Source organism: Bradyrhizobium sp. AZCC 1693 (assembly GCF_036924745.1).
GTDB lineage: Bacteria > Pseudomonadota > Alphaproteobacteria > Rhizobiales > Xanthobacteraceae > Bradyrhizobium.
Window position 1 is genome coordinate 6,982,533 of sequence record NZ_JAZHSD010000001.1, and the last position, 115,343, is coordinate 7,097,875.

Genomic DNA, 115,343 nt, shown 5'->3' on the forward strand with positions numbered 1-115,343 from the left:
AGCTTCGGGCCTACCAGAACAATTATCAGGGCGAACGTTGCGACGCCCAGCAGTTTCCTCAGTCCAAACAGCACGTGAACCAGGATCGATTTAGGAGCTTCGCGATGAACCACTTTGATTGTCCCCAGGCAGAGCGGGCGAGACGATCGGACAGCCGCTCGATCAGCTTATAGCTTGCCATCCGCTTGAGTGGCAAATCACCCCGTCCGATCAGGCGCATATAGGGGCCGGTAACGTCGGCGGTATTTGCGGTCAGGCCGATGGTGGCCTTTCGTCCGCATCGTCAACGACTGGCCCCAGGGCCGACATCGCCGCGGCCTTCAGGCGGATCGGATCGCGCTCGCCGTCGCCCGCCACCTTCAAGATCGTAGCTGCGATCAATCGAAGCTGCTGGTCCGATACCGGTTCGGGTAAGGAAGCCTCGGCAGCTTCCAGGGCCTTTGACATCAACTCGATCGTTTGTGGACCGAACGAGGGACCGCCAAATTGGCTGTAGTCCAGTTCCTCGATAATCCGGCGGGCCTTTCGGTGCCGTACGTCTTCCTCGGCATCGAGACTTGTCGCGGCATTCTGCGAACCCTCAGCCTTCGGATCGGACGCAGAACTTCCGCCCGGGTGCATGAGCTTTTCAGGCACAAACAGCTCAAGAGCAAATTTCAAGGTGTCTCGAAATCTCATCTTGCTTCTGTCCGGTCGTCACCTCGGGCTATGCTTGGCGAGCCTGTACGCTTGCACCGTCGTTGATATTCCAGATAATCCGAATCATCCAGGAATCCAGCCTTTCGTTTTTTCAAAAAAATGCAACGTTGTTGATCGGGCAGCGGTTCGATAGGCTGTACAAAACTTCCTTCCCAACGGTAGTCCGATCTGCCGGATCAGCCAGGCAGTGCAGCGAAAACCGGTATGCCAAGGAGACTCGATATGGCACGAGCTTTCAAGGTTCGTTCCGCGGAGCGCGATGCTCAGACCGACAGCGAACGGCTCGGCTCGATTTCGGCCGCCGTTGAGGCCGCCGTCGCCTCGATCCAGAAGGAGAGGGACGCCCTGCGTGCGCGTGTCGATGCGGCGCGCGATCAGGCCGCCTTTGCCACAGGCACCGACTACGATGAATATCTGACGCGCGACGCCAAGGATGCAGCCCGGATCAAGGAATACGAGCAGCAAATGGCAAGCGGCGAAAAGCGCACACAGGAGCTCGAGCGTCAACTCGGCGGTCTGGGTGCCATTCAGGAAGTCTTCAGCCGGTATTTCGCCGACAAGGTGCGGTAGGGGGCGCCCGCCGCGAAAACTGCGGATAATCCGCGTTTAAATCGTCTTCCCGGATTATACCCGCTCTGACTGCCGAATACTGAGCCGGGACCGCAAATGCAAATAAGCCGGCCGGGTCGTTAGCCCCAGGAAATAGCCCACCTGAACGGTAATGATCGGAAGGGCCACGACGGCCAAACCGTCGAGCAGGCCCTGACCGTTGGCCCAGGCCGAGACCATGTACGCGCCGGCGCCCAATGCAGAGAGCGGCAGCAGCGCCAAAATATTAAAATGAAGGCCCACATAGATGCCGGCACCGCAGGCGAGGATGGGCAGCATTCGTCAGCTCGCTCCATTATACGGTTAAAAGGTGCATTCAAACTGATTAAATGTTGCGTCGCACCCCGGCCAAGTGTATGGTCACGGGTATTAACGAAGAGTTACTTAGGCCTTTGAACGTCTGTCGGATTTATGGTCTCTCGCCAATAATTCAGGCAGTGGTGTCAGTGATACTGCGCGGGCATTTTTCTCATGTCGATTGGAGCGGATATTGGCAACAAGGTAGGCCAGCTCGACCAATCCGCTAGCGGTTCTCCCGCTCGTTTTTCCAGCAATGCAGTCCCCTATCTGTTATCGACCGCAGATGCCTTCGTGATCCTGCTGTCCAGCGTGGCGGGGGGCATCGGCTATCAGCTGTCCGTCGGCAACGACGTGCCGAACATTCTCCCGCATTGCGCCGTCGGCTTGTTGGCGAGCTTCATTCATATCCTGCGCATGAGCGGCAGCGGTTATTACGATTTTCCTGACAGCGCCAAACCGCGCGTCGAGATCGGCGAAATACTGATCTGCTGGTTTACGACAGGGTTGCTGCTCGCATTCTTTGCGTTTCTGCTCAAGATCGGCGTCGATTATTCGCGTGGCGCCTTTGTGGTGTTTTATTTTGCTGCGCCGGCGGGACTTCTCGCCGTCAGGAAGGGTACCAAGGTGGCCCTGGCGGCTGCCGTTTCGCGCGGCCTGATCGGCCGACGGGACATCGTGCTGATCGGCGATTTCCACGAGATCGCCGCGCTGGAGCCCCGGGATCTCCTGGTTTTCTTCGGTACTTCCGAAGTCAGCCGCTTCACGCTCAGTTCGGAAGACGATCCCGCGAAGCGCGACTCGACCGACGTCAGCGTCATCAACTCAGCCGCAAACTTCGTCAGGCGGAACAATTGCCGGGAAGTCCTGCTTGCGATGCCGTGGGAGGATGCAGCCCGGCTGGAGTTCATCCGCGAGCACGTCAAGACGCTTCCGGTGGCAGTGCGGCTCTTGCCCGACATGCGGGTTCGGACGTTGACAAATTATGCGTCGTCGGCGCGTCAGCGCGTTTTGGCCATCGAAATTCAGCGCGCGCCGCTCAGTGCCGCGGAACGCTTCGTCAAGCGCGTGATGGACATTGTCATCGCATCCCTGGCGCTGGTGTTCTTTCTGCCGATCATGGCGCTTACCGCTGTCGCCATCAAGCTTGACAGTCCCGGGCCGGTTATTTTCCGGCAGTTCCGCAAGGGATTTAATGGCAAGCAGTTCATGATGTTCAAATTCCGCACCATGACCGTCCAGGAAAACGGGCCCGCTGTCGTGCAGGCTACGCGCGACGATCCGCGGGTAACGTCCATTGGCCGTCTGCTGCGATCGGCAAGTATCGATGAATTGCCTCAGCTGTTGAATGTCGTCAGGGGAGAGATGTCCCTGATCGGTCCGCGTCCGCATGCGCTGGCTCACGACAACTATTTCGAGACGGTGCTGAGCGAGTATGCGTTCCGGCATCACGTCAAGCCCGGCATGACCGGTTGGGCGCAATGCAACGGAGCGCGCGGCGGTACACCCACGATCGAGCATATCTCCGAACGCGTCAAACTCGACCTCTGGTACATCAACAACTGGAGCCTGTGGCTGGACATCCAGATACTGATCAAGACCTTTTTCGAGGTGCTGCGTAAGCGCAACGCTTACTGATCCAGCCGAACGCGACGCTCGTGATCTGCCAAATGCCGGCTTCTCTCAACCCGTGGGTGTGGGGAACCTTGCCATTTGCTGTGCATTGACACCTGTGCACCCGCGCAATCTCGAGCGAGCCTCCGGAACGATTCCGCGCCGATCATGATTTGATAGATATTTGAACCACTTAGGATTAATGCTCGGCAAACCCGCGTTTTGCGGAGATTTGTTGCCAAATCTACAATTTTGCTGGAAAGGCTCGCCGCTGGACTTATAGTTTGTTGCGAATCGTGATGGTCACAGGCGGGATGAACAAGAAGCCAAATTTCGATGTAATGTCTGTAGACGAGTTATGGCAGCTCCATGAGGAGCTCAGTCAGGTCTTGTCGGTTCGATTGACGTCGGAAAAGCGTGAGCTCGAGAAGCGGTTGGCGCAACTTCGGCGCGAGAAGGAAATGCGCCAATCGGAATCCGCGGATGTCCGGGGTGCGCCTCGCGAGCGCCGGAAATATCCGCGCGTATTTCCAAAATATCGAAATCCCGATGAGCCTTCCGAAACCTGGTCGGGTCGCGGCAAGCAGCCTCGCTGGCTTACGGCCGCACTCAAGACCGGTCACAAGATCGAGGAATTCGTGATTGGCAAGCCGGATACCGGCGGTGAAGGTTCTCGCCGCCGCCGCGCATAGGCGAGCCGCAAAGGCCGTGTAATCGGAGGTCTCCATGAAGCTCGCGCTCTGTGCAGCGTTGTCCCTGCTGCTGATTGAAGCCGCTGCCGCAGGTCAAGGCAACGTCTCGATCGGCAAATGGCGCCTGGCCGATGCCGCCAGCGACGCCTGCTTTGCCAACTGCGCCAGCCAGAACGATGCCTGCAAACGCGTATGCCCAACCACGCTTGGCGCACCCTGCCAGAGCGCATGTGACAGTCAGGCCCAAACGTGCAGGGAAAGCTGCCGGAGCAGCAGCAGATAGAGTTCGGTCACGGCCCCATGTGGTCGTGGAGGCGCAGCTTCGATAGTTATTTTGCAGTCTGCTTATAGAATTCAGCTTCGGCGTCCCAGGCCGATGTTTCGCTCCAGCCCAATCCCACCCCGTCAATCCGGTCGGTGTTGATCCGGACCATCGGTTCGGTGAAGTCCTCCTGCTGCAGCAACGTGACGGGGCAGGCAACCCCAAGGCGGGATGACATTTCAGCGGCGAAGCGTTGTGCAAACGCGCCCTGGCTCTCGACATAGAAACTCGGACGGAGCTTCGTTATGCCCTGATGCAATGGTACGCTCTCAGCAAAGGTCGCATAGGCTTTCGCCAGCAAATCAACATGAATGTTGTCCCGCACGTACAGAGGTGTCCGTACTGCCGGAACTTCGCCCTTGAACCAGGTACGTATCAAATAGCTGCAAAACCGCGGCTCCTCGAACGGCCCAATGGGGTTCGCGATCACCAACTTCCCGAGATTGAAATGCAGGGTCTCGCTCAGGAAGCGATAGTATTGCCAGGTGAGGCCTTTCGACAGGCCGTAGGGTGAAAAAGCCCTGAGCGGCGCGTCGCCTGCACCTTCATCCTGTTCGAATACCGAGCCGGTGAGCACGACGCCTGCCGGGCCGCGGGCTGTCATCTTCTTCAGGACTGCGACGACATTCTTCGTATTGTCGGCGACGGCGCCAATGACGTCGAAGTCCGGATTGCGGTAATCGCCGGTTTGGGCCGCATGCTGGCACAACAGATCCCATGAGCCCGTCCCGGCGAGATCGAGAAAGCGGGTCGAGCCAAACGGGCAATCCTCGATGACTTCGGCGACACGGCGAAGCTCGGCCACGCGGCTGCCGCGCAAGCCCGAATAATCGCTGCCCCTGAGGGGGGCAACGACAGTATGGCCTCTCGCGGCAAGGCTGCGCGCAAACCAAAGACCGGTAAACGAACTGCCGCCGGTCAGAAGGATTCTCACGTCAGGCCTCGCAAGGATTCGATGCCGTGGAACACAGGGTCGAAGTCCGGCCAGCTTTGGTCCTTGGGCGAAACTTCGACGGGAGCCCGCGGCCACTCGATGCCAAATCGCGGATCGTCGAAGCGCAAGCCGCGCTCCTGCTCGGGAGCGTAGAATGCATTCACCAGATAGAACGCTTCGGTATCGTCGGTGAGCGTCATGATGCCATGCGCAAAACCCTGCGGAACGAAAATCATCGTTCGGTTTTCTGCGGTGAGTTCGACGCCAAACCATTTTCCGAAGGTCGGGGAGTCCGGTCGCAGGTCGACGATGGCGTCATAGAGGGCGCCGCGGATGCAGCGCACCACCTTGATTTCGGCGGCCGGGGCCAGTTGATAATGCATCCCGCGCAGGGTGCCGGCTTTCGCACTCAGGGAGTTGTTGATCTGAACGATCGACATCGGCACGCCAGCCGCTTCGAACTCTTTCTGACAAAAAAAGCGTGCGAAAAAACCCCGGTCGTCACCGCGCCTTTCGAGTTCGATCGTGTAGGCGCCATGAAGCGGCGTTGGATGAAACTTCACGATGTAAGCCTTTCAGGATTACTGCCAGCGGAGATCGGCCGACAGCCGACCTACCGCAATGTGGTCCTTGAGCGTCTTCAATCGCATCAGGGAGGATGTGCGAAATTCCTTGTCCGAGAATCCCATTCCGTTCAGTCCGGCTGAGAGGTTTCGCACCGACTGAGCGAGCGGGACCGCCGGGAGATGCGCAGGCGCCAGTTCGGCAAAAAGCGAGAAATCAACCTGATAGGAGCGCAGGTCCGGCGGCGCCGCCGTGTTGATGCTCACTTGGGTGCCGGGCAGTTCAGCGGCTACAACCTGGGCCAGATCGCGGACCTGATAATTTCCCGTGTTGCTGCCGGCATTGACCACAAGGACCCGCCCGCCTCGGTCGGCATCGCGTCCGATGGCCCATTCAATTGCCCGCGCCATATCGGCCACGTCGATCAACGGTCGCCACGGCGTCCCGTCGCTGAGCACGGTAATCTCGCCCGTGGCCAGCGCGCTCGCGACAAAGTCGTTCAAGACCAGATCGAGCCGCAGGCGATCCGACATGCCGCAAGCGGTCGCAAACCTCAGGCACGTGACCGTCATTTCGCCCGCGTTGCTCGCGCGAAGCGCGTTTTCCATCGCGACCTTGGACCGTGCATAGGCGGTGAGGGGATTGAGCTGGTCGCTCTCGCGTTTGGGGCGGCCTTCAGCGGCGCCGTAAATGCTGCAACTCGACGCGAATACGAAGCGGCCGACGCCGCGCTGCTCCGCCATCTGCGCAAGCGCAACGCTGGCCTTTTCGTTGATCGCTTCGGTGACGCCTTCGAATTCCTTCCCCATCGGGTCGTTGGAAATCGCCGCCAGATGGACGACGACATCGACGCCATCGAGCAGTTCCGGCGGAAAGTTTCTGATATCGCCGAAATGCGCGCGATCCAGCAGCGATTCAGGGAGCCTGGTCGCTCCGGTAAGATTGTGGGCAAAGAATGCAGTATCGAAGCCGATCAATTCGGCGTCCGGAAATTTCTGCCGGAGGTGACGCGTGAGGATCGGGCCGACATAGCCCATCGAACCGGTAATAAGAATACGCATGGAATCTTTCTTCTTTACCATTTTTTCCAGGGAGCCTTATTGCTTGACCAAAGATCTTCCAGATATCGCTTGTCGCGCAACGTATCCATCGGGTGCCAGAAGCCGTCGTGGAGGAACACGCTGAGCTGGCCGGCCTCCGCGAGATTCGTCATCGGTTCCTTTTCCCAGACGGTCGCGTCGCCTTCGATGTAATCGCCGACCTTGGGTGAAAGCACGAAGAAGCCGCCATTGATCCAGTTGCCGTCGCCGCGCGGCTTTTCCTGGAAGCCGGTAACGCGGCTGCCCTGATGGTTGATGGCGCCGAAGCGGCCGGGCGGCTGCGTGCCGGTCACGGTCGCCAGACGCCCCTCGCGGCGATGGAACGCGATGCTTTCGGTGATGTCGATATCGGCCACGCCGTCGCCGTAGGTCAGGCAGAAGGCGTCGTCATCGCCGATATAGGGCAGGATTCGCTTGATGCGCCCGCCGATCATGGTTTCTTCGCCGGTGTCGATCAGCGTCACCCGCCACGGCTCGGCATGCTTCTGCAGCACCTCCATCCTGTTTTCACGAAGGTCGAAAGTGACGTTCGACTGGTGCAAGAAGTAGTTGGAGAAGTATTCCTTGATCACGTAGCCCTTGTAGCCAAGGCAAATGATGAAGTCGTTGATGCCGTGGCTGCTGTAGATCTTCATGATGTGCCACAAAATCGGCTTGCCGCCGATTTCGATCATCGGCTTGGGACGAATATCGGTTTCCTCGGCAAACCGAGTTCCCAGGCCACCCGCCAGCAATACTGCGCGCATTAATTTGCCACTCAATACGTTGAGATTAATAGGTTTAGCGGTATTCACTACATGAAATGGCGCAGTCACGCGAGGCCGTGCCGTCATTTCGTGACAGAATGGTTTATTTGATTTCGCCCGTCAATTTGCGGGTTCCTCGCGGGGAACGATGCGCGAAGTCCAGCAATGGTTCATTGCGTGCGCACGTTGAGATTGAATGCGGCCGAGATTGAATGCGGCTAGGTAAGGTTGATGGGTTAGCTTAATCCACGGCTTTGATTGAGCCGTTCACACGCGAAGCTATGATGAAGCATGAAGCGAAATCACCCGCATCGGAAGGTTGTCACCAAGCGTAAATCGCACCCCCGGCCCGAAGATCTCGCGCAAAAATATCGCGAAGTGTGCGAGCTCCGCCGCAAACTCGAATGCGTTACGGCCAAGGTGGCTTCCCTTCGTCCCAGACAACATCGAGGTCTGAACGCGCCACCATTTATTTCAGCGCGATTTGTCTTCAAGGCCGGAGTTCTGTCCGATGAGCCGATACAACCTGTTTCAAATCCCGTCGTTCAGTCCCGAGCGGACGTGGGCGGACACTTGGCACCTCTGGACGGTCATGGTGCCGCGGCGCTCGATCACTGGGCGGCTGTTGTGGGGCAAGGTATGGCGCCGGCACGATGGCAGGTGCTGGATCTACAAAAAGTTCGTCGAATACGAGCCCGACGACCTCGCCTGACCGATTTAATGCGTCGCTTATGTCTCGCCGCACACGCCGTTGCGGCGTTCGGAGCGCAATGCCAGTGCAACGCTGATGACGATGACCGTCAGCGTCGCCAGCAGACTCGCCGGAGCGGTGCAGTTGATGCACGTTCCAACGATCGGGAAGGTTTCGCTCACGGGAGCTGCGACAAGATTCATACCGTCATCCTGACATTCGGGGCGGAAGCAAAGAGCCTGAATTAAATATAGCAGGTCTGTCCCGGCCCAGCCAGCCGAAGCGCGTTCCGGCCAGATCAGCGACGAGGCTCATCCGCTCGAGTCTGGTTTGGATTTATCGGTCCGAAACGGGCCTATAATCTCTTGGTTATCCTCACCGCGAGTTTTTCCCGGCGGATTTCCGGCTCCGCGCCTCCCGCGGCGCCCGGCCGATTTACTGTCGATTAACTATGATGTTTTACCAAATATTTACGCGCCAAAAATCGTCCACGGCGCGAAGCCGTTGGGGGTTTTGCCTTTGTTGCCTTCTCGTAGCCTTGCGACGAGGTTAGCCGCCTGTTGGGCGGCCATACTCGTTGTATCGGGCTGCAGCACCCCCGTCGCGACGCCCTTGACCACGGTGTCACAGCCCAGATTGGCTTCGGGACAGCCGGTTTCGCTCGATCAAACCTATGCGTATGACGGCGGCCCTGCGGGCGCCGTGCCGCTTCCGTCGCCCTCATCGCAGGCCGTTGCCGTCATGGACGGCGGCAGTGGCAGCATGATCGGGGGGACGAATTCGGGGCGGAAGACCGCCGGCGCAGACGGGAACGTGGTTCTCAATCTGGCGAGCGTTCCGCTTCAGCAGGCCGCCAAGACCGTTCTCGGCGACATGATCGGCGTGAACTACGTCGTCGACCCTCGCGTCGACGGCGTCATTTCCGTGCAAACGACGCGTCCGGTCAGCAAGGCCGAGGCAATGGAGATGTTTCAGACGGCGCTGGTGCCGATCGGCGCGGTGCTCGTGCAAAGCCGCGGCACCTACCGGATTGCGCCGGCCGACCAGGCAGCCACGGGTGTGATCGCGACCGGCAATGGTCCGGCCGAGAGCGCCATCGCGGGCAACGGCGTTCGCGTCGTTTCCCTGAAATACGTATCCGCCACCGAAGTCGCCCGCGTGCTCGAGCCGATGGTGCCGAAAGGCGCCATCGTGCAGGCCGACGATGCGCGCAACATTCTCGCGCTCAAGGGCTCTCCGGCGGAAATCGAAAGCATGCTCGACTCGATTTCGGTGTTCGATGTCGATGTCATGAAAGGCATGTCGTTTGCCGTCGTTCCGGTGAAAACGCCCCAGCCGGAAAAAATGGTCGACGAACTGAAGGCGATATTCGCGGCCGAGAAAGAGGGGCCGCTGAAGGGGCGCGTGCGGTTCATCGCAAATACGCGGCTTGGCGCCATTCTGGTTGTGACCTCGCAGCCGAGCTATTTGCCCAAAGCGCAGACCTGGATCAGACGGCTGGATGCCAAGGCGGCCGGCTCCGAGCGGCAGCTTCATGTCTATCAGGTGCAGAACCGGCCGGTGGCGGAGCTCGCCAGCGTGCTGCAGTCGATGTTCGCGAATGAAATGAAAGTGGTGAAGCAGCCGACGCGCAGCGTTTCGCCACGATCGAGGCAAGCGAGCTTTTCCGGAAGCTCGACAAAATCGCCCGGACTGGGCGGCGCGACGTCGGATATCGATCAGGGAGGCGCAACCGGGCTTCGCGGCGGTGTCAGCCCCGGTAACGATCTGCAAAGTCTGCAACGCGCACTGAACAATGAGCCGGAAGCCTTGGCGCCAGATGCCATGGAGCCATCTTCGTCTCCGTCCTCCAGCAGGGTGGGCGATGAACCGCCGCTCAAGATCGTCGCCGACGAGACAAAAAATTCGCTCCTCGTCATGGCCAATGAGCGGGACTACCAGCGCGTGCTTCGCGTCGTTCAGGGACTTGATGTGGTCGCCAGCCAGGTCCTGATTGAAGCTGTCATCGCGGAGGTGACGCTTAACGACAAGCTGCAATATGGCGTGCAATGGCAGCTTTCGAAGAAGGGCACGCCGACCGCGTCATTCTCCAACGCCCTGACCGGCGGCGTCGCATCCGTCTTTCCCGGGTTCAATTATGCCGTCAACGCAGCCAGCATCGCGGCGACGCTCAGCGCATTGAACGCGATCACACGCGTGAATGTCATTTCGACACCTTCGCTGATGGTTCTAGACAACAAGACGGCCAGGTTGCAGATCGGCGATCAGGTGCCGATCACCACGCAGACCGCGACCAGCACCGTGACGGCGCAAACGGCGATCGTCAATTCGATCACCATGCAGGACACCGGCGTGATCCTTTCGGTGACGCCGCGCATCAATGAAAGCGGCAGGGTGCAGCTCGAGATCGAGCAGGAAGTCAGCGCCGTGGTGAAAACCACCTCGTCAGGAATCGACTCGCCCACCATCCAGCAGCGCCGCGTGAAGACTACCGTCGTCGTCAACGACGGCGAGGTTTTGGCGCTCGGCGGCATGATCCAGGAGCAGGCCAACAAGACCAGCAACCAGATCCCGCTGCTCGGCGACATACCGGGGCTTGGCGCTGCGTTCTCGAACCGGGGCGACCAGGTCCAGAAGACCGAGCTCGTCATCCTGATCACGCCCAAGGTCGTCCGCGACGGCACGGAAAGCCGCCTCGTGACGGAAGAATACCGGCGCAAGATGCATGTTTACATGCCGCACACGACGTCGCGCGAGCGCACGCCGGCCAACACCATGCAGCGGATAATTTCACAGTGAAGAGCCGAGCGGCCATAAGAAGTTTCTGGCTGTTGTCGAGCATGGCCTGCTCGCTGGCGGGCTGCGTGACCTATGCCGCTCCGATCGAACCGCCGCCACCCTATGCCGTCTTGCCGGTCGATGAATCGATGAGCTGCAACGGCATCGCCGCCTCCTTCCGTTACGCGGCGCGGCGCGCCGCCCGGCTGGAATATTGGCTGGCAGTGGGACCGCTGGCGGGCTACGGCTACGAACGATACCCGCTGGATGCGCCCAAGCAGCTCATCGATGAACGCAGGCGGCTCGATGCACTGGCGGATCTGCAGCGCTACAAGGGCTGCACCGTGTTTGAGCCGGGTCCGGCCGTTGTCGAGGAGCGTTTGAAGCTCGAAGGCTCGGTCCGTCCGCCGCCTCCGCCGCCACCACCTCTGCCGCCGCCGGTCGTGCTCAATTCAAAAGGCTAGTACCTCCGCACAAAGGTTTTACCGGCTTGGTTTGGTGCGTAGGCTTGCCTATAACCTGCTGCCCGCCAACGCTGGTTCCGACCCCTTGCGGGTGTTCCTTCAGTCGTCGCCAATCGAACGAATGACCCGCGCCGGATTTCCTCCGACAAGAGTATTCGGGGGAACGTCCTTGGTGACTACCGAACCCGCCGCGACGACCGAGTTCTCGCCTACTGTTACGCCACCGATGATGGTCGCGCCGGCTGCGATCCACACGCTTTTCTCAATCACGATGGGCCTTCCGATTGTGGCGGCGCGTCGCTGCGAAGGTTCAAGGGGATGGCCCGTCGTGATGATGCTCACGTTCGGCCCGATCATCACATTGTCCGCGATGTCGAGGCCGCCAAGGTCATAGAAAGTGCAGTTCTGATTTACGAAGACATTGCGCCCGACGCGGATTTCATCCCCACCGGCAGTATAAAATGGAGGGATCAGTAAAAAGCTCTCGTCTATCTTTTTACCGATAAGTTCGCTGAACAAAGCCCGAATTTCGTCCGCGTCGTTGAACGTCAAACGATTAAGTGTGGCGGTGATCGCCATCGCTCGTTTGACGTTTGCCAACATGGCCGCGGATTCCGGCGTCCTGCTGTAAATTATCTTGGTACGATCTTTATTTGGCATTCGCTATTTTCCTCGGGCTACAGTTGAGCGTGCGTTTCGGCGCACGAGGGCGGCACCGAGATTCGCTGAGTGTAGCCACAAAGCAGAAGGGCCGGAATCCACCCCCATGCGGTCACTCCGAGAGCACCGGACACGGCGATGGTGGAATGAGGAGCCTCGATAATTAGCTCGGGCAACCAGTCAAAACCTTTGTGCGGAGGTACTAGTTGCAGCTTTATCGTCAATGCGGAAGGTCAGCTTGCCGCCGCGTCGCGAACGCGCAGGCACGCGCGCGCAGCGCCTTGGGGGCGTTCCTGCCGCGAGCTTGATGAATCGATATCCCCGCGCCGCCATTCCCGGATCACGAAAGGACGCCCGTTGCCGCCCTCCAGCGAGACCAGCGCCTCGCGGATGAAGCGCGTGCCGTCCGAGGCGCTGATATCCGCGCGGATGGTCATGCTGCCGCCCAAGGGCAGGCCTCGCTTGGCGTTCGTCTGCTTCGGCGCGACATTGAGCAGCCTGAGCATGGCGGGAGAGGCGGCTTCCATGTCCGGCTCCGGCCGCCCGGAGCGAACCGTGACATAGCGAAGCGCTGTCCGAAACAACCGGGGCGATATGCCGTCGAGCTGGTCCAGTTGCGTCACGGTCGTGAAGCGTGCCTCAGCCGGCCCTGCGGCTGGTGGGCTCTGCGTCCTGGGTTTGCGGAATTCGATGATCTGCGCGGCGATGCGGGTGCCTTGCGACTGATCGCCCGTGAGCGCGGCGAAGAGGCGCGTCAAGGCGGCCGGGCTCGCCGTGTTCAGGTCGATCTTTCCAGTCTCTTCCTCGACCGTGATCGTGGCGCGTTCGCCGCCGGGCAATCGGCACCGTAACGGAAAATTAACGGCTTGTTCGGGCCCAGCAGTCAGTGCCGTGGCAATCGCCAGGTTGACGGCGCTCTCTGCCGCCATCTCGGCTGCGGCCACCGAGGCGTAGTTCGACGATGTCTTGGTGCGGTAACGCGCGCCGATGATGACCGCCATTCCAAGCAGCGTAATCAGGCCCAAAGTCCAGATCACGGCCACCAGCGCGAAGCCCGATTGCCTGGTCCTGGAATGGAGCAGGGAAAGGCATTCCGGCCAGTCGGGGACGGCAAATCGGTTCGTTCGAGCCTTTGGCCGGTTTGCCACGTCGGGAAGCCTTGCTGGGACGGCGAAGGGGCCTGACCTCGCGTCATCAGCCGATATTTACGCAGGAATGGCAAACAAAGCGTCAAACAGCTTGTGTTAATCAAAACCTCCTAGAATCGCGCCGACGGAAAACCCGCGAGACCGCCGAGCGCGCGAATGTCATTCGATATCCAGCAATTGTTGCGCCCGGCTGCACCGCCAAGCCGGGGAACGGAGTTGCCGAGGCCGAGAGACGCCGGCTTCGCGCAGGCGTTTTCCGATCTTCTGGTCGGCAGGGACCTGGTCGATGCCGCCGCCGTCGGCCGGGCCCGGCGGGCCGCCGAAGCGGCTTCCGAGCGTTTCGATCTCGTGCTGGTCAAACTCGGTCTGATTTCCGAGGCCGACCTCTGTCTGGCCTACGCCACCTATTGCAGTCTGCCGCTGATCGAACCTGTGGATCTCCCGGCCCGGCCCGTTCTGGCGGATCGGTTGCAGTTCTCTTTCCTCAAGACCAATCGGATCCTGCCGATCTCGTTCGACGGCCGGCGGCTGTTGATCGCGACCGCGGATCCCTTTGTCGATGAGTCCGTAAAAGCCATCAGCTACATGCTCGACGTGCACGTCGATCTCGCCGTGATCGCGCCGGCGGAAATCGAGCGTGCCTTGCGGACGCTGTATCAGGACGCAGCGTCCGAGGCGCAGCCTGAGGAAACCGACGGCCTCGCGACATCAGGCAACGACGGCAGCGAGTTCGACGTCGAGCGGCTGCGCGATATCGCCAATGAAGCGCCGGTCATCCGGCTGGTGAATCAGATCATTGCAAGGGCCGTCGAGCGTGGCGCGTCCGACGTGCATATCGAACCCGGACGCGATGCCGTCGCCGTTCGATACCGCATCGACGGCTTCCTGCAGCAGGAGCGCCTCGTGCCGGCGACGCTGCGGGCCGCGCTGACGACGCGCATGAAGATCATGGCCAAGCTTGACATTGCCGAGCGGCGATTACCGCAGGACGGCCGCATCAAGACCGTGGTGCGCGGCGTCGAGATCGATATCCGCGTTTCGACCTTGCCGACGGTGTTCGGCGAAAGCGTCGTGATGAGAATTCTCGACCGGACCCGGGTGGAGCTGGACTTCACCAAGCTCGGGCTCGACGGCAGGACGCAGGAATGCCTTCAGCGCCTGATGGCGCTTCCGAACGGCATCATTCTGGTCACCGGCCCGACCGGCAGCGGCAAGACGACGACACTCTACACCGCCTTGAAGGATCTCAATCGGCCCGAACTGAAGCTGTTCACCGTGGAAGATCCGATCGAGTATCAGCTCTCCGGGATCAACCAGATCCAGGTCCAGCCTCAGATCGGTCTCGACTTCCCGACGGCGCTTCGCTCGATCCTGCGCCAGGACCCGGACATCGTCATGATCGGCGAAATCCGCGACCTCGAAACCGCGCGCATCGCCATCCAGGCGGCGCTGACCGGCCATCTGGTATTCTCGACCTTGCACACCAACAGCGCGATTGCCGCGATCACGCGCCTGATCGACATCGGACTGGAACGCTACCTTCTCGCCTCGACGATCGCGGGCGTGATGGCGCAGCGTCTGGTCAGAAAGCTTTGTCCCGCCTGCGCGCGACCGCACAGCGACGGCGAGCGCGCACACGGCAAGCTCAAGATGGCGATAGCAGGCAATCCACGAATAGATTGGTCGCACAGCCGGGAGCCGGTTGGCTGCGAGGCGTGCGGCAATACCGGCTATAGCGGCCGCACGACGATATCGGAGCTACTGGTGATCGACGACGCGATCCGCGAAACGATCGGAAGAAGAAGCCAGGATCAGCGTGCGATCGAGCAGATCGCGCGCGAAGCAGGCTTTCACACGCTCTACGAGGATGGCCTGATGAAAGTCGGGGCCGGCGAGACTTCACTCGAAGAAGTCCTTCGCGTTACCCGCGCGTCCTAAAGGGAACCCGGCCCTTGGCAACTTTTCACTACAAGGCGTACACGGAACGAGGCGCGGTCACGGCAGGGACGATCGTTGCCGAAGGCCTCGATGCCGCCATTGACGCGCTCTACGGCTCCGGGCTGACGCCGTTCGAAACCTACGGCGCGGCTGACCAGACGTCGGAACGGCCGAGCTCGCCATCGACCTCGTCGCGGGAAGCGTCGATCTGGAAACGGGAGCTCGTTCAATCGAATCGCTTCAGCCTGAAGGAACTGACGGCCTTCACGGTTGAGCTGGCTTCGCTGACCAATTCTGGCCTGACGCTCGATGCCGCGTTCCGGATCATCGCAGGGCCGGGCGCTGCGCCGAAAACCGCGCGCCTCGCCAACGGGCTTCTCAAGGACGTGCTGGCCGGACTGCAGCTTTCGGAAGCGATGGCGCAACGACCGGACGTGTTTCCATCCGACTACCGGGCGATTCTGGCCGCCGGCGAAGCCGGAGGGGTCACCGGGCAGGTCCTCAAGCAGATCGCCGAATTGCTGGCGCGCCGGCTCGAGATTCGCAACAAGATCGCTTCCGCGCTCGTCTATCCCATGATTCTGATCCTGATGTCGCTGGTATCAGTCGTGGTCATCGTGTTCGTGCTGATACCCAGCATCTCGCCGATCTTCGTCGATGCCGGCCTGCCGCTTCCGGGCATCCTGCACTTCTTCGAGGAGGTTCAGGACAACTGGCTGATGGTTCTGCTGGCAGTCGCTCTTTGCGGCGCAGCAGGTTTCGTGTTGTGGGGCAAGGCGAAGCAAAACCCCGAGATCATGCTCGGTGCCGATCGTTTGAAATGCTCGCTGCCGCTGATTGGCGGGCTCATTCGAAACCGCGAGGCCGGCGGCTTTGCGCGGGCGCTCGGCACGCTGCTCGTCGCAAGGGTGCCGTTGATGTCTGCGATGCAGACCGCGCGTGCGCTCATCACCAACCGGCACCTGAATGCGCTCTATGAGGGCGCCATCACGCGTGTTCCGGAAGGCACGCCGCTGCACCGCGCCTTTGAAGGGGACAGCCTGTTGCCGCCGGCATCGCTTCGCCTCGTAGCCGTCGGCGAGGAGTCCGGTCAGCTCGGTCCCATGCTCATTCAGGTCGCCAGCGTGATCGAGGCCGACCTGCAGCGGCGCATCGAACGCATGGTCGGCCTGCTGACGCCGGCTTTGACGCTTGTTATCGGCGGAAGCATCGGTGGGCTCATCATGCACGTAATGAGCGCCGTGCTGTCGATCAACAATCTCGCGTTCCAATGAAACGCCCCGCACGATCATCAGCCGGGTTCACGCTGGCCGAATTGCTGGTCGTCATCGGGATCATCGCGCTTGTCCTTGCCGGCACGCTGTCCGCCAAACCGAAGGCCGTGGCCACGCGTGTCGCCGTCACGGCCCGCTCCGTTACGGCGACGCTTCAGCTGGCTCGTGCGCAGGCGATGTCGAGCAATGCCGAAACGCTGTTCCGGATCGACGTGGAGAAAGGCCGGTTCGGCTTGCCGAATTCCATGCACGCATTGCCGCGTGGAATGATTGCCGCGGTGGTGGTTGCCGAGACCGAGCGCTCCGGCGATTTGGGCGGTATCAGGTTTTATCCGGACGGCCAGTCCTCCGGCGGCGAGATCGCGCTGACGCTGGAGGGGCGGTCGGCGCGCATCGCCGTCAACTGGTTGACCGGCGAACCACGGTTGATCCAATGATGGGCGCGCGATCGAGACGGATGTTGGTGAGGCGCGGTGGCGAGCGTGGATTTGCGCTCATCGAAATCCTCGTTGCCTTCGTCATCCTGGCGCTGGGGCTCGGTGCGATATCGACCGGCGTGGTGGTGGCGATGCGCTCCGACGCGCGCACGCAGGTCAATCGCGCAGCGCTCAGGGTCGCGCAGTCCCGTCTCGAAGCCGCAGGCATTTCAGAAGCGCTTGCGCCCGGCTACCGCGAGGGGTTGGTTGCGAACAAATTCCGATGGCGGCAGACCGTCACGGAACTTCGTCCCGCCAGCGACACGCGATCGGCGCAAGGCGCCCGGCCTGCGCCTGCAAACGGCGCCTTGCAGTCGTTCTGGGTTGAAATCGCCGTCGAGGCGCCGGACGGCACCGCCATCAAGCTCGCGGCGTTGAAGCTTGCGACCGAGGCGAAGCCATGACGCGCGCGGTCCGCAGCCGGCTGATCGCCCGCGTCGCTGCGCGCCGGAGCGGCGAGCAGGGGCTGACGCTGATCGAGTTGCTGTTGTCGCTCGCCATCCTGGCGATCCTGACCGGCTTTCTGGCCGGCGGATTGTCGATGGCGCGGCAGGCTTTCGGCGCCGATCGCGCGAGCGAGATCGGAAGCGAGACCAGTGCCGCGATCCAGACCGTCGCTGCGCTGGTGGGGTCGGCGCTCCCGGTCAGGGCTGACGGTGCAGGCCCAAAAGACGCCATCGGGTTCGACGGTCGCGGCGAGGCAATCTCTTTCGTGGGGTTGAGCGAGGGGCGGTCGTTGCGAGGGGGGCCGCACAGGATCGTCTTGCGGCGGAGCGGCGGCGATATCGTCGCTGATTTCGTGGCGTTTAACGGGGCGCGCTCGAAGGAGAACCCCGAACCAGCCGCAACCCGGGTCGTGGTGCTTAGCGGCGTGCGCGAAATTCGCATTGGGTATTTCGGTACCGTCGATGCCAAGGTCAAGCCAGCCTGGCGCGCCGATTGGGTTCGCGCCGAGCGGCTGCCGGATCTGGTTTCGATCCGGATCGAATTTGAGGACGAGCGGCGTAACGAGCCCGCCACCGTGGTGGCGCTGCGTCAGGGCTAGCGCGTGACGAGATCAGGTTGGGCTGTGACGACGGACCATCTCGTGCGTGGGACGCAAGCGGGGTGAGTGCTGCGAGCCGGGGCCCATCCTACTTTGCATGGGGTTGTTTTCGCGATTTTGTGTCTGGGCCCTGCGGTGTACCGCCGAAGGGTGTCTGCACTGCGTCCGGGACACGAGACCGTTAGCGCTTCGCGCCAATGGCGAGTCGATACGGCTCCAACCCGTCCCGCTCCAACGCATGATCCGGACTGGATGTCTGTTTCGAATAATCGCGCCTAAACAAGACGGTAAACGAATGATTAGACGCAGTTGAAGCATGCTCTGAGGCCCGCCCGCGGCTTCACGCAGCTCGTGAACGGCTGCTCGTTACCCTTCGTAAAGAATTAGTAAATAGGCTTTCCCTCATTCGAATCGAATGTCCCGATCACGCCAGTGACGATCATGCCTGTCGCCGATCTGCCAGCCCGTTCCGGTGGCCTCCACGTCCTCACGGCGTGGTGCAAGGGCTTTGCACAATGGTGGCTGTCGGGCTTGCGCGAGGCGGTTCCCGCGCGCTGGCGCGAATGGGCCGAGGGTGAGGCGAGGCCGCAGGTCACGCTTTGGCGGGATGGCGACAGCGTCGCATGCCGCCTGGCGTCTGCCGTAGGCGCGGCGGAAATCCGCATTCCATTTTCTCACTTCAATGCGGCCGCACTCGAACAGTGGCTCGCCGGGCAGGGCGTGTCGCGGGAAGCGACGACGGTTGCGCCGGTGATTTCGCGCGAGCTTTTCTTTCTGCGCGAGTTGAGCGTGCCCAAGGCGGCCTTTGGCGCCCTGCCCAAGATCCTGGAGCAGGACATATTGCGGCGAACGCCATTCCAGCTTCCGGACATCTGGCATGCCGCAACCGCAATGGGCCAGGAATCGGACGGCGTCGTGCCGATGTGTCACTGGATCATCAGGCGCGATCGCGCCGAGGCGGCTTTATCGGAGCTCGGTCTGGCGTCGCTGGATGTCGACTGTCTGGCGGTGGCAGACGCCGGCGGCGAGGCCGTACCCGTCATCACGTTCCGCGCCGTCAGTGACGAAGATCCGGCGTGGGCGCTACGGGCGGTCCGGCTGCTGGCAGCCGCTGCGCTCGGCGCCGTCCTGCTCGGCCTGGTCGTGTTCGAATGGCGCCAGTCCAGCGTTGCCGCCGCTCTGGAGACGGCGCTTGTCGAGGCCCGGCAGTCCGCTCAAAGCGGTCGGGACGGCCTGGATCCCGCGGCGCGTTTGTTCGCGATGAAGGCCGACACCGGCATCCTTGCCGTGTGGGATGAGCTGTCGCGTATTCTGCCCGAACATACTTTTCTGACCGAAACCCGCATCGCCGACGGCACGGTGACGGTGTCAGGGTTTTCGGCGGATGCCGCGCGCCTGGTTCGCATCATCGACCAGTCGCCGCTGTTTTCGGGCGCGACGCTTACTTCCGCGATTACGCCGGATGCGAACGAGCGCAAGGATCGCTTCAGCATCGTGTTCAAGCTGCGTGGCGCCCGTGCGGCGACCGCAAAATCCCGGACCGCGCCATGATTCAGAATCTGAAATTGGCGCGCGGGACGCCGTTCCTGGCCTTCAATGCTGCCGCGATACTCTTTGTCGTCATTTTCTTCCTTGCACCGATCATGGCGCACTTCGCCGATAGAGGCGAAGAGATTTCGGACAATGCGGCGCAGCTTGCGCATTTCCAGAACGTGACGCGCACGGCAAAGAAATCGGCCGGCAGTGTCGGGCGGTCCGGCGATCCCTTCCTTCCCGGCAACGAAGAGCGCGTCGCCAGCGCTGACCTGCAGGCCAGCCTGAAGTCGATGGCGGCGAATGCCGGCGTCAATCTGCTTGCTATCCGCGGGTTGCAGGGCGGGCGGTCCCAGCCATTGCACATGATTGCCGTCAGCGTAGAGCTCGAAGGGCCGCTGAAGGCCATCAGGGACATGATCTTCACGATCGAGAACCAGACGCCGCTGTTGTTTGTCCCTTCGGCTTCGTTCCGCAGCCTGGCGGACGGGGAGGACGATCCGATCAGGGCGGAGCTCAGGGTTCAGGGCGCTATTCGCGACGGTTCGCAGCCCGCCGGGCGTGAGCAGGCCATGGATGGCCGGCAAGCCGGCCGCGGATCGGTCGCGGCGGAGCGGATGCCATGACGTCGCTCGCGCAAATGCTCCAGCTTCGGCTGTCGGGCATGGCCGGCTCTCCGCGGCAATTCGTAGCCGCCCGGCTTGCCGCCATGCTCGGGCGGACCGACCTGCCCAGCCGGAGCGAATTGACGGCGCTGCGGCCTGCGACGCGCGTTCTCATCCTGGGTTTTGCGGCCTGGATCGGACTGGTTGGCGTGATGACGCTAAGCGCGGTGATTTCGCTCGAGCTGTCGACGATCACGGCCCCGACCTGGTTTGGCAGAAGCGGGCCGGCCGCCAGGGCCTCCGATGCGCGCGCCGCCGCGGGCTTTGAGAATATCGTGCAGCGCCCGCTGTTCTCGCGGAATCGGCAGGTTTTTGTCGCGGCCGAGCCGGCCGCCGCGCCACCCCCGCCGATGGCGACCTTGGACTCCGGAATGACCTTAAAAGGGGTATTCATGAGCGACGGGGTGGCGAAGGCCTTCCTGATCACGACGCAAAATCCGCTGGGCGTGTGGGTTGAGCTCAATGGGCAAATCGACGGCTGGCGCGTCGCCGCGGTGACCCCCGAGCACGTCGTGTTGGAGGGGCAAAGCGAGAAGCTGACGGTGCCCCTTCATGCGAGCGGGAGATGATACGCTCGCTCCGCAAGACCTTGGATCGCACCAGCCGCTTTTTTCGTGATGCGCTGGCGTGGCGGCCGCCGGAGCGGCAATACCTTGTGGTGGCATGGGGCCTGATCGCCGGCGCCGTCTGGTTGGCCTTTAGCCTTGCAGGCGATCCCGGCTGGGCACCGCCCGCCATCGCGGGCTGCTACCTCGTTGTTCTCTTGGCCTCCGTTTGCGCCATTGACGGCCGCTACGGGATCATTCCGGACAGCATGGTCCTGGCGCTGGCCGCCGGCGGAGCGCTGCAGGCCTATCTGTCGGGCCCTGTGGACTTTTGGTGGCGTGCATTTGAGGCTGTGCTGGTCTTTGCCGCCGCGTCGCTGTTTCGTGCCGGTTATCGCTGGCTGCGAGGCTATGACGGCCTGGGTTTCGGCGACGTCAAGTTCGTCGCAGCGGGCACCCTTTGGATCGGCGCGGAAGGAATTCCCGGCCTGCTGTTGATCGCGGTGGTCTCCGCCCTGGTCAGTTTGCTGATCCTGAGAACGCAAGGACATGACCTGCACGGCAAGCAGGCGATCTCGTTCGGGCCTCACCTTGCGATCGGCCTTTGGTGGGTCTGGGTTTTGGGACCGCAGCCGATTTAATGCCGGGCAACAGAAAAGCCGCCCGAAGGCGGCCTTTCGATTCATTGGTGACGATGGAGTCAGGCGGCCAGCACGGCCGGCCGTGATTTCCGGCGATAGGTCATAAAGCCGATGCCGGCGAAGCCAAGGATCAACATCGCCCAGGTCGACGGCTCGGGCACGGCGTTGACCTGGATCGACACGTCGCCGAGTTGCCGGTCGTCAGCGCTGAAGAGCTTGAGATCGAAAGTGTAGATGCCGGAGGCATTGGGATTGAAACTGATCGGGCCTCCCAGAAAAGCGAAACCAAGGTTTTCGCTGTTCTGATAGAGCGGGCCTCCGAGCGGCGTATTATCTGGGATTATTGCCGGATTGAACGCAAATGACCCTCCGGGACCGGTGATCGTCAGCAACGAATGGGTGCCCAGCAGCGAACCCGGATTGACCGAAAACTCGAAATTCCACAATGCCCTGCCGGGCGGGGTGCTCCCCACCGGAGCAATGTAAAGATTTCCTGTCGGCGTGATCGGCCCGACAAATCGGATAGAGGCGCGTAGCCCGAGTTCGACGCCGTCAGCCTCCGTGTCGACCGCGAAATGGCCGTTGCTGGTGCCGCTCCCCTGGGTCCAGCCTGATGCTAGATCCTGATTAAACGTGACGACGGCCGAGGCGGTGCTGACAAACGACGTCAACGCAAGCGCGGTCCCCAGACCGATCAAACCCAGCGACGAAAACCGCATAATCATCCCCCATTTATTTTTGGTTGTATTTTCCTTAAACACGTTCTTTAAATTCGAGTCAATCTGGGGTGGGGATAACACTTAGTTGCACGTAAATGAGCCTCGCGGTTCCGCATGGCGAAACTCGGCATTTTGACCTCGGAATCGGGCGAGTTAAATCGGGAAATGTTAATCTCGGGATGGCTTGTCCTTGGCTGACCGTAACCGCTGGGCGGTTCTCGCGACTAGGATGCCTGCCGCTCCGCCTGCCATTTTCTCCAGCGCATCGACCATTGTCCCGTGACGATCCGGCGTCATGGTCTGCGCAAGTTCGAGAAGGACGGCGCCGCCGAGCACCACACAACAAACCAGCAGCAGCCTGTGGGGATAGGCGTAGGCAAACAACGCGCCGAGCAGGGCGAACGCTAGGACATGCTCGAAATGGGCATAGGTCCTCATTTCCGGACCCATCAAGAGCGGTGCAAGCTTGAAATAGATCGCGTACACGAATCCGACGCGCGTCAACGTCGCGTAAGCGATCACGATGATGCCAACCCACGCAGCTATCGTAATGAGCTTGGTCCTGATCTTCCGGTTCATGTTGAACTTGTGCAATGGCGTTCGCTTCCGCGCGAATGAATAGGCTGTTTAACCTTACCGCGGAGAAACATTCGGGTGAACGGTCTCGCTTGTCGATCCTCGCGCTCGACTGCGGTGGTGGGCAGTTCCTGGCGCGAACGGCGGCGGCGTGACCGCAAGTGCAGTACTTGTCTTTTCCGCTCGCGGAGTGCGTTTCCCTCCATCGAGACCAGAAGACTGAACCTCTATCGAACTCTGAATTCCGAGACAGAGGCCTTGCCCCGGCGATACTCTTGGACCCTACGGAATCGTCTGCAAGATCAGCCCGTTCTGCGCATGGTCAGGACGTCAATCTGATTTAAATGGCATTGATTTTTAATATGTTTAAAATTATTTAATGAAATAAAAGCCGCGGCGCTGCCCTGAGATCTGGAATTAGCCTCGCAGAATCATGCTGCGGGACAAAAAAGAAGCCGCCCGATCGGGCGGCTTCCAACTCAAATACGGCTGAAATCATCAAGCGAGACGAAAGCCGATCTTCTTCGAAGTTTCCCGGCGGCGATAGGCCAGAAAGCCAACCCCGACGAAGCCCAGGATCATCATCGCCCAAGTCGATGCCTCAGGGACAGCCGCCACCGTTGCGTTATCGACCACAAAGTCTGCCGCCGGAACGCCCTGTCCATGGAAATTCAGCGAGAAAGTATACGGACCGGCACTGGCCGCGAAAATAGCCGAGTAAAGGGTCCATCCGCTCGCCAAAGTCTTGGCCGTGAAAAGCGGGGAGAGCACTCCGTCTACGTTCGACTGGAGAGTAGCATCGAACGGGTTATTCCGGCCGTTGTTGGGGGAATAGACCTCGAAGCTTACTTGATAATTCTGACCCTGCGTCAGGCTGATCGACTGGGAGATCGATTGGGTTGCAGTGTCCGAAACGAAGTAAGCACCGTAGTTTCCACCGTTGGGTGCTGTGGGGATGGGTTCCCCGAACGCGCCGGTGGGATAATCGCCGGGTTGATTATAGGCAATAACGACCTGAGGATAGCTAGTGCCAAGATTCACCGTCCAATTGGTGAAATTCCCTGATTCAAACCCGCCGTTTAGAAGCACATTCGCCTGCGAGGCGCCGCTCTGAAGCAGAACGCCAATTAATGCAGCGCCAGTAAATTTGAGCAGCCTATTCATTTTTTCACTCCTGGAATTTAATAAGATATTAATATCTGCGAATTCTAGCCAAGTCAACCGCGGCGCACAACATTTTAATCATTCGTTTATCAGTTTTCTAGGCTGTTTTGTTCATTTTTGAACCAGGAAAGTCAATTTCGTGGCAGGTCGTTCTATTCGACCACCCAGGCCTCGGCCGGGCAATTTGCCATCCTAATACTGGAGATGATTCCATCGGAATGACGAAACTTGTCGTGGCTAGATATGATCCAAAATCTAGATCATTTTTTCAAGGGCAATTAAACGTTTTCCCACCTTGTGGCACCGTCCATCCGTGCGGCGCTTGTGAGCACGGTCCATGGTCTACCTGTGGGAAGATCGAAATCGTCAAAAAAACGAGACCAAAACTCGGAGGCTGACGCGGCGAGGTGATTATTGTCCGAAGTAGGGCTGGTCGCCCTTCGGTCGTTGTCGAACACGCGCCTGTTGGCATGAAACGTAGCCAGTCAGCGTAGATGCGCCGGCCCGCCTTCAATGACACGGCATATTTGTCTGATCCGTGCTTGCATCCAGATAAGCTCTGACATCAATTTGGAAACGACGCACTACCCCAAATGGCCGAATCTATGTCTTGAGCGGATATTCTCGCAGCAAGGGTACAGCCCTCAGTTGTTCGGCCATTCCGGGATTTGAAGTCAAGACTACCCAACCCCTCCTTGCGCCAGTTTCTTCCTTTGATCGAGTTGTGGGGTAGAAGCACGACAGTTTCGGGAGGTCGGAATTCCGAACATAGGCGAGGGTAAGTTCCTCGTCAGGCGCGTAGTGGTCGAAGCCATAACCCGGATCATCCTCGACCTTGAAATCGTCGATCAGGACGACGGCGTTGGCATAGTGATTGAAAATCAATTCGAGTTCCTCCCGCAATGGGAGATGACTTTCCCAATGAGAATCCAGATAGAAAAATTGTCGTGCGTCCTTCTCCACCGATCCGAGAGCAATCCGTTCCTTCAAAAACGGGACTGAGGATTGCAAGTAAATTTTCGCGTTCGTGAATCTGGCCAGCCGAGCCCGTGAAAAAGTCCAATAGCGTTCCGCAAGTTCGACTGTTTCGAATGGAAGGCCAAATTGGGCAAACCATTCAGCCGTAGTGCCGCGAAACGTTCCAGTTTCGACAATTCTTTCAATGGCGAGCACGTGAATGATCTGGCGCGTTGCCTCCAATCTGGAGGTCATGCCGTTCATGGCAAAACCCCAAGGATAGAACTTGCCTTTGCTGCGAGAATAGTAATCCGCAAGACCAATGACGCGTTGAAAATTCATAACCCCTCCGCAAAGTGATTATGCAAAGTGACCATATACGATGCTTTCCCGTACAGGTAATTTCGGTAGATCCGCATTTTTAAATGCTTCTGAAAACAAATCCATCGATAAATATGTGTGGATTTGAGTCGGTTTGAATAACCTGTCGTGATGCCGCTGCTGAAGGATCGCGATACATATCGCCGCAATGCCGCGCTTGATAGCTGTGCCTTCTCATTTTGGCACTTTGTACCTGTTTCGGGCGACTTTCGAGCTAATAGAATCCTTAACCTTACCTCAGTCGGACAGGTCAGAGGGATTTGCCAAGCCTTGCCGGGCGGCGGCGGTAAACTTTCCGATAAGGGAAACCAACGATTGCGGACCGGTCGCTTAGGCGAAGTCCAACGGATTTTCGATAAGATTGCTGAAAGACAAAATCAACAAGGGATGGGTGGGTCGGGTGTTTGCGGATCGGCGAAAAAGCGAACGTCGCTCCTCTCACGGGGCGGCTAAGATTCAATTCGGGGTCGGCTCCCTGCCGCGCGATTGCACGATCACGGATTGGCATGGCGCATCGGATGCGAGTTCGGCGCCCAGTTCATCGACCATCTTGCTACGGCTCCGTCGCAGCATTCCAGTCCGCGGGGTAGCGCGAGGACGCCGGAATATGCGTAAGGCTCATTCAGCCCTGTTTGCGCTTTGCCTGGCGGTCATGATCGTCCCGGACATCGCGGCCGCAGGCGGCGCGTTTGTCGTTGCCCCGGGATTTCGCGGGTTTGCCTATGCGGGCGGGTATGGCTACGCGCGCCTCTACGGTCATCCATTCGACGACGGCTACGACTATCCGTTCGGCTATGGCGAGTATGCCGAGTACGGCCCATGGGCCTACCGTAGCGATAGTGCCTGCTATGTGCTGCGTCGGGTATGGACCGGCAGGGGCTGGCGGCAAAGGGCGGTCAGGATTTGCGATTAAGCGCAGGATGCGGTCCGGCGCGATGACGCCCGTAGGCGCGCGCTTAAACTAGAAGTCAAACGCCCAGGCGAGGCTATGCAGAAGCAACCACGACCAGCCGATCATGGCTGCGCCGATGGCAAACAGGTAGGCGAATCTGGTAACGCTTGAACGCATGATGTTACTTCGAGACACGGCTGACAGCGGCCGGCGCCCGTAGCGCGGCCTGGGTCCGGACGACGGCCTGGCGCAACCTCACTACTTCTGCGTAACGGTGGCTCAGTGACTTCTCGGCTGGCAATTCCCGGATATTTTTTGGTTTGTTCAAACGCTGTCGCTTCACGAAATACTCCGCCGTTCATACAATCAATTTGGCCGAATACGGCAACTTAAAAACAACCATAGTTTCCCGCGCGCCGTTCGCAACGCAACTCGCGCGTTAAGCTTGATACCCGCGCAAAACGTTAAATCGGGAACTTCGCTCTGACGCTTGGGTGATGCACCGCCGATCCCGGATGCTCGAACCATCGCCACCCTCCCGCAGAAGGCCGTACGATCGCTGAACGGATGCTGAACGATCAACCCCAATACGCAGCACGTTCCGAAGCCGGGCCTACCTGGACGATGCCGCCGGTGCCCCGCCGGCACTCTTGTGCCATGGCCAGGTCGAAAGGATGCGCTCTGCGTCGGCTTCGAGAAGCTTTCGCTTCGCGATGACTTCTTCCTTCACAAGCCGGAGATCTTCGTCCTGATAGAAGAAATCGGAGCAGCGTGAATTGTAGTCATTTGCAAGTGCGTTATAGGCGCGGATATCTTCGGGCCCCCGGACCTGTTGCTTGACCACGCGTAGTCGTTCTTCCTGAAAATGACAGTAACGAACATATTCTCGCGGAAAGCGTTGGCCTTTGCCGACCGGGGGAAACAGCTCCGGCCCCGTTTTCGGCTGAGGCGAATCAGGTGTCGAGGCGACGGAGGACGCCGCTCCAAGGTCGAAAGTCCAATACGCCCCCAGAAGTCCAAGCATGGCCAGCAGCGCCGCAGCCGCGAGCATGGCTTTCTTGATGTGACGAAAACCGCTGCTTCCTTCGGGCACCGTGAGATCCCGGTCTGGTTCGATGCCTTTCGAAGTGGCGCGCTGTATGTCGCGCAGTACTTCTCCGACCTCGGCGAGCCGCGCCGCGGTATCCGGAATTGATCGGAAAGCGTCGAGCGCGTGATCCAGGATCTGCTGCGCCCTGAGGTAATGGTGCGGGTTGCTCAGATGGCCGAGCAGGCCAAATATGCGATCAGGGGCGACGTTCATCTGCGGGTCGCGGAGCCCCTCCTGCGCATCCAGCACTAGCAGGGGCTCGCAGAGGAAGGTCCAGCGACGCAGCGCGTCGGCTAATCCGTCAATCGAGGATGGATCGTCCGGTCGTTGTTCCAGCGATTGGCAGGCATGGTCGACCTGCCGATCAGCTCTGGAGCGCATCTCTCCAACGGCGCGCCGATAGGCCGCCAGCAGGAGAGAATGCGTTTGGATGAGCGGCCGGTCACACGTTGCGAGGATCTGACGGCTGGATTCCAGCAGTGGCCCTGCGGCGCTTTCAACCGGATCGTAGGCCCCAATCACGGCCACGCAGTGGGCATTAAGCAGATCGTTCAAGCCGTCCCTTACGCTCGCTAGCGATGGGGGAGGCCAACCGGCTCGTTGCCGAAGCGCCTGCAGGGCCTGATAGATTTCCATGACATCGATGGAATTGTGCGCGCCCGTCAAGGCAAGGAGCAGTTCGCTCGATGCGCCGCAGCGAGCTGCGTAACGTGCAATGAAATTGGCCCTTGAAATCGGTGCAAACTGAGCCGACGTTCGCAGTATGTCTTCGTCGGAAGCGTCGGCAGGCAGCTCGGCGTAAAAGAGATCGACGCGATCGGGCGTGCTGCCGAGCGGATAGGAGAGTTCGCCCGGCAGGCGCCGGACCGGGTCCAGGAGATTTGCATAGGTCTCCGCCAGGCTCGTCTCCGGCGAGATACGCGTCTCTCGTGGGTCGGGTTTGGAAATCAGGAGGTCAAGGCCGGATTCTTGACGTCGGCTACCTTGAAGCCTTTGAAAAATACGCTGTGCCGGATTGAATCGGTAAGGTGCTGCGGAGGCGTGGTGTCTTCCCGTCCGGTAAGAAGGACCCGCAATCGCCAGAGCGACAGGCCCGCGATTCTGGAAATGTCGACCATGGCGGCGTAGAACGGGCCGTAATTTTTCAGGAAGTGGCGTCTGCGCGCGTCCAGGAGATAGGGCGGCAAGCGCTTGGGCTTGCTGTTCACGCCGGTCGATTGACCGACGAGGTGGACCACTCGGCTTGCCGGAACATACCAGCTCGGCCATCCCCGCTTTTTGGCATTGAAGCAATAATCGATGTCGTCGAAATAGGTGAAATAGCCTTCGTCGAGCAATCCCGTCGCTTCCATGGTCTCACGCCGGATGATCATGCTGGCGCCCGAAACCCAATCTGTCTCGAAGGCATGATCGACCACGGGCGGGGCCACCACCCATCGGCTCAGCAGCTTGCTGACCAATCCAAGTTTCAGGCTGCCCTCGAACTCTCCCAGCGGCGATTGAAAGCGGAACGCGGACCGTTGCGGCGTGCCATCGGGCTCTTCGAGCCGGCTGCCGCCAATACCGACTTCCGGATTGTTGTCCATGAAGTCGACGAGCGCCTTGAATGCGTTCGGCCGGACGATCGTATCGGAATTGAGCAGCAGAAAATATTCGGGCTTGTCAGCCGATTCCAGCGCGGGCCGCAGGATCGCATTGTTGCCGCCGGTAAATCCGAGATTTACGTCGAGCGCCTTGAGCGTGCACCATGATGACCAGCCATTGTCGTCGATCGCGCGCCGGAGGACTTCGGTGGAACCATCTTCGGACCCGTTCTCGCAGATCACGACATGGATGCCGGGAACGCTGGCGATCTCCTCTGCGACTGAATGCAGGCAATCAATCGCAAGATGGGTGACGCGGTAATTAACGATAACAACGAGCAATTTCACGGCATGAGACCAGTTGGGTGAAAATAATTGGCGATCATTAGTCTTGTGGATCAGAAAAGAAAAGGCGCCTTTGGGGCCTTGTTTAATGCATTGGGATAAACGTTAAAGGCGGACTTTATGGCTGCGGCGGCAAAGTCCAAGCCCGAGCCTGGCTTGGCAGATCGCCAACCCCTCCGCACCGGGGCGTCGGTCTATCGCAGTGCCGACGGAGACGATGCCGATATCGGCGCAAGCGCGCCGCGGGACCCCAGTTTTCGGCGCAGCCGGTCGATCAGGAGGTAGATCACCGGCGTCGTGTACAGCGTCAGGATCTGCGAAACGAACAGTCCGCCGATGATGGTGATGCCGAGCGGCCGGCGCAGCTCTGTGCCGGGGCCGGTGGCAATGACCAGCGGGATGCCGGCAAACAGCGCCGCCATCGTCGTCATCAGGATCGGCCGGAAGCGGACGCGGCACGCCTCGAAGATCGCGTCCGCCGACGACAGGCCGCGGGTGCGTTCGGCGTCGAGCGCGAAATCCACCATCATGATGCCGTTCTTCTTGACGATGCCGATCAACAGGATGATGCCGACAAAGGCGATCACGGTGAGCGGCGTATTGGTCACCTGCAGCGCCAGCAGCGCGCCGAGCCCTGCCGACGGCAGGGTCGAGATGATCGTGATCGGATGCGCGAGACTTTCATAGAGCACGCCGAGCACGATATACATCGCCACCAGCGCGCCCAGGATCAGCAGCGGCTGCCGCCCGCTGGTCTTGTTGAAATCGCCGGCATTGCCATCAAAACTGCCGCGGATGCCTTCCGGCATATGCAGTTCCTCGACCGCGCGCTGGATGTTCGAGGTCGCGACCTCCAGCGGCACATTCGGAACGACGTTGAAGGACACCGTGGCCGATGGGATCGACTGGGTGTGATTGATCGCCAGCGATGCCAGACCGCGGTCATAGCGAACGACGGCGGACAGCGGCACCTGGGCATCGTTGGCGCCCGCCACGTAGATGCGCTCCAGATTTGAAGGATCGCTCTGGAATTTCGGATCGATCTCCAGCACCACCATGTACTGGTTGCGCTGGGTATAGACGATCGAGATTTGGCGCTGCGCGAACGCGTTGTTCAAGGCGTCGTCGATGTCCTTGACGCGGACGCCAAGCGTGGCGGCGGCATTGCGGTCGATCGTCAGCGTGAGCTGCAGCCCGGCGGCATCGCGGTCGGTGGAAATGTCGGTGATGCCCTCGACCGTTTCCATGCGCTTGGCGACGATTGGGGCCCACTTCTTGAGCAGGTCGACGTCGACGCTTGAAACCGTGTATTGGTAGTCGGAGTTGCTCTGACGTCCGCCGGCACGAACATCCTGGGCGGCAAACATGTAGAGTCGTACGCCCGGCATTGTTTCGAGCTTCTTGCGCAACCGGTCGATCACGAGTTGGGTGCTCAGTCCGGCTCTCTCCTGCGGCGGCTTGAGGCTGATGAAGAAGAGCCCCCGGTTTGCCGTCATGCTGCCAAGGATCGATCCGACCCCGGCGACGGCGTCGTCGGATTCGATTGCCTCCTCGAGCTGTTGCTGAAATCTGGTCATGGACTGGAACGAGGTGTCCGATGAACTTTGCGAGGCAGCGACGATGAGGCCGCTGTCATCGATCGGAAAGTAGCCCTTCGGTATCTTGATATAGAGCACCACCGTCAGCGCGATGGTTGCAAAGAACACGAGCAGGGTCAGGAACGGGAAGCCCAGCACTGCCCGCAGCGTCCAGGTGTAGAAGGCGACGATGCGCGACAGCGTGCCCTCGACCAGGCGGTCGAACCATGTCGCGCGATCGGAGGTGACTTGCTTGATGTAGTGCGCGCAGATCATCGGCGTGACCGTGAGCGAGACCACGGTCGACACCACAATGGCGAAAGTCAGCGTCAGCGAGAACTCGCGCAACAGCCGGCCGACGATGCCGTCCATGAAGATCAGTGGCGTAAACGCCGCGATCAGCGACAGGCTGATCGACAGCACGGTGAAGCCGATCTGCTTGGCGCCCTCCAGTGCCGCCGGGTAAGGCGCCATCCCCTGTTCGAGGTTGCGGTGCATGTTCTCGATCATGACGATGGCGTCGTCGACCACGAAGCCGACCGAGATCGCAAGCGCCATCAGCGACAGATTGTCGATCGAGAATCCGGTGAGCCACATCCCGGCGCAGGTGCCGGCCAGCGCCAGCGGCACCGAGACGCCGGCGGCAATGGTCGGCGTCAGCCGCCGCAGGAAGAAGAACACCACCATCATGACCAGGAAGGCGGTCGCCAGCAGCGTGTACTGCATGTCGAGCACGCTGGCGCGGATGGTGCCCGTGCGGTCCACCAGCGTTGAATTCTCAAGGCCGGCGGGCAGCCATCGTTTGAGCTCCGGCAGCAAGGCTTTTACGCGATCGACGGTCTCGATCACGTTGGCGTCGCCCTGCTTGGTGATCTGGATCAGGACCGCCGGCTGCTTGTTGAACCAGGCGATCGAGCGGTGGTTGCGGACGGAATCCTCGACATCGGCGATGTCGGCCAGGCGGACGAAATTGCCGGCCGAACTCTTGATGATGATGTCGCGGAATTCGGCCGCGGTGCGCATTTGCCTGTTGGTCGAAATTGCCTCGCTCTGGCGGCCGCCGTCGAAAATCCCGACCGGCCCCAGCGGATTGGCGTTAATGATGGCGAGCCGCACGTCATCGGTCGCGATCCCCGCATTCGACAGCGCCACCGGGTTGAGCGCGATCCGCACCGCCGGCTGGTCGGCGCCGCTCACGGAAACTTCGCCGACACCCGGCACCTGCGAGATGCGCTGCGCGATCACAGTGTCGGCGGCGTCGTACATCGCACTGGTCGTCAGCGTCTTCGACGTCAGCGCCAGCACGAACATCGGCGTCGCCGCGGGATTGGTCTTGCGGAAGCGCGGCAGCGACGGCAGGTCGCTCGGCAGGTCCGCCAGCGAGGCGTTGATCGCGGCTTGCACGTCGCGCGCGGCGCGATCGATGTTGCGCCCGATCGAGAATTGCAACTGGATGCTGGTGGTGCCGAGCGAACTGGTCGAGGTGATCTGCTCGATGCCCGCGATCTGGCCGAGCCGGCGCTCCAAAGGTGCTGCGACCGTCGCCGCCATCACGGCGGGATCCGCGCCGGGGCGGTTGGCGAACACCCGGATCATCGGGAAGTCGACATTGGGCACCGCCGAGACCGGCAGGAAGGCATAGGCGACCATGCCGACCAGAAAGAGCCCAATCGCCAGCAGCGTGGTGCCGACCGGCCGGCGGATGAAGGGCTCGGAAATCGAGGCCACGCTCAATCTCGTCCATGGAGCCGGCGGAGCGGGTGCCGAATGCGGTGATCCAAATGTTTCGAGCCTCGAAAAATTCCGGATTAAATGATCGGTCCGGACAGCGGCGGTTTAAGTTGGTATTTACCAGACAGCGGCAGCCCTGAATAAGCCCTTCGGCAAATATACTTAGCTTTCCCGATAACCGTTACTTGACGTTGACCGTCTTTCGAGCAGGTTCCATTCGTAAACCCTTTGGACACCGGTGGACAACAGTATTGCTCGCGGAAATTCACGAAGATGAATTCAGGGGCGATCAGGATGTTGGCCAAGATACTGGACCGGACGAGACACCGTTTCGGAAAGCTGTTGTGGACCGGAACGCTGCGGTCCCGAGACCGTAAAAATGCGGGCTATACGCTGCTCGAATTGCTGGTCGTGATGGGTATTCTGGCGGTTCTGACGGCCATCGCGACGCCGCAGCTGATGGGCTATTTCGGCAAAGCCAAGACCCAATCGGTGCAGCTCCAGATCGAGAATATCGGGACCGCGCTCGAGCTCTATTATATGGAAAACGGCGCCTATCCGAGCGCCAGCGCTGGCCTGAAAGCCCTGGTCGAGGCGCCCCCCGAGGCGCCGCGCTGGAACGGCCCATATCTGAAGAAGGCGAAGAACCTGCTTGATCCGTGGGGCCGGCCGTATCAATACGCCATCATCGACAGCCAGTACGAGGTCTATTCGCTGGGGCCGACCGGCAAGGCCAAACCCGCTGACAAGTCCGCGAATGCGGGCGCGGCGGCGTTCCGGGGCGGTTAACGGGCCGAATTAAATGTTTTCCGAGAAGTAATAGACTAGCGTGGATGACGGGGCCTTCAGTAAAATCAGATCGGTCGCGTGATCAATCGTCTCCAAATTTTTCCCTTAACGATGATTGGACCTGATTATGACGTCTAACATGAACCGTAGAACCTTTCTGCAAGGCGTGAGCGCAGCTTCCCTGACGTCGATGCTGCCGGCCGCTGCGCTTGCGGGGCCAGTGCCCCTGGCGGCGCCTAGCATCAGTAGCGGTACACCTTCATTGCGCTCGGTCATCAACATCGGCTTTGCTGCGGGCGGGGGAAGTGAGTATCGCTTTATCGATCATTTCTTGATTGCGGAGCAGTTTGGTCCGGTCGGAAATTCGTGGAGCACTGGGTCCACATGGATGCAATCGATTGGTAACGACGGCTATCCAGTCATCAGCATAAAGGCTTCGGATAATAAGCCCTTTGGTGGAGGAGTACGCATACCCGCTTCGTTTCAATATGGAGAAGTTGGAAGCGGCCAGTACTACGTGCTGCGATGGAAAGGTAACGGCGAGGTTAGGCTCTCGCTGCAGGCTGGTTCCTGGGCCTATCAGGCGAGCAAGAGCATCAATGCCACTCAGGTTTCGTCCGACAGGTGGAGGACGACTTCTGGCTCCGATACCTACATCGTCCTGAGCTTTAGTGGACCGGCGCAACTCTTCTCGCTCATCGTCTACGCCACAGATGGGACAGGTGCGCGGTTGCGCAACGTGCAATTCTATCGATTGACCGACGAGGCTGATCTGCAAGCTGGAAAAATCTTCCGCACGCCTTACAAGCAGTCGTTGGTCGATCTATGCCCAAGTGCAATTCGATTTATGGATTGGGTCGGCGGAAATAATGCGAAGCAGGCGCGATTTGATACCAGCCGCACGCTGCCCATGTATGCGGCTTGGGGAGGTTCGTCAGGAGGGGGTGGTAATTCAAATTGGGTGGCATCTCCGCCGTATGGCCAGACAACGGGAGTGAACCAGTATTCTCTCGCGTCCGTAACAGGGACGCCGGCCACGCCATTGCAAGGGGAAGTTGTCACCTGCCGCATAGGTTCGGGGATGGTGCGTGCCGGCTCCAAAGCGATAACGGCGGTGACCAACTCCAATCCTGGTCGCGTCACCGCGAAAGCCCATGGCTTTGCGACAGGCGATATTATTTCACACAGGTTCGCCAGCGGCGTGATGCCAAAGTTGCATCTTCTTCCCTGCACAATCACGGTTATCGATCAGGACAATTATTCGATCGGAATCGACACAACTACGTTCGGATCGTTCTCGGGCGCTGCGCAGGCAAATCAATTCATCAGCCTAAATGTGGGAGGAAGAGGGGCGTATCCAGTCACATTCCCGATTCCGACCACACCTGCCTCGTATTACGGAAACGGGTACATAGCGAGCGGAGATTACAAGACGTTGGTCTTTGACAAGACTATCGCGGCCCAGACGGATGGCGCAGGCAATTATGTCTACGGCGTGTGGATGTTCAATGATCTGGGCGCAAACAACGGACATGATGGCGGTGTACCGCTGGAGATTTGCACGGCGCTGGTGAACGAGGTCAACGCGATGCGACCGGCGCGGCCAGTTCATATGTGGATGAACATCCCACACCTTGGTCTTTGTTCGATGGATCCGGATTATGGATTGGAATCGAGCTGGGGTATCCAGGCGGTGAACGTCATTCTTAACGGCGCCAATGGCTTCAAGGGACTGTCTTCTGGATTGCAGCTGTTTGTCGAGTTTAGTAACGAGACATGGAACTCGGGCGGCTCCGCTTTCGCGCAGACGTATTACTGCGCATATCGCGGTTCGCTCCGCTGGCCAACTGCGGGCCCTTCAGACTATGCCAGCATGGTCTCGCTTCGCTCCGTCGTAAACGTAGAGGATATCAAGAAATCTGCTTTCAATAATCCGCGTCTCAAATTTGTTCTGTCGGGACAAGGCACGCTTGGAATCTCAGGATTGAACTTGGCGCGCATCGATGGAACCAAGTTCTATCTCAATGATCCATTGAACGTGTGGGGACCGACTATCGCACCGATGGCGCACCATGATTTCTTTTCGTTCGCCGGATATTTCTTGCCGAATACTTCGTTCGATACCGCAAATCTTGACGCCTATGCAATCAGTTGGGCCAAGAGCGCCGGTAATGCTGCAGCCCAGGAATTGATATGCGCCGCATACGTGAAGGGAATAGTTGATCCAGCCTTGGGTGGAAACGAGACATTGGATCGCTACGGCACGGTTCTGCTGCCGGTCTACATCTCCAAAATGAAATCCTACGGCAAGTCAGTCATTATGTACGAGGGCGGATGGGATCGTAACGTTCAGGCTATCAGCGCAGGCGGTCAAGTCACGGCGACCCTTCCCTATGCCCAGGGAACGATCGACGGAAAGACCAACATGATAGCCGGAGTGAATACGTCCTATGTAGCGGCGTTGGCGCCGGGACATTTTGTTGTGGGCTATGGTATCGCCGCGGGAACAACCGTTTTATCGGCGTCCGGTACGTCGATCATGCTCTCCAATAATACCACGGCTAATTTGGCCGTTGCACAGTTCGTAGCCTTCACTCCTCAGCAAATGTTCTTGCGAGCTGTTAAGCGGAGCCAGTCCTGGGCAGACGCAATGATTAAGTTTATGAATCAGTTCGGTGCAGGGGCCGCAATGCCTGCCGAATACATTCAAAGCGGCCTCCGATGGGGACACAATTTCCCAACCGCCTATGGCTTCGGAAATGCGGAATGGGGCGATGCCTCCTCTGTATGGCAGCAACAAGGAGTCAGGAATCGAAGTACAAACTAGGTGTTCAGCCTTTGTGAACAGTGAACACCAATAGGGAATTGTCCTTCTCGGAGCCTTGCCCCCCAAAGCCCAGTTCACTGATCTTCCCTAGCTCAACGGTGCTTAGTCCGTGCTCGGCGGCCGCCTGTCTGTAAGTGTCAACCGTTCGCTTTAGGAATGGGAATTCAAGCCAGACATCATCCGAAACGTTCGTATTTACGTTCGCGATGCATTTCCCTTCGGACCGTAGCCTTTTTGAAACAGCGGCTAGATATCGGTGCAGCAATTCGTCGCTCAGGTGAAATAAAACGCTGAAGCTGAAAACAAAATCGAAAACGTCGCCCGACAACTCTGGGGAAGCAAAGTCGTGGGAGCATATCAGGCGCGGATTCTTTCGGCTCAAGCCAACTTGCCCTATCTCTTGCCATGCGAGATCCAGAACAGAATTTCTGACATCGACACCCACGTAGCTTCCGGAATCAAGGTATTCGATGATGGGGAGTCCGCCGGTCATTGGTCCACAACCGATTTCGAGGAGCCTATGTGAAGGCAGCAATCCTTGAGACTTTAGCAATTCGATCTGAAAGTCCCGATGGCTTTCCCATTGTCCACGGAAGCCCATTGAATCTTCAAGTTGATGGCGTCGTCTTAGTTCAACGATCTGACCCATGCCACCGATGTCAAATAGATATTCTTTGAGCTTGAGCTTCCACAGAAGCCGCGTGCGCGAAAGTATCATGAAGTCCTCGTTCGCTGATTGGAGTGCGCCTTAGGTCAGGTGGCGGGCGCGATGAATGGTTACTGCGGTTCGATAACAGGAGACGGCGTCGGCCGCGATGGACGCTGCGGCAAATGAAGTTGCGCACGCATTCCTTGCTCGCGCTCCCAACCTGGCGGCTAAGTCGGGATTGTCCAGAAGCCGTCGACAAGAACGAATGAGGTCGCTCACTTCTTGGTTCGCAAATAGCAGGCCCGTTTCTCCGTTCGAAATAAGCTCAGGAATTCCTCCCACGTTAGGTGCGACAACCGGACACCCCTGAGACATCGCTTCTGCGACCGCATATGAAAACACTTCATATCTGGAAGCGACGATCGTCAGGAAGTGCCTTGTTCTGAGTCGACGAACTTCTCCTTGACTCTGTTGTCCCAGGAAGTCGATTCGTGATTCCAAGTGAGGTAAATTCTCGCGAACGAACTCGCCGAAGGAAAGGCAGATTCCATTCTCCATGACACCGTTGTCGGGTCCCACAAATGTCAGACGTAAATTGGGGTAAGTCTCCGCTAAGCTAGTGAATGCTCTTAGAACCAAGTCGCTTCCCTTCAGTCGATCAAACCTACCGACATAGAGGATACGATTTGTTTCGCATGCATCCAGACGCCAGAGGTCTTCCGTGTCGGCTGTGGTTATTGGGTTCGGAATGACGCGTGCGGATTCTAAGGGGGAGTTGTAGTAAGATCTAACTGCTCTGAGTGCATCTATCGAAGGTGAGGTAACAAAGGTAGCATTTCTAATGCCTGCCCCCTCTCGTTCGATCCTCGATTGGTGACCCAAACCGGTAAGATCGTCGAATTGGCCCGTTAGAAACCAAGGCCCGTGCAGTCTAACGACAACAGGAACGACTCTCGCCGCACTGATTGTGTCACTCCATCCGAACGACTCCTCGATTTCGAGAACGTCAATTCTATGCTGCTTCTTCAGCCTGACTATTTCAGACAATATCGAGTTGGCAGAGGACTTGAAGGAGCTTCGTGCAGAAACGCGAGACTTCAATCGGTGCCAAAATGATCGAAGTCCTTTCAGTTCGCCCAGCCTAATTGCGTAACGATCGTCTGGACCTTGAGCCAAGTTTGGAGTCAGAACATAAACTTCGTGTCCAAGTTTCCGTAAGGCAGGTATGATCTGGCCAGCATAAGTCACAATGCCGTTTGCCGAGGAGCCTGGCGGCCAAGCAGGTACATAAATAGCGATCTTCATTTTCGTGTCATTTAACCGAAGAAATGGCGTATGTCCAAAATCGTATATGATCCGACAAGATAGGTTGCAGCTATGCCAACGAAGAAACCGAATGCATAGGCGGGTATCCAGCGTAGCTCCTTCCATAAGCTTATCCAGCCTTGCCTGTATGCGAGAGCAATTATTGCGATCGAAGGGAAAAGGCGGGCCCCTGCAACTCCCGCAACCGCCCCAAGTGGCCCGTGGAAGTAATATCCGAGGCTCAATAGGGCTAGTAGGCAAGTTGCTTGCAAAACTGAAACCCACGCTACGACGCTTGGCCTCGCAATTGCTGTAAAAGCGCTTCGAATTAACTGAAACGGATAGAGCAACAGTCCAAAGCTAAGGATTTGAAGAATAACGCCAGCCTCGGCGTAGCGTTGATCGTAGAGGAAGTGAACTATCGCGTTGCCTGAGGAAAAGATAAAGCCCGCGGAGCCGGCTGCGGCAATTTCGATAGGCAATCTAAATCGATAGTATCGGTCCTGAAGGTGGTCAGGGTTTCTTCTGATCACTTCTCCGAGTACCGGCAGTGTCATTGTAGCGTTCAATCGTTCAAGGACGTTCTCAAGCGCGTCGCTTAGCGTCTTCGCCACATAGTAAATCCCAAGCATTGGCCCCGGTACCAGCAGGCCTAAGAAGAGGACATCACTTTGTGAGCTAACGAATGTTGCCCAGGATGAAAGATTGATCCATTTCCCGAACGCGACAATCTCCTTGAAGTGTTCTTGCCGCCAAGCGAAGGCCATGCGTGGACCGGGAATAATTGCGTGAGACAAAGCAGCGCGGAGAATGCTGCCTGCCACCGATCCTCCAACGATCGCCCAAACGGTGGGAGAAAAATAGGCCCAAACGATCATTATCGGGACTGGAATTATGCGGGATGTCAGGTCCAGTATGACGATTGGCCGAAAGTTCAGTTGTCTTACGTTGAGCGAAATCGCGGTCGACTCGCAACCGCTCAAAACAAGATTGAGGCCTAGAATGCATGCAACTGGAGGAAAAGAGTCAGATGCAAATACGCTTTCTGACGGAAGCGCCGATTGAACAAGGGGGAAGCTAAGTGCCAGACACACGATGGCTATGATTAGCCAGAGGGAGGCGCCTCGGAAAAGTTGGAACACCCATGCCGAGCATAAGAATTCACGATCTTCTCCATGGGGGTTTTGTATTATGGCTGCTTTGACCCCAAAATCGCTCAATAGCAAAAGGCCAACGATAAGCGCCGTGGCTGCTGCCACGACCCCAAAGGCATCGGGAAACAGGAGGCGCGTCATAATCAGATTTGTGAGCAGTCGCGTCGACAACTCGACGCCATATGATGCAACGGTCCACGCTCCAGCTCGAAGAGCCCTTTGACGAAGGGTCATTGTCCAATCACTTTTTGGCTGGTTTGTCGTGGCGCACTGCGTCCGGTGATAGCCTACTTGCAGCGCTGATCGCCAGAGCTCGGTCCAATTATCATTAAGCACCGTTCAGCCCCGACCTGTCGCTAACGCGAGACTGAAGGTCAGTCAGTTTCATCTTGTTGTGGTTAATTTGGTGGGACTCGAGAAAGTGCTTGTGCCGGATGATCCGTCCAAGCGATGCCCTTGAGCAGTCCCCAATTTGATAGATCGCTTAGCGAGAGCAAGAGCTTCGGCCTGACCCAGTAACGCGCCGCTGAGCAACCACGTCCAAGGGATGAGCCCAGAATTGGGAAGCAAGTCAAAAATATTAATCGCTACGATCAGCGCAAGTGTGCCAAGCGTGCGCTGCTCCTTCAGAGATCGGCTCAATCGGGAGGCCGACGCTGCTCGATACACGCAAATTGCCAAGAGCCCAAATTCCGAGAGAAATCCGAATAAGCCAAACTGGCCAATATCAATAATCCACCGCCCGTCGGTAACGCTGAGGTCCTTACCAGTTGTTTCATCGTAAACCCGACTTCGTCCATATCTTCCCCAGCCAAACCAAGGCCGCTCAAATGCGCGTGCAAGCAAGCTATCTTCGTTCCTCAAACGAAACTCCAGTGATTGAGCTCTATCCTTGTCTATCGATTGTGCCACACCAAGTATGGTTGTGGTAGGAACCAGATCGAGCGAGCGCAATATCGGATATGCCAACGAGATCGTGACCAACAGGGTAGCTACTCGGAAAAGCGCTCCAGGTTTCGCAAAAAAGACCAGAAGACCGCCGGCCAAGCCGTAAAGTAGGGCGCCCATGCTCTTGCAGAGTAGGAGTACCAAGCCGAGATAAGGTGCCGTAAATCCCGGTGGCAGCGGTCCGAGCTTGACGCCATTCCGCCAAAGCGCGATCGATCCTAACACGCTAGTCATCAAAATGAGCGCGGCCAGCAATCCGTGCCCCATAAAGGCCATAGGCCGAAATCCGCCTTCGCGCATCGCCTGAACGAATTCGGTTGGATAATAGCCATAGATCCAGTTATGGAGTTGCGGGCTAAATCTAACCTCGAACAGCAATAGAACCGAATAGCAGACAAAGGCTATCGCCAGAATCTTCAAAATGGTATCGCAATCTCCTGGCGTTCGAAGGAAGCGCCGCCCAAGCATGAACGGAATAAGGGTTATCAGCGCTGACGCAACTGCCGAAATTGCATCGTAGAGACCGACGCCTGGCAGAAAACGTCCGCCAATCATGAGATTGTCGCCGTTCAATTCGCTCGTTATGACCTTCGATACAAGGATTGATAAGATCAATATCTCGACCAAGCCAAATCGTTTCAATCGCTTTGGCGGCTCGCCCGCCCGAGCGAAAAAGAGGCAGCCTGCAAGAGCGGAGAAACTTGCCAAGCTGTCTTTATCGATCTGTGGAACCATCGGGATTTTGAGGCCCGTGTTGCTGGGAAGAAACATCTGGGCGATCAGAAAAGTTAAAATCAAGGCCTCCGATCGCGATTTGCAAAATGCGAACATGCAAAGGCTCGCGATCGGCCAGAGCAGAAGCGCCAACGCCGCAACAGGTGTTAGATTTTCCTCGACCAACGTTGTTTCCTAAGAGATTGCGACGATGTCGAACGAGCAACTCCGATACCAGCATGCTCGGTTAGTGTAGAGCTTTTTCAATCCAAAAACCTATTTCTGGTGACCCGAAAAAACTCCACGAGCGGCGCCAGAAATGTCTTATCCAAAAGCCTAGGAGAGATGTCACTCTTTGTGCCATGTTGTTTTGCCAAATTGGGAGACGCGATAAAGACACGCGTTTGCGGTCGCACCAAGAGCAGGTGGCTGTAGGTACCATCACGGCCCATTGATCCGCCGTCCGGATGGCCAGCCGGTCTCGATTGGCTGTCCTTCATGTAAGTTATCATCACATCAAAAAATGAACCATTGACCGCATAGAAATGTCCCCCGATTGTTCCTGCTGAATGGCGGAGCAATCCCGCTTCTGAGGAAGAAGGCCGTGTCGGGGTCAAATACCCAAAATAAATGATGTCCCATTCGGTTGGGACCTGATCGACAATTCTTTGTACAATCGAGGGCTCGACAGGGTTGAAGTGAATGTCGTCCTCAAAGATCAGCACGTTCTTTAAGTGCCTTTCTCGCGCAAGCTTGAGGACTTGATGGTGACTGGCTACTGATCCTCTATATCCTGCTGAGGGGAACGATCCTGCATCATCGAACTTTATTGCCGGAAATAGACTGATCTTGCATCTCGGACTTTGCCCCGGGATCGCGGCTTCAATCTCGAAGCCTAGTTTCCTGAATTCGTGCTCAGCTCTCCTTCTCCGATCAGTTCGCTCAGGAAGATTGATCAGGAAGGCGTGATCGAAGTAATCGATTATCTGTTTCACCTGGAAGCCATTCATCCAATGCGATCAGCGGTAATCTCTCGAAAAACGTTTGATCGATGACAGCAGATCATTCCTGTCAAAGGGCTTGGGTTTGAGGACGGCGAGGCGCCCGCGCATTTCGAGTTCTGCGAACGTCCTAAATGGGGGCCGCGTTACGAGACGAGACATCGGCGATAAGCCCTTCAGGAGGCCCACCGCTTATTAACCCATGACGCCACAGCTCGTCGCGCACTAGTCTTACGGTCGAAATGAATGGCAAGCGCCCATAGCCGGTAGGCTTCCCGAGCGAGCTTTCGGACCCCCGCTGAATAGACAGCCGCGGGGACGAGATCAAGCATTTGACGTCTGGATTCTGCTGTCGGAACAGTGTGAATGATCCGTCTATGTACATCTTGCCACCCAGCGGATGTCCTGCTGGCCGCTCTATCACTAATTCAAGATATCTCGCAAGGTTGGGAATAACTCTAGCTCTCACAGCGTAACAGTGAGCCCAGTAGAATCCTCCGGTGTAAGTGACAAAGCCATTTTCTGAGGATGGTGGATTACGAAGCGAATGGCCAAGAAACAGGATGTCCCAATCGAGCGTCCTGATGGTCTCGGCGATCTTGGGTCCTCGGGAGCCGATTGCGGTTCTAAAAATTGCGTCATCTTCCAGGATCAAGACTGATTCCAATCGGTCGGCTTCCGCCCTGCGAATGATATCAAGATGACTAAGGAGATTTCCATAAACGCCTCGCGACGGAAACCCGTTGGCATGCTCCGGCTTTGGCGCGTCCGGAATATGGGCCCGCTCAATCGGGAAGCCGAATCGTCCCAATTCTTTGCGCAGAGCTTCGTATCTGTCTCGGCGTTCCCGCAAGTGAATTATCTCAACGCGACTGAAAGCCTCAAAGATCGTACTAGCCATCAAGCGCTCCTCCTTATTGTGAACTCAACTGCCGAGTCGATCTGAATGGGATGCGCCGCGCCTATGCTCGCGCGTCGGATGCTGGATCATCGGTCATGCATTCGGCTCGCTGGAATCTCTTTGTGTTCGATGAGCTGAGGGCGCCGATGCAACAGGCGGTCGCGCCAGAACATCGCCAGGCCAAGTCCCTCCGGGAAACGTGCCAGAAGCTGAAAGCAAGCGAGGCGTGCACGGTCTGAAGCAGCCCCTGAGTTGTTGATGGTCAGTCGCACCAATTGCATTGGGTAGACGAGCCAGGCGATCCATCCAAAACTTGGAAACCCAATCGTTGCAATGATGCAAGCCAAGGGGAGGACGAGTCCCCAAACGGCCGCACGGCGTGCCTCGCGCACAAGGTGTTGCTCGGGTGGGGCACCGTGCAGGTGACTGCCGTGTGCAAAGGCGTATCCAGCGCGGCACGTCCTTTTCCACCACTGTTTGAAATGCAGCATCGCTGCATCGTGTAGCGCCATCTCGTCTCGTAGCCGCCAAAGCCGCCAGTTCGCTTGGCGAAGCCGCACCGAAAGCTCCTCTTCCTCGCCGGCAATCACGTCCTCACTATAGCCGCCCACACTCTTCAGCGCCGCGGCGCGCATCATCACGTTGCCGGCGAAGGCGCGGACCTCGCCCGTGGGGCGGTCCCACTCCTTGTCGCAAAGCCAGTTGTAGACACTTCGCTGCGGATATCGCTCGCGCAGCCGGCCGCATACGGCGGCGCCATCGCTGTTGGAAGCGAGAAAGGCGACCGCGGCTTCTGGCCAGGTGGCGGCCAGCTCGCAGTCGCCGTCCACGAACTGGACATAAGCCGCATTGGGTAGGATCGCGAGCAGGCGGGCGAAGCCGGCGTTGCGCGCGCGCGCCGCGGTGAAGGGAATGCTGAGATCGAGCTCGACGACCTCGGCGCCCAGCTCGCGCGCCGCCTGCACCGATCCGTCGGTCGAGTTGGAATCGACGTAAACCACCGCCTTAGCCGCGGACACCGAGCGCAGGCAGGTGACAAGCCGCTGGCCCTCATTGCGGCCGATGACGACAACGCCGAACCTTGCAGGCTCCGCGCCGGCTTTGTGGTTAATGTTCTCGCTCGTCTGCAAAGTGGAATCTCTTAACATCTTAATTCCGCGGCGGCCTGGGGACGCCCGTAAACTTCATCAAATTCGATCTCAAAACGTGACAGCAACTGCAATTTTCATTTGCCGAGCGGCCTCAATGGCGCGGCAGATCGACGAGGGGTATCACGAACGGGGCGGAGCGAAGGCACTATTGCGCAGTGTGGTGAATTTCCCCCGGATAGCCCGTCGCCAATCCGTATGGCTCGACGTCGGCAATCACCACCGCGTTCGCCCCGATCCGCGCATGCGCGCCGATCTTGACCGGCCCAAGGATCTTGGCGCCGGCCCCGATGTCGACATGGCCGGCAATTTCGGGAACCCCGCCGCGGCCACGGCTGCCAAGCGTGACCTGGTGGAAATCAGGCAGTTCACGCCGATTTTGGCGTCCGGGTGAATGACGATGCCGTTGGGATGGGGGACCAGCAGCCCGCCGCCGATCTGGCAGGTGAGCGGTATCTCGGCTCCCGTCACCACGCTCCAGAAGCGATGGCGCAGTGCGATGAACTTGCAGCACAGCGTACCGAAAAGGCCGCCGCGCGCCCGCCAGAACTGGTAGCGCCGAACCGTCAGCAGCAGCTTGCGGCCGGGATCCCAGAACTGCTGGGGACGTTCCCGGGTCCAGTCGGGAATATCGGCGCTGATCTGTTTGGTAGCCTGATCCACCTGTGTGCACCTGCCCTGGAATTAAATCCAATAGCGGACGGCCCAGCTCATGGGAAGCGCCAGGTTCTCAATGCGCGCAACCATCTCCATTGGCGGTTGATCCACCAGCGGCCCGCGATCTCCGGGAGCGCGCCCGAGCTATCCCTTTGGAATTGGCATTTCATTCAGAGACGCGCTATTAATCACGTATATTAAATCGATTTCACTAGGCAGGTATTTCGTAGTAGATCGCTTACTATTCGTTAATCATATGAAGGCCCCGCGGGTGCGCCGGGCGAAATTGTAGTTTCGTGGAGCTTTTATGTTGAAGACATTGCGCGCCCCGCCGGCCTCGTCCGACTTTGCCGAGCGATCTGGCGAGCCGCGATCGGCATGCGCCTCTCCGGACGACCTTTCCCGCAAAGTATATGGCCTCCTCGGCATTCCCGTTGACGCGCTCGATTTCCCCTCGCTGCTGCGCGCAATGGATCTCGCGACGAATGCCGGCTCGCCATTTCTGATTTCGACGCCCAACGTCAATTTCCTCGTCAAGAGCCAGATCAACGGCATGTTCCGCGAGCCCATGCTGCTGAGCGACCTGTGTCTTGCGGACGGCATGCCGCTGATCTGGCTTGCCAAGCTGCTGCGTATTCCGATCCATGAGAGAATTGCCGGCAGCGACCTGTTCGGCCGGCTCAAATCCTCCAATGGGACTGGCCGGTGTCTCCGGGTCTTCCTGCTAGGCGGAGCCGAGGGGCTGGCGGCCGCGGTCGGCGCCAGACTGAACGCCGAGAGGGGCGGGCTGGAATGCGTCGGCGTGCTCAACCCGGGTTTTGGCACGATTGAGGAGATGAGCTCGCCGAAAATAATCGATGAAATAAATGTCAGCAACGCAGATTTAATTGCGGTATTTTTCGGCGCGGAGAAGGCCCAGGCCTGGCTGCTGCACAACCACTGGCGGCTGCGTCCGCCCGTTCGGGCCCAGTTCGGGGCTACCATCAATTTCGAGGCCGGAACTGTCCGGCGGGCGCCGCCGATGCTTCGCAGCACCGGGTTCGAGTGGCTCTGGCGCATCAAAGAAGAGCCGTATCTTTGGCGGCGTTACTGGAACGACGGGAAGGCCCTGCTCGCGATGCTGGTCACCAGCGTGCTGCCCTTGATGTGTAGTGTGCGGCGCCTGCGAGACTTGAACGAGCTGTCGATCACAAAGCGCGAAGATTACGGTTCTGTGACTATTTCCCTATCCGGGGCCGCGGTGGCCGCACATGTCGACGGCGCGATCGAACAGCTTCGGGACGCGCTCGACAGCGGCAAACGAATGGTCGTCGACGTTTCGAATACGCAGTACGTCGACGCACGGTTCTTGGGGCTTTTCCTGATGGTCCGAAAACAATTGGCTAGCCGAGGACAGAAACTGCTGTTTACGGGTGCGTCCGCCGGCCTGCGACGAATATTCCGCTTGAACAGATTCGAATTCCTCCTGTCACAGGAAGTGTGATAGCGCAGGCAAACAGACGATTGTCCGGCCGGGTTCGGCCGTGTGACACTCATTCAGGATCAGAGATGAAGCAGCCAGTTGGACAGATTTTTCACGTTCGCCGCGGACTTGCGCTCCTGCTCGTGACATTCGTAGCGGGCTGCGGATCGCCGGAAGAACGCGCGCAAGGTTACTATGAGAGCGGAATGGCTCTCATCGAAAAGAAGGACGACCTCGAGGCGCGGAAGGAACTCCTGAAAGCCGTCAAGTACAAGAGCGACAAGGTCGAAGTCTGGCGGGCGCTCGCAGGCATCGACGAACGCACAAAGGCGAGTTCGCTCTTCCTGGATCTGCGCCGTATCGTCGAACTGGATCCGAACGATCTGAACGCGAGATTGAGGCTTGCGCGTATTATGGTGGGTGGCGGGGCCGCCGAGGCCGCGCTTCGGGTCGTCGATGCCGCAAACGAGGGCGACAAGCCGAATGCGGAACTCCACGCCCTCAGAGCGATCATTCTCCTTCGCACCAACGACAATGCCGGCGCGATCCGCGAAGCCCAGCGCGCCTATGAGGTCGACCCGGCAAACGTTGATGCGATCTCGTTGCTTGCGTCGAAAAAGGTCGCAGATGGCGATCTGGACGGCGCACTGAAGCTTCTGGATTCTGTTCCTGCGGACAAGGACGAAACGCGCATTACACTGCAGAAGATCGACACGTACGCACGCAAGAAGGATCTGGCAAAGGCGGAAGAGTTGTTGCGCAAGCTGATCGCGCAGAATCCCAAAGAGGCTGCATATCAGGCTCAGCTTCTGCAGTTTCTCATCGCGCAGCGAAAGTTCGTCGAGGCCGAGAAGGAGTTCCGGGTGAGGGCCGAAGCCAACCCGACCGATAGCAAGATCGGGCTCGACCTTGTCCGCTTCTTGGCTGCCACGAAGGGCGCGGATGCCGCCAGAGCGGAGTTGGAAGCGCGGATCAAGGCAGGCGGCGATGACTTCGATTATCAGGTCGCGCTGGCCGAACTGAATCTTGGGCAGAACCGGGCGGACGACGCCGTGCAGGCTTTGCAGAAGCTGACCAGCACGGCAGTTACACCCGACAAGAAGCTCGCCGCCCAGGTCAAGCTTGCTGAGGTCTATATTGCCAAGAACGACAAGGCGGCTGCCGAGCCCTTGATCGCCGATATCCTCTCGAAGGATCGCCGAAACTCGGGCGCGCTCCGGCTGCGGGCGGCCCTGAGCATAGACAAGGGCCAGTTCGACAGCGCCATTTCCGATTTGCGCGAGGCGCTCAACGATCAGCCGAAATCGGTTGAGCTGCTGTCGCTGATGGCCGTGGCGTATGAACGCAGCGGGAAGGCCGAGTTGGCCGATCGTCAGTATGCCGACGCGCTGAAATCATCCAACTCCAATCCCGATGTTGTCCTCCGATACGTCGCGTTCCTGCAGCGCAAGGGCGACGCGGCCCGTGCCGAGGAGATTTTAATGGAAGCTGCCAATCGCAATTCCGGCAATCTCCAGATCTGGTCGTCGCTCGCGCAGGTCAGATTGAGCCGGCAGAACTGGTCGGGAGCCTTGGCGATCGCGGACGCCATCGGACGTGTCGATGAGGGACGGGTGGTTGCCGAACAGATCCGTGCGGCAGCGCTCGCGGGCCAGAACAAGATTGAGGAAAGCATCGCAGCGCTGGAGGCAGCAAACAAGGCGGCGCCGGACGCACCACAGCCGGCGCTTGCCCTTGCCTCGGCCTATGTGAAACAGGGCAAGCCAGACAAGGCTGCAGCGCTGCTGCAGGCGATGAGCAACAAGTTCCCGGCCAATGCGCAACTGCTCGTGTTTCTGGGGCAGGCCAAACTGGCGGAAAAGAAGAACGATGAGGCGCTGCAAAGCTTCAAGAAGGCAGTCGAGCAGCAACCGAAAGAGCCGGCGGGATATACTGCGCTGACCGAGCTCTACATTCAAAGCAAGGACTATGATGCGGCTGACAAGGTGCTCAAGGCTGGCCTTGCGGAGTTGCCCGGCAATGTAGCTTTCCGTCTCGCCCTGGCGGGATTGCAGATCCAGCGGGGGAATAACGACGCGGCAATATCTCAGTACGAAGCGATTCTGCAGGACCAGCCGAATTCCCTGGTTGCGATCAACAATCTCGTCAGCCTGCTGCTGGACAATCGGAGCGACAAGCCAAGTCTCGAACGTGCATTTGAGCTGTCGGAAAAGCTTAGGAGCTCCAACGTGCCGCAGTTTCAGGATACGTGGGGATGGGCCCAGTACAAGCGCGGCGATGTCAAGGGAGCAATCGTCACGCTCGAGGCGGCTGTGGCGGCGATATCGAACCTTCCGGCGGTCCACTATCACCTCGGCGTGAGCTATGCGGCTGCGGGGCAAACCGAAAAGGCGGCCGAGCGGTTCAAGACCGCATTTTCACTGGAGCCGGACGGGACACCGCTCAAGAACAGCATCCGTGCCGCGATGAAATGAGCGCCGGGCTAGGGCATGATGCGGAAAAGTGGATAGTGGTTTCGCCTCGGGACAAACTCGGGACAAACGCGAAGCGTTTTCCAGGCGATCATGCGCATCTCAAAGAGATGAGAGCGGGATGACAATCCAAGGAAAGGTCGTCACGCTCTAGTTGCCCGACGGCAGCACAGTCCAGTTGTGGGTCACGACGAACATCAGGCTGTGGGAGTCCGCAGGCCCCGTGCCGGAGACGGTTGGCGTGCCGGTAACCGGATCGAAAATGGTGGCGCCGGTGCTCGCGAACCGATGCAGGTATCTATAGGTGAGCGACGTCGCCCATTCCCGGGTCAGATTGTAGCTGTAGGTCGCCGACGCCGAGGCGTAATCCGTCGTCGTGGTCGCGATCTGCCGGTTGCCGCTCGCTGAAAGCGCGAGGGTGGAGCGTGAATTGATGCTGTGGCTCAGCGATGCCGTGATCGAATCCCGCTTGAACAGAGAGCCGACAATGCTCGGTCCGACCGACTGGCTGGCGATGACGGACAAGGTTGTGCTCTTCAGCATGCGATAGGTGAGAACAGCGTCACCGATCCAGTCGAGCTGTGTGCTCGATATGGGTGTGGCCGACGTCGTGCCCCCGAATGCTGAACTCGAAAGCCCCCGATCGGTTACCAGATAGGCAACGCCGGCATTGGCGCGAAAGGAAAGCAGCGCCGACAGAGTGGCGTCGAACCCGGCCTGCTCACGAAAAATCTGGACCTGGGTGTTGAATGCGTTGCCATATTCGAGCAGTTCGTATTCGGAGGACAGGTTGATCGCCGTGACCGAACTTAGCGAGCGCCGCCAGTTGCCGCGCGCAAGTGTATCCGTAAATGGCAGGCCCCCACTGGACGGTTCGTAACTCGTGCGAGTGGACGTGGCGAACAGAGACACTGTGTCAATTGCGGTGATCGAACGGTCGATTCCACCGGTTGCCGTAAGCCGATCGATGAAGCCTGAAGCCGGCGTGGAAACGCCGAGATCGTTCAGGATCGCGAGAGCGGTACTTTGCTGTCTCCAGTTCGCCTCGACATACTCCCGGTCAAAGTTCGTCTTTTCCCGAACCTCGTAGCGGGCCCCGAATCCATAATTCAGGAATTCCGACGCGGTTCCAGCAGCGCCCGGACCCCAATATTTCTTGTAGGTACCGTCGCCAGTGAATTTGAACTTGGATGTCGGCGTGCGCGCCTCTGCGTCAGCGTTGAGCGTGGTGTAGGAACCCACCGACCCTGCGGGCGAATTACGCAAGAACTGGTTGCTGTTCAGTTCGACGGTTTCGCTCTCGCTGGCCTTTATCGACCAGTCGAACGCAAATGCCACGGACGGCGCCATGCCAAAGCACACCGAGACTGCTATGGCAGCTCTTTTCACGTTGCTTCTTGCCCCCGCCGATCGTCAAGCCTCACTCAAACAAGCGTCGTTCCGGAACCATGATGACGTCGCCGGCCCGCAAGGTGATGTTACCTTCAAGGTCGTTACCGGCTTCGTAAGCGCGGTAGTTGAACATGAAAATTGTTTCGTCGCCGCCGGGGCCCTTGCGCCTTACCTGGATGCGATTCTTCGCAGCAAAAGGTCCAATGCCGCCAGCAAGGGCGATAGCCTGCATCAGGGTCGTTTTCTGTCTGACGACATATGAGCCTGGCTTGATGATCTCGCCGGTGATGAAAATCTTCGGCTTCAGGTCGTCCTCGGGGATATCCTTGGGGGCGTTCAGGACGGCGACCGTAACGTCGAGACTCTCGTCCTTGTAGTTGTTCTTCAGTTTATTCTTGAGAATGTTTTCGAGCGCCAATGGCGTGAGCCCGCGTGCCCGGACGTGGCCGGCGAGGGGAAATGCGATTTCACCGGAGGGGTCGACGACCACCGTCCGGTCGAGCTTCGGGTCTTGCAGGACCGTGATGCTCAGGCTGTCGCCTGATTTCAGGGTCTGCGCTTTTGCCGCCCCAGGGGTCAGGAAGGCAACACACAGCAGTGCCAGCAAGATTCGCATGTCATACCCCCTAAAACGTCGGCAAAAAGCCCGCAAACAAAGATATTTAGGCCCACGTGTGGGGATTTTTTCCCAAACACGCAGCCATTATTTAGCCGTGGGGGAAGCTAATAGAATACAAGGACTTAGGGAACCCGGGAGAACTTTTTTACCGGAAAAATGCTGTACTGTTGCTTATCGGCAATAACATCCCGAACAATATTGTCTGAAATTACCCGTTGGTCGTTGGCAAAGCCATAAACCAGCGCCGTGTCGCACAAGACATTAATCATGCGGGGTATCCCCCCGCTCGCGGACGCGATCAGCGAACAGGCTTCCTGGGTAAAGAGGGGGCGGCGGGCACCGACTGCCTGGAGCCGGAACGCGATATAATTGGCCACCTCCCGGTCATCGAGGGGGCGGAGGTGGAAGTCGGAAGAAATCCGCTGCGCGAACTGATGCAGCTTCGGCGCCAGGAGCAGGTCGCGCAGCTGGGGCTGGCCGACCAGAATCAGCTGCAAAATCTGAAACTTGTCGGCGTTAATATTGGAGATCATGCGCAAATGTTCGAGCGCCTCTGGCTCGAGATTCTGCGCCTCATCGATGATCAATATGGTCCTTCTTCCATTCGCGAATTGACCATACAGATAATCCTGCAACTTCTTGAAAAGATTTGGATAATCTCCGTCGAACGATTGGCCGAGCGACATCAGGATCCATTGCAGCAATTCCTGCCGGCCCTGCGGCGAATTCGAGATCAGGCCGATGGTGATCGCCGGGCTGACCTTCTTGAGCAAATGCCGGACCAGAGTTGTCTTGCCGGAACCTATTTCGCCTGTAATGACGGTGAAGCCAGCGTTGTTCATGACGCCGAACTCCAGCATCGTGAACGCCATTGAATGCATCTTGCCCCAATAAATCAGGTCGGGGTCGGGGAGAATTGAAAAAGGCTTCTCCCGGAGCTGATAAAATGCCTCGTACATTGAACTTCCTTAGCCCGGCCACAGACCCTTATAGCGTACTTCGGTGGTTTACCTGCCTCCCTCAACCCATTTCTCTGATCTACGTAAATTTGCCAAAGCGGCGGCAGGTGGAACCATCATTAAGATTGAAATTTGAAACTCTTGGCGCTGAGCAACTATTCATTAAATCCCTGCAAGATCGATGCTAGTATTGCGGTTCGGAGCGACGCGCCCACTGACCATTTCGCGGTACTATTAACCCTAGCTGGCCCGCAAACAGACGCTCGGACGATATATGCTGCAAAAAGTTGAATTTGAGGACGATTTCCAGCCGCTGCAAGAGGACCGTAGCCATCTGTTGCGGCCCGCGTTCTATTGGGAACTGTTCAAGCGGCGCTGGGCCTATTTCGTACTGCCGTTCGTCACGATCTCGGCCGCGGGCGCCGCGGCAGCTTTGCTATGGCCGCCTACCTATCTCTCCGAAGGACGGATCCTTGTTCAATCGCAGCAGATCCCATCCGAATTGGTCCGGCCCACGGTTACCAGCGCTGCCCAGGAACGTATTCAGGTCATTCAGCAGCGGACGATGACGCGAGACAATCTCATCGCGATCGCCGACAAATTCAAACTGTTCCCGGACAAGCGTACGCTGATGTCGCCGACCGAGCTCGTCGCGGAGGTCAAGAAGAACACGAAAATCGCGCCGGTTGACCTTCAACTGGACTTCAAGCAGCGGACGCGCGCCGCGATGGAAAATCCCACGATCGTTTTCTCGGTCGGATTCGAATACGGCAATGCTGCGGTGGCCGCGCAGGTCGCCAATGAGTTGATGACGCGGATCCTGAACGAGGATTTGCGGGATCGGACCAGCCGCGCCACGGACACGACGAAATTCCTGGCGCGCGAGGTGCAGAGACTTCAGGCAGAGAACACGGCGCTCGATGCCAAGATCGCTCAGTTGCGGATCACGCAGGGCAAACCGGCGTCGTCCGGTGGCTCCGATCAGCCGACGGCGACCCTTACGCAGCTCAAGTCCGATCTCATCCAGAAGGGCGCGCTGTATTCAGAACGGCACCCGGCGATCCAGTCCCTGAAGAAGCAGATCGAAGCCCTGGAAAAGGTGGCCGCCGCGCCGGCGCCCACCAATGACGCGGCAACGGCTGCCAGTCTCGAGGTGATGGTCGCCCAGCAAGAGAGTTTGCAAAAGAACCTCGATGCCGCCTCGGCAAAACTGGCGGCCGCACGGCTCGGCGAAAATCTCGAAAAGGACCAGCAGTCCGAGAAGCTCGAAATCATCGAGCAGCCCACGGTTCCGCAAGAGCCGGTCAAGCCCAATCGGCTGAAAGTCCTTGCCATGGCTTTCGCGGCCGCGTTTTTCGGCGGAGCAGGGCTGACGGTCCTGGTCGAACTCCTGGACAAGGGAATCCGTAGAAGCAATGATCTTCTGTCTGTTATCGATGGCCAGTTGATCGTTTCAATTCCCTACATCACCACGGCAGCCGAATTGCGTGCGAGGCGGCGACGGATACTTGTTTTTCTGGGAGCGTTCGTGCTGGTCGTGATCGGACTGTTGGTCGTTGCCTACCTGTTCCTTCCACCGCTGGACCTGATGATTGCCAAGGCCAGGGTCGGGCTGTTTCGATAAATTCGCGGAGTCACGCAGTGGATTCAATAAAGCAGGCTGTCGAACTCGCGCGAGCTGCGGAGACGGTACACCGTCCTACGGCGTTGGGCGGATCCCCCCTCGCTGCCGGAGGACCGTCGCAACGCTCCGCCGAATCGCCGTTCAAGGAAGTGCGCCTCAGCGCCGATCATCTCGAAGCCAATCGAATAGTGGCCTACGGCACTTCCGGTCAGAACGGCCGCTACTTCGACATGCTGCGCACGCAGGTGCTGCAGGAGATGGACAAAAAGAGCTGGCAGTTTCTGGCCGTGACTTCGCCGACCGCCGGATGCGGAAAATCGGTAACGGCCTGCAATCTTGCGCTGAGTATTTCGCGCCTGCCGGAGCGGTCGGTGCTGCTGGTCGATCTTGATTTGCGCCGGCCTGCGGTCGGAAAATATCTCGGCATCGGCGGCAATGGTGGTGTTCTCAGCGTGCTTGAGGGACGCGCGCCACTTTCGTCGGCGGTCCTGCAGGCAAGCATCGGTCCGAATGGCATGCTGGTGCTGCCGGGATCGGTCTCATCGAACTCTTCGGAATGGATGGCCTCCCAGACGATGGGAGCGCTGCTCCAGACCATCAAGCGAGACTTCCGGTCGCGCATCGTCATCTTCGATCTTCCGCCGATGCTGCTTGGCGACGATGTGATTTCAATTCTGCCCCGAATGGACGCGACTTTGCTCGTCGCCGGCGTCGGGAGCACATCCCTTTCCGATATCAAGGAATGTCAGAAGCACCTGCAGCGCAGTCCGGTTGTCCGTGTCGTCGTCAACAAGGTGACCGAGACCGTCGGATCCTACTACGGTTACTACTAGCAACTATCTACAAGCGCAGATCTGCCGGCAGGAACGCTGCAATTTCCGCGGCCGGAACGAAGTATTTGGCGATATCGCGGGTTTCCGATTTTCCGGTGTCGGCGCGCGTTTGTGACTGCGATATTTTTCGGCTCATTATGCCGAGCAGGCATTTGCGTTTGACGTCGAACACCCCTGATCCGGAATTGCCGGTACGAGCCACATCGGCGATCACCGTGCCGAACCTGCTGCGGCTTCCGACCGGCAGCCGATCGGGCGCCAGGATGTGGGAACGCACGGCCGATCCCGGCACAATGGTCACAACCTCTTGTCCCGGTCTGGGCGGATCAGTGCAGATCGAGTTTCGCCGAAGTCGCAAGCGCGCCGGAAGAAGCGCTTCCTCGACCGATAGCAGCGTCAGATCCGTTCCCTCGAAACTACCTTCCTTGACGACACGTGTCGGATATTCCGATCCGGCGATCGCGACCTTGGGCCGCGTCAGCCAGCCCCGGCCTGCGACATGCGCCGCCGTGATGAACACGCCTTTTCCGAGATAGATGCCGGAGCCCGGTCCCCAGCTCTGCATCGGCGTCTGATGAATGTTCACCGCATACGGCAGCAACGTATCGTCAGCGCCTTGCGCGCATGCTGGCTGCCAGAGGACCGCCAGAAGAAGTGCGCCCTGAAGAAATGGTGCGCACAGCAACTTCGCGGTGGATCGAGCGAACGCCAAAATGACCTGCCGGGTTTGCACGCTCGTTTGTTAGCAATCTTCAGCTCGCGCCGGTAAAGAATTTGAGTTCCTGCGGCGGAATGGCGGCAAGCAGATCGCGGATAAATTGTTCCTGCAGCTTGAATGATACATCCTTCGGCAGACCGACCGTGGAGACCCTGATCAGGGCGCCATCGGGAATGATCCCGCGCAGGCCATACTTCAACCGGCTCAACTGATGATCGACGACGCCATTGGCGATGTCATTACCGATACGCAGCCAGTAAGTCACCGGTTCGAACCGCGACTCCCTTGCCGCAATCAATCGAGTCATCTTGATGGGTTGCGCGCCGTTGCGATAGCTGATCGCGGCATCTGCTTTTTCCGAAATCCGGAAGCCATTGGCAGTATAGCAAATCTCCGGGCGGTGGGACTTCAGCCGATAGTTCTGCACCGGACCGTACGCGACCATCAGCATGACGATGTTGCCGTGCCCGTCCTTGTAGGCTCGACCAACTTCCTGGCTGTAGATCTTTCCTGCAAGTGGATCCGGTTGAACGTACGCGTCCGGATCCGCCGGGCGGATCGGGCTGATTTCCGGAACTAGCGTCCAGGTTCCAAACTGACGGGGGATGACGGTTTCAAGGCTGGGAGAGGCCGATGTACGGGCCATCAATTCGCGGGGCGCCAGCACGGTCGCCAGCACGGCGCAGCCCACGATTGCGATACATGCCAATATGATCTGAATTCGAGGGTATTTCATTGGGGCCACGCAAAAATCTTCAAGAGTTAATTGGATCAGCCGTTCTGGACGAGGATATACTCCAACGCGCTTATTTGCGGTCAAAAGAAAGAGATAATCGGCCCTCTTAACGAAATTAACATAAATAACGGAAACCGCAGTGAAAAAGCGTTATTGGCTCGACCCCGGGCAACGGGCTGTTTACTCATACCCAGATTAGGGCACGGCCAGCCCGTTGTGTATATGCTTCTCGGCCTACTTGGATGCACGGAGTTCCTGGATGAAGGGTATGTCCATCAAGATCGCCCGGCTTGCCGTCTTGCTTGCCTGTAGCGCGGTCGCCTTGGCCGGGTGCGGCAAGAAAAGCGATCAGCCCGCGGCTTCCAAAGGGCAGGTCGTTGCGCGTGTCGGTGAGGAAGTCGTAACCGTCCAGGATCTCGAGACCGAGTTCCGCTGGGCGAACGTAACCCCCGACAAGCAGAAGGATCCCGAGGCCGTCAAACGCGTCTTGGGTGACCTGGTCGTGCGCAAATATCTGCTCCGCCAGGCCACGGCGGCGAAGCTCGATCGCGAGCCGGGCGTGCTGCTGGACCTGCTGAGATCACGCGAGCAGATCCTCGAGAACGCGTATCTGCAGCGAACAGCGGCGGCCAAGGCCCCGGGCAAGGCAGATGTCGACAAGTACATCGCCAATAACCCGGCGAAATTCGCCGGCAGAAAACTGCTCAGCGTTGAACAGATCGCATTTCCATTAGGGCCGACCACTCAGTCGTTCATCGAAGCGAACAAGGATGTCAAATCGCTCGATGAAATCGACCAGAGGCTTACCGCAGCCGGCATCCCCCACGGCCGACAAATGGGCGCGCTGAACAGCGGCGATCTGCCACCGGAGTTTTACGGGTTGATCGAGGCCAAGAAGGTGGACGATGTGTTCTTCGTACGCGCCGGCCAGAACGGCATGTTCTTCAAGGTCAAGGGTGAGGAGCCGCGCCCGCTCGAAGGAGAAGCCGCGGCCAATCTGGCGCGGCAATTGATGCGCGCGGACGCGGTCAAGGCCGAACTGGGGATTGCGGCCTACTCTGCGAACCTCGAAGCGAAATATGAAGGTGAGTACGCAAAGATCATGCAGCCGGGAGATGGCAAGAAGAACTGACCGCGGGATGTAATCACGCCGCCGCAAAAAAATGTTCCTCAAGGCGATATCGACGTGAAATGACAACGTTTTTTGATGTGTTGACCGTTACCTGTTTCGTGGCGCTGGTGATCGCGTTCTTCCAGTTCACTGAGCGAGACAATCGAACGTTGCTGCACTTCATGTTGGCCGGCATCGTATTCGCCGTCGCTAACCAGGTCGGAAATGCCGGCTCGTTCTATCTTGCGCTGATCTTGGTTCTTGCTGGCGCCGGTTACGCGGTTTTGATAGTCCGGAGATGAGCTGCTTGTTCCTTTTAATGCTATCAGTAGACTAATTTTTGCAACCTGTTGGTATTGGAATGACATATTCGCAAGTAATGCCATCGGCGAAGGCAGGTTTTCTTGACCCTTTTCTGTGGCCGGCGCTGCTCGGCGTCTCTGTGATCGCTGCCTATGCTCAGACCATTCTCGGTTTGATTGATGGGCCTTGGCAGACGGAGCAGGAGGGTCATGGTCCGCTCATCATTGCGGCCTCGCTCTGGCTGGTCTGGCAATCGCGCGAGAAGTTGAGGGCCGTTGAAATTTCTCCGGCTCCCGTCACGGGGTGGGCTGCTCTCCTCGGCGGCCTCGTCCTCCTCTATCTGGCCCGAATCCAGCAGGGGCTGGTCACCTTCGAAACCTTTTCCCTGATCCCCGTGATCGTCGGGTGCGTCCTGATTTCGGCGGGATGGCCGGCGCTACGGGTGCTCGCGTTTCCGATCGGCTTCTTGATCTTTGCGGTGCCGATGCCCGACTGGCTGGTTGACGCCGCCACGGTTCCGCTGAAGGTCTTTATTTCGAACGTCGTCACCAACGTGCTCTATGCGACGGGTTTTCCGGTCGCCCAGAACGGCGTCATGATCATGATCGGAACCTATCAGCTCCTGGTGAAGGATGCCTGCTCCGGAATGAATTCGATTTTTGCATTGTCCGCGATCGGCGTTTTTTACGCCTATGCGTTTCGCTGGCAGGAGAAAATTCGCAGCCTGTTCCTTCTCGCGGCGATCATACCCATCACCATCATTGCAAATTTCTTTCGCGTTTTCGCGTTGGTCCTGATCGCCTATTACCTGGGACCCGACATGCTCGAGGGAATTCTGCACGACCTCACCGGCATCGGCCTTTTCGTCGTCGCGGTCATTCTGCTGTTCGTGTTCGATGCCTTTCTGGGGCTTTGTTTTGCGCTCGTGCGCCGTGTCCGCAACCGCGCTGCATCGGCGACGCCCGCATAGCTTCGAGCATCTTCGCTACGTCTCGTGAAATCGTTCGTTGAGGCGCCTTGCGCTTGCATGCGCCTTCTACGAGGTGGCTCGTTCGCGGCGGGCTTGCTAAGCTTGTTTTACTTCAAGACCGGTTCTTGACGAAGGTTGCCGTGAGCCGAACGTACGCCATACCCGACCTTCATGGCCGACTGGATCTACTGGATCGCGCCATTGACGCGGTCGCCCGGCATGCGGTGGGGATGGCTTCCACGGTCATAACCCTGGGCGATTACGTCGATCGTGGGCCGCAGAGCAGACAGGTCATCGAGCGTCTCATGAACTGGAGGCCGGAGGGATCCAAGGTCGTCAATCTGAAGGGCAACCACGAAGCCATGATGTGCGCGGTCTGTGCGAACAGGGCCGAGCTCGACTGGTGGATCAAGAACGGGGGAGGGGAGACACTGGCATCGTATGGCCAAGGCCCAACGCTGCCCGATCTGCGCGCGATCCCGGCCGATCATTTGGACTGGATCGTCAATCTCCCGCTGATGCATGTCGACCGGCACCGAATATTCGTTCATGCAGCAGTTGATCCGAAAGCTCCGCTCGGCCAGCAGAACGAGGAAACGTTGCTCTGGAAGCGTTATCCCGGCGGCGCCGATGTCGGGCATGGGCATCGCCATGTGGTGCACGGTCACCATGCCGATGCGCGCGCACCTATTGCAGGCAAGCACAAGACCAATCTGGACGGGCTGGCCTGGAAGACGGGGCGGTTGGTCATCGGCGTATTTGAGGATGACCGGCCTGGCGGCGCCTCCGAGTACCTGGAAGTATTCGGCCGCGAAATGTAGGACTGGCCATCGCCGGCCGTGGAGATGCGCGCCAGGCGGACCAGTCCGTGGCAGGCCATATCGTTGCCCGACACTCGCAGGCACCCAAGTTGGGCTCGAATAAATGCCTGCCCACCCTATTAAAATTTAATTCCTTTTCGGTGATCGCGCGTTTCCGCTAATATTCGGACACGAATCAGTGCCGCGTTCGTTTTCACACAAAATCTCGGGAATTATTTATGAAGATGAACCCAGCTGCCCTGGGGGCAGTGCTGTTGCTGTTTTCAGGCACGGTCAATGCGAACGCCGGCCTGATTACTTACGCAGATTTCTCCTTGTGGGGCGCAGCCGTACCTGGCTACACCTCTCTTGCAATTTCCGATCCGACAGGTTCTGAGGGATATGACGATTTTGGAAGCGGTACGGCCTCCGTCAGCTATGGCGGTGTAGTGTTTGCGACGAATGCCGCCTTGGGCAACGGAAGTTTCTACAACATTGGACCGACGTTCAGCGGGTCCAACGGTTTTTTTCCGGTTTTGTCCTCGCAGCAACAAAGTGTTGGCGTCGCAAATATTCTGATCACGCTTGCCGCGCCGGTAAAGGCATTCGCGTTGAACTTCGATACGTTCTTCGGATCTGACGTTACGTTTACACTTTCCAATGGCGAAACGCTGACGCTGCCCAGCGCGGGACATGCTTACGATCTCAAGAGCTTTTTCGGCGTAACCGACGACACGCCGTTCAAGACGATTTTGCTCACCTCGTCAGACCCCGTGTTAAATCTCAATGCGCTGAATTTTGACGCAGCGGTATCCCCCATTCCGGAGCCGGCTACCTGGGTCATGCTGCTGCTTGGCTTCGCTGGGATCAGTCTTTTTGGCGCCCGACTGCCCACGCGCCGTGCGTCAGCGCAGCTGATCGACAGGGCACGATCATAACGCGAGCTACGCTGCGACAAAATCAGGGATTATGACCCGCTGATGTTGACGCAGTCCAGTGTGACCCAATCTACGTAATGCGAATTCTCGCCTGAGCGAAATTGAGTCCGGGCGCGAGGACGACGAAACGGGGATTTTAAATGCTTTCGCTAAGAGCGAGCACGCTCGCGGCTTGGGTGCTTGCGGTCGGATTGTTGATTGGTTTCAGCTCGCTGAATCCGGCAAAGGCGATTGTTGTTTCGAGTGCTGATTTTGCAGTCATCGAGACCGCCGGTCCAGGCAACACCGGCTATTACACCGTCGTCAACAATGCCATTTCCGAATATATCTACGGATTTTCGGTCACGAACCCGCTCGCCTCGAGCGTCAACGACTGGACGACGGAGTCCGGCTGGGCCGCCGGAAAGACACCCGTGCTTGGTTATCCCAAGACCGGCTTCGACTATCTGACCGCCCCAGGGTATTGGACATTTTCGAGGGGGCGTCCGGTTTTCCACGTCAGTTCTCTGACCATTGGTCCGGGCGAGAGCTCGAGCAATTTCTTTTTTGGAACGGCGGAGCTGGCAAGCGCTGTGACGCTGCTTTTGGTCGACGCGAAGGGGAATTTCTCGTCGGTCAACTTCGATGCCACGCAGGTCGCCCCGGCCGTACCTGAAGCTTCGACCTGGGCGATGATGCTTTTGGGCTTTGCCGGCATCGGTGTGCTGGCCTATCGCCGGCGCCGAATGGCCCTGCGACGGCCTGAACCGGTCCGGATCTGCTGACGCCAAGACCGCCTGCGGAAGGTCTTTTGCTGTCTGCCAAACGCGATGAATGCACAAGAGGCGTCAGCACGTTGTTCTAATAGCAGCGCCGTCCCTGGCGGTCATGGAGCACATAATCCGTTCCGGGCGACGGATAGTAGAGTTGCCCGCACGAGCCGGAATTGACCGAATAGCCAAGAATATCGAGCTTTCTGTCCAGCGCGTTTGGCGAAGCGGTCTGGTCGCTGCTCCCCCGCCCATAATATTGTCCGCTGTATTGCCCGCTAAATTGCCCGCCATACTGGCCACCGTACTGTCCGCCATATCGGCCGCTGTACTGCATGTTGACCTGACCGACGGCCGGATGCATCGCGCCAATGACAGTCACAACCGCCAGCATGGAAAACAGTGTCCTCATTTTACTTCTCGGAAGCATGAGGCATTGCGCGCCCGGGGCCACCGACAATTGTCGGTCCAACGGCCCAGTCTAGGCTTCAATCAGTTGGACCAGCTTAGCCGCTTCCTTGTCCACATCATGGCGTTGCAGGACCCGTTGACGGGCACGTTCTCCCATTTGCGTGATCGCCTCCGGGGCTGTGCCCAGGCACTCCTCCATGGCCGCGGCCAAACTCTCCAGGTCGCCGGCAGGAACCAGCCAGCCGTGCTCGCCATGCTGAATAAGCTCGGGAATGCCGGCGACGAACGTTGTGATGACCGGTCTGCGCAACGCCATGGCTTCCATGATGACGACCGGCAGGCCTTCGGCGAAGCTCGGCAACACCAGTGCCCGCGCTGCGCGAATTTCGGAGCGAACCTCGTCGCTGCTGATCCAGCCTGTTGTCCGCACAGTATCCGTCAGCTTGTATTTTACGGTGAGCGCCTCGATCTCGGCGCGCATTTCGCCATCGCCGGCGAGCACCAGTTCGAACTTGGTCCCGCGCTCAGCCAGCAGTCGCGCCGCTTCGATCAGGAGCAACTGCCCCTTCTGTTCACACAGGCGGCCCACGCAAACCAATCGCCGTTCACCGCCCGCCGCCGTGGTGGCATTGGTTTGATAGAAGGCCGGTTCAAGCCCGCAATGGATCACCTTTATCTTGGGCCAATAAGAATGCGGGACGTTGCGAAAGAGCTGGCTCCGCCCGAATGAACTGACCGCGACGACGAAGCGGGCCCGCCGGATTTTCTCGGGAAGCGCGATGAATTTCGGCTTGTCGAATTCTTCGGGGCCGTGGGCGGTAAAGCTCCACGGCGGGCCTCCCAGTTCGCGGACCAGCATCGCTACTTCGGCAGAATTGGTTCCGAAATGAACGTGCAGGTGCTGCGCCTTTTCGCTGCGCAGCCACAGGGCCACCTGACACGCTTCGAACAGATAAACCAGATGAACGGGGAGAGGGCGTTCCGCCCGCACACCGACCTTCAACGTCAGGACGATCGCGCGAAACAGGCCGACGGGATTGGTTGCCAGGATGCGCAGGAATGAAACCAGCAGCGGACCTGCACCGCCGCGCAGGACGTAACGCGTGCGCGCCTGTTCGAGCTGATCTTCGGCGCCGCGTTGCGCATCGGCCCAGCCCCGCACCGATATTCTCAGGACCTCGTGGCCCAGCCGTTCGAGCGCCAGTATTTCGCGCCGAATGAAACTGTGGCTGATCGCCGGATAATGGTTAACCAGATAGGCGATCTTCATAAAGGGTGCTCTGCCTGACTTATCCGAAAGTTGGCCCGATAAAATACGGGCCCCGCGTCCTATTTATCTATTTGGGAAATATAGTAGTAATCGAGAAGAAAACAGGATATTTATACCTGACTTCCATACTCACTTTTTTGCAAAAAACGTTAAGTCGAACGTTTCGAGATCGGTATTTGTGAAATGTTGATCTTGGCCGCCATGGCTGGATTGCTCAGTGTTCCCGTGGCTGTCCTGCTGGTTGAAGTCATTGCGGCTCTCAAGGCGTCAAGGCTGAAGCCTTTCGAAGTCCAGGAATTAAATATTAAGAAGCGCGTTGCGGTCGTTGTTCCCGCCCACAACGAGAGCTTGGGACTTGTTCCAACGCTGCAAGATATCAAGTCGCAGCTCGGCGCCGGGGATCGCCTTATCGTCGTTGCCGACAACTGCACCGATGACACCGCGGAGGTTGCGGCCGCATCGGGCGCCGAGGTCATTGTCCGCAACGATCCCCAAAGAATTGGCAAGGGATTCGCGATGGGGTGGGGCATAACCCATCTTCGTCAGGATCCGCCCGATTTTGTTCTCTTTGTCGATGCCGACTGCCGGCTCCAGGCCGATCTGATCGAAGGGCTGAAGCGAGTCAGTCACGGGGTTCAGCGGCCGGTACAAGCGCTGTTCATGATGCGCAGCGCTGAAAATTCGCCCATCAATCACAGCTTCGCCGAGTTCGCCTGGATCCTTAGAAACTGGATCCGTCCTCTTGGACTAAGAAACCTTCATTGTCCCGTTCAGCTGATGGGGACGGGAATGATGTTTCCGTGGAATGCGATCAGCTCCGCGCCGCTGGCGAGTGGTCACCTGGTCGAGGACTTGAAGCTGGGGCTCGATCTGGCGGAAACAGGCAGGGCTCCGTATTTCTTTCCGTTCGTGAAAGTTACCAGCACATTTCCGACAAGCGCCAAGGGCACCGAGAGTCAGCGTCAGCGCTGGGTGCAGGGCCATCTCGCCACCATCGGAAAATTCGTTCCGCGACTTCTCGCGGCCGGTTTAACGCGCGGCGACGTAAACGTCCTTGTGCTGGCGCTCGACCTCCTGGTGCCGCCGCTCTCCCTGCTTGCGTTGCTGGTCGCCGGGACGATGGCCGTGACCTCGTCGGTTGCACTGCTTGGAGGGCCGTGGCTGCCCGTCCTGATCGCAGGCGGCAATCTCGTTGGATTTATTTTATGCGTTCTTCTGGCTTGGATTAAATTCGGACGTCAGGTTTTTCCTGCGCATGAAGCATTATCGCTTGGCACTTTTGCATTGAAAAAAATTCGGTTATACGGTCGGATGTTGTTAGGCGGCACCGCGTCCCAATGGATACGGACCGACCGATCAACGCCAAATTAGCAACAGGCCCGCGGTTTTTTCCGCGACTTTCCCAAACGGGTCACGCAAGCGTTATTGAACTCCAATAAATACGCGCCGACAAAGATTAGTCTGGGGTTCCGGTCGCATCACCCAAGTTTGACTGGCACATCGGTTGCTTGAGGTTTTCAGGCAGGAGCAGGGGGTACCCATGAAAGCGCACAGCCGTACGACCGTGGATGTTCTGCCGAAATCAAAGAAGCCGAAGAAGGCTTTGAAAAAGCTCCCGCCTGTCAGCATTGCGGAACGGTATCTGGAACTACGACGCCTTCGTGAGCGCTTGTCCGAGGCGGAAGCTATGCGAAGTTCACAGTGAAGAAGATACGTCAGGGGTTAGCTCCGCCACTCTACCTGGCGGCAATCGGGGTAGCCATGGTTGGCTGGCTGTGGGCGATATTTGCCGGCGTGGGATGGCTTTTGGGGGCATAGCTGGCTCCCCGGATATCTGCCTTCCGCGTGGTGCGCACCAAGCCTGACCACATTCCGTTCCTTGCAAGACAGGTCCCGAGCAAGGCGGGTCCCCCGGACCTGTGCCGCCTACGGGCACTATTCGGCATCCAGTTGGAAAAGGTACGGCCAAGCCGACTAGCCGGCTTGCGAATCGCCGTGCGGTCGGGTTCCCATCACGGAATAGCGTCGGAGCGATAGGCGCCTTGGGGTAGGTCGCGTCGCCGCTTTTCTTCGGGCCTGTGACCGCCGGGTGGCTGCCGGATGGCAGGAGAGGATGGGACCCATGCCAGACAGGCTGACGAGCGCGCTGCTTGCGGCGCTGAATGAATCGACCGAGATCAAGGAAAGCGACTGGCGACAGCTCGAAACGGCATTGCGCGGTCAATCGGACGGGGCTGATAGCAGGCCGGACATCGAACCGAGAGCGGGCTCAGAAAACAGGTTCGCAGCCACGATATGCTCGGGAATGGCCAAGGTCCGAGCGAGTTTCTGAGCGTTCGGCCACGATTGGAAAAGCCGCCGGAGGCGGCTTTTTTGTTATACAGATGGCCGTGCGCTTCTGTGTGTCGGAAAGCCATGTGGAAAGCCTTCGTCGTCTCGGCCGCCTTGATGTTGAGTTCTGCGGTGTATGCAGAGAGCGGTCGCATCAGGCGACCGCCGCCGTCTGCCGCTGAGGCCGAGCGGATCGCCTTGGACATGGCCATGAACGACGGTCTGCTTCAGAAGGGGGACATTGTCGTCACCGACCGGGGCTTTTTCCTTTTTCGCGGCCCGTCCCCGGATGGCGTGACCAACGAGTTCACAAGGGTGCCCGATCCGGCCCTGCCGGCAAACCAGCCCGGTAATCTCACAAAGCAGCGCTCGGACAGCCGGCGGCCGAACTAGCCCTGTCGCCGGGCAATCGTTTTGACCCAGTCAAAGAATCTGGGAATCAAATTTAAATGAAAATTAATTAAGGAGGCTTCGATTAAAGGTCGATCAACGTTACCGGGTGGTTATCATGGCCTTTTGGGTATTGAACCTCCGCCCTTGCTAAAAAGACACATCCGGGCACGGAGTAAGCCAATCCGAATAGATCTACGTTTACCGAATGGGGCTTAAATCCGCCTGATGTGCGCCTGCGGGTGATCTTTTTGCAACAACCTGCGCGTTCAGGCTGTTAACGATAAACGTTGGCGCAGAAGATGCGGCTTGCACCGCGTAATGCCCGTGGTAATAGTTTGGTAACAATAAACGATGGTGTTCGATTTTATTTGTTCACCTCTTGAGGAATTTAATATGTCGCTGCGGTCTCGTTTGCTCATTGCCCTCTCAACAACCTTGCTGGGCTCTACGGCTGCATCAGCCGGACTGGTCACTGTCACCAGTTACGAGATGAACAACGGTAATGGCGCTACCCAATTTACCGTGCCGACCGGTGCCCAGAATTATTTCGACTGGACCTATACGCAGACGGGCCAAGGCTCGCCTACTGCGAATGCGAGCCAGAACGGATCTAACCAGCTCGTTCCAAACAATGCAGCACCGAAGGATGCGCCGCTTAGCGGCGGAACCGGAAAGCTGACGGACGGCGTCGTCGCGACGCTGGGTTACTCGGCCGTGAGCAGCGGCACGGGTAACGTTTCGAATGCTTATTATTCCGGCCCCTCCCAGTATGTCGGTTGGAAATACCAGGATCCGACTATCCTGTTTAATCTCACCTCGGGGCAGAGTGTGAGCTCGATTTCGCTCTATGTGGCCGCTTACAATCCGCTTCTCGGTGATGCCAATGGCCTTGTTGCGGCACCGGCCAGCGTTCAACTGACCATCAACGGTGTTCCGGTCGGCGTGATGTATTCGTTGACGTCTATCAATGACAACACGGCCATGATCACCCTCACCGGGTTCGGCTCTATCTCGTCCAATCTGCAATTTGGTTTGACGCTTTATCGCGGCTCGCTCCAGCAGGACGGCATCAATTATTACAACGATCACGTGAAGGGTTATAATCCCGCAGACCCGTACAACACGGCCAATTGCGTGACCTTCTGCGATCCGGACTCCGGTATTTACAGCAGCGGTTTCCGTCAGGAAGCTGCACTCGGCCAAACCGGGGAGCTGGCGCCCAACTCGGGTAAGGAACCCTGGATCATGCTCAGCGAGGTGGAGTTCCTGACAACTCCCGTTCCCGAGCCCTCGACCTGGATTATGATGATCGCCGGTTTTGCCGGTCTCGGCTTCATGGCTTATCGCCGCACGGCCAAGCCTGCGCTGGCGATCGCCTAAGCGCACCTCGCGAATTTCATTCTGCACCGCAGAGCCGCCGCAAGGCGGCTCTGTTTTTGCGCTCAAAGACGGTGCGAGAAACCTCGCGATCGATTGATCCCGGCACGTCCGCCTAACCTTAACTCTCAGCGCCCACGCAAAAAGCGTTCGGCACTCGCCTCGAAGCTGCCGCGGGATCGATTTCGGCAGAATCGACCGTGCCCGTCGGCTCAATAATTCAGCGAGGTCTGGGCGAATATGCCTTCAGCCCGCCGGTCGCCTGCAATGCGGAAGCGGTACTGCAGCGTCAGCTCCCAATAAGAGGGTGGGGCGAGATATTTGGTTTCACCGAACCAATAGCGTAACGAGCCGCCGGCGCCGACCGAATAGGCTTCATGATTGGCGAAGGAGTCGTCGTAGCTTGCGGCCAGTACGGCATGCGGGAAGAATACCAGATTGCGGCTGATCGGATCGAGCCGGAAGCTGTGTCCGAACCGTCCTTCCGCGATGCCGACGAGCTGGCTTTTCTCGAGGAATTTGTCGACCTCGGCATAGACGTACCAGGTCGGCCAGTGGGTATCGATCGCCCGAAGATCGGTGCCGACCGTGTACGAATAGGCCGCGCGCAACAGCGTATCGTTGCGCGCCGCGTCGCCGAGGGCAATCAGCTTGTCCACTTCAAGAACGAGGTTGTGGTCCGAGAACGGCTTCCAGCGCGCGCCGACCATGCCTTGCGTGGTGCGCAATCCGGTGGGGCCGCCGGCCTGGTCGTAGAGCGTTTCGAACAGCCGGCCGAACACTTCGAACAGCGCGCCGTTGCGGTTACCGAACGCTTCGGGCCGATAATAGAACTCGGTCCCAAGCTGTGAAGTGTAGGTGCTTGCTGGATTGTTCACGATCAGAAACGGGTTCGGCGCCGATCCGACCTTGCCGTACGTAATCGAGGTATTGATGCCCCACACGCGCGACAGGTCCGAGATCGTGCGGCGGGTTTCGAACAGTTTCTGGTCGTCGATGTTGATGCGGCCGTCGGCTTTGGCGTCGACCCCGTCCATGAGGTAGGCGATCGCTTTCGGGTTCTGGAACTGACGCATGGCGGTATAGCCGGCATCGATGGTGGCCCGTGGCGGCAGCTGCCCGCGGTCGTGCGCCCGATCGAAGCGGTGCAGCGCGACCTCGTCGTTGCCGACGGCGACGGCGAGATAGGCGAGGTCGGCGTCCCTCATCGCGCTCAGGCGACCGCGCGCAATGGCCTGGTCGAAGATCACACGTGCTTCGGGTTTGCGCTTCAGTTCCAGCAGCGTGTTGATCTGGGCGCGCAAGGCTTCGTCGCGCTGGACGGCTGTTGCGCCAAGTCGCTCGGCAGTCCGGAATTCGGCGATGGATTCTTCCTTGCGATCGAGCGCCTGCAAGGCATAGGCGCGGCGGATCGCGGTGTCATAGCTCACCGGCAGCCTTTGAAGGGCGCGTAGCGCGCGCTGCGGATCCTTTGCGGCGAGGGCGGCGTCCGCCAGCGACAGCCGAACGTTCCGGGCTTGATCCGGCGGCAGCCCGCGCTGCAGAGCGAACTCCCAGTCAGCCATCGCCCCGCGCGAATTGTGCTGGAGGTTACGGGCATAGCCGCGTTGGGCGTAGATTTCCGCGGTGCCGTGGCCCTGCGCAATGGCCTTGCTGGCGGCGACTTCCGCGTCGGCCGGCCGGCCGGCCGTGCTCATCAGGTTCACCAGCAGCAGACGATTGGCGACCGTCTCCGGACTGGCCTCGACGGCCTTCCTGGCCTCTTCGATTGCCAGCGAGTAATTCCTGGCTCGGCTGGCCTGGTAGGCCTTGCCCGCAGCTTCGAAACTCTCGGCTTCCTTGTCGACGGGGATGACCGGAATGGCAATGCTCTGGACCAGCGGCGCCTCCAGGCTGCACACCGAGCCATAAGGCGTGTCACGACAGGTCTGGACCGGCGAGGGCATCAGCTTGCCGTCGCCCTTTAACGTCGCCTTTTTCTCCGCCGTGGCATTCGCATCGCCAAGACGCGTCACGACCGCAGGATCTGTCTTCGAGAATTCGGCCAACAAGTCCTGAGCGGCGCGAAAATCGCCGGAGGCAAGCGCCGCGTCGGCTGCGATCAGGCGGATGTTCTTCTTTTCGATATCGGTCAGGTTGGGGGTGGTAAGGGCGGCATTGAAATCGCTGACCGCCTGCGCCCGGTTCCCCAGCTTCTGATAGAGATAAGCGCGCCAGACCAGTGGCACATAATTGCCGGGATCGAGCTTGATCGCGCCGGTGGCCGTTGCAACCGCGTCGTTGAAATTGCTGTCGGCGATCTGGGCGCTCAGCAACAACAGACGATAGGACATCGAGTCCGGGGCATATTCGACCGCGCTGCGCGCCGCCCGGATCGCCGCCTTGGGATCGCCCTTCTCAAGCGCCTTGTAGCCTTCGCCGGCCGGCCGTTGAGCGAGGCGCTGCCGAATATTGGCTTGCCGCCCTTCGAGATCCTGGTTGCCCGCAAACGCCGCCGACGCGGTCTTTGTGGCTTGCTCGGCCTGGGTGAGGTCACCCGCAGCGACCAGCGAATCGATCAGGAGCAGGTGCAGGCGCAGAAGATCAGGGCGGAGCGCCACAGCCTCTGCGGCGCTAGTTGCGGAGGCCTTGTAGTCGCCCTGGCCGAACGCCTTGTAGGCGGTCTCAGCCGCCGTATAGGCTTCGCCCTCCAGCGGAGGACCGTTATCCGCGACCTGGGCACTGGCGCCGGCGCACAGAACCACGGCGAGCAAAAGCGCCCCCAGCGCCGCCCGAAATGCCGTCTGGTTCAGGTATTTTCCGCCCCAATTCCCCATACAAACAGCGCTACGCCAATCCCGTTAAATTTTAACGCTGAACTGTAACCGAGGCGGCGATTCAGCGGAACTGAGATTTGGCTCTTTGGTGGCGCGGCAGGCCCTGATGTCATTCATTTTTCTCACTTTTTTTGATGATGTGATGTTTTTGCTGCGAAAATGTCGGGCAAAGCATCCCGCCGCGCGCGTTAACTATTTTTTCTAATTGCGCAGCGCCTCCTGCGCGCGCGAGTTCCAATCGGCAGGGCTCATAATGCTCTGGGCGGCCCATTCGCCGGCAGCGTCAGGTCCATTTTGTAGCTGGGCCTCATTAAATTGCCAGACCACGAATTGGGGCGGGCTGCCAGTAAATTCCGCCGATTTAAGGTACTGCAGTAAAGTGGCCCACGGGCCAACATCCCCGGGATTCCACTTGAGCGAGACCGGCCGGTCGATCTTGTTCGACAGCCGCTGTGAAAATCCGAAATAGGGCTGCACAAAACTATTGCCGACCACGGCCACCGGCGCCGGATCGCTGTCCAGCAATCCCGCGTCAGCCTTGGGGGCCTGGCGGATGACGTAGGCCTCGGGCCCGATCGCGCGCTTCCGTTCCGGCGAAAGGAAATTGGCGGCGAGGTCGCCGAGATGGCGATCGTTGATCCAGTCGCCGAGCTTCATTCCCGTTCCGGTTTTTCCCGGCAGCGGACCCGATGAAAGTATCAATGCCGCCACCTGGTCGGCGCTGGCCTCCGCGGCAAATGTCGTCCAGTGGAAGTCGGCGCGGTAGAACACCTCTTGCTTGCCGGCGATCACGGTCTTGAACGCATCCCTGACGTCGATTGCGGTGACGCCGCTGGATCGGAGCTCGGTCAACAGCGCGTCATAGCGCTTCTGGATCCCGTCCGACATCGCGACGCCGTCGGGCAACAGGGGCTCATAGTATCTCGGCTTCAGCGGAACGATCAGCACGATCAGCTTGATGTTCTTTTTCGCAAACAGGCGGCTCGCGCCGGCGATCAGGCCGATCGATGATTTGTCTGCCGCGGGCTTTGCGGTCGTCAGGCTTTCCCATCCGGCAAACAGCCAGTTTTGCTTGCCCTCGAGCACGGCGTCGCGCGCAAATGAAGCCGTCGCTGTCGCGAACAAAACGGCTGTCGCCGCAATCAGGTTTGCAAGGAGCCGGCGCACGAAATCAATGACCTTCGGTTTGCCGCAGCATCTGCCGCTCGGCATCGCTGAGCGGTGCAACGAGGGATCGCATCGACCATTCCCATATCACAACCTTTGCGCCCGCCAACATGTCAGGCTTCTGTTGCAGCATCTTGAGCAGAGCGCCCGCAAAGCCGCCACCGGCCTCGCTGACCTGCGCGACCTCACGCGCGAGCGCCGCCTGCAGGTATTCGATGAAATCGGAATTTTGCGAAAACGAAGATCCGGCGAGCAGGACTGATGGCGCCGCGGCGTCGTCCAGGAGCCCGCCGGAGCGCTGGATGCTAGCCCGCGCAGCCTCGGTATATTCCGCAGCCGGCGCCAGCCATTTCGGCGCGTCCTGCAATCCTGCCAAACGCGCAAGGTCGCCCGGACGCTCGTGCCGAGCACCGCGTGTCAGGCTGACGCGTTCTGTTCCCGCCCCCAGCACGCCGTTGACAAGCTTGGCTGTGGCTTCGGCCGCGAACTGTGCGCCAGTGCTGTCCCAGTGTGTGTCAGTGCGCCAATAGCCGGGCCGTGGCCACTGATCCCGCAAGTTGACCTGATGAAGTTTTGTCGCGCCCGCTGCCTGCGCCCACGCATTCGCGCGAACGCGTGATGGGTCGGCGGCTATACCGCAAAGCTGAGCTTCTACCTGCTCGGCCTTGTCGGGGACGGGAACGACGACCAGCAGTATTTTACGCTCGGCAAACGCCTGCACCAGGTGCGGCAGCATCCGGATGCGGGCAGCCATGTTTTCGGCATCGCGACGGTCCACGCGCAATTCCTCGGCGGAATAGAGCCAGTCGTTGCAGCCTGCCCAGACCTGCGGCCCCGCGTCGCGCAATCCCTTGTAGAGCAGGCCGGCCGAGAAGCCGTTCAAGCCGGCGCCGCGCGGAATGGCATCGAACACGGCGCGATCGACCCTGCCCGAGAGGCTTCCGGACAGGTAGTCCTTCAACGGCGCAGTCCTGAGGATCTCATAAAGGGAATCGCCGCCGCGGACGACGACCGACACAAACCCTGCGAAGATGATCGCCAGAACGGTCAGGATTTTTATCATGACGGCGCTCGTTCAGAACTGGAAATAGAGAAAAGGAATGACGGTTCGGCTTTGCATCACCCAAAGCGACCACAGCCATAGAATGGTAGCCAGCGCGAACGGAGGTCGGGCAATGACCGGTGCCAGCCACGGCGATGATTTGTTCAGCGCAGGCAGATACACCATCGCGATTCCGACAAAGAGCGTCACGACTTCGATCGGTCTCAGCGCCGCGGCGAAGCCGTTCGACATCGCAAGACCGTGCTGGCCGGCCAGACCGCTGAACATTATCGCTGCGGTTTGCCAGTCCTGCGCGCGGAACAGCGTCCAGCCGGTCATGACGAAAACCAGCGTGACGACATGTCCGACAGGCGCCGGCACCGGCGGCATGCGCATCGCATTCCAGGCGCGGCCTGCAATCAGTCCGATGCCGTGCCAGATGCCCCAGATCATGAAGGTCCAGCTCGCACCGTGCCACAATCCGCCCAGCGCCATCGTCACCATCAGATTGAAATAGGATCGAAAGCTCCCGGCCCGGTTTCCGCCGAGGGGAATGTACAGATAGTCGCGCAGCCAGCTCGACAGGCTGATATGCCAGCGCCGCCAGAAATCCGCGAGCGACGTGCTCAAATACGGATTGTCGAAATTCTCCGGAAATTTCAGGCCGACCATCAGCCCGAGGCCGATGGCCATGCTGCTGTAGCCGGCGAAGTCGAAATACAGATGCAGCGTGTAAGCCGTCACCGTGACGATCGCATCGCACGTCGAAGGCGCCGGCAAGGCGTATCCGGCGTCGACCAGCGGCGCGAGCGTGTCGCCGATCAGTACCTTTTGCGCAAAGCCCAGCATGAACCGACGCAGGCCTTCGGCAAACTCTGCGGAATCGAACACACGGGATTTCAGCCGCTCTGCGACCGACTGGTACCTGACGACAGGACCTGCCACGAGATGACCGAACATCGCCTGGTAGGTCGAATAGTTGATGAGGCTCGGCTCGGCATAGACGGTCTTTCTGAACACGTCGACCGAATAGGATATGGCGCCGAACACGAAGAACGACAGTCCGATCGGCAGCGGAATCGACGACCAATCCTTGACCGGCGCGCCGAGGCTGCTCACGCTCTCGACAATCAGATTGACGTATTTGAAACAGATCAGGCTGACGAGCGGCGGCACGATCCCTGCGAGCAGGGCCCAACGTCGCTCCGGTCCCGACGCTTTCGCGATCCACAGGCCCGTCAGCCAGGACCAGCAGGCGATCGCGACGAGCAGCGGCAGAAAATCGAAGCGCCACCAGCCATAGAAAACCAGGCTGAAGAACAGGATGGTCGAATTTCTGAGAAAGGCGGGGACGCTCGCATAGGCGATCAGGAACAGCGGCAGGAAAACGAAGACGAATGAGTCGCTGACGAAGACCATGCGGGCGATCGCTTACCGATCTCGATACGGTTCGGTTTCGTCAAACTGACCTGATAGCGCGCCCTTGCCCCCGGTCTGCGAGAGGAACAGACTGTAGTGATCGCCCGCGCGAAGCGGGGGCAGCTTCAACGATGCATTGCTGCCGCCGCAGGTGGCCTCGAGCTGGGCTTCCACCGGATTGATCGCGCGTGATTTGACGGTCGTGAATGCGACCGCATCGAAGACGGTGGGACCTTCGGCAATTCGCAGCGTAGCCTCGCAGTCCGGCATGAGATTGAAGAAACGGAGCTGGGCTTTCAGGTCGCTGGCGTTGCCGCCCTGGCCTTCGTCGATGGCGTGGCTCGTCCAGTTCGCGCCCTGACGCGCGATCACGACCGTGTAGAACCTGTCGGGGAGGAAGGTGACGTTTTCGCCGACGGCGGCACTATCGATCGACAGCTTGATCGACGCGTCTGCGCGCACTGCGCGGTATCGGCTGGCGACGTCGTTGTCGACGACCGGCAGATCGCGGGCGTTGATATGCAGCTTCGTGCCGAGCTTGATGTCACCGATAGTAGCGACGCGAATGAATGCCGACCCAGGGGGCGGTCGCGTCGCGTACAGCTTCCCGATCTCCTGCGCAGGGGCCGGACTGATCGCCAGCCAACACGTGGCGATTCCCAAGAGCCATGATTGACATCGGGCGATGAACGAGAGCTGCACATAGGGCGGTTTGGACCGGCAGGGCAATTCAAATGCTCCGAAATAAGGGTTTTCCGCCTGCGCCGACACCACGCTGGATCTGTCAGGGGGACGCCGCGCCGTAATGAGATGTCATATCAAACTGGTCGGGATTCGGAAATTTACTGAGGCAACGAACCCTGCAGATAGTAAACGTCTTCGCCCCCGTTAGGGTTAAATGCGTTCAGCCGTTGCGGAACCCAGCAGGAATCTGGATTTGTTGGGCGGCGCACGGGCCAGCCTCCGGCCCTGATGGTTTTTAACCGCGCATTGTTTCAGATTAATGCATTTCCGATGGGTGGATTCGATATGGGTGTTGAAGCGCACGTCACCCTGATGGACAGGCAAGCCTTCAAGCTGGTTTGTGAGCAATGCGGCAGCCTGACGGTTGCGCTGCCGATCGAGGCCCAGCCGGATCCATGTTCCATTCTCAAATGTGGGCGGTGCGGCGCTCCGCGAGGAACGCTTCAGTCGCTGCGCGATACCTCAATTCAGGCGGGCATTCGGCATTCGGCGTAGACGGGTTTGACTTGCGCTCTGTTTTCATCGTCGGGATCGGACTTGCCGGAAGCTGATGGCTCGATGTGATTGTCGGTTGTTGACGGCATGGCGGCTGAACGCGCGAACGAAAATTGTCGCGCGAACCCCAGTTAATCGCGGAAAAATACGCGTGGAAGGCCCTAGTCAGCATCCGGCCAAGCGGGGTAGGCTCGATCAGGCGGGCTCCGGTTTTGCCGGCTGTCAGCCGTTAGTCTTGTATTTTCGAGTATCTGCATTTTCGAAGCAGCTGGTAAATTTGCGCGAGGGAGAGAGAGAAACATGCGAACGATCTTTGCGTCCGTGCTGGTGGCCGGCCTTTTGATTGTTACCAATGCCGATGCGGCGCCGCTTCTGAGCCATAGTCAGCCTGCCCCGGATTCGTTGATCACGGCCGCGAAGGTCATCTGCGACGAGGCGGGAAACTGCTATCGACCGAATGTGCGACGGCCCGTCGCCCGGTGGGTCTATGGCGACAAGAATTTCTATGGACCGTACGCTGGACCTGGCAACTACGGTAATCCGCGGTATCGTTACAGCTGGTGGCCCTGGTAACGGATCTTATCTGCCTGATATCATCGCTGCGTGGGCCCGTTAGCCTGCCAGCCAATGCAGGAATGTGGCGCAGCCGCAAATGAGTTGCGATGCCAGCAGGAAAACGGCCCATGAAACGAACAGGATACGAATGACCATCCGCGCGCTTTCGACCGGCTGCAGATCGCTGATTGGTCGAGCACAACGCGCCAGATTCGAAATTGTTCATCATCGTCGAGGCACGCGAAACGCGGCCTCGAACTTTGCTTGTTGAACCTCCGAAGCCGAGCGTCACCAAACATCAAGCCGCGCGGAAAATAAAAAAGATCGCTCGAAGGCGGTCTCCATATTTTGCGATTAATATCGAGAGCAGAGAAGCCGGACCAGGTCGCCTCGGCGTAAGTGCGGATGTCGAGCGGATTTACTGCAGGCCGCGATTATATCTCCACAGGCGGGTTTGCATGGAACCCAAATTAGGCCTGTTTCGCCCTATGAAAGGGTATCAAATCGCTGCTATAGCGTTGCGGAAAGACGCCGATAAGGTCCGCCAGTATTGGTTTTAGAGATAATCACGCTGTTCAATTGTCATGGTTATTAAAATGAATGATGCAGCCCCGTGGACCCTGCGTTCTCGAGATGTCGGGCCAGGCGACGGTTCCGATTTGGCCGGTACCTCTAAAATCATGCGGCACGATCAGGAAGTCGATGGCATCGATTGGTCAGCGGCTGCACCGAGCTGGCGTTCAATGTTTACAGGGCTCTTTTTGCCACTGCTTGCCTTCGCGTTGCTGGTTTTTTCCATTGATCTCGCTTTAGGCTGGTCGTTTGAAAGATGGATCGCCCCGTCATCGAGCATGTCGCCTTTGCTGCTCGCCGCGATCATGTTTCTGCCGGCGCTGACATGCGCTTTTTGCTGCTGCAAGCTTTTCCTGCATTTGAAAGACAGGATGCGATGAGGCCGCTGCTCGATCCCGCAATCGGGAGAGTGGTCTGGGCGGATTGATGGCCTGCTGCATCCCCTGAGGTGCCGGGATGGGCACCACGTGAATTGCTGGAGCGCGATTCCCACGGCCTTGACTGCTGCCGCCCAGCGATCCGCCTGGGCATTCACAATTGCGCAAGGGGTTCGGTTCTTGTCGCAGAGCGGCTCGAAACCGAAATCAGGGATTTTGGCTTGCACGTCCGGCAAGCGTACGATGCGGCTCCTCGGTCCGCCGCGATCGCGGGGCATCATCATGGTCGGGCCCGTCAGTCGATGGCGATCAACGCGCGTCGGATGGCGGCAAAAATTGCTTCGATCTGCTCCTCTGTGATGATCAGAGGCGGAGAGATCAGCAGCGTGTCGCCGCTGTTGCGGATCAGGATGCCATCCTCGTAGCAGCGGTTGGCGCATTCCGCGCCGCGCGCGCCTGCCGCACCGTCGCGCGGCTTCAAGTCGATCGCGGCCAGCCCCTCGTTGGACGTCGCTGGTTCACGGTGGCTCAAACTTCCCCATGATGGATTGGAGCGGGAATTCAATCTTCTCAACGAATTAGAAGGCCGCGTGATGTGTGCACCGGGAGATCAAAGAAAATCCAGCAACAACCGGGCGAATAGCCTGAGCGGCCTCAAGCCTAGCGCGCCCTGTTTTGCACACTGTTCAACGCTCAAGAGGCATCTCGGTCGAGAGAGCGGCTCGCCTGCCGGACTTCATTCAGGAACGTCTTGGCCAAGCGTGATAGAGGCTCCGCCTCAGACCACAGCATATAGGCCACGGCAACGGTCTTGGGGGTGAAAGACCGAACGACAAGGCCCTGGCCGCCGCCCTGGCGCGGTGAAAACGGATCGACGACCGCCGCGCCCACGCCGGCGGCCGCGAGCACGCAGGCCGTATTGCAGTATCGCACCTCGACAGTTGGCTGGAACGGCGCGCCGGCCTGCGCAAAGCTCTCGCGCACGGCCTCGCCCAATCGCGTGCCGCGCTCGAGCCCGATGAAGGGCAAGCCGACAAGATCGGAAGCGGAAATGGCGGGACGTTCGGCCAGCGGATGGTTCGGCGGCAGGACGCAGACCATTTCGCCGGTATGAACCACCTCATGGGCAATGCCGGGATGATGCGACAGCCCGAGCGCAAAGCCGAGCTCCGCGACCCTGCTCGAAACGCCGTCGATGATTCCTTCGTAACGCCGCACATCGAAGAAGACACGCGTCTGCTGACGGCGGCGCAGGAAGTCCGATAAAGCGTGTGGAATAATGCTGTAGGCCAGCGGCGGCGTCGCCACGATCGATAGAAGCCCCGAGCGGCACTCCCTTAAGTCGCGCACGCGATTTTCGAGTTTGGCGTGGAGCGCAAAGATTGCTTCACTTTCCTTGTAGAGCGCCATCGCCTCTGATGTCGGGAACAGCCGGTTGTTGACGCGCTCGAACAAAGCGAAGCCCGCCTGCGCCTCCATCGCCTTCAGCGCGTTGCTGATCGCCGGTTGCGATAGCGCCAGTTCGTCCGCCGCCGCGACCGTGGTCCGATGGCGGATAACGGCACGCAGGATCTCCAATTGGCGCAGGTTCATATAACTGCCGGTTATTGTCTCACCGAAAATATCATAGCACGAGTGATTGCGTTTAGGGCTGCGCTTCCGCGTAATCACCCCTGCATCGGAGCGCTATCGGAGCGGGATCATCCGCCTCTTCAGTAAGCAATCCGCTCAGATTGGAGGCAATGTTGGTTCGAGTTCTCCGCGCCGCCGCCGCTCAGATGGGGCCGACGCAAAAAGCGGACTCGCGAGAGCATACGCTTGGCCGGATGTTGGCGTTGCTGGAGGAGGCGGCTGCGCGCGGCGCAACATTGGTCGTTTTTCCTGAACTGGCGTTCACGACGTTCTTCCCACGATGGCTTATCGAGGACGAAGCGCTCGATCATTACTTCGAACGTGGCATGCCAAATCCGAGCGTGCAGCCTTTGTTCAATCGCGCCCGCGCGCTCGGCATCGGCTTCTACGTCGGTTACGCCGAACTGACGTCGGACGGTCGGCGCTTCAACTGTTCGATCCTGGTAGACCGCGACGGCGAAATCCTCGGGCGCTATCGCAAGGTGCATTTGCCGGGCTCGGTCGAGCCGCGTGCCGGCGCGCCCTACCAGCAGCTCGAAAAACGCTATTTCGAATATGGCGATCTGGGATTTCCTGCCTTCAGGGCGGGACCGGATTGGCGCCATGCGATCATGGGCATGATGGTCTGCAATGATCGCCGCTGGCCGGAAGCCTGGCGCGTGCTGGGCCTGCAGGGCGTCGAACTGGTCTGCATCGGCTACAATTCCGCAGCCTACGATCCAAACGGCGGCGTCTCCGAAGACGCCGCGCTGCGCACCTTCCATTCCAAGCTCGTGACCCAGGCCAACGCCTACATGAACGCCACCTGGGCGATCGCGGTCGCCAAGGCAGGGAACGAGGATGGCTCCGGACTGATCGGAGGCTCCTGCATCGTGGATCCCAATGGCCGGATCGTCGCCGAAGCGCAGACGCTCGCGGACGAAATTGTCGTCGCCGACCTCGACCTCGATCTCTGCCGCCAGGGCAAGGACAAGATGTTCAATTTCGCCGCGCACCGGCGGCCGCAGCAATACACAGCGATCACAGAGCGTGCCGGCGTCGTCGAGCCGGCCGCGCTCGATGCGGTTAAACATCAAGCGGCAAGTCGCGGTGCGGGCCGAAGGAGCTGATATGACACGTCTCTCGTTCTCCCTTGGGTTCGCCGCGCTCCTCGCCATTACAACGGCAGAGTCCGCCGAACTTCCGGAATCGATCAAGCAGGCGGGTACGTTGCGGCTGACGGTCAACTCGACCTACGCCCCCATGGAATACCGTGATCCCACCACAAACCAGCTCGTCGGGCTCGATATCGATCTCGCCAACGAACTCGCGAAGCGGCTGGGCGTGAAGATCATCTGGAGCGAAACGCCGTTCGCCGAGCTGATCCCCTCATTGCAGACAAAGCGTGCGGATTTCATCATCAGCGGCATTTCGGACCGTAGCTCGCGGCGCGAGGCCGCTGATTTCATCGACTATCTGGCGACAGGTCCGCAGTTTTTTGTCCTGACGGAGAATGAGACGAAGTCTCCTATTGATCTCTGCGGCAAGAAGGTCGGAACGACGCGGAGCACCAGCTTCCCGGTCGAGATCGAGAAATGGAGCAAGCAGAATTGCGAAGCGAACGGCAAGCCCGCCGTGCAATATGTTCCGGGCGAAAACAGCATCGATGTCCGCAACCAGCTCAAGCAGAGCCGCATCGACGCCGCGGTGCAGGGCAGCGAAACGTTGCCCTACGCGCAAGGGCAGGAGACCGGCAAATACCGCATTGTAGGTGAACCGTTCTCCACCGGCTATCAGGGCATCATGTTCCGGAAGGACGATGCGGCGCTGCGCGAAGTGGTGACGGAACATCTGGCAGCGATGATGTCAGACGGTTCCTACAAGGCCATTCTCGACAAATACGGTTTGGGCGCGAACGCCGTGGCCCAACCGATGATGAATGCGTCCCCGCAATGAGAGCCGCACCCACGCTCGCGGAGGGCTTTCCCGATATTTCGGAGATGACGGTCGCGCGTCAGGCTCACTGGGGGCGATGGCTCGCTGCTGCGGCGATTCTCGTCGTGCTGGCGGCGATCGGTCGCGCCTTCGTCAACGGCCAGATCGAATGGACCTATGTCAGTCGCTTCCTGACCGCGAAAGTGATCCTCGAGGGCATTACCAATACCATGGTGATGGCGGTGCTCGCGATGGCGCTCGGCATCGTCTTGGGCGTCGTCGTCGCGATCATGAGGCTCTCGTCCAATCCGGTGCTGACGTCGGTCGCCGCCGGCTACACCTGGTTGTTCCGCGGCACACCGCTGATCCTGCAATTGCTGTTGTGGTTCAACCTCGCGCTGGTATTTCCGACGATCGGCATTCCGGGTCTTTGGTCGGCCCGGGCAGTCGACGTCATGACGCCGTTTCTGTCCGCACTGCTCGGCCTCGGAATCAACCAGGGCGCCTACACCTCCGAGGTGATGCGGGCGGGCATGCTGGCGGTCGATGTCGGGCAATATGAGGCCGCGCAGGCGATCGGCATGGGACGGCTGCGGGCACTGCGCCGGATCATCCTGCCGCAAGCGATGCGGGTGGTAATCCCGCCGCTCGGCAACGAGTTCATCGGCATGGTGAAGGCTACGTCTCTCGCCAGCGTCATCCAGTATCCGGAGGTGCTGCACAACGCCGAGAATATCTACTACGCGAATTCACGGGTGATCGAACTCCTGATCGTCGCTGGCTGCTGGTATCTGCTCGTCGTGTCGATCCTGACGCCTTTGCAGATGCTTCTCGAACGGCGCTTCGCGCGTGGCGCGTTGCAGATCACCCGATGACCCAGCCCCTCGTCGCCATCCGTTCGGTCAGCAAGAACTTTGGGGAGTTTCAAGCCCTCAATCGAGTCTCGCTCGACGTCTGGGCGGGCGAGGTGCTGTGCCTGATCGGGGCGTCGGGATCGGGCAAGACGACGCTGCTGCGTTGCATCAACCAGCTCACGTCAGTCGACAGCGGCGGCATCTGGCTGGATGGCGAGTTGCTGGGCGTACGCGAAGAGGGTGGGCGATTGCATCGTCTCACCGAGCGGCAGATCGCGCGCCAGCGCCTGAAGACAGGGATGGTGTTTCAGCGCTTCAACCTGTTCCCGCACAAGACCGCGCTTGAAAATATCACCGAAGGTCCGGTGCAGGTGCAGGGGCGCAGCCGCGAGGACGCGCGGGCGGAGGCGATGGAGCTTCTCGGACGCGTCGGGCTTGTGGCGAAAGCCGATGCCTATCCTTCACAGCTTTCCGGCGGGCAGCAGCAGCGGGTGGCGATTGCCCGCGCGCTTGCCATGAAGCCGATGCTGATGCTGTTTGACGAGCCGACCAGTGCACTCGATCCCGAACTGGTCGGAGAGGTGCTCACCGTCATGAAGGAGCTTGCCCGCAGCGGCATGACGATGATGGTGGTGACGCACGAACTCGGCTTCGCGCGAGAGGTGGCGGATACGGTCGTCTATATGGACCATGGCGCAATCGTGGAGTCCGGGCCTGCGGCGGAGGTTCTGGGGAAGCCCCGTGAAGTACGTACTCAATCCTTTCTTTCCGCGGTGATCTGATGGGGCGTTCATGATGAAACTGTTTCTCGCTGCCGCGCTCGCTTGCGCCGCTATCGCTTCGGCCATGGCGTTCGAACTGCCTCCGGAAATCGCCAGGCAGGGCAGTATCAAGGTCGCCATCGTACCGAACTATCCGCCGATGGAATTCCGCGACCCCGCGACCAACACGCTGACCGGATTCGACGTCGAGCTTGGTGAGGCGCTCGGCAAGAAGCTCGGCATCAAGATCGACTGGCAGCAAACCAGTTTCGACCAGATGATGCCTGCGATTTCGACGGGGAGGGTGGATGCGATCCTGTCCGGCATGACGGATATGGCGAGCCGGCAGGACACGGCGACTTTTGTCGACTACCTCCGCAATGGGCCCCGATTTTTCGTGCAGCAATCGCGTGCCACCGAGTTCAAGGACACGACGGCGTTCTGTGGCAAAAAGGTCGGCGCCAGTCGGCGCACGTCCTTTCCGAAGCTGATCGCTGCCTGGAGCGAGGCACATTGCGGCGGAAACCCGATTCAATTCGTCGGCACGGAAGGATCGGCCGATGCCCGGACCCAGCTCAGGCAGGGACGGATCGACGCGGCCGTCCAGGGCGGCGAGACGCTTCCCTACATGATGGACCTCGAGCCGGGCACGTACGTTCCGATCGGCGACGTCTTCGCCACCCAGTTCACCGGGCTTGCGCTGGGCGTGAAGGAGAAGGTGCTGCAGCAAGCGGTCGTGGAGGCCCTGGACTCCTTGATCGCGGACGGTACCTATCGTGCTTTGCTGGCGAAGTGGAAACTGACCGACTACGGCGTAGAGAAGGCGACCATCAATGCAGGACAGTAAAGCGCTCGCGAGCATTCCGCTCATTCCCGCGAACACCGCGCCGCCGGCCCCGGACTATCCGTGGCCCAAGCCTTATACATCAGCGATGTTCCTCTCCTTCGACGTGGACGCGGAGAGCGCCTGGACCAGCAAGGACGCGTTGCACGCCCAGCGCCTCATCACCATGAGCTATGGCGGCTACGAGGCGCGCGTCGGCACGCCGAAGCTCCTGGAGCTGCTCGATCAGCTTGACCTCAAGGCGACGTTCTTCATCACCGGCTGGTCGGCGGATGCGCATCCGGCGATGGCGGAGGCCATTCTTAGGGCGGGCCATGAGATCGGCCACCACGGGTATCACCATCTGCTGCCGGATCCGGGCGACCCCTGGATCGAGGAGGAACTGGAGCGGGGTTTTGAGGCGCTGAAGCGCCGGCTCGGCGTCAAGCCGACCGGCTATCGGGCGCCTTACGGCGAATTCACCGAAGAGCTGCGCGTGGCACTGGTGCGCCACGGTATCGTTTACACCTCGTCATTTCGCGACGACGTGCGGCCTTACCGCCATCGCCTTGCCGATGGCAGGCCGGGCACGATCGAGCTGCCGGTGACCGCAAGTTACGATGACTGGATGCACGGACTGTCCGCCCGGTTCAGCCCGCGGCCGATCTTTCCGAAGGAGCATGTGCTCTCGATCTGGAAGGATGAGCTCGATGAGGTCAGGGATTGGGGCGCGATGGTTACGACTGTGCTGCACCCGCAATGCAGCGGCCGTCCGATGCGGCTTCGGCTGCTGCGCGAATTTCTCACCTATGCCAAATCCTGCCCCGATCTGTGGATCACAACCGGAGAGGCGATCGCGGCGAATTTCAGCAGTCACGAAGCAGCCATCCTCTGAGAACCGCCGATCAGTATTCCGGGAGTTATCGATGCTCGTTTCCCGCCGTTCACTGCTAAGGGCCGCCGCCGCAGCACCGGCGTTGTCGCTGCCGGGAATCCCGCGGGCGCAGTCGCAGACCACGCTGCGCTTTATCCCGGTGATCGACCTGACTTTTGTCGATCCGATCTACTCCACGGCGCAGGTCTCCCGAAACCATGGCTTCATGGTCTACGATACGCTCTACGGCATGAATTCGGCGCTCGAGGTCTCGCCTCAGATGGTGTCCGGGCATGTTGTGTCCAACGACGAGCGCCAGTGGGACCTGACGCTGCGCGACGGTCTGCTGTGGCATGACGGCGAGCGCGTGTTGGCGCGCGATTGCGTCGCGAGCATTCGCCGCTGGGCGGCCCGCGACGGGTTCGGCGCCGAGCTGATGGCCGCAACGGACGAACTGTCGGCGCCTGATGACCGCACCATCCGTTTTCGGTTGAGCAGGCCTTTCCCGCTGTTGCCGGCAGCACTCGGCAAGGCCGCGATCCAGGCGCCGTTCATGATGCCGGAGCGGCTGGCGAGCCAGGACCCGTTCAAGCCGCTGACCGAGGTCGTGGGCAGCGGTCCTTTCCGGTTCATGGCTGACGAGCGCGTGCAGGGCGCGCGCAACGTGTACGCCCGTTTCGATCGCTATCAGCCCCGTCAGGACGGCAAGCCCGATTGGACCGCAGGTCCCAAGATCGTTCATTACGACCGCGTGGTCTGGACGACGATGCCGGATGCGGCGACAGGGGTGGCTGCGCTGCAAACGCGCGAGCAGGATTGGCAGGAGACAACGCCGCACGACCTGCTGCCGGTGCTGAAGCGTACCGGCGGCATCACCACGCGGATTCTCGATCCTCGGGGTTACACCTGCATGTTGCGCGTGAACCATCTGCAGCCGCCGTTCGACAATCCCGCGATTCGCCGGGCACTGTTGGGCGCGATCGACCAGTCCGCGTTCATGACGGCGGTTGCGGGCGACGATCCCGCCTATCAATCCTCGCCGATCGGCTTCTTTGCGCCGGGCACGCCGATGGCGAGCGATGTCGGCCTCAATGTGTTCCGCGGGCCGCGCGACATGGCCAAGGTCAAGGCCGATCTGAAAGCCGCCGGCTACAATGGCGAGAAGGTGGTGCTGCTCGTGCCGACCAATTCGGTTGCACAAAAACCGCTCGGCGACATCGCAGCCGACATGCTGCAGCACGCTGGCATGAACGTCGAATATGCCGGACTGGATTTCGGGGTAGTGTTGCAGCGGCAGTTGAAAAAGGATCCGATCGCCCAGGGCGGCTGGAGCGCCGGCGTTGGCAACTGGCAAGGCATCGATTGGCTTAACCCGGCCGGCAATTCGAATCTGCGCGGCGACAGCAAAGTGGCCGGATGGTACAAGAGCGAGAAGATGGGGGTGTTGCGAAGCCAGTGGCTCGCTGCCGCCAACGTTGCCGAGCAGCAGCGCATCTGCCGCGATATCCAGGCGTTGTCGTTCGAGGAAATTCCTTACTTCCCGATCGGTCAGTACAAACAACCGACCGCGTTCCGATCGAGCATCACCGGTATCCTCGACGGTGCGGCCGTCTTCTGGAATGTGCGCCCGGCATGAGCACGATTGCGATCTTTGGCAGCTATGTGTTGTCGCGCAGGGATGGCGCGCAGGAGGTGCTGCGCGATCACTGGGTGTTGCTGGAAGGCAAACGGATCGCCGCCGTCACGCGCGACCGGCCGTCTGCCGCCGAGGTCTTCGACAGACCGGGCCGCTTCGTGCTGCCCGGACTTCTGAACCTGCACAACCACTGCTTCAGCGAAGCCGTCGCCCGGACGCACACCGAGGACGGCAATGGTCGCCGGAACAACCAGAGCATTGTCTACACGGTGCTGCTGCCGCTGACCAAGCGCGGCGCCGACCTGCTGTCGCAGCAAGAGCGGCTCGCGATCGCGCGACTCGGTATTCTGCAATTGCTGAAGGGCGGCGCCACCACGGTGATGGAGCCGTTCCGCAACACCATCCCGGAGATGTTCGACGCCGCCGAGGAAATGGGAATCCGCTTCTATGGCGCGCCGTATTTGTTTTCGACCTCGGATGCCAAGGCGGGGCCGGACGGCGTGGTGCATTACGCGGGCGATGATGGCCAGGCCGATATGGACAGCTGGAACGCGCTATATCATCGCTGGAATGGACGCGGCGACGGCCGGATTGGCCTCGCGCTGAGTCCGCACGCGACCGACACCTGCGGTCCGGATCTGCTGCGGGCGTGCGCCGCCCGTGCGCGGGAACTCGACGTTCCCATCACCACCCATCTCGCGCAAAGCCAGGCCGAAGTCGCGACGATCGCAAGCCGTCACGGCGGTCGCACGCCGGCCGAATATCTCGACTGGCTTGGCCTTCTGGCGCCTGATCTTATGGCCGCGCACTGCATCGCCAGCACCGATGGCGATTTGAAGCTGATGGCGGCGAGGGGCGCTACGGTGCTGAACTGTCCGCGCGTGTTTGCGCGCTCAGGCGTTACCGCGGCATTCGGCCGCTTCGCGGAGCACGGTGTCCGGACGGTGGTCGGAACCGACGGCTACAACATGGACCTGCTCGGTGAGCTCAACGCCGCGTCGATGATCTCGAAGATTGCGTCTGCCCGTGCTGACGTAGCCAACGCACCTGACCTGATCGAGTCGGTCACGGCAACCGCGGCGGCGGTCATCAAGCGGCCGGACCTCGGAACGATCGCGCCGGGCGCAACCGCCGACCTCACCGTCGTCGATCTGACCCATCCCCATTTACAGCCGCTGTTCGATCCACGGCGCGGGCTGGTCGCGCTCGGTAACCGCGCCAATATCGATCAGGTCATCGTCGACGGGCGAGTGCTTATCGATGCGGGCCGATACCTTCACGGCGACGAAACCGCGATGATTTCGGCCGCGTCAGTGGCAATCGGCAAAATCTGGGATTTGCCGGAAGCCCAGGCGGCCTTCAATGGTTGACGGCTCATCGGTGCACGCGCTTTCGTGGATGGGCGAGGCGGTCTCGCGCTGCTTCCCTCATTTCAGGAGATAACGATGCCTTTCGATTTGATCCTGCGCGGCGGCCGGGTGATTGACCCCTCCCAGAAGCTCGACGCGGTGACGGATGTCGCCTTCGTGGGCGGCAAGGTGGCCATGATCGGAAGCGAGCTCAAGGCCGATCCCGGGACCGACGTGCGGGACGTGTCGGGTTACATCGTTACCCCCGGTTTGATCGATCTGCACACCCACGTCTATTGGGGCGGCACTTCGCTCGGCATCGACGCCGAGGAGTTCTGCCGCACCTCCGGCGTCACCACGGCGGTTGACACCGGCAGCGCCGGCCCGGGCAATTTCGCTGGATTCCGCAAGCATGTGATCGAGCCGAGCCAGGTCCGCATTCTGGCCTATCTGCACGTCTCCCACGCCGGCATCTACGGCTTCTCGCATCGCGTCATGGTCGGCGAGAGCGAGGAGATGCGCCTGATGAATCCGATCGACGCGGTTGCGGTTGCGGAGGCCAACCGCGACCACATCGTCGGCATCAAGGTGCGGGTAGGGCTCCATGCCTCGGGCACCTCGGGGATCGTGCCGCTCGAAATTGCGCTTGAGGTCGCTGAAGAGGTCGGCATGCCGCTGATGGCGCATATCGACCATCCGCCACCGAGCTACGAGGAGGTGCTGGCGCGCCTGCGTCCGGGCGACGTTCTCACGCACGCGTTCCGGCCGTTTCCCAATACGCCCGCCACCGCCCAGGGCACGGTAAAAAGGGTGGTGCTGGAAGCGCGTGAACGCGGCGTGTTGTTCGACATCGGTCACGGCAAAGGCTCCTTCGCCTTCAAGACTGCCCGCGCCATGCTTGCCAACGGCTTCTATCCCGACACCATTTCCTCTGACGTCCATGTTCTGTGCATCGACGGGCCGGCCTTTGATCAGGTGACGACCATGTCCAAGTTTCTATGCATGGGCATGCCGCTCTCCGATGTGGTCGCGGCTTCGACGGTGAATGCAGCGATGGCGCTGCGGCGTCCCGAACTTGGCAGCCTTAAGCCAGGAAGCGCGGGAGATGCCACCCTGATCTCCATCCAGCAAGGCCAGTTCGACTATGTCGACGCCGTCGGCGAGCATTTGATTGGTAACCGCAAGATCGTGTCCGAAGGCGTCGTCATTGCCGGCCGGTTGGTGGCACCCGAAGCAATCGCCGAAATTCAAACAGCTCGCAGGTTAGGCAGAACCGCAAATGGATGTGACTGCGCGAAAATGTGATTGCTCGAAAGTGCTTCCTGTATGGGCAGCCGGAAATTGGCGGGCACGCGAGTGGGCCGTGCTGGCATACCGCTTGCAAGAAAAAGGAGACTGATTGGCATCGGTTTGACTGGCCCGTTTCACCTCACGCGGCATCGAACCTTCGGTCAATGACTTGGCCGGAACCGCCATGACAACCCGAGACTGGGAGAGCTCCATGGATCGCAGGACTGTGTTGAAGGGAATAGCCGGGGTAGGCAGCCTGGCGGCAACGGGCGGTCTCTCGATGCCGGCGCTTTCGCAAGGCGCCGCCGCGCGCACATTGCGCTTTGTGCCGCAGGCCAACCTCGCGAATTTCGATCCGATCTGGGGGACCCAGTATGTCGTACGCAACGCGGCTGCGCTGGTGTGGGATACCCTCTACGGCCTCGACGCCACATTGCAGCCGCAACGCCAGATGGTCGAGTCCGAGGAAATGTCCGATGACGGTCTGGTCTGGACCTTTCGGCTTCGACCGGGGCTGAAGTTTCACGATGGCGCGCCGGTGCTGAGCAAGGATGTGGTGGCGAGTCTCACGCGCTGGTCGGCGCGCGATCCGATGGGCCTGATGCTCAAGGCAATCCAGAACGAGCTGACTGCCGTCGACGACAGGACCTTCAAATGGGCGCTGAAGGCGCCTTATCCGAAGATGCTACTGGCGTTGGGCAAGAACAGCACGCCTTGCGCCTTCATCATGCCAGAGCGCATTGCCCAGACCGACCCGTTCAAGCAGATCCCCGAATATGTCGGCTCGGGCCCCATGAAATTCGCAAAGGGCGAATGGGTGCCCGGCGCCAAGGCAGTGTTCGAGAAGTTTGCCGATTACACACCGCGGCAGGAGAAGGCATCCTGGCTCGCCGGCGGCAAGCAGATGCTGGTCGACCGCATCGAATGGGTAGTGATCCCGGATCCTGCCACGGCGGCGGCAGCACTTCAGAATGGCGAAGTCGATTGGTGGGAGAGCCCTATTACCGATCTCGTGCCGTCACTCAAGAAGAACCGCAATATCAACGTCGACATCGCCGATCCCCTCGGCAACATCGGTTCGTTCCGGATGAATCACCTGCATCCGCCCTTCAACGATGTGAAGGTGCGACGTGCCGTGCTCGCGGCGCTGAGCCAGGAAGACTACATGCGCGCGCTGGTCGGCGACGATACCGCGCTCTGGAAGCCACTGCCGGGCTTCTTCACGCCGGACACGCCGCTTTACACGGAGGAGGGTGGCGAGATCCTGAAGGGCAAGCGCGATCTCGCAATGGCAAAGAAGTTGCTGGCCGAGAGCGGCTATTCAGGCCAGCCGGTCACCTGCGTGGTGGCGCAGGATCAACCGATCACCAAGGCGCAGGGCGATGTCACCGCCGATCTGTTGAAGCAAATCGGAATGAATGTCGACTTCGTTGCGACCGATTGGGGCACGGTCGGTTCCCGCCGCGCCCAGAAGACGCCGCCGGGCCAGGGCGGCTGGGGGATGTTTCACACCTGGCATGCCGGCGCGGACTGCATCAGTCCCGCCGCCTACAACGCCATTCGCGCCAATGGCGACAAGGCGTGGTTTGGCTGGCCCACGAGCGAGGCCGTGGAAAAGGAAGTCACGGCATGGTTCGATGCCAAAAATCTCGATGAGGAGAAGGTTGCGGTCAAGCGCCTCAACAAGGCGGCGATGGAGGATGTTGTCTATGCGCCGACCGGCTTCTTCCTGAGCTACACGGCGTGGCGCAAGAATGTCTCCGGTATCGCCAAGGGGCCGCTGCCGTTCTTCTGGGGCGTGTCGAAGACCGCATGACGGCGCAGTAAACCCACATGGTCTCTTATATCCTCCGGCGCGTTCTCTCGACCCTGCCCGTGATGGGGATTGTCGCGCTGTTCGTCTTCAGCCTGCTCTACATCGCGCCGGGCGATCCGGCCGCGGTGATCGCTGGCGATCAGGCGAGCCCCGCCGACGTTGAGCGGATTCGCCAGGGCCTCGGCCTCGACCGGCCGTTTTTGGTCCAGTTCGGAACCTGGCTCTGGCATATCCTGCATGGCGATCTCGGCACCTCGATCTTCACCAACCTGCCGGTCGCCTCGATGATCGCGCAGCGGATCGAGCCGACATTCTCGCTGATGGCGATCACGCTCGTCCTGACCATCCTTGTCGCGGTGCCGCTCGGCGTGGTGGCGGCGTGGAAGGCAGGAAGCTGGGTGGACCGCACCATCATGGCGTTCGCCGTGTTCGCCTTCTCGCTTCCGGTCTTTGTTGTCGGATACGTGCTCGCCTATGTATTCGCACTGCAGTTCGAATGGCTGCCCGTGCAGGGCTACACGCCGTTGACCGCGGGTTTCTGGCCATGGCTGAGGAACCTGATTCTGCCGGCACTTGCCCTCGGCTCCGTCTACATCGCGCTGATCGCGCGCATTACCCGCGCCTCCATGCTCGAGGTGCTGCAGCAGGATTATGTCCGCACCGCCCGCGCCAAGGGCCTCGGCCAGCGCAACATCCTGTTCGTTCACGCGCTGAAAAACGCAGCCGTTCCGATCGTGACGGTGATTGGTATCGGCATCGCCCTTTTGATCGGGGGCGCGGTGGTGACCGAAAGCGTGTTCGCCATCCCCGGCCTGGGCCGGCTAACGATCGATGCGATCTTGCGCCGCGATTACCCGGTCATCCAGGGCATCGTGCTGCTGTTCAGCTTCCTCTATGTGCTCGTCAACCTGATGGTCGACGTCACCTACACCCTGGTCGATCCGAGGATCCGCTATTGAGCATCTCCACCACAAGCACGGTGCCGGTGCCGCCGGGCCTCGTCATTGCGCCGCAACTGCCGGACCTGCTGGTGCCGCTGGCAATCCGGCGCGGTGTGTTTGGCTTCCTGCGTAGTCATCCGACGGTTGCGATCGGCGGCACCTTGCTCCTCTGCCTCGTATTGGTCGGGATCTTCGCGCCGTGGCTCGGGACCGTCGATCCGACCGCGCTCGCGCCCGCCAAGCGTACGCGCTTGCCTTCCGCGGATTTTTGGTTCGGCACCGATCTGCTCGGCCGCGACATCTATTCACGCGTGCTCTACGGGGCGCGGGTCTCGCTCACCGTAGGCCTGTCGGTAGCCGTACTGTCCTCACTCGCTGGTCTTGCCATCGGTCTGGTTTCGGGTTTCGTGCGATGGGCGGACAGCATCCTGATGCGGTTCATGGACGGGCTGATGTCGATACCGCCGATTTTGCTGGCCGTCGCATTGATGGCGCTGACGCGCGCGAGCGTCGGCAACGTCATCCTGGCCATCACGATTGCCGAAGTACCGCGCGTCTCGCGGCTGGTGCGCAGTGTCGTGCTGTCGCTGCGCGAACAGCCTTATGTGGATGCCGCCACGGCCTCCGGCACGCGAACGCCGATGGTCATCCTGCGCCACATCCTGCCCAACACGCTCGCGCCGATGCTGGTCCAGGCAACCTATATCTGCGCCAGCGCCATGATCGTGGAGTCGATCCTCTCTTTCATCGGCGCCGGCACGCCGCCCACGATTCCGTCCTGGGGCAACATCATGGCCGAGGGCAGGGCGCTCTGGCAGGTCAAGCCCTACATCGTTTTCTTTCCCGCTGCGTTTCTTTCCGTCACCGTGCTCGCCGTCAATCTGGTCGGCGATGGCCTGCGTGATGCGCTCGATCCGCGAATGGCCAAGAGTCTCTGATCCGATGGCATTGCTCGAAGTCGATAATCTGCAGACCCATTTCCGCACGCCTGAGGGCGTCAACCGGGCGGTCGACGGCGTGTCCTTCCACGTCGACGAAGGCGAGACGCTGGCCATTGTCGGCGAATCCGGCTGCGGCAAGTCGGTCACCTCGATGTCGCTGATGCGGCTGATCGCCGAGCCCCCGGGCAAGATCGCAGGCTCTATCCACTTCCAGGGCAGGGACCTGCTGCAACTCTCCGAACGCGAGATGCGCGCCATCCGCGGCAACGATATTTCGATGATCTTCCAGGAGCCGATGACGAGCCTGAACCCGGTGCTGACGGTCGGCCGTCAGATCGGCGAGACCTTGCGGATGCATCAAGGGCTCGACAAGCAGGCTGCCGAGGCGCGCGCCATCGAGATGCTGACATTGGTCGGCATTCCGGAGCCGGCACGGCGCGTGCGCGAATATCCGCATCAGCTCTCCGGCGGCATGCGGCAGCGCGTGATGATCGCCATGGCGCTCGCTTGCAACCCCAAGCTCCTGATCGCCGACGAGCCGACCACGGCGCTTGACGTCACGATCCAGGCGCAGATCCTGCAATTGATGCTGGACCTCAAGCGCCGCGTCGGCGCGGCGATCGTTCTGATCACCCACGATCTCGGCGTGGTCGCTGAAATCGCCGAGCGCGTCATGGTCATGTATGCCGGCCGCAAGGTTGAGGAGGCGCCGGTGGCCGAGTTGTTCCGCTCGCCCCGGCATCCCTATACGCAAGGCCTGCTTGGCGCGGTGCCCAAGCTCGGCTCCTCGCTAACAGGCGCGGCGCGGCGGCTCGCCGAGATCCCCGGCCAGGTGCCGAGCCTCAAGGGGCGGATCGAGGGCTGCGTCTTTGCCGGGCGCTGTGCGCTGGCGACTGATCTCTGCCGGCAGGTTGCCCCGGGTCTCGAAGAGAAGGGGCCCCGCCACATCGCCGCCTGCCATTACGCGCGCAAGGAGGCTGCCGCGGCATGAGCGCCCCGTTGCTCCAGGTCAACGACCTCAAGAAGCATTTTCCGGTTCGCGGCGGCCTGTTCAGCCGCAAGTCCAACTGGGTCTATGCTGTGGACGGCGTGTCCTTTGAGGTCGAGCGCGGCGAGACGCTGTCTCTCGTCGGCGAATCCGGCTGCGGCAAGTCGACGGTCGGCCGCGCCATCCTGCGGCTATTCGACATCACCGGCGGCCAGGTGGTGCTGGATGGCCAGCGTATCGACCGTCTTTCACCCGGAAGGCTGCGCAGCATGCGCCGCCGCGTGCAGGTGGTGTTCCAGGATCCGTTCTCCAGCCTCAATCCGCGCATGCGCGTCCGCGATATCCTGGCCGAGCCGATCCGAAACTTCGGTCTCGCCAAATCCTCCGCCGAACTCGAGGCGAAGGTTGCGGCGCTGATGGACACCGTGCGCCTGCCGCGCGACGCGCTCGGCCGCCGGCCTCACGAATTCTCAGGGGGCCAGCGCCAGCGCATCGGCATCGCCCGGGCGCTTGCTGCGGAGCCCGAACTGATCGTCTGCGACGAGGCGGTCTCGGCGCTCGACGTCTCCGTCAAGGCGCAGATCGTCAACCTGCTGCAGGATCTGCAGCGCGAGTTCGGCCTCGCACTGCTCTTCATCAGCCATGATCTGGCTGTTGTCGAGCACATGACGCATCGCGTTGCCGTCATGTATCTCGGCAAGATCGTCGAGATGGCGCCAAGGCAGCAAATCTTCACCGCGCCGAGGCATCCATATACCAAGGCTCTGCTATCGGCCGTGCCGGTGCCGGAGCCCGGGACCATTCGCAACCCGATCATCCTGAAGGGCGACGTGCCGAGCCCGATCAATCCGCCCAGCGGTTGCCGCTTCCACACCAGATGTCCATACGTGTTCGATCGCTGCCGGACGGAAGAGCCGGAGTTACGGTCGACCGAAGGCGGTCAATGGGTGGCGTGTCATCTTGACGCGCTGCCGGAGCAGAACTGATGTGCGTGTCGCGGACTGTCTCTGGAATTGACTTCGAGTGGACCAAAACTTTAACTGCTGGCTTCGATTGAGCCGGATAGGAATCCGATCTCCGCAGACTGCTTCATTTTCATGCAAGCCGCCGCCTTAAATGGAAGCATCCAGAAAGTCATCCATGCGCGTCATCAATGTTGCCGCCGCCCAGTTGGGCCCGATCCAGAAAGCCGACAGCCGCGAAGCCGTCGTCAAGCGCATGATAGCGCTGATGGATGAAGCCAAGGCGAAGGGAGCTGATCTGATCGTCTATCCGGAGCTCGCACTCACCACGTTCTTTCCGCGCTGGTACTTGGAGGATCAGGCCGAGGTCGACGCCTGGTTCGAGCGCGAGATGCCAAATGCGGCGACAAGGCCTCTGTTTGAGCGAGCCGCCCACCACAAGATCGCAATGAATTTTGGCTATGCCGAATTGACGCCGGATGGGCATCATTTCAACACCTGCATCCTCACCGACAAGTCCGCGAAAATTGTCGGCAAGTACCGCAAGGTTCATCTGCCTGGTCATTCGGAGTTCGACACGGAACGCGCTTTCCAGCACCTGGAGAAGCGGTACTTCGAGCCGGGCGATCTCGGTTTCAACGTCTGGCGCGCCCTCGGCGGCATCTTCGGCATGGCGGTCTGCAATGATCGGCGCTGGCCGGAGACCTATCGTGTGATGGGCCTGCAAGGCGTCGAGATGGTGCTGATCGGTTACAACACGCCCTCGATCAATGCCGAGAAGAGCGAGGAGGGGCCCGAGAAGCGGCTGTTTCACAACCGGCTCTCCGCGCAGGCCGGTGCCTACCAGAACTCGACCTGGGTCATATGCGTGGCAAAGGCCGGCGTCGAGGATGGCCATCCCTTGATCGGCGGCAGCCTGATCGTCGATCCGGACGGCGAGATCGTCGTTGAGGCCAAGACCGAGGAGGACGAGCTGCTGGTTCACCCCTGTGATCTCGACGCCACCACCTTCGGCAAGAACACGATCTTCAATTTCGCGCTTCACCGCCGCATCGAGCATTACGGCCTGATTACCAGCCGCACCGGCGTGGTGCCGCCTCCGGAAAACTAGATGTCCGGTATTTCCTTTCGCGAACTTGATCCGCACGGCCGGTACAAGCTGCTGTGTGGGGTCGTCGTGCCACGGCCGATCGCGCTGGTCACGACGCTCGACGAGAACGGTAGCGTCAACGCGGCGCCGTTCAGCTTCTTCAACGTCTTCTCCGAAGATCCGCCCCTTCTGGTGCTCGGCCTGCAGCACAAGGCCGATTTCAGTCCCAAGGACACCACGCGCAACGTCCACCGCAGCGGGCAGTTCGTGGTGCATTTGGTGGACGAGGCGCTGGCAGCAGCCATGAACGACTGCGCGATCGACTTTCCCTCCGGTGACAGCGAAGTGGAGGCGACGGGGCTAAAGACATTGCCGTCGATCGATATCGCGGTACCGCGATTGGCCGCTGCGCCCTTCGCGCTCGAGTGCCGGCAGCATGCCGCTCTCGCCTTTGGGCCCGGCCGTGAGCTTCTTGTCGGTGAGGTGCTGCGCCTGCACGCGCGCGAGGGTCTGATCGACCAGCAAAGGATGTATGTCGATTTCGACGTCTACCGGCCGATCGGGCGCTTGTTCGGCAATCTCTACGCTGCCCAGCGCGATACCTTTGCGCTGACGCGTGAAAGCCACGCGCAGTGGCTCGCGCGCAACGGAACGGCCGAAACGTCCGACCAAAGTCAGTGATGCGAGAACTGCACCGTGCCCAGCGCGACGGTAACGGCCGCCTGAGTCGGGTCGATCACGGGGATTCCGAGCGCCTGCTCCAGCGGCAGGCGGTGACGCGCCATGCCGGCGCAGCCCATCACGATGGCGCCGGATCCGTCTTCGTCCTTGAGCGCGCGCCCGACCTCGATCATCTTCGCGAGCGTTCCTTCGCCCGACGCGGTCTCCGCCACGCTCATGTTGAGCGGCCGTTCCCTGGTCAGGCGATCCATCAGGCCCATCTGCCTGAGATAGCGGACATGGCGGCGGATCGAGCGCTGTGCGATCGCAATGACGCCGAAGGTTTCGGCGCGCGCCAGCGCCGTCAGCACGCCGCATTCGGCGATGCCGAACACGGGCCGATCGGTTGCTTCGCGGCAGACATGCAGGCCCGGATCGCTGTAGCAGGCAATGACGAAGGCGGCCGAATGGTTGTCGCCTTCGACGAGGCGGCGCAGCGGCATCGCCACGCCATCGACATCGGCCTGGCTCTCGATCCCGTAGGGACCCTCGGTCAGCGTTTCGCAGACGATTTCCGGTCCGCCCTCAAAGCCAAGCGGCTTCAAGGCTTGCTCCAGCCCTTGGGTCACGAGCTGGTTGGAATTGGGATTGATGACGAGAATGCGTGGCCGAGACATAGTATTTTCCTGCGGGATGACGCGTCGGTCGATACTGCGAGATCGGCGCAACGAGACGACAATGGAAGCAATGACCATGCCATCCAGCGATGCATGGTCCACTGTCTGCTGCGAAAGCGCAAGGGAGTGTAGCGGCACGATCTGTGCTTTTATCCGGCGAATGCAAGGCTTAGGATTCAGAACTAAATACCTGGGGAGTTTGTCATGACCGAGCCCGCCTACGACCTTCTCATTCGCGGCGGACGCGTCGCGACAATGAGCGACGTGTTCGAGGCCGACGTTGCCATTTCCGGTGAGACGATCGTTGCCATCGGCCACGGGCTGCCCGGCGCGCGGCGGGAGATCGACGCGCGGGGCAAGCTGGTGCTGCCCGGCGGTGTCGACAGCCACGCCCATATCGAGCAGCTTTCGGCCGCGGGCATCGTGAACGCCGATACGTTCGAGAGCGCGACCGTCTCGGCAGCCTTCGGCGGCACCACCACCGTGATCCCGTTCGCGGCCCAGCACGTCGGCATGAAACTGCCCCAGGTGCTGGAGGAGTATCATGCGCTCGCGAGAAAGGGCGCTGTCATCGACTATGCCTTTCACATGATCATCGCCGATCCGACCAAAGAGACACTGGAGAAGGATCTGCCCGTGCTGATCAAGCAGGGCCATGGCTCGATCAAGATCTTCATGACCTATGATCGCCTGAAAATCGACGACGAGCCCCTGCTCGACATTCTGCTTGCGGCGCGCGACGGCGGCGCGATGCTCTGCGCCCACGCCGAGAACCACGGGATTATTTCCTGGATGGTGAAGCGGCTGCTGGCGCGCGGCTATACCGATCCAAAATATCACGCCATCAGCCACGCCCGCGTGTCGGAAGCGGAGGCCTTCAACCGGCTGATCGGCATGGCCGCGCTGATCGACCAGCCGATCATGATCTTCCACGTGTCGACGGCGGAAGGCGCCAAGGTGATCCGCGATGCGCGCGGGCAGGGGCTGAAGGTGTTCGCGGAAACTTGCCCGCAATATCTTTTTCTCACCGCGGACGATCTCGACAAGCCCGGCGTCGAAGGCGCCAAATGGATGTGCAGCCCGCCGCCGCGCCGCGCCGCCGACCAGGAAGCGCTGTGGCAGGCGCTTGCGCTCGGCGATCTCCAGACCGTTTCGTCCGATCACGCGCCGTACCGGTTTGATGAGACCGGCAAACTGCGCGCCGGCCCCAATCCCAATTTCAAGCAAGTGGCGAACGGTCTGCCCGGCCTCGAAGTTCGGTTGCCGCTGCTGTTCGACGCCATGGTTTCGAAAGGCCGATTGGGCCTCGAAAAGTTCGTCGAACTGACCGCGACAGCACCGGCAAAAATCTACAATCTGCATCCGCGCAAGGGCTCGATCGCAGTTGGCGCCGATGCGGATATCGCGATCTGGGACCCAGCGCGTGAGGTCACGCTGAGCGGCGCGATGATGCATGATCTGGCGGGCTATACACCCTTCGCCGGCCGCAAGCTGCGCGGCTGGCCGGTCACCGTGCTGTCGCGCGGGCGCGTCATCGCGGCGGATGGCAAACGTTCGGTCGAAGCGGGCTCGGGCCGCTTCCTTCCGCGCACGGGAGGGGAGGCGGCGAAACCGACTGGGCGCCTGATGCCGGACATGGACCCCGAGCAGAATTTTGGCGCGAGGCTGCTGTGATCCGTCCGCTGCGACGCGTTCGGGTTGAGCGATGAGAATTCTTGTCTTCGGCGGCACCGGTTTTGTCGGGCTCAATATCGCCGCGGCACTGCTGTCGCGCGGTCATGCGGTGACATTGTTCGACCGCGCGGGCTTGCCGCCTGAGGCAAGGAAGGATTTTGCCTCTCATGGCGATCGGCTGACAGCCATCCAGGACGATGTCACGAATAGTCAAGCCGTGGAACCGGTGATCGCGTCGGGTTATGACGCCATCATTCTGGGGGCCGCGATCACCGCGGGACCGGAGCGTGAAGCAAGCGATGCCGAAACCATTCTGCGGGTAAACCTGCTGGCTCAGACGCCGATCCTGATCGCGGCGCAGCGCTTTGGCGTTAAACGCATCATCAATCTGTCGTCCGCGGCAGCCTACGGCGCGAGCGCATTCCGGAACGTGCTGCTCGATGAAGAAACTCCCTGCGATCCGGCCTCGCTCTACGCCATCACCAAATTCGCGTCCGAGAAGGTCGCTGCGCGCTTGGCCGGTCTCTGGCAACAGGAGATCATCAGCGTGCGGCTAAGCGCTGTGTTCGGGCCCTGGGAGCGGAGCAACGACGTGCGCGACACGCCAAGCCCGCAGGCGCAGATTCTAGCCGCGATGCAGGACGGGTACGAGGCCGTTCTATCGCGTCCGGGCGTCAGGGACTGGATCTATGCCGTGGATGTCGCGGAGGCCGTGACATTGCTGATTGAAGCTTCGAAGCCGAAGCATCAGGTCTACAACATTTCAAGCGGCGTTGAATGGTCTGCCCTGCAATGGGGCCAGGAACTGGCCGCGTTGCACCCCGGCTTCGTTTGTCGGCTGACTGATGCCGGTGAGGTGGCAACGGTCGACCTGCATAGTCCCGCCGACCGGGCACCGCTGTCGATCGCGCGCATGGCAGAAGGGTTCGGCTGGCGCGCGCGGTTCGGCTGCGCTGACTCGGCCGCCGATCTGAGCCGTTGGTGGACCGAGCATCAAGGGGGAAACCTGACATGAGACTGGCAGGGCGGACCGCGATCGTGACTGGCGCCGGCTCCGGCATCGGCCGGGCCAGCGCTGCGCTTTTCGCGAAGGAAGGCGCCTTTGTTGCGCTGGTCGATCGTGACCGCGCAGGTCTGCAGGAAGCACTGGCGGCGATCAAGGGCGCGAAAGGTGAAGCATCGCTGCATGTCGGCGATGTCAGCGAGGCCGGTTTCGCGAAAGATACCGTGGGCGATGTCATGGCGCGGCGCGGCCGGCTCGATGTGTTGATGACTGCTGCCGGCTTTTCCTGCGGCGGTACGGTGCTGACCACCGATCCCGCCGATTGGGATGCGGTGTTCCGCACCAATGTCGGCGGCACATGGCTTTGGGCGCGCGCTGCGGTCCCCGAGATGCAGCGGCAGGGCAGCGGCTCGATCATCACGCTGGCATCGCAGCTTGCGATCGCCGGCGGCAAGGGCAACAGCGCCTATATCGCCGCGAAGGGGGCCATCATCAGCCTGACCCGGACGATGGCGCTCGATTTCGCCACGGATGGAATCCGCGTCAATGCGATTGCGCCGGGCGCCATCGACACACCGATGCTACAGCGCAGTTTTGCCCGCCACGCCGACCCCGAACCGGTGCGCGAAGCGTCGCGCAACCGCCATGCCATGAAACGGTTTGGCAAAGCCGAGGAGGTGGCCGAGGCGGCGCTCTATCTTGCCAGCGATGCGTCTTCCTTTACGACCGGCACTGTGATGGTAGTCGATGGCGGTTGGCTCGCGGCATGAACAGCGCCCTTATCGCTCTCGAAGCCCAGGTTCACGCCGATCTTGCCAAGACCGCGCATCCGGATGCCGCGTGGCTGACGCCCAGGTGCGGGCCGGACGACAGGCCAGCGCTGGACGTGCTCGTGGTGGGCGCCGGGCAATCGGGGCTTGCGACGGCGTTCGGGCTGATGCGCTCGCAAGTGAGCAACATCCTCGTACTCGACAAATCCGAGGAGGGACAGGAAGGACCGTGGCTCACCTATGCCCGCATGCACACGCTGCGCAGTCCGAAGCATTTCACCGGGCCTGATCTTGATATTCCCAGCCTGACCTATCAGTCCTGGCACGAGGCGCGCTTTGGCGAGGAGGATTGGCGGAATCTCGACCTGATTTCGCGCGAGCTTTGGGCCGAATATCTGCTCTGGTTCAGGCGCGTCCTGGATCTGCCGGTGCGCAATGGTTGCGAGGTCATCGAGATCTCGCCTGCGGCCGGTGGATTGCTCGCGGCCAGGGTGCAGAACGCTGATGGCGTCGACATTGTCTTTGCGCGCAAGATCGTGCTGGCGACGGGGCAGGAAGGCATGGGCGACTGGACCATTCCGGAACCACTGCGTCGTCTGCCGTCGTCGCTTTGCGTGCATGCGGCGCAGCCGATCGACCTCGCGTCCTTGCGCGGCAAACGGGTCGCAGTGATCGGCGCCGGCGCCTCGGCCTTCGACAATGCCGCCACCGCACTGGAAGCCGGTGCGGCAGACGTGCATCTGTTTTGCCGCAGGGCGGAGATCCAGGTAATCCAGCCCTACCGTTGGCTTACCTTCCGCGGCTTCCTTCGCCATTTTTGCGATCTGGATGATGCCTGGCGCTGGCGCTTCATGCGCGCCGTTCTGGAGATGCGGGAAGGTTTTCCGCAGGCGACCTACGATCGCTGCGCCCGCCATGCCAATTTCCGCCTGCAGGAGGGGGCGCCGATCGAAGCCGCCAAGGAGACGGCTCGCGGTGTCGAATTGCAGACGCCGCGGGGCGCGTTTGCAGCAGACTTCGTGGTTTGCGGCACGGGCATCGACATGAATTTTGCAGGGCGGCCCGAGTTGCGAAATTGCGCCGCCAACATCGCTGTATGGGCTGACCGCTACCAGCCGCCGCCGGACGAGCGCAGCCCGCGGCTTGGGCGTTTTCCCTATCTCGCTGGCGACTACGCGCTGATGGAGCGCGTCGCCGGCGAAACGCCGTGGATTGCGGACATTCATATCTTCGCGATTGCCTCCACCATGAGCTTCGGTGCTTCGGGCTCGTCGATCAATGCGATGACCACGGCGGTGCCGAAACTCGTGCATGGGTTGACACGCGGCCTGTTTCGCGCGGACATCGAGCGGCATTGGGCTTCGTTCAAGGCGTATGACGTGCCTCAGGCCGTCGTCGCGCGGGCAACGCCGGCCAAGATTGAGGAACGGTGAACGGTTTTCGATGGCGCTGGGAAGCCTGGCTCATACCCACTATGCTTGTGTCGCCGGTGGTTCAGGTTGGCATATCCCTTGCTTTAAGTTGATGTTCTCATTCAGAAAATAAACGTGGCAAACAGGGAATAAGTCCGATGAGCGTTACAGTACCCAGGCGTCTGCTTATGGTGGTTGCCTCCATCGCGTTCTCACTGGCTGCCGGATCGGTGCAGGCGCAAACGCGCTCCGAAACGTTGCGCTACGTGACCGGCGCATCGGTCAACACGCTTGATCCGAATATTCCGGGGTCGACACGCGAAGCCTTTGCGGTGAGCCTGAGCACTTATGATCGGCTGGTTTCCTTCGGCCGCAAACAGCTCAACGGCAAATGGGTGTTTGATCTCGGCAAGATCACGGGAGAGTTGGCGGAATCCTACGAAGTCAGCCCGGACGGGTTGAAGATGACATTTCGTCTGCGCAAGGACGCCAAGTTCCAGGACGGTACGTCGGTCACGGCGGAAGACGTCAAATGGTCGCTTGACCGGGTCGTCACCGCGCCGGTTCTCGGCAAGGCGCAGCTCCTCACGGGATCGATGACATCGGCCGACCAGTTCAAGGTGATCGATCCCCTGACCATCGAGGTGACGCTGCCGAAGCCGGACAAGCTTGCGTTGCCCAATCTCGCCACCGTCTATCCGATCATTTTCAACTCCAAGGTCGCCAAGGCGCATGCGACGGCAGACGATCCCTGGGCTCTTGCATGGTTGAAGGAGAATACGGCCGGCAGCGGCGCCTACAAGATCGAGACGTTCAAGCCGGGTGAACAGGTGATCATGGCGCGTAACGAGGCCTGGAACCGTGGCACAGCCGACAAGTCGGCGTCCTTCAAGCGCGTCATCGTGCAGTCGGTGCCGGAGCCGGCGACGCGCGCCAATCTGGTCGAGCGCGGCGATGCGGATCTTGTCATCGATCTGCAGGCGAGCGATGTCCAGTCGCTCGAGGCCAAGGCCAAGCTGAAGGTGATCTCGACGCCACAGTATAACGCCGTCACGTTCGTCTCGATGAACAACCAGATCCCGCCGTTCGACAACGTCAATGTGCGTCGCGCCATCGCCTTTGCGTTGCCTTACGACGATATGTTCAAGGCGGCGCTGTTCGGCCGCGGGTCGCCGCTGTTCGGCGCGACGTGGGCGGATGGCAAACCAACGAGCGGCGCCTATCCGATCCCGCAGCCGGTGAAGCTCGACCTCGAGAAGGCCAAGGAGTATCTGAAGGCGGCAGGCATGCCTGACGGCTTCTCGACCACGTTCAGCTTCAATGTCGGCCAGGCTTCGACCGCCGAACCGATGGCGGCCCTGGTGAAGGAATCGCTGGCCAAGATCGGAATCAAGGTTGATATCCAGAAGCTGCCGGACGCCCAGATGTCGACGCAGATCAACGAGAAGAAGCTTCCGTTCTTCACCGAGGGCATCGTCGCCTGGCTGCCGTCGACCGACTACTTCTACCGCAACTTCTACACCGGCAATCAGCGCTGGAACTACTCATCGATCAACAGTCCGGAATTGGTGGAGATCGCGCAGAAAGCCCGTTTCGAACCCGATGCGGCCAAGTATGAGCAAGACGGCGTCAAGCTCAACGCCATCCATTTCAGCGAGATACCGCAGATACCGCTCTGGCAGCCCAGCCAGGACGCCGTGATGGCGTCCTCGGTCGATGGCTATACATACCAGTTCCACCGCCAGGTCGATTATCGCGATCTCAATCGCAAGTAACAGGTCAGTCAGATGGCGGCCTTTGGAGCAACGGTGATACGGGCGGGCAGGCGCTTCCTGTCCTCGCTGCCGGCGCTCTTTGGCGTGCTCGTCTTCACCTTCCTGCTGATGCGGGTGCTGCCGGGCGATCCGGCGGTGTTCTTCGCTTCCGGGCCGAATGCTGGCAAGGAGGAGATCGAGGTCATCCGAAAGCAGATGGGGCTCAACAAGCCGGTGCCGGAACAACTGATGCTGTATCTCTATGATGTCGGCAGCGGCAATCTCGGCAGATCGATGATGACCGGGCAGTTGGTCACGAAAGATCTCCGTGAGCGGCTGCCGGCCTCGCTTGAACTCACCTTCACGGCGCTGCTGATCGCGTTGCTGTCGGCCGTGCCGCTCGGTGTGCTGGCGGCCCTGAGACCGGGCTCCATCATCGACCACGGCGTGCGGTTTTTTTGCGCGCTCGGCGTCTGCGTACCGACGTTCGTTTCGGGCCTGTTGCTGATCTATGTCTTCTATTACCTGCTCGGGCTTGCGCCCGATCCGACTGGCCGGGTCGATATCTTTGCGTCACTGCCGCCAAGGCGGACCGGCTTCCTGTTGATCGACTTCGTGCTCGCAGGCGATTTCGATGGATGGTGGGCCGCCTTCCGGCAACTGATCTTGCCGGCGCTGAGCATGGCGCTGTTTGTGGTGGCGCCGCTGGCGCGCATCACGCGGGCCTCGATGCTGGTCTCGCTTGGCAGCGATTTCGTGCGCACCGCGCGTTCCGTGGGCCTTCCCTGGTGGCGGGTCGTCGTCACTTATGCGCTAAGGAATGCCATTCTGCCGGTCATTACCATCGCAGGCATCGTGTTCTCGACCATGCTCGGCGCCAATGTCCTGGTGGAGAAGGTATTCTCCTGGCCGGGCGTCGCCTCCTACGCGCTCGATGCGTTGCTCTCCTCCGACTATGCGCCGGTACAGGGTTTTGTGCTGCTGATGGCTACCGTGTTTGTGATCGTCAATCTACTAGTGGATATCCTTTATGGCATCGCCGATCCACGGGTGACAATCGGATGACCTCAGCGACGCTTCGCCATGCCGGCTGGATTCTGCGCGGCAACCCGCTCACCGCCGTTGCCGCTGCCGGCGTCTTCCTGCTTGCGCTGATCGCGATTTTCGGGCCGTGGATCGTGCCGTATGATCCGATCGTCTCGAACGTGTCGCAAGCCCTGATGCCGCCGAGCGCGGCACACATTGCCGGTACCGATCAGCTCGGCCGCGACGTGTTCAGCCGCCTGATCGTCGCGACACGGCTCGATCTCGCCATCGCCGTCTCGGCGGTCGGAATCTCCTTTGCCATCGGCGCCGTCATCGGCGCGATCTGCGGCTATACCGGTGGCCGGCTCGATCGCGGCGTCGGCCGCTTCGTCGACGTCGTGATGGCCTTTCCGCTGTTCGTGCTGGCAATGGCGATGGTCGCAGCGCTCGGCAATCGGGTGGAGAACATCGTCATCGCGACCGCCATCATCAATCTGCCGTTCTACATCCGCTTTGCGCGTGCGGAGGTGAATGTCCGTCGCAATGTCGGCTGGGTCGAAGCGGCGCGCGCCTGCGGCGATAGCCACCTCTCGGTCGTGCTGCGCTTCCTGCTGCCCAACGTGCTGCCGGCCATGGCGGTGCAAATATCGCTCAATCTCGGCTGGGCAATCCTCAATGCGGCCGGACTTTCCTTTATCGGCCTCGGCGTCAAACCGCCGACCCCGGAATGGGGCATCATGGTTGCGGAGGGCGCGCGCTTCATTTCCACCGGAAAATGGTGGCTGGTTGCCTTTCCAGGCCTGGCGTTAATGCTGACCGTGCTGTGCTTCAACCTGCTCGGCGACGGGGTGCGCGATATTCTCGACCCCCGCATGCGAACATGACTCAATCGCTCCTGGCATTGAGCGACCTGCACGTCACCTTCTCGACACGGCGTGGCCTTGTCGAGGCGGTGCGTGGTGTCACCCTGTCGCTCGGCGAGGGCGAGATGCTTGGCCTTGTCGGCGAGAGCGGTTCGGGCAAGTCCGTCACCGGCTTTGCGATCACGCGGCTGCTCGATGCGGCCGGGCGGATCACAGCAGGCGACATCCGGTTTCGCGGGCAGGACATCACGCGGATATCGGCGGGCGATTTCCGTCATCTGCATGGCGCGGCGATGGCGATGATCTTTCAGAACCCGCGTGCAGCGCTCAATCCGATCCGTGCGGTCGGCGACCAGATCGCCGATGCGATTACGGCCCATAAGCGAATGCACCGGGACGAAGCGCGCGCGCAGGCGCTGGGGCTGCTGCGTGCCGTGCAAATTCGCGATCCTGAAAAGCGGATGGCGGCTTACCCGCACGAACTCTCCGGCGGGATGTGCCAGCGCGTGATGATCGCCATGGCGATTTCCTGCAACCCGGCCCTGCTGATCGCCGACGAGCCGACCACCGGGCTCGACGTCACGACGCAAAAGGTCGTGATGGACCTTTTGACCGATATCGCGGCCGAGCGCGGCATGGCGACCATCCTGATCACCCATGATCTCGGTCTCGCCGCTCGCTACTGTCGCCGCGTCGTGGTGATGGAGCAGGGCCGGCTGGTCGAGGAGGCCGAACCGAAGCCTCTCTTCCACGCGCCACAACACCCTTACACCAAACGTCTGGTGGCGGCTTCGCCCACGGCGAGCTCGCGGATCGCGGATCTGGTGCCGGAAGAGGAGAGGGGGCGGCAAATTGCGGTGCCCGTCGCGCCCCGGCCGCAGCCGGCGCCAGGTACGCCGCCTCTGCTGGAGGTGCAGAAACTCGCCAAGCGGTTCGATCAGGGCGCCGCGGCGCTGGCAGATTTTTCAATGACGATCAGCGCCGGCGAGAGCGTCGGTCTGGTCGGCGAATCCGGCTCCGGCAAGAGCACGACGTCGCGCATCATCTGCCGCTTGATCGATCCGAGCGAGGGAGAGATCGCGTTCGAGGGCCAGTCGATCGGCCATATCCCGGCCCGCGATTTTCACCGGTCACCGTTTCGCAGGGACATCCAGATCGTCTTTCAGGATCCGAACGACAGCCTCAACCCGCGGTTCACCGCCTTTGACTGCATCGCCCATCCGCTGCTTCGGCTTGGCGGCATGCGCGCAGGCAACGCCTTGCGGCAGCGGGTGGAGGAGTGCGCGCAGCGCGTTGGACTGGAGATCGAATTGCTGACGCGCTTCCCGCATCAGCTTTCGGGCGGCCAGAAGGCCCGTGTCGGCATCGCCCGCGCCATCGCCTGCCGGCCGCGCCTGTTGGTGCTGGATGAGCCGACGGCAGCGCTCGACGTCTCGGTGCAGGCGGTGGTGTTGCAACTGCTCGACCGGTTGCGGCGTGAGGATGACTTGGCCTTCCTCTTTGTCAGCCACGACCTCAATGTCGTTCGCATGATGTGCGATCGGACCATCGTGCTGCAAAACGGCCGTATCGTCGAACAGGGCGAGAGCCGCGCGATGTTCGACAATCCCAAAACCGCTTACACACGCGAGCTGGTCGATGCCGTGCCGCATATCGAGCCGGAACTGGCTGCGTTCGCGACCTGATATCATTGACGACCCTACCAGCAATCGAAAGATCAGCAGGTGCTGTGCTTTACATAGTGATCTACTTTGGCAAACTCCTGTCTTGCGCTAGAATTTGATGATCAAGACAAACACAGGCCCAGAATGCAGATCCGACTAGGCAACGATGATTTGCTGCTGATAATCGATGTGCAGAACGATTTCTGCCCCGGCGGGGCACTTGCGGTTGTCGATGGCGATGCCGTGGTGCCGGTTATCAATCGTCTCGCCGAACGCTTCGATCACGTGGTGCTGACCCAGGACTGGCATCCGTCAGATCACAGCTCTTTCGTCACATCGCATCCGGGAGCGAGCCCCTTCGAGAGCGCCCCTATGCCATATGGCGAGCAGACCCTTTGGCCCGATCATTGCGTCCAGGGCACCGCCGGGGCGGCGTTTCATCCGGAACTCATGATCGACCGGGCAGAACTGATAATCCGGAAAGGCTTCCGTCGCGAAATCGATTCTTATTCTGCGTTTTTTGAAAACGACCGGCGCACACCTACCGGTCTGGCGGGTTACTTGCGCGACCGCGGCTTGCGGCGGATCTTCCTGGCCGGGCTCGCCACCGATTTTTGCGTCCACTATTCCGCCGTGGACGCACGCCGGCTCGGCTTCGACACCGTGCTTGTTGAGGCCGGATGCAGGGCCATCGATCTGGCGGGCTCGCTCAACGCCGCCTGGGCAGGGATGGCCGCCGTCGGCGTGCAGCGTGTCAACGATCTCTAACGCGGGCCGTCGCTTAAGCCACCTCCCGGCTGGCCTCGATCCGGTTGAGCGCGCCGGCAACCCGGACGCGGACGCGCAGTGAATTGCCTGGCAGGTAGGCGATCGGCATATCCTCGATCTCAATCGTCTTCAGGCTGCGGGGATCCGCGCCGGCGTTGATAGCCTTGCGTTCGGCAATTTCCAACGCCGCTGCAATGGCTTCGTCGCGGGTGAGATCGCGGAAGACCTGATCGACCTCGCCGCTGACGCGGGCAATTGCTGCGCCCACGGCATTGGCGCAATCGCCGAAGGGGACCCGGATGATCTGCGAAACGCCGGCCAGCTTTTCGGGCACCAGGAAGGCCCCGCCACCCACGGCAATCAGGGGCGCATCGCCAGCCTCGGTTTTCATGCGGTCGATGTTTTCTTCGAGCTGCCGCGTGGCGTCGGTGAGTGCTGCGGCGATCATATCCTTCGAGATCGACGCGACGCGGGAGCGATCGCCAACATCGAGCAGCCCGGCGGCGACCGCGATATCGGTCGCGGTCAACTGTGCGCCGCCGAAGACGAGCGCATCCTGCGTCAGACGATAGCCGACGCTGAGCGGGCCAACCCTCGCCGACGCGGGATCGATATGGCTGCCGCCACCGAGACCGATCGACAGCAGGTCCGGCATGCGGAACAGCGTGCGCACGCCGCCGATCTCGACGACCGCGTTGGCCTCACGCGGAAATCCATGGCGCAATTGGCCGATATCGCTTGTTGTGCCGCCGACGTCCACGACCAGGGCGTCTTCCAGTCCGGACAGATGCGCCGCGCCGCGCATCGAGTTGGTCGCACCTGAGGCAAAGCTCATCACTGGGAAGGCGATGGCCGTTTCAGCCTGCATCACCGTGCCGTCGTTTTGGGTGAGGAACAGCGGGGCGTCGATGCCGCTTTCGGCGGTCGCCTTGCGGAAAGCGGCCACGGTTTCGACCGCGAGGTCATGCAGCACCGCATTGAGAAGCGCCGCGTTCTCGCGCTCAAGCAGACCGATCCGTCCGAGATCATGCGACAGGGTGACGGCGACGTCCGGGCAGATATCCTGCAGGATATCGCGTGCTGCGAGTTCGCAGCTTGGATCAAGTGGTGAGAAGATCGACGAGACTGCCACCGAGCGCAGCCCGAGATCGCCGATGCGCCGTGCGGCCGCGCGCATGCCGGCGGTATCGAAAGGCACGATCGGCCGACCGTCATAGTCGTGGCCGCCTTCGAGCATGAAAATCTCGCCGCGCACGCCTTCGGCGAGGTCATGCGGCCAATCGCAAAATGGCGGCAGCGAAGCGCTGGCCGGCATGCCGATCCGGATCGCCGCGACTTTCATCAAATTCCGGCGTTGGACCACGGCGTTGATGAAGTGCGTGGTTCCGATCACCACCGCGTCGACCGGCCCCCGCGCAGCGGGATCGGCACGCAATGCCTTCAGGGCGTCGAGGATGCCGGATGTCACATCCTTCGTGGTGGGACGCTTGACAGCGAAAACCACCTTGTCGCCATCCAGCAGCACGGCGTCGGTATTGGTGCCGCCGACGTCAATTCCAATGCGTCGCATCAATTTACACTCCAGCGCCTGCGCGCTCTTCGAAAACGGAACGGAAATCCAGGTCGTAGCCAAAGGCGCGGGGGCCGACGAATTCGAGGCCGCGTGGACTGGTCAGGACGGCGGGAGCCGGCAGCGCCACCACGGTGACGCGCTGACCGTAGCGCACCGTCTCGGTGCCGACCGCATGGCCCGAGACGCTCTCGAGCACGCAGATCAGGTCTGGTGACATCGCGACGGCCTTGCCTTCGCGCCAGGCGACGATCCACTCGTTCTGGAACGAGAGCTCCAGCCGCGAGCCGCGGTCGTCATCGATGCCCTCGATCGCGACAGAGCCGCGCAGAAAGCCCTCGGTCGTCCGGCGGGCGACATCGACCACCTTGCCGGTGAAGAGCCGCTTGCCGCCTTCGCTTTCGAGCAGAGCTGCGATCGGATCGGTATGCAGGCGATTGGCTTCGCGGACCAGCCGGCCGATCCGGATCGCCGCGGTGGTCGTGAAGTGAATGCCCCAATCCTTCACCTCGCGGCCGGTGCGAGGCGCCTTGCTGGTCGAGGCGATCGAGCCCATTTCGACGCAGATCTTGCGGCTGGCCCGCTCCATCCATTTCCAGCTTGGCACTTTCGTGACGATCGCTTCGATACCGCGCGGATCGTACAGCGTGCAGGGATAGGGTCGCAGCCCGCCGATCGCCACCGAGGTCATCTGCGCCTCGGGAAAGGCGCGTCCCATGCAATCGGCATCGACGACGGGTATATTGAGATGGACGGCCGCCATCAGCGCCTGCGTGCCGTTGCCGCCGCCGATCTCGACCGACATCACGGCGCGGAATTTGAAGCCGCCGAATTCCTCCTGCATCTCGACCGCGCGGGCGATGTTGCGGCTGTCGGCCAGGCGCTCCTGACCGATCAGCGGTGCCCCCATGTTGGAGACGACCGCGACCCGATCGTTATCATCAAGATCCAGCGGCGACATCAACTGCACGCGATAGCCTTCCGCGTAGAGCCGGCGCAGGTTGAGCAGACCCAAATAGGGGCTGCCGCCGCCGCCGGTGCCGAGAATCCAGGCGCCGACCGCGAGGGATTCGATATCCTCAAGCGTAATCTCGGTGAGAACCGGCTCATTCATGCGACCAGCTCCTCGACGGCACGTGCGGCGGCGGCAATGGCGAGGATGACCGGCCCGCCATAGCTCTGGCGAACACGCGCCTTGTTCGCGCGCGTATAGCTCATGCAATCCATCACGACGAGGTCCGGCGACAGGGCGGCCATTTTCCGTGCAGCCTCATCGACGGCCTCGGCATTGGAACCCGGCCGCATCGTCACGCCGACAACTTCGACGTTCGGTCGCTCCCATTTTCCGGCGATCAGTGCGGTCTGCTCCGGCAGCGGCGAGAAGACGCCGAGACGTCCCTTCGGAAGAACCGCCTCGACCATGTGGTGCAGCACGGCCGAGGGCAGGATCACCAGACCATCCGGCGCAAGATTTGGAAATTTGCCGGTGCAGGCGAGCATGGCGACCTTGACGCCCTCGCGTGCGAAATTCTCGATCTGGATCGCCGCCCGTGCCTCGACCGCCTTCTTGCTGATGGTGACGCTGTCGCCATTCGGCAGCAGGGTGAACAGGGCGTCGTGGCCGTCACTCGGTGGAATCGCGTCTATCTCGGCGCGCGTCATGCCGTCGAGCGCTCCGCGCAGATCGATCTCCAGTCCGGGTGATAGCACCGCCGCGATTTCGTTCACGACGGAAGGTCGCGGGCTCTGGCCGATCACGACCACGCCCATGCGTTGTTGTTGCATGATATCAATCCCTCAAGATCACGATGTCGGATGGTTTCCAGCGCAGGGCGACGGCGGCGCCGGCTTGAAAAAGCTCATGCGAGCCATTGTTCGGTTGTTGCGCGAGCAGGCGCCTGCCGCCGGCCGTCTCGATGCGGTAAAGCACCGAGCCGCCCTGGAAATTGGCACTCTCGACAACACCGTCGAGGCCAAGTCCGGCTCGCGCGGATGGCGTGGCCAGACTGATCTTTTCCGGCCGAAGCGCGATCGAAACCGCGCCGGTCGCCTCAGGCGGGGCGGCAAGCTCGATCGACAGGCCGTTGTCGACCTGCAAGACGGAATTGCCTCCGCCGTCGCGGATCACCTCGCCGCGGAACAGGTTGGTGTCGCCGATGAAATCGGCGACGAAGCGTGTGCTTGGCCGATCGTAAATATCGGATGGCGCGCCGATCTGCTCGACCTTCCCGGCATTCATCACCGCGATCCGGTCGGACATCGCGAGCGCTTCCTCCTGGTCGTGGGTGACGAAGACCATGGTCAGGCCGAGTTTGCGTTGCAATTGCTTCAGCTCGAACTGCATCGCTTGCCGCAGCTTCTTGTCAAGCGCGCCGAGCGGTTCATCGCAAAGCAGTACGCGCGGTTCGATCACGATGGCGCGGGCCAGGGCGACACGCTGCTGCTGGCCCCCGGAGAGCCGGCCGGGACGGCGATCCTCGTATCCGACGAGTTCCACCTGTGCCAACGCATCGGCGACCTTGCGGGCAATCGTGGTGCGCTCCATGCCGCGCATGCGCAAACCGAAGGCAACGTTTTCACCGACCGAGCGATGCGGAAACAGCGCGTAGCTCTGGAATACCATTCCCATGTCGCGCTTGTGTGCCGGCACATGCGTAACATCGACCCCACCGACCTCGATGACGCCTTTGGTCGGCGTCTCGAAGCCGGCTATCATTCGCAGTGTCGTCGTCTTGCCGCAGCCGGAGGGCCCGAGCAGCGAGAAGAATTCTCCCTCCCGAATGCTCATATCGACGGCATCGACGGCGTGCGTGGTGCCGTCATAGGTCTTGGTGACGGCGACAATGTCGATACGAGCGCTCATGCGCGGAAGATGCGGTTGACGCGGGAATCGATCTCGTCCTTGCGCGCGTTGTACCATTTCCAATCGGGCTGGATCAGCTTGGCGACCTTCTCCGGCGTGGTCAGAAGTTTTTCGTTGTACTTGTCGTCGAGCTTCACCTTGCTGTTTGCAGGCGAATACCAGACCGACTCGGCCAGCGTTTTCTGCACATTCGGGCGCAGCATGTAGTTTACATAGGCATTGGCGAGTTCGCGAACCTTGGTGCCGGGCGTGAGCGTGAGGACTTGTTCAAGCGAGAGAACGCCCTCGGACGGCGCGACGAAAGTGGTCGGCTGGTTCTGGCCGTCATAGCGCAGGATGCCGGAATCATGGATCACCGCAAGGCCCACTTCGCCTGAAAGGATCATCTTTTCCATCGTGCCGGTGAAGTCGACGAGTTTGATCGGCTTCAGCTTTTCCATCGCCGCATAGGCGGCGTCGAGATCGGTCATGCCCTTGCCGAAGAGTGCGCCGCTCATCATCAGGAAGGCCTGGCCGAGGCTGTTCACCGGAATGACATAGCCGCCGCGCACGCCGTCATAGGCGCGGTCCCAGAGGTCCTTCCAGGACGAGACCTTGCCGTAACCCTTGTCGGTGCGCATGCCGAGGCCGATAGCGCTGGTGAAGATGCAGACGCCGACCATCTTGTCGCTGACCGCGTAAGGATAGACGTCGGCGATATTCGGGACCTGCTTGGCGTCGATCTTGGCTTCGACGATTCCCATTTCCAGCGCAGCCCATTGCTCGTTGGAATTGGTGTGCAGCACATCATAGACCGGCGCCGAACGCGGGCTTGCCTGGAGCTTGGGCAGGTATGGAAAGGCCGAGTCCGTCTCCACCTTGCACTTGAATTCCTTTTCGAAAGCGGGGATCAGTTCGCTCGACATGGTTTGCCCCCACTTGCCGCCCCATCCGGTGATGCGCAGCGTCGCCGCATCGGCGCGGGCGATGTGCGGAGCTGCGATCGCGCCGATGCCGGCGGCGGCGCTGGTGGCGAGGAACTGACGTCGTGTCAGCGGTAGGCGGGTCATGGTCATGGGGTGATCCTCTCTCTGGGAATGACAGTCACAGCTTTGCGTAGGACCTGAGCCCGACCGTGCGATCGAGCCCGAAGACGACCAGCACGGCGAGCAGGATCGAGACCACCGAGGCGGCGCCGATCGTTCCGTCCAGATCGAACTTCAGATAGTTGAACAACGTGATCGGCAGCGTTTCGCGGCCCGGGGAGACCAGGAAAAGCGATACCGGAAACTGATCGAAGGAGACGATGAAGGCGAACACGGCTCCCGCCATGACGCCGGGTTTGGTCAACGGCAGCGTCACCTCGAAATAGGTGCGCAAAGGACCGGCGCCGAGGTTGCATGCCGCCTCTTCCAGGCGGGTATCGAAGTTCTGCAGAACCGCCAGCGTGGTACGCACCACATAGGGAATCGACACCAGCGTATGGCCGAGCACCAGTCCCCAGAGCGGCCGGCCGACATCCAGCAGGACGTAGGATTGGAATAGCGCAAGGCCGGTCAGAATCGCCGGCAGCATCAGCGGAGACAACATGATCGCGGTGATGACGCGCGAGCCAGGCAGTCCGCCGCGCGCCAAAGCGAGCGCGGCGCTGGCGCCGAACAGGGTCGCGGCGATGGTCGTCATCGCGGCGACCTCTAGGCTCAACCACAAAGCGTTCATGAAGTCGCGCGAGGCGAAGAATTTTTCGAACCAGCGCAACGAAACGCCAACCGGCGGAAACTGGATGTAGGGCGTAGGATTGAGGGCGAACACGAAGACGATCGCGATCGGCGCCAGCAGGAAAATCACCACCGCAACATTGAGGGCCAGATAGCAGAAGCGGCCAGGGCGAAGGGTTCGGCGAGGGGTGAACGGCGCTGTGATCATCGGCGACCTCACTGCAGATCGCGCTGGCCGGAGACCAGCCCGAGGATGCGGTTATAGGCGATGACCAGAACCAGCGAGATCGTCAGCAGCACCATGCCGAGCGCCGCGGCAAAGCCGACATTGAAGCTCGAAGAGATCTGCTGGTAGATCAGCATCGGCAGCGTCATGATCTGGAATCCGCCCATCAGGATCGGGGTGACGTAGGCGCTGATGGCCAGCGCAAAGACCAGCAGCGAGCCGGCCAGGATGCCAGGCAGGCTCAGGGGTAGCGTCACTTCAAGGAAAGCGCGGAGCGGCGAGGCGCCAAGATTCTGCGCCGCGTGTTCCAGCCGCTCGTCGATCCGCCCGATGACGCCGACCAGGGTCAGAACCATGTAGGGCACGTAGATATGCGTCAGGCCCAGCACGATGCTGAATTCGTTGTACATCAGCGGCCGCGGTTTCGAGATCAGGCCGAGGCCGATCAGGGCTTGGTTGATCGCGCCCTTGTCCGACAACAGCGCCATCCAGGCAAAGGTGCGCACGACAATGCCTGTCAGCATCGGCGTCAATACCGCCATCATCAGCATGGCGTAGGCTGTGCGGCCTCGGACGCGCGCCATCAAATGGGCCAGCGGGTAGCCGATCAGCAAGGCCGCCAGCGTGGTGAGCAGGCCAATCCGGAGCGTGGTCCAGATCACCTCGAAATAATAGATGTCGTCGAGAATTCTCCGATAGTATTTGGTCGTGAAATCGACATTGGGCTGCACGACCGGATTGCCGGTGAGCAGGCTGATCATGGCCATCAGCCCCATCGGCAGGAAGAAGAACAGGGCGAACAGCAACGCGCTCGGCGCGATCAGCCAGGCGATAGGCGTGATGCCCGAGCGAGCCGCATTCATCTTGCTGCGGCCTTGCGTATGGGTGTGGCGCTACCCAGCGCTAGCCATATTGGATCATCGAAGAGCCGTCCGAGGTCGACCGCCATCGTGCGCAGCGCTTGCCAAAGCTTCGCGCGCTCTTCGGCCGAGGTCAGCTGGCTTGGATAGGATACGGCGACCCCGATGGTTTCATTGGTGTCGCGACGGGTGAGCGCGAAACCCAGCGAGCCCACGCCCGGCAACGATTCATTGCTGGCTTCGGAATAGCCGGTGCGGCGGATTTCGGCGATGCGCGCCATGAGCGCCGTCAGATTCCGCGGCGCAGACGGCGAGATTGCAGGCAACGGCTTTGGCATGCGAGCGCGAATATCTGCATCGTTCAGGCGCGCAAGCATGGCCCGGCCGTTGGACGTCGCGAAGGCCGGCGCCCGTACGCCGGGAGGCGTTACCACCTGAAGCGGATTGGAGCCGGGGACGACGCGCAGCACGACCTGTTCGGCGCCGTCGAGCACGGAGATGTAGCCGGTATGGCCGGTCTTGGCACAGACCGCACGCAGCCGCTGCTCGGCGAGGGCCACGAAGTCATTTTGCGTCCGATGCAAGCGGCCGAGTTCGAACACCAGCAGGCCCGGCCGATAGCGGCGGGTCAAGGCATCCTGCTCCAGCAGTCCACATTCCCTGAGTTGACGCAGCAGCCGTGACGTCGAGCTCTTCGGCTTGCCGGTGAGCCGGATCACGTCGGCATTGCTGATCTCCGGCTGATGCGGCGCGAAGCAGCGCAAGATTTCGATGGCGTTGTCGAGGGCGCTCATGGTCTTGAACGGGGCTTTCCGAGGAGTTCCGGAAAATGGAACTTGGTTTTTAATTTTGAGACCTGGAAATGAAGTGGTCAACGGGCGGATGCGCAGCATTTTTGAACAATCCGCGCTCAAAATTCGCGCAAATGACCAAAGACTGCTTGTTTGAGAGACGTTGCTAAGTTGGCCCAGCCTCGCCGGCAAGCTGGTTTTTGCAGTTGCGGTATCAACCAGCGCGGCCAAAGCGGCTCGGTCGATCCGATCGCCCGCAAGGCAGTTCAGCGTTGCGGCGAGCGGGCGGGCGTATGAATCGCGCTGCGTCTCTATCAGCGCGCACGCGATCAAACGCACAGCAGCTAGTCGTTGTGACATGAGCTGCGCATTCTATACGGCATAGACATTGCTTGAGAGAGCAACTGCTCGCGAGGTGCATTAGCCGTTTCCAAATCCTCCCAGACTTTCCCCACGAACCTGAAAAGGCACCCATGTTCAAATTGAAGGCTTTCATCCCCGCGATGTTTTCGCTCGCGCTCGTCGCGGCTCCGGCGGTTACGCCGGCCCATGCCGGCGGCAATCTTGTCGCGGTGCTGGAAGCGGAAATCGCCACGCTCGATCCGCATTTTACGCCGGCTTATATCTCGCGGACCTTCGGATTCATGGTGTTCGACACCCTGTTCGCGAAGGACGCCAAGGACGAAATCAAGCCGCAGATGGTGCAGGACTGGAAGGTTTCGCCTGACGGACTGATCTACACGTTCACGCTGCGCGATGGCCTGAAATGGCATGACGGCCAGCCGGTTACATCAGCGGACTGCGTCGCATCGCTGCGACGCTGGGGGCAGCGCAACGCGCTCGGCCGACGAATCTTCTCTATCACCGCTTCGCTCGAACCGAGTGACGCCAGGACTTTCGTGCTGACGCTGAAAGAACCTTCGGGCCTGGTGATCGACGCGCTCGGTAATCCCGTGAGCCCCGTCGCCTTCATGATGCCCGAGCGTGTGGCCAAGACGCCCGCCGATCAACGCATCAGCGAAATCGTCGGCTCTGGACCGTTTGTCTACAGCAAGGCGGATCACCGCACCGGCGATCGCATGATCCTGAAGAAATTCGCCGATTATGTGCCGCGTTCCGAACCCGCCGACTTCCTGGCCGGTGGCAAGCGCGTCAACATCGACACGCTGGAAATTCGCGTCATCCCCGACGGCTCCACCGCGGCATCCGCGCTGCAGACCGGCGAAGTGGATTTCATGCAGTACGCGCCGTTCGATCTGCTGCCGGTTCTCGAAAAGAACGCCAAGGTGAAGGTCGTCAACTTTACCGGCGGCAACATGTTTGCCGGCGCCTATCGCCTCAACGCCGCGCAGAAGCCATTCGACGATCCGGCGATCCGGCGCGTGCTGTGGAAGCTGGTCGATCAGCGCGAGGTGTTGGACGGGCTGGGCCTCGATGCCAAATACGCCACACCTTGCGCAACATTCTTCACCTGCGGCACCACCTATGACAGCAAGGCCGGAACCGACGCTGCAGCGAATCCGTCCGTTGAGGCGGCGCGCGCGGCACTCAAGGCGACCAAATATGCCGGCGAGCCGATCATTGTGATGCAGGCCAGCGACCTCGAGGCGCCGCGCGTTTCGGCGCAGGTTCTCGCAGAGAAACTGAAGCAGGCCGGCTTCAATGTCGATCTGCAGGTGATGGATTGGGCCTCGGTGCTTGCCCGCCGTACCAAAAAGGAAGGCTGGAGCGTTTATGGCGTTCACGCCGGCGGCTTCGATCTGGCCTCGCCGCTCACCAACGTCATGGTGGCGTTCAACTGCGTCGACTTCACGGGCTGGCAATGCGACCAGCGCATCACGCCGTTGCTGGATGCCTTTGCGAAGGCACCCGCGGAGGAGGATCGCAAGAAGATCGCTGCCGAGATCCAGACCGTGATGTACGATCAGGCTCCGGGCATTCCGTGGGGACAGTTCGCTCAGCCGGCCGCCTATCGCGCCAATCTGCGCGGTTTGAT

General features: G+C 60.3%; 106 protein-coding genes and 3 pseudogenes (2 of these 109 cut by a window edge). 62 read left to right on the forward strand and 47 right to left on the reverse strand.

The genetic code is table 11. From position 1 onward, the window contains the following. A protein-coding gene (locus tag V1293_RS33145; RefSeq protein ID WP_334515642.1) for a hypothetical protein crosses the window boundary here: on the reverse strand, positions 1–113 show its beginning. It extends 904 nt beyond the left edge of the window; only the first 113 of its 1,017 coding nucleotides appear in the window; its start codon is at positions 111–113; its stop codon lies beyond the left edge, outside the window. A gap of 139 nt (positions 114–252) precedes the next feature. Continuing rightward, complete coding sequence (locus V1293_RS33150) at positions 253–660, reverse strand: hypothetical protein (RefSeq protein ID WP_334515645.1); 408 nt, start codon at positions 658–660, stop codon at positions 253–255. 261 nt (positions 661–921) lie between these two features. Here V1293_RS33150 and V1293_RS33155 point away from each other — a divergent pair, with 261 nt between their 5' ends. Next, positions 922–1,269 carry a hypothetical protein gene (locus V1293_RS33155; RefSeq protein ID WP_334515647.1) on the forward strand — a complete coding sequence of 116 codons (348 nt, stop codon included), beginning with the start codon at positions 922–924 and terminating at the stop codon, positions 1,267–1,269. 54 nt (positions 1,270–1,323) lie between these two features. Here the strand turns inward: V1293_RS33155 and V1293_RS33160 are convergent, their stop codons facing one another. Beyond that, on the reverse strand, positions 1,324–1,587 hold the full coding sequence (locus tag V1293_RS33160; RefSeq protein WP_334515649.1) for a hypothetical protein: 264 nt from the start codon (positions 1,585–1,587) through the stop codon (positions 1,324–1,326). Between the two features lie 192 nt (positions 1,588–1,779). Here V1293_RS33160 and V1293_RS33165 point away from each other — a divergent pair, with 192 nt between their 5' ends. The 3 genes from V1293_RS33165 (at position 1,780) to V1293_RS33175 (ending at position 4,194) form a co-directional block, all read left to right on the forward strand. Continuing rightward, complete coding sequence (locus tag V1293_RS33165; protein WP_334515651.1) at positions 1,780–3,243, forward strand: undecaprenyl-phosphate glucose phosphotransferase; 1,464 nt, start codon at positions 1,780–1,782, stop codon at positions 3,241–3,243. A 290-nt stretch (positions 3,244–3,533) separates the two neighbouring features. Then, positions 3,534–3,911 (forward strand): H-NS histone family protein, encoded by a 378-nt coding sequence (locus tag V1293_RS33170; RefSeq protein ID WP_334517017.1) that lies wholly within the window; start codon positions 3,534–3,536, stop codon positions 3,909–3,911. Positions 3,912–3,945: 34 nt separating this feature from the next. Beyond that, entirely contained in the window at positions 3,946–4,194 is a 249-nt protein-coding gene (locus V1293_RS33175) for a hypothetical protein (protein ID WP_334515653.1), read from the forward strand. A 46-nt stretch (positions 4,195–4,240) separates the two neighbouring features. On the opposite strand, the gene V1293_RS33180 is transcribed toward V1293_RS33175, so the two are convergent. From V1293_RS33180 to rfbF, 4 genes are read right to left on the reverse strand one after another with little or no spacing between them, the layout of a single operon-like run. Next, the gene (locus V1293_RS33180) at positions 4,241–5,167 is read right to left on the reverse strand and encodes an NAD-dependent epimerase/dehydratase family protein (protein ID WP_334515655.1); all 927 of its coding nucleotides are present in this window, start codon (positions 5,165–5,167) and stop codon (positions 4,241–4,243) included. Next, a complete protein-coding gene (gene rfbC, locus V1293_RS33185) occupies positions 5,164–5,730 on the reverse strand; it encodes a dTDP-4-dehydrorhamnose 3,5-epimerase (protein ID WP_334515658.1) in 567 nt (188 codons plus the stop codon). Before rfbC ends, V1293_RS33180 begins: the two co-directional genes overlap by 4 nt. Positions 5,731–5,748: 18 nt before the next feature. Continuing rightward, on the reverse strand, positions 5,749–6,792 hold the full coding sequence (locus tag V1293_RS33190) for an NAD-dependent epimerase/dehydratase family protein (RefSeq protein WP_334515660.1): 1,044 nt from the start codon (positions 6,790–6,792) through the stop codon (positions 5,749–5,751). Between the two features lie 14 nt (positions 6,793–6,806). Next, the gene (gene rfbF, locus V1293_RS33195; protein WP_334515661.1) at positions 6,807–7,577 is read right to left on the reverse strand and encodes a glucose-1-phosphate cytidylyltransferase; all 771 of its coding nucleotides are present in this window, start codon (positions 7,575–7,577) and stop codon (positions 6,807–6,809) included. A 511-nt stretch (positions 7,578–8,088) separates the two neighbouring features. Between rfbF and V1293_RS33200 the strand changes: the two genes are divergently transcribed. Beyond that, entirely contained in the window at positions 8,089–8,289 is a 201-nt protein-coding gene (locus V1293_RS33200) for a hypothetical protein (protein WP_334515662.1), read from the forward strand. 17 nt (positions 8,290–8,306) lie between these two features. On the opposite strand, the gene V1293_RS33205 is transcribed toward V1293_RS33200, so the two are convergent. Then, positions 8,307–8,471: a hypothetical protein gene (locus tag V1293_RS33205; RefSeq protein WP_334515663.1), complete on the reverse strand. Its 165-nt coding sequence runs from the start codon at positions 8,469–8,471 to the stop codon at positions 8,307–8,309. A 418-nt stretch (positions 8,472–8,889) separates the two neighbouring features. On the opposite strand from V1293_RS33205, the gene gspD reads away from it, so the two are divergent. Then, positions 8,890–11,067 (forward strand): type II secretion system secretin GspD, encoded by a 2,178-nt coding sequence (gene gspD, locus V1293_RS33210; protein ID WP_334517019.1) that lies wholly within the window; start codon positions 8,890–8,892, stop codon positions 11,065–11,067. Then, positions 11,064–11,510, forward strand: a complete 447-nt coding sequence (locus tag V1293_RS33215) for a hypothetical protein (protein WP_334515664.1) — start codon at positions 11,064–11,066, stop codon at positions 11,508–11,510. The genes gspD and V1293_RS33215 overlap by 4 nt, the downstream gene beginning before the upstream one ends. Positions 11,511–11,609: 99 nt before the next feature. Here the strand turns inward: V1293_RS33215 and V1293_RS33220 are convergent, their stop codons facing one another. Then, on the reverse strand, positions 11,610–12,170 hold the full coding sequence (locus tag V1293_RS33220; RefSeq protein WP_334515665.1) for a sugar O-acetyltransferase: 561 nt from the start codon (positions 12,168–12,170) through the stop codon (positions 11,610–11,612). Positions 12,171–12,403: 233 nt separating this feature from the next. After that, positions 12,404–13,318: a hypothetical protein gene (locus V1293_RS33225; protein WP_334515666.1), complete on the reverse strand. Its 915-nt coding sequence runs from the start codon at positions 13,316–13,318 to the stop codon at positions 12,404–12,406. Positions 13,319–13,474: 156 nt separating this feature from the next. Here V1293_RS33225 and V1293_RS33230 point away from each other — a divergent pair, with 156 nt between their 5' ends. The 9 genes from V1293_RS33230 (at position 13,475) to V1293_RS33270 (ending at position 21,435) form a co-directional block, all read left to right on the forward strand. Next, positions 13,475–15,256: a GspE/PulE family protein gene (locus tag V1293_RS33230; protein WP_334515667.1), complete on the forward strand. Its 1,782-nt coding sequence runs from the start codon at positions 13,475–13,477 to the stop codon at positions 15,254–15,256. 14 nt (positions 15,257–15,270) lie between these two features. Then, on the forward strand, positions 15,271–16,530 hold the full coding sequence (locus V1293_RS33235; RefSeq protein ID WP_334515668.1) for a type II secretion system F family protein: 1,260 nt from the start codon (positions 15,271–15,273) through the stop codon (positions 16,528–16,530). Beyond that, positions 16,527–16,967: a GspH/FimT family pseudopilin gene (locus V1293_RS33240; protein WP_334515669.1), complete on the forward strand. Its 441-nt coding sequence runs from the start codon at positions 16,527–16,529 to the stop codon at positions 16,965–16,967. Before V1293_RS33235 ends, V1293_RS33240 begins: the two co-directional genes overlap by 4 nt. Positions 16,968–16,987: 20 nt before the next feature. Beyond that, a complete protein-coding gene (locus tag V1293_RS33245; RefSeq protein ID WP_334515670.1) occupies positions 16,988–17,410 on the forward strand; it encodes a type IV pilus modification PilV family protein in 423 nt (140 codons plus the stop codon). After that, positions 17,407–18,051 (forward strand): prepilin-type N-terminal cleavage/methylation domain-containing protein, encoded by a 645-nt coding sequence (locus V1293_RS33250; RefSeq protein WP_334515672.1) that lies wholly within the window; start codon positions 17,407–17,409, stop codon positions 18,049–18,051. The genes V1293_RS33245 and V1293_RS33250 overlap by 4 nt, the downstream gene beginning before the upstream one ends. 441 nt (positions 18,052–18,492) lie before the next feature. Further along, entirely contained in the window at positions 18,493–19,602 is a 1,110-nt protein-coding gene (locus V1293_RS33255; protein ID WP_334515674.1) for a PilN domain-containing protein, read from the forward strand. Next, complete coding sequence (gene gspM / locus V1293_RS33260) at positions 19,599–20,210, forward strand: type II secretion system protein GspM (RefSeq protein ID WP_334515675.1); 612 nt, start codon at positions 19,599–19,601, stop codon at positions 20,208–20,210. Before V1293_RS33255 ends, gspM begins: the two co-directional genes overlap by 4 nt. After that, positions 20,207–20,818, forward strand: coding sequence for a hypothetical protein (locus tag V1293_RS33265; RefSeq protein ID WP_334515677.1), 612 nt, complete (start codon positions 20,207–20,209; stop codon positions 20,816–20,818). Before gspM ends, V1293_RS33265 begins: the two co-directional genes overlap by 4 nt. Continuing rightward, positions 20,815–21,435, forward strand: a complete 621-nt coding sequence (locus V1293_RS33270) for an A24 family peptidase (RefSeq protein WP_334515679.1) — start codon at positions 20,815–20,817, stop codon at positions 21,433–21,435. Before V1293_RS33265 ends, V1293_RS33270 begins: the two co-directional genes overlap by 4 nt. A gap of 59 nt (positions 21,436–21,494) precedes the next feature. Here V1293_RS33270 and V1293_RS36280 read toward each other — a convergent pair. The 4 genes and pseudogenes from V1293_RS36280 to V1293_RS33290 form a co-directional block, all read right to left on the reverse strand. Then, positions 21,495–21,596 (reverse strand): annotated as a pseudogene (locus tag V1293_RS36280) (PEPxxWA-CTERM sorting domain-containing protein); the annotation flags it as partial. A 726-nt stretch (positions 21,597–22,322) separates the two neighbouring features. Next, positions 22,323–22,733, reverse strand: coding sequence for a VanZ family protein (locus tag V1293_RS33280; RefSeq protein ID WP_334515682.1), 411 nt, complete (start codon positions 22,731–22,733; stop codon positions 22,323–22,325). 495 nt (positions 22,734–23,228) lie between these two features. Then, positions 23,229–23,894, reverse strand: a complete 666-nt coding sequence (locus tag V1293_RS33285) for a carbohydrate binding domain-containing protein (protein ID WP_334515684.1) — start codon at positions 23,892–23,894, stop codon at positions 23,229–23,231. A gap of 603 nt (positions 23,895–24,497) precedes the next feature. Next, positions 24,498–25,193 carry a hypothetical protein gene (locus V1293_RS33290; protein WP_334515686.1) on the reverse strand — a complete coding sequence of 232 codons (696 nt, stop codon included), beginning with the start codon at positions 25,191–25,193 and terminating at the stop codon, positions 24,498–24,500. Between the two features lie 646 nt (positions 25,194–25,839). On the opposite strand from V1293_RS33290, the gene V1293_RS33295 reads away from it, so the two are divergent. Continuing rightward, the gene (locus V1293_RS33295) at positions 25,840–26,145 is read left to right on the forward strand and encodes a hypothetical protein (protein ID WP_334515688.1); all 306 of its coding nucleotides are present in this window, start codon (positions 25,840–25,842) and stop codon (positions 26,143–26,145) included. Between the two features lie 592 nt (positions 26,146–26,737). On the opposite strand, the gene V1293_RS33300 is transcribed toward V1293_RS33295, so the two are convergent. The 3 genes from V1293_RS33300 to V1293_RS33310 form a co-directional block, all read right to left on the reverse strand. Further along, entirely contained in the window at positions 26,738–27,769 is a 1,032-nt protein-coding gene (locus V1293_RS33300) for a hypothetical protein (protein ID WP_334515690.1), read from the reverse strand. Between the two features lie 392 nt (positions 27,770–28,161). Further along, positions 28,162–29,145, reverse strand: coding sequence for a glycosyltransferase family 2 protein (locus tag V1293_RS33305; RefSeq protein ID WP_334515692.1), 984 nt, complete (start codon positions 29,143–29,145; stop codon positions 28,162–28,164). Positions 29,146–29,336: 191 nt separating this feature from the next. Then, on the reverse strand, positions 29,337–32,447 hold the full coding sequence (locus V1293_RS33310; RefSeq protein ID WP_334515694.1) for an efflux RND transporter permease subunit: 3,111 nt from the start codon (positions 32,445–32,447) through the stop codon (positions 29,337–29,339). Positions 32,448–32,744: 297 nt separating this feature from the next. Between V1293_RS33310 and gspG the strand changes: the two genes are divergently transcribed. Together gspG and V1293_RS33320 are read left to right on the forward strand one after the other, a co-directional pair. Next, positions 32,745–33,239 (forward strand): type II secretion system major pseudopilin GspG, encoded by a 495-nt coding sequence (gspG, locus tag V1293_RS33315; protein ID WP_334515696.1) that lies wholly within the window; start codon positions 32,745–32,747, stop codon positions 33,237–33,239. 139 nt (positions 33,240–33,378) lie between these two features. Next, entirely contained in the window at positions 33,379–36,066 is a 2,688-nt protein-coding gene (locus tag V1293_RS33320; protein ID WP_334515698.1) for a hypothetical protein, read from the forward strand. Positions 36,067–36,070: 4 nt separating this feature from the next. Here V1293_RS33320 and V1293_RS33325 read toward each other — a convergent pair whose 3' ends face one another. From V1293_RS33325 to V1293_RS33345, 6 genes are all read right to left on the reverse strand, one after another. Further along, the gene (locus V1293_RS33325; protein ID WP_334515700.1) at positions 36,071–36,784 is read right to left on the reverse strand and encodes a class I SAM-dependent methyltransferase; all 714 of its coding nucleotides are present in this window, start codon (positions 36,782–36,784) and stop codon (positions 36,071–36,073) included. A gap of 30 nt (positions 36,785–36,814) precedes the next feature. Continuing rightward, the gene (locus V1293_RS36285) at positions 36,815–38,146 is read right to left on the reverse strand and encodes a glycosyltransferase family 4 protein (protein WP_442894315.1); all 1,332 of its coding nucleotides are present in this window, start codon (positions 38,144–38,146) and stop codon (positions 36,815–36,817) included. Further along, a complete protein-coding gene (locus V1293_RS33330) occupies positions 38,032–39,408 on the reverse strand; it encodes an oligosaccharide flippase family protein (protein WP_334515703.1) in 1,377 nt (458 codons plus the stop codon). The genes V1293_RS36285 and V1293_RS33330 overlap by 115 nt, the downstream gene beginning before the upstream one ends. 150 nt (positions 39,409–39,558) lie before the next feature. Next, complete coding sequence (locus V1293_RS33335; protein ID WP_334515704.1) at positions 39,559–41,022, reverse strand: hypothetical protein; 1,464 nt, start codon at positions 41,020–41,022, stop codon at positions 39,559–39,561. Between the two features lie 77 nt (positions 41,023–41,099). Further along, entirely contained in the window at positions 41,100–41,831 is a 732-nt protein-coding gene (locus tag V1293_RS33340) for a glycosyltransferase family 25 protein (RefSeq protein WP_334515705.1), read from the reverse strand. 993 nt (positions 41,832–42,824) lie between these two features. After that, complete coding sequence (locus V1293_RS33345; protein ID WP_334515707.1) at positions 42,825–43,886, reverse strand: glycosyltransferase; 1,062 nt, start codon at positions 43,884–43,886, stop codon at positions 42,825–42,827. 97 nt (positions 43,887–43,983) lie between these two features. Here V1293_RS33345 and V1293_RS33350 point away from each other — a divergent pair, with 97 nt between their 5' ends. The 4 genes from V1293_RS33350 to V1293_RS33365 all read left to right on the forward strand — a co-directional run bounded on the left by V1293_RS33350 (position 43,984) and on the right by V1293_RS33365 (position 48,479). Next, positions 43,984–44,280 carry a hypothetical protein gene (locus V1293_RS33350; protein ID WP_334515709.1) on the forward strand — a complete coding sequence of 99 codons (297 nt, stop codon included), beginning with the start codon at positions 43,984–43,986 and terminating at the stop codon, positions 44,278–44,280. Further along, on the forward strand, positions 44,277–44,744 hold the full coding sequence (locus tag V1293_RS33355; protein WP_334515711.1) for a hypothetical protein: 468 nt from the start codon (positions 44,277–44,279) through the stop codon (positions 44,742–44,744). Before V1293_RS33350 ends, V1293_RS33355 begins: the two co-directional genes overlap by 4 nt. A 106-nt stretch (positions 44,745–44,850) precedes the next feature. Beyond that, entirely contained in the window at positions 44,851–46,026 is a 1,176-nt protein-coding gene (locus V1293_RS33360; RefSeq protein ID WP_334515712.1) for a WecB/TagA/CpsF family glycosyltransferase, read from the forward strand. 185 nt (positions 46,027–46,211) lie between these two features. Continuing rightward, positions 46,212–48,479: a tetratricopeptide repeat protein gene (locus V1293_RS33365; protein ID WP_334515714.1), complete on the forward strand. Its 2,268-nt coding sequence runs from the start codon at positions 46,212–46,214 to the stop codon at positions 48,477–48,479. 147 nt (positions 48,480–48,626) lie between these two features. On the opposite strand, the gene V1293_RS33370 is transcribed toward V1293_RS33365, so the two are convergent. From V1293_RS33370 to V1293_RS33380, 3 genes are all read right to left on the reverse strand, one after another. Continuing rightward, positions 48,627–49,814, reverse strand: a complete 1,188-nt coding sequence (locus V1293_RS33370) for a hypothetical protein (protein ID WP_334515717.1) — start codon at positions 49,812–49,814, stop codon at positions 48,627–48,629. An 82-nt stretch (positions 49,815–49,896) separates the two neighbouring features. Then, entirely contained in the window at positions 49,897–50,484 is a 588-nt protein-coding gene (locus V1293_RS33375; protein ID WP_334515719.1) for a polysaccharide biosynthesis/export family protein, read from the reverse strand. Positions 50,485–50,609: 125 nt separating this feature from the next. Then, positions 50,610–51,446, reverse strand: coding sequence for an ExeA family protein (locus tag V1293_RS33380; RefSeq protein WP_334515720.1), 837 nt, complete (start codon positions 51,444–51,446; stop codon positions 50,610–50,612). Between the two features lie 274 nt (positions 51,447–51,720). Between V1293_RS33380 and V1293_RS33385 the strand changes: the two genes are divergently transcribed. Next, the gene (locus V1293_RS33385; protein WP_334515723.1) at positions 51,721–53,070 is read left to right on the forward strand and encodes a sugar transporter; all 1,350 of its coding nucleotides are present in this window, start codon (positions 51,721–51,723) and stop codon (positions 53,068–53,070) included. A 17-nt stretch (positions 53,071–53,087) separates the two neighbouring features. Further along, entirely contained in the window at positions 53,088–53,903 is an 816-nt protein-coding gene (locus V1293_RS33390) for a CpsD/CapB family tyrosine-protein kinase (RefSeq protein WP_334515725.1), read from the forward strand. Between the two features lie 7 nt (positions 53,904–53,910). Here the strand turns inward: V1293_RS33390 and V1293_RS33395 are convergent, their stop codons facing one another. Both V1293_RS33395 and epsI read right to left on the reverse strand, forming a co-directional pair. Then, positions 53,911–54,489 carry a trypsin-like peptidase domain-containing protein gene (locus tag V1293_RS33395; protein WP_334515728.1) on the reverse strand — a complete coding sequence of 193 codons (579 nt, stop codon included), beginning with the start codon at positions 54,487–54,489 and terminating at the stop codon, positions 53,911–53,913. Between the two features lie 166 nt (positions 54,490–54,655). Further along, positions 54,656–55,357 (reverse strand): exosortase-associated protein EpsI, V-type, encoded by a 702-nt coding sequence (epsI, locus tag V1293_RS33400; protein WP_334515730.1) that lies wholly within the window; start codon positions 55,355–55,357, stop codon positions 54,656–54,658. A 268-nt stretch (positions 55,358–55,625) separates the two neighbouring features. Between epsI and V1293_RS33405 the strand changes: the two genes are divergently transcribed. The 6 genes and pseudogenes from V1293_RS33405 to V1293_RS36290 form a co-directional block, all read left to right on the forward strand. After that, the gene (locus V1293_RS33405; RefSeq protein ID WP_334515733.1) at positions 55,626–56,489 is read left to right on the forward strand and encodes a hypothetical protein; all 864 of its coding nucleotides are present in this window, start codon (positions 55,626–55,628) and stop codon (positions 56,487–56,489) included. Between the two features lie 59 nt (positions 56,490–56,548). Further along, positions 56,549–56,770 (forward strand): XrtV sorting system accessory protein, encoded by a 222-nt coding sequence (locus V1293_RS33410; protein ID WP_334515735.1) that lies wholly within the window; start codon positions 56,549–56,551, stop codon positions 56,768–56,770. Between the two features lie 59 nt (positions 56,771–56,829). Next, entirely contained in the window at positions 56,830–57,741 is a 912-nt protein-coding gene (gene xrtV, locus V1293_RS33415) for an exosortase V (RefSeq protein ID WP_334515737.1), read from the forward strand. Between the two features lie 125 nt (positions 57,742–57,866). Continuing rightward, positions 57,867–58,562, forward strand: coding sequence for a metallophosphoesterase (locus tag V1293_RS33420; protein ID WP_334515738.1), 696 nt, complete (start codon positions 57,867–57,869; stop codon positions 58,560–58,562). A gap of 218 nt (positions 58,563–58,780) precedes the next feature. Further along, positions 58,781–59,479 carry a PEP-CTERM sorting domain-containing protein gene (locus V1293_RS33425; RefSeq protein ID WP_334515740.1) on the forward strand — a complete coding sequence of 233 codons (699 nt, stop codon included), beginning with the start codon at positions 58,781–58,783 and terminating at the stop codon, positions 59,477–59,479. Between the two features lie 638 nt (positions 59,480–60,117). Continuing rightward, positions 60,118–60,243, forward strand: a pseudogene (locus V1293_RS36290) (PEPxxWA-CTERM sorting domain-containing protein); the annotation flags it as partial. Between the two features lie 76 nt (positions 60,244–60,319). On the opposite strand, the gene V1293_RS33435 reads toward V1293_RS36290, so the two are convergent. Together V1293_RS33435 and V1293_RS33440 are read right to left on the reverse strand one after the other, a co-directional pair. Beyond that, the gene (locus V1293_RS33435; RefSeq protein WP_334515745.1) at positions 60,320–60,640 is read right to left on the reverse strand and encodes a hypothetical protein; all 321 of its coding nucleotides are present in this window, start codon (positions 60,638–60,640) and stop codon (positions 60,320–60,322) included. A gap of 69 nt (positions 60,641–60,709) precedes the next feature. Continuing rightward, on the reverse strand, positions 60,710–61,909 hold the full coding sequence (locus V1293_RS33440; protein WP_334515747.1) for a glycosyltransferase: 1,200 nt from the start codon (positions 61,907–61,909) through the stop codon (positions 60,710–60,712). A 183-nt stretch (positions 61,910–62,092) separates the two neighbouring features. On the opposite strand from V1293_RS33440, the gene V1293_RS33445 reads away from it, so the two are divergent. The 3 genes from V1293_RS33445 to V1293_RS33455 all read left to right on the forward strand — a co-directional run bounded on the left by V1293_RS33445 (position 62,093) and on the right by V1293_RS33455 (position 66,013). Next, positions 62,093–63,280 (forward strand): glycosyltransferase family 2 protein, encoded by a 1,188-nt coding sequence (locus V1293_RS33445; RefSeq protein WP_334515749.1) that lies wholly within the window; start codon positions 62,093–62,095, stop codon positions 63,278–63,280. 1,044 nt (positions 63,281–64,324) lie between these two features. Further along, positions 64,325–64,633 carry a hypothetical protein gene (locus V1293_RS33450; protein ID WP_334515752.1) on the forward strand — a complete coding sequence of 103 codons (309 nt, stop codon included), beginning with the start codon at positions 64,325–64,327 and terminating at the stop codon, positions 64,631–64,633. Between the two features lie 351 nt (positions 64,634–64,984). Beyond that, on the forward strand, positions 64,985–66,013 hold the full coding sequence (locus tag V1293_RS33455) for a PEP-CTERM sorting domain-containing protein (protein WP_334515754.1): 1,029 nt from the start codon (positions 64,985–64,987) through the stop codon (positions 66,011–66,013). Between the two features lie 209 nt (positions 66,014–66,222). Here the strand turns inward: V1293_RS33455 and V1293_RS33460 are convergent, their stop codons facing one another. From V1293_RS33460 to V1293_RS33480, 5 genes are all read right to left on the reverse strand, one after another. Beyond that, entirely contained in the window at positions 66,223–68,826 is a 2,604-nt protein-coding gene (locus tag V1293_RS33460; RefSeq protein WP_334515756.1) for an NfrA family protein, read from the reverse strand. Between the two features lie 201 nt (positions 68,827–69,027). After that, positions 69,028–69,993: an alginate O-acetyltransferase AlgX-related protein gene (locus V1293_RS33465; protein ID WP_334515757.1), complete on the reverse strand. Its 966-nt coding sequence runs from the start codon at positions 69,991–69,993 to the stop codon at positions 69,028–69,030. A 4-nt stretch (positions 69,994–69,997) separates the two neighbouring features. Beyond that, the gene (locus tag V1293_RS33470; RefSeq protein ID WP_334515758.1) at positions 69,998–71,056 is read right to left on the reverse strand and encodes an alginate O-acetyltransferase AlgX-related protein; all 1,059 of its coding nucleotides are present in this window, start codon (positions 71,054–71,056) and stop codon (positions 69,998–70,000) included. Positions 71,057–71,068: 12 nt separating this feature from the next. Next, positions 71,069–72,454 carry an MBOAT family O-acyltransferase gene (locus V1293_RS33475; protein ID WP_334515760.1) on the reverse strand — a complete coding sequence of 462 codons (1,386 nt, stop codon included), beginning with the start codon at positions 72,452–72,454 and terminating at the stop codon, positions 71,069–71,071. A gap of 12 nt (positions 72,455–72,466) precedes the next feature. After that, on the reverse strand, positions 72,467–73,117 hold the full coding sequence (locus V1293_RS33480) for an alginate O-acetyltransferase AlgF (RefSeq protein WP_334515762.1): 651 nt from the start codon (positions 73,115–73,117) through the stop codon (positions 72,467–72,469). Between the two features lie 309 nt (positions 73,118–73,426). Between V1293_RS33480 and V1293_RS33485 the strand changes: the two genes are divergently transcribed. Both V1293_RS33485 and V1293_RS33490 read left to right on the forward strand, forming a co-directional pair. Then, the gene (locus tag V1293_RS33485; protein WP_334515765.1) at positions 73,427–73,693 is read left to right on the forward strand and encodes a hypothetical protein; all 267 of its coding nucleotides are present in this window, start codon (positions 73,427–73,429) and stop codon (positions 73,691–73,693) included. Between the two features lie 300 nt (positions 73,694–73,993). After that, on the forward strand, positions 73,994–74,266 hold the full coding sequence (locus tag V1293_RS33490; protein WP_334515766.1) for a hypothetical protein: 273 nt from the start codon (positions 73,994–73,996) through the stop codon (positions 74,264–74,266). Between the two features lie 673 nt (positions 74,267–74,939). Here V1293_RS33490 and V1293_RS33495 read toward each other — a convergent pair. From V1293_RS33495 to V1293_RS33505, 3 genes are all read right to left on the reverse strand, one after another. Next, positions 74,940–75,482: a hypothetical protein gene (locus tag V1293_RS33495; RefSeq protein ID WP_334515768.1), complete on the reverse strand. Its 543-nt coding sequence runs from the start codon at positions 75,480–75,482 to the stop codon at positions 74,940–74,942. A gap of 11 nt (positions 75,483–75,493) precedes the next feature. Further along, on the reverse strand, positions 75,494–75,730 hold the full coding sequence (locus V1293_RS33500) for a hypothetical protein (protein WP_334515771.1): 237 nt from the start codon (positions 75,728–75,730) through the stop codon (positions 75,494–75,496). A 161-nt stretch (positions 75,731–75,891) separates the two neighbouring features. Next, on the reverse strand, positions 75,892–76,791 hold the full coding sequence (locus V1293_RS33505) for a LysR family transcriptional regulator (protein ID WP_334515773.1): 900 nt from the start codon (positions 76,789–76,791) through the stop codon (positions 75,892–75,894). Between the two features lie 149 nt (positions 76,792–76,940). Between V1293_RS33505 and V1293_RS33510 the strand changes: the two genes are divergently transcribed. The 16 genes and pseudogenes from V1293_RS33510 (at position 76,941) to V1293_RS33585 (ending at position 93,750) form a co-directional block, all read left to right on the forward strand. After that, positions 76,941–77,939 carry an N-carbamoyl-D-amino-acid hydrolase gene (locus V1293_RS33510; RefSeq protein ID WP_334515774.1) on the forward strand — a complete coding sequence of 333 codons (999 nt, stop codon included), beginning with the start codon at positions 76,941–76,943 and terminating at the stop codon, positions 77,937–77,939. 1 nt (position 77,940) lies between these two features. Further along, positions 77,941–78,765, forward strand: a complete 825-nt coding sequence (locus V1293_RS33515) for an ABC transporter substrate-binding protein (RefSeq protein WP_334515776.1) — start codon at positions 77,941–77,943, stop codon at positions 78,763–78,765. Further along, positions 78,762–79,619 carry an amino acid ABC transporter permease gene (locus V1293_RS33520; RefSeq protein ID WP_334515778.1) on the forward strand — a complete coding sequence of 286 codons (858 nt, stop codon included), beginning with the start codon at positions 78,762–78,764 and terminating at the stop codon, positions 79,617–79,619. The genes V1293_RS33515 and V1293_RS33520 overlap by 4 nt, the downstream gene beginning before the upstream one ends. Continuing rightward, complete coding sequence (locus V1293_RS33525) at positions 79,616–80,380, forward strand: amino acid ABC transporter ATP-binding protein (protein ID WP_334515781.1); 765 nt, start codon at positions 79,616–79,618, stop codon at positions 80,378–80,380. Before V1293_RS33520 ends, V1293_RS33525 begins: the two co-directional genes overlap by 4 nt. Positions 80,381–80,393: 13 nt before the next feature. Continuing rightward, on the forward strand, positions 80,394–81,206 hold the full coding sequence (locus V1293_RS33530) for an ABC transporter substrate-binding protein (protein WP_442894389.1): 813 nt from the start codon (positions 80,394–80,396) through the stop codon (positions 81,204–81,206). After that, complete coding sequence (locus V1293_RS33535) at positions 81,193–82,077, forward strand: polysaccharide deacetylase family protein (RefSeq protein WP_334515785.1); 885 nt, start codon at positions 81,193–81,195, stop codon at positions 82,075–82,077. The genes V1293_RS33530 and V1293_RS33535 overlap by 14 nt, the downstream gene beginning before the upstream one ends. 31 nt (positions 82,078–82,108) lie before the next feature. Continuing rightward, positions 82,109–83,692, forward strand: a complete 1,584-nt coding sequence (locus V1293_RS33540; RefSeq protein ID WP_334515788.1) for an ABC transporter substrate-binding protein — start codon at positions 82,109–82,111, stop codon at positions 83,690–83,692. Further along, on the forward strand, positions 83,689–85,062 hold the full coding sequence (locus V1293_RS33545) for an amidohydrolase family protein (RefSeq protein WP_334515791.1): 1,374 nt from the start codon (positions 83,689–83,691) through the stop codon (positions 85,060–85,062). The genes V1293_RS33540 and V1293_RS33545 overlap by 4 nt, the downstream gene beginning before the upstream one ends. A gap of 75 nt (positions 85,063–85,137) precedes the next feature. Continuing rightward, positions 85,138–86,308, forward strand: a pseudogene (locus V1293_RS33550) (amidohydrolase/deacetylase family metallohydrolase). A gap of 234 nt (positions 86,309–86,542) precedes the next feature. Then, positions 86,543–88,147 (forward strand): ABC transporter substrate-binding protein, encoded by a 1,605-nt coding sequence (locus tag V1293_RS33555; protein WP_334515793.1) that lies wholly within the window; start codon positions 86,543–86,545, stop codon positions 88,145–88,147. 17 nt (positions 88,148–88,164) lie between these two features. Beyond that, positions 88,165–89,106 carry an ABC transporter permease gene (locus tag V1293_RS33560; protein ID WP_334515796.1) on the forward strand — a complete coding sequence of 314 codons (942 nt, stop codon included), beginning with the start codon at positions 88,165–88,167 and terminating at the stop codon, positions 89,104–89,106. Beyond that, positions 89,103–90,026, forward strand: coding sequence for an ABC transporter permease (locus V1293_RS33565; RefSeq protein WP_442894316.1), 924 nt, complete (start codon positions 89,103–89,105; stop codon positions 90,024–90,026). The genes V1293_RS33560 and V1293_RS33565 overlap by 4 nt, the downstream gene beginning before the upstream one ends. Before the next feature lie 4 nt (positions 90,027–90,030). Beyond that, positions 90,031–91,020 (forward strand): ABC transporter ATP-binding protein, encoded by a 990-nt coding sequence (locus V1293_RS33570; RefSeq protein WP_334515798.1) that lies wholly within the window; start codon positions 90,031–90,033, stop codon positions 91,018–91,020. Continuing rightward, entirely contained in the window at positions 91,017–92,003 is a 987-nt protein-coding gene (locus V1293_RS33575; RefSeq protein WP_334515800.1) for an ABC transporter ATP-binding protein, read from the forward strand. Before V1293_RS33570 ends, V1293_RS33575 begins: the two co-directional genes overlap by 4 nt. 154 nt (positions 92,004–92,157) lie before the next feature. Continuing rightward, positions 92,158–93,090, forward strand: a complete 933-nt coding sequence (locus V1293_RS33580; protein ID WP_334515802.1) for an N-carbamoyl-D-amino-acid hydrolase — start codon at positions 92,158–92,160, stop codon at positions 93,088–93,090. Continuing rightward, complete coding sequence (locus V1293_RS33585) at positions 93,091–93,750, forward strand: flavin reductase family protein (RefSeq protein WP_334515805.1); 660 nt, start codon at positions 93,091–93,093, stop codon at positions 93,748–93,750. Here V1293_RS33585 and V1293_RS33590 read toward each other — a convergent pair. Further along, complete coding sequence (locus V1293_RS33590) at positions 93,744–94,406, reverse strand: aspartate/glutamate racemase family protein (RefSeq protein WP_334515808.1); 663 nt, start codon at positions 94,404–94,406, stop codon at positions 93,744–93,746. The two genes, V1293_RS33585 and V1293_RS33590, sit on opposite strands and share 7 nt — an antisense overlap. A 204-nt stretch (positions 94,407–94,610) precedes the next feature. Here V1293_RS33590 and hydA point away from each other — a divergent pair, with 204 nt between their 5' ends. The 9 genes from hydA to pncA all read left to right on the forward strand — a co-directional run bounded on the left by hydA (position 94,611) and on the right by pncA (position 105,340). Next, positions 94,611–96,080, forward strand: a complete 1,470-nt coding sequence (gene hydA / locus V1293_RS33595) for a dihydropyrimidinase (protein ID WP_334515810.1) — start codon at positions 94,611–94,613, stop codon at positions 96,078–96,080. Positions 96,081–96,111: 31 nt separating this feature from the next. Next, entirely contained in the window at positions 96,112–97,095 is a 984-nt protein-coding gene (locus V1293_RS33600) for an NAD-dependent epimerase/dehydratase family protein (RefSeq protein WP_334515812.1), read from the forward strand. After that, complete coding sequence (locus tag V1293_RS33605; protein ID WP_334515815.1) at positions 97,092–97,853, forward strand: SDR family oxidoreductase; 762 nt, start codon at positions 97,092–97,094, stop codon at positions 97,851–97,853. The genes V1293_RS33600 and V1293_RS33605 overlap by 4 nt, the downstream gene beginning before the upstream one ends. Beyond that, positions 97,850–99,286 (forward strand): NAD(P)/FAD-dependent oxidoreductase, encoded by a 1,437-nt coding sequence (locus V1293_RS33610; RefSeq protein ID WP_334515817.1) that lies wholly within the window; start codon positions 97,850–97,852, stop codon positions 99,284–99,286. Before V1293_RS33605 ends, V1293_RS33610 begins: the two co-directional genes overlap by 4 nt. 167 nt (positions 99,287–99,453) lie before the next feature. Next, a complete protein-coding gene (locus V1293_RS33615) occupies positions 99,454–101,040 on the forward strand; it encodes an ABC transporter substrate-binding protein (protein WP_334517023.1) in 1,587 nt (528 codons plus the stop codon). A 12-nt stretch (positions 101,041–101,052) separates the two neighbouring features. After that, positions 101,053–102,084: an ABC transporter permease gene (locus V1293_RS33620; RefSeq protein ID WP_334515818.1), complete on the forward strand. Its 1,032-nt coding sequence runs from the start codon at positions 101,053–101,055 to the stop codon at positions 102,082–102,084. Then, positions 102,081–102,929 (forward strand): ABC transporter permease, encoded by an 849-nt coding sequence (locus V1293_RS33625; RefSeq protein ID WP_334515819.1) that lies wholly within the window; start codon positions 102,081–102,083, stop codon positions 102,927–102,929. The genes V1293_RS33620 and V1293_RS33625 overlap by 4 nt, the downstream gene beginning before the upstream one ends. After that, entirely contained in the window at positions 102,926–104,593 is a 1,668-nt protein-coding gene (gene nikE / locus V1293_RS33630; protein WP_334515821.1) for an ABC transporter ATP-binding protein, read from the forward strand. Before V1293_RS33625 ends, nikE begins: the two co-directional genes overlap by 4 nt. Positions 104,594–104,716: 123 nt before the next feature. After that, the gene (pncA, locus tag V1293_RS33635; RefSeq protein ID WP_334515823.1) at positions 104,717–105,340 is read left to right on the forward strand and encodes a bifunctional nicotinamidase/pyrazinamidase; all 624 of its coding nucleotides are present in this window, start codon (positions 104,717–104,719) and stop codon (positions 105,338–105,340) included. A 13-nt stretch (positions 105,341–105,353) separates the two neighbouring features. Here pncA and V1293_RS33640 read toward each other — a convergent pair whose 3' ends face one another. Genes V1293_RS33640 through V1293_RS33675 form a run of 8 tightly spaced genes read right to left on the reverse strand, consistent with a single transcriptional unit; the run spans position 105,354 to position 113,686 of the window. Next, positions 105,354–106,910 (reverse strand): hydantoinase/oxoprolinase family protein, encoded by a 1,557-nt coding sequence (locus V1293_RS33640; RefSeq protein WP_334515825.1) that lies wholly within the window; start codon positions 106,908–106,910, stop codon positions 105,354–105,356. Positions 106,911–106,914: 4 nt separating this feature from the next. Beyond that, positions 106,915–108,024, reverse strand: a complete 1,110-nt coding sequence (locus V1293_RS33645; protein WP_334515827.1) for a DUF917 domain-containing protein — start codon at positions 108,022–108,024, stop codon at positions 106,915–106,917. Further along, positions 108,021–108,695 (reverse strand): AroM family protein, encoded by a 675-nt coding sequence (locus V1293_RS33650; protein ID WP_334515829.1) that lies wholly within the window; start codon positions 108,693–108,695, stop codon positions 108,021–108,023. The genes V1293_RS33645 and V1293_RS33650 overlap by 4 nt, the downstream gene beginning before the upstream one ends. Positions 108,696–108,699: 4 nt before the next feature. Then, complete coding sequence (locus V1293_RS33655) at positions 108,700–109,773, reverse strand: ABC transporter ATP-binding protein (RefSeq protein WP_334515831.1); 1,074 nt, start codon at positions 109,771–109,773, stop codon at positions 108,700–108,702. Further along, positions 109,770–110,828, reverse strand: coding sequence for an extracellular solute-binding protein (locus V1293_RS33660; RefSeq protein WP_334515832.1), 1,059 nt, complete (start codon positions 110,826–110,828; stop codon positions 109,770–109,772). Before V1293_RS33660 ends, V1293_RS33655 begins: the two co-directional genes overlap by 4 nt. A gap of 28 nt (positions 110,829–110,856) precedes the next feature. Continuing rightward, positions 110,857–111,678, reverse strand: coding sequence for an ABC transporter permease (locus tag V1293_RS33665; RefSeq protein ID WP_334515834.1), 822 nt, complete (start codon positions 111,676–111,678; stop codon positions 110,857–110,859). 8 nt (positions 111,679–111,686) lie between these two features. Further along, positions 111,687–112,559: an ABC transporter permease gene (locus V1293_RS33670; RefSeq protein WP_334515836.1), complete on the reverse strand. Its 873-nt coding sequence runs from the start codon at positions 112,557–112,559 to the stop codon at positions 111,687–111,689. Then, complete coding sequence (locus V1293_RS33675) at positions 112,556–113,686, reverse strand: IclR family transcriptional regulator (protein WP_334515837.1); 1,131 nt, start codon at positions 113,684–113,686, stop codon at positions 112,556–112,558. The genes V1293_RS33670 and V1293_RS33675 overlap by 4 nt, the downstream gene beginning before the upstream one ends. A gap of 134 nt (positions 113,687–113,820) precedes the next feature. Between V1293_RS33675 and V1293_RS33680 the strand changes: the two genes are divergently transcribed. Beyond that, on the forward strand, positions 113,821–115,343 hold the 5' portion of the coding sequence (locus V1293_RS33680; protein ID WP_334515839.1) for an ABC transporter substrate-binding protein. 40 nt of this gene lie beyond the right edge of the window; only the first 1,523 of its 1,563 coding nucleotides appear in the window; its start codon is at positions 113,821–113,823; its stop codon lies off the right edge, out of view.

Bases quoted from the DNA above. Each gene is read 5' to 3' on its own strand.
- V1293_RS33155 (WP_334515647.1), top strand. From the start codon at position 922: ATGGCACGAGCTTTCAAGGTTCGTTCCGCGGAGCGCGATGCTCAGACC.
- V1293_RS33160 (WP_334515649.1), bottom strand. From the start codon at position 1,587: ATGCTGCCCATCCTCGCCTGCGGTGCCGGCATCTATGTGGGCCTTCAT.
- V1293_RS33165 (WP_334515651.1), top strand. From the start codon at position 1,780: ATGTCGATTGGAGCGGATATTGGCAACAAGGTAGGCCAGCTCGACCAA.
- V1293_RS33170 (WP_334517017.1), top strand. From the start codon at position 3,534: ATGAACAAGAAGCCAAATTTCGATGTAATGTCTGTAGACGAGTTATGG.
- V1293_RS33175 (WP_334515653.1), top strand. From the start codon at position 3,946: ATGAAGCTCGCGCTCTGTGCAGCGTTGTCCCTGCTGCTGATTGAAGCC.
- V1293_RS33190 (WP_334515660.1), bottom strand. From the start codon at position 6,792: ATGCGTATTCTTATTACCGGTTCGATGGGCTATGTCGGCCCGATCCTC.
- rfbF (WP_334515661.1), bottom strand. From the start codon at position 7,577: ATGCGCGCAGTATTGCTGGCGGGTGGCCTGGGAACTCGGTTTGCCGAG.
- V1293_RS33200 (WP_334515662.1), top strand. From the start codon at position 8,089: ATGAGCCGATACAACCTGTTTCAAATCCCGTCGTTCAGTCCCGAGCGG.
- V1293_RS33205 (WP_334515663.1), bottom strand. From the start codon at position 8,471: ATGAATCTTGTCGCAGCTCCCGTGAGCGAAACCTTCCCGATCGTTGGA.
- V1293_RS33220 (WP_334515665.1), bottom strand. From the start codon at position 12,170: ATGCCAAATAAAGATCGTACCAAGATAATTTACAGCAGGACGCCGGAA.
- V1293_RS33230 (WP_334515667.1), top strand. From the start codon at position 13,475: ATGTCATTCGATATCCAGCAATTGTTGCGCCCGGCTGCACCGCCAAGC.
- V1293_RS33240 (WP_334515669.1), top strand. From the start codon at position 16,527: ATGAAACGCCCCGCACGATCATCAGCCGGGTTCACGCTGGCCGAATTG.
- V1293_RS33245 (WP_334515670.1), top strand. From the start codon at position 16,988: ATGTTGGTGAGGCGCGGTGGCGAGCGTGGATTTGCGCTCATCGAAATC.
- V1293_RS33250 (WP_334515672.1), top strand. From the start codon at position 17,407: ATGACGCGCGCGGTCCGCAGCCGGCTGATCGCCCGCGTCGCTGCGCGC.
- V1293_RS33255 (WP_334515674.1), top strand. From the start codon at position 18,493: ATGCCTGTCGCCGATCTGCCAGCCCGTTCCGGTGGCCTCCACGTCCTC.
- gspM (WP_334515675.1), top strand. From the start codon at position 19,599: ATGATTCAGAATCTGAAATTGGCGCGCGGGACGCCGTTCCTGGCCTTC.
- V1293_RS33265 (WP_334515677.1), top strand. From the start codon at position 20,207: ATGACGTCGCTCGCGCAAATGCTCCAGCTTCGGCTGTCGGGCATGGCC.
- V1293_RS33270 (WP_334515679.1), top strand. From the start codon at position 20,815: ATGATACGCTCGCTCCGCAAGACCTTGGATCGCACCAGCCGCTTTTTT.
- V1293_RS33280 (WP_334515682.1), bottom strand. From the start codon at position 22,733: ATGAACCGGAAGATCAGGACCAAGCTCATTACGATAGCTGCGTGGGTT.
- V1293_RS33285 (WP_334515684.1), bottom strand. From the start codon at position 23,894: ATGAATAGGCTGCTCAAATTTACTGGCGCTGCATTAATTGGCGTTCTG.
- V1293_RS33290 (WP_334515686.1), bottom strand. From the start codon at position 25,193: ATGAATTTTCAACGCGTCATTGGTCTTGCGGATTACTATTCTCGCAGC.
- V1293_RS33295 (WP_334515688.1), top strand. From the start codon at position 25,840: ATGCGTAAGGCTCATTCAGCCCTGTTTGCGCTTTGCCTGGCGGTCATG.
- gspG (WP_334515696.1), top strand. From the start codon at position 32,745: ATGTTGGCCAAGATACTGGACCGGACGAGACACCGTTTCGGAAAGCTG.
- V1293_RS33320 (WP_334515698.1), top strand. From the start codon at position 33,379: ATGAACCGTAGAACCTTTCTGCAAGGCGTGAGCGCAGCTTCCCTGACG.
- V1293_RS33325 (WP_334515700.1), bottom strand. From the start codon at position 36,784: ATGATACTTTCGCGCACGCGGCTTCTGTGGAAGCTCAAGCTCAAAGAA.
- V1293_RS36285 (WP_442894315.1), bottom strand. From the start codon at position 38,146: ATGGAAGGAGCTACGCTGGATACCCGCCTATGCATTCGGTTTCTTCGT.
- V1293_RS33330 (WP_334515703.1), bottom strand. From the start codon at position 39,408: ATGACCCTTCGTCAAAGGGCTCTTCGAGCTGGAGCGTGGACCGTTGCA.
- V1293_RS33345 (WP_334515707.1), bottom strand. From the start codon at position 43,886: ATGTTAAGAGATTCCACTTTGCAGACGAGCGAGAACATTAACCACAAA.
- V1293_RS33350 (WP_334515709.1), top strand. From the start codon at position 43,984: ATGGCGCGGCAGATCGACGAGGGGTATCACGAACGGGGCGGAGCGAAG.
- V1293_RS33360 (WP_334515712.1), top strand. From the start codon at position 44,851: ATGTTGAAGACATTGCGCGCCCCGCCGGCCTCGTCCGACTTTGCCGAG.
- V1293_RS33365 (WP_334515714.1), top strand. From the start codon at position 46,212: ATGGCTCTCATCGAAAAGAAGGACGACCTCGAGGCGCGGAAGGAACTC.
- V1293_RS33375 (WP_334515719.1), bottom strand. From the start codon at position 50,484: ATGCGAATCTTGCTGGCACTGCTGTGTGTTGCCTTCCTGACCCCTGGG.
- V1293_RS33380 (WP_334515720.1), bottom strand. From the start codon at position 51,446: ATGTACGAGGCATTTTATCAGCTCCGGGAGAAGCCTTTTTCAATTCTC.
- V1293_RS33385 (WP_334515723.1), top strand. From the start codon at position 51,721: ATGCTGCAAAAAGTTGAATTTGAGGACGATTTCCAGCCGCTGCAAGAG.
- epsI (WP_334515730.1), bottom strand. From the start codon at position 55,357: ATGAAATACCCTCGAATTCAGATCATATTGGCATGTATCGCAATCGTG.
- V1293_RS33405 (WP_334515733.1), top strand. From the start codon at position 55,626: ATGTCCATCAAGATCGCCCGGCTTGCCGTCTTGCTTGCCTGTAGCGCG.
- V1293_RS33410 (WP_334515735.1), top strand. From the start codon at position 56,549: ATGACAACGTTTTTTGATGTGTTGACCGTTACCTGTTTCGTGGCGCTG.
- xrtV (WP_334515737.1), top strand. From the start codon at position 56,830: ATGACATATTCGCAAGTAATGCCATCGGCGAAGGCAGGTTTTCTTGAC.
- V1293_RS33425 (WP_334515740.1), top strand. From the start codon at position 58,781: ATGAAGATGAACCCAGCTGCCCTGGGGGCAGTGCTGTTGCTGTTTTCA.
- V1293_RS33435 (WP_334515745.1), bottom strand. From the start codon at position 60,640: ATGAGGACACTGTTTTCCATGCTGGCGGTTGTGACTGTCATTGGCGCG.
- V1293_RS33440 (WP_334515747.1), bottom strand. From the start codon at position 61,909: ATGAAGATCGCCTATCTGGTTAACCATTATCCGGCGATCAGCCACAGT.
- V1293_RS33445 (WP_334515749.1), top strand. From the start codon at position 62,093: ATGTTGATCTTGGCCGCCATGGCTGGATTGCTCAGTGTTCCCGTGGCT.
- V1293_RS33450 (WP_334515752.1), top strand. From the start codon at position 64,325: ATGTGGAAAGCCTTCGTCGTCTCGGCCGCCTTGATGTTGAGTTCTGCG.
- V1293_RS33455 (WP_334515754.1), top strand. From the start codon at position 64,985: ATGGTGTTCGATTTTATTTGTTCACCTCTTGAGGAATTTAATATGTCG.
- V1293_RS33460 (WP_334515756.1), bottom strand. From the start codon at position 68,826: ATGGGGAATTGGGGCGGAAAATACCTGAACCAGACGGCATTTCGGGCG.
- V1293_RS33470 (WP_334515758.1), bottom strand. From the start codon at position 71,056: ATGATAAAAATCCTGACCGTTCTGGCGATCATCTTCGCAGGGTTTGTG.
- V1293_RS33475 (WP_334515760.1), bottom strand. From the start codon at position 72,454: ATGGTCTTCGTCAGCGACTCATTCGTCTTCGTTTTCCTGCCGCTGTTC.
- V1293_RS33485 (WP_334515765.1), top strand. From the start codon at position 73,427: ATGGTTTTTAACCGCGCATTGTTTCAGATTAATGCATTTCCGATGGGT.
- V1293_RS33490 (WP_334515766.1), top strand. From the start codon at position 73,994: ATGCGAACGATCTTTGCGTCCGTGCTGGTGGCCGGCCTTTTGATTGTT.
- V1293_RS33495 (WP_334515768.1), bottom strand. From the start codon at position 75,482: ATGATGATGCCCCGCGATCGCGGCGGACCGAGGAGCCGCATCGTACGC.
- V1293_RS33505 (WP_334515773.1), bottom strand. From the start codon at position 76,791: ATGAACCTGCGCCAATTGGAGATCCTGCGTGCCGTTATCCGCCATCGG.
- V1293_RS33510 (WP_334515774.1), top strand. From the start codon at position 76,941: ATGTTGGTTCGAGTTCTCCGCGCCGCCGCCGCTCAGATGGGGCCGACG.
- V1293_RS33515 (WP_334515776.1), top strand. From the start codon at position 77,941: ATGACACGTCTCTCGTTCTCCCTTGGGTTCGCCGCGCTCCTCGCCATT.
- V1293_RS33520 (WP_334515778.1), top strand. From the start codon at position 78,762: ATGAGAGCCGCACCCACGCTCGCGGAGGGCTTTCCCGATATTTCGGAG.
- V1293_RS33525 (WP_334515781.1), top strand. From the start codon at position 79,616: ATGACCCAGCCCCTCGTCGCCATCCGTTCGGTCAGCAAGAACTTTGGG.
- V1293_RS33530 (WP_442894389.1), top strand. From the start codon at position 80,394: ATGAAACTGTTTCTCGCTGCCGCGCTCGCTTGCGCCGCTATCGCTTCG.
- V1293_RS33535 (WP_334515785.1), top strand. From the start codon at position 81,193: ATGCAGGACAGTAAAGCGCTCGCGAGCATTCCGCTCATTCCCGCGAAC.
- V1293_RS33540 (WP_334515788.1), top strand. From the start codon at position 82,109: ATGCTCGTTTCCCGCCGTTCACTGCTAAGGGCCGCCGCCGCAGCACCG.
- V1293_RS33545 (WP_334515791.1), top strand. From the start codon at position 83,689: ATGAGCACGATTGCGATCTTTGGCAGCTATGTGTTGTCGCGCAGGGAT.
- V1293_RS33555 (WP_334515793.1), top strand. From the start codon at position 86,543: ATGGATCGCAGGACTGTGTTGAAGGGAATAGCCGGGGTAGGCAGCCTG.
- V1293_RS33560 (WP_334515796.1), top strand. From the start codon at position 88,165: ATGGTCTCTTATATCCTCCGGCGCGTTCTCTCGACCCTGCCCGTGATG.
- V1293_RS33570 (WP_334515798.1), top strand. From the start codon at position 90,031: ATGGCATTGCTCGAAGTCGATAATCTGCAGACCCATTTCCGCACGCCT.
- V1293_RS33575 (WP_334515800.1), top strand. From the start codon at position 91,017: ATGAGCGCCCCGTTGCTCCAGGTCAACGACCTCAAGAAGCATTTTCCG.
- V1293_RS33580 (WP_334515802.1), top strand. From the start codon at position 92,158: ATGCGCGTCATCAATGTTGCCGCCGCCCAGTTGGGCCCGATCCAGAAA.
- V1293_RS33585 (WP_334515805.1), top strand. From the start codon at position 93,091: ATGTCCGGTATTTCCTTTCGCGAACTTGATCCGCACGGCCGGTACAAG.
- V1293_RS33590 (WP_334515808.1), bottom strand. From the start codon at position 94,406: ATGTCTCGGCCACGCATTCTCGTCATCAATCCCAATTCCAACCAGCTC.
- hydA (WP_334515810.1), top strand. From the start codon at position 94,611: ATGACCGAGCCCGCCTACGACCTTCTCATTCGCGGCGGACGCGTCGCG.
- V1293_RS33600 (WP_334515812.1), top strand. From the start codon at position 96,112: ATGAGAATTCTTGTCTTCGGCGGCACCGGTTTTGTCGGGCTCAATATC.
- V1293_RS33605 (WP_334515815.1), top strand. From the start codon at position 97,092: ATGAGACTGGCAGGGCGGACCGCGATCGTGACTGGCGCCGGCTCCGGC.
- V1293_RS33610 (WP_334515817.1), top strand. From the start codon at position 97,850: ATGAACAGCGCCCTTATCGCTCTCGAAGCCCAGGTTCACGCCGATCTT.
- V1293_RS33615 (WP_334517023.1), top strand. From the start codon at position 99,454: ATGGTGGTTGCCTCCATCGCGTTCTCACTGGCTGCCGGATCGGTGCAG.
- V1293_RS33620 (WP_334515818.1), top strand. From the start codon at position 101,053: ATGGCGGCCTTTGGAGCAACGGTGATACGGGCGGGCAGGCGCTTCCTG.
- V1293_RS33625 (WP_334515819.1), top strand. From the start codon at position 102,081: ATGACCTCAGCGACGCTTCGCCATGCCGGCTGGATTCTGCGCGGCAAC.
- nikE (WP_334515821.1), top strand. From the start codon at position 102,926: ATGACTCAATCGCTCCTGGCATTGAGCGACCTGCACGTCACCTTCTCG.
- pncA (WP_334515823.1), top strand. From the start codon at position 104,717: ATGCAGATCCGACTAGGCAACGATGATTTGCTGCTGATAATCGATGTG.
- V1293_RS33640 (WP_334515825.1), bottom strand. From the start codon at position 106,910: ATGCGACGCATTGGAATTGACGTCGGCGGCACCAATACCGACGCCGTG.
- V1293_RS33645 (WP_334515827.1), bottom strand. From the start codon at position 108,024: ATGAATGAGCCGGTTCTCACCGAGATTACGCTTGAGGATATCGAATCC.
- V1293_RS33650 (WP_334515829.1), bottom strand. From the start codon at position 108,695: ATGCAACAACAACGCATGGGCGTGGTCGTGATCGGCCAGAGCCCGCGA.
- V1293_RS33655 (WP_334515831.1), bottom strand. From the start codon at position 109,773: ATGAGCGCTCGTATCGACATTGTCGCCGTCACCAAGACCTATGACGGC.
- V1293_RS33660 (WP_334515832.1), bottom strand. From the start codon at position 110,828: ATGACCATGACCCGCCTACCGCTGACACGACGTCAGTTCCTCGCCACC.
- V1293_RS33665 (WP_334515834.1), bottom strand. From the start codon at position 111,678: ATGATCACAGCGCCGTTCACCCCTCGCCGAACCCTTCGCCCTGGCCGC.
- V1293_RS33670 (WP_334515836.1), bottom strand. From the start codon at position 112,559: ATGAATGCGGCTCGCTCGGGCATCACGCCTATCGCCTGGCTGATCGCG.